Raw genomic sequence first — 111,990 nt, forward strand, 5'->3', positions numbered from 1 at the left:
GCGCACGCCCAAGCCTCGACATTGTCGACCACAAGGAGGCCCGCCATCGAATAGTCAGAACGAGTGAGCACCTGGATTTCAGCACAGGCCACAGGCCTCGATCCACGCGCACGTCGAGGCCTGTGGCCGTCCATGTACAACGAGGAGAAACGATGCGGATTCTCGACTTTCACAACGGGGCCGGAATAGGAATCGGGGTCCGGCCGGTGTATACCGCCGGGCGAGGCGGTGCCGGTACCGGACCCACCTCCGGGCACGGAAAGAGCGGGGGCACCACGGGGCCAACCACCGACAACCCGCACCCGCCGAGCCTGCCGCCGAACCCGGACTTCCCGCCGGACGAGACGTGAGCCAGAGCATGCACTCTCCTCGCCGTCACCACCGCCCGTGCGTTGTCCGCGGCGTCACCGGCGACCAGGCGATGAGCTACCCGCCTTTTCAACCCAGCGGCCCTAAGCGGCCTGGCGCTCCATACTGGTCCAACCTCTTCCGATGGCCCCCAGACACGCCAGGAGCCGTTTCGGAATAGCGTGGGCCGCCGCTACTGACCGCCTTCGCGGGCACGGAGAAGCGTCAAGATCTCCTTGACGTCTTTTTTCAACTCGGCGACATCGCTGGCGAGCTGGTCGAGCTTCTCGTCTCGCTCGCCAGCCAGCTCGGACAAGCGAGTCTGAAGGCCACGAACGCGAGTTTCTAGGTTCGACATAGGCCGGATTCTACTCACGCGCACACGCCGACGCCCCGCGTCAAAACAGGAAGAACAACGAGGCCCCCTTCTCTCCAGGAGGGGGCCTCTCGGCGTCCATGCGCGCACCCGAAACAACATGCCACCGAAAGCCTTCGGTGGTGTGACCGAGCCCACACGTTTACACCCTTCCAGTCACCGAAAGCTTTCGTTAACTTCTTCCTTGTCCGGCCCACCGGGGGCCGGGAACACCGAGGAGGCCCCGATGTCCGCTCCCACCATCACCCGCGAAGCCTGGCTCCACGCCGCCATCGAGGCCTTCCGTCCCCGCTTCGAAGAGGTCGGCCTCCCGCTGCCCGAGAAGATCCACGTCTCGGTCGGCTTCGGTGGCTCGGCCCGCGCCGAGAACAAGAACATCCTCGGCGTCTGCTGGTCGCGAGCCGCCTCCGCCGACGAGGTCAACCACATCTTCATCTCCCCGGTCCTCGACGACACCGCCCGCGTCCTCGACGTCCTGATCCACGAGCTGATCCACGCCGCCGACGACTGCCAGAGCGGCCACAAGGGCCGCTTCGCCGAGACGGCCACCCGGCTCCGCCTGGAAGGCCCGATGACCGCCACCACGGCCTCGGTCGAGCTGGCCGCCGAGATGATCACCCTCGCCGCAACGCTGGGCGAGTACCCGCACGGCAAGTTCATCGCCTTCGACCGGGTCAAGGTTCGCCCGGAGGTCCCCGGCGACGAGACGGTCCCGACCTCCCCCTCCTCCTCCGGCCCGAAGGCCCAGGGGACTCGGATGCTCAAGGTCATCTGCCCGGAGGACGGCTACACGGTCCGCACGACGGCCAAGTGGCTCGCCAAGGGCTACCCCTCCTGCCCCTGCGGCTCCGAGATGGTCGACGGCTGACCTGAGCCAACGAAAGCGTACGGTGGCCCTGCCTCTCCGGCGGGGCCACCTTCCCCCCTCGACCGGAGGCCCCGATGGACAAGCAGACCAACGCCCTCGTCCGCGAGCTGGACAACCAGGGCTTCGCCGTGACCCGCAAGAAGAACAACCACTACGAGGTCAGAACGGCCACGGGCGAGTTCGTGACGGTCCTCCCCTCGACGCCCTCCGAGGCCCGTGGCCGACTCAACGCCCTTGCCTGCCTCCGCCGCCACGGCTACGACGACCCCAAGCGCCCCCAGCGCCCAAAGCGCAAGGCCGCCTGACCGCCCCGGCCCCGTCCTCTACCAGGAGGGCGGGGCCTTTTCGTGTGAGCAGCCCCACCGAAACTCGCAGACGTCCCCCGCATGGATCAGGACTTCTACGACGCCGTCGACCTCTTCGCCGGTCCGGGAGGCTGGGACGTGGCGGCACGCTCCCTCGGCCTCCGTACGCGCGGCATCGAGAAGGACCACGCCGCGTGCCAGACCCGCCGAGCCGCCGGGCTCCCCACCTACGAGGGCGACGTCCGCGACTTCGACCCCATCGAGTTCCTCGGCGTGCCGGGCTTCATCGCCTCCCCGCCGTGCCAGACCTTCTCCGTCGCCGGGAAGGGTGCCGGGCGGAAGGCCCTCGACCTCGTCCTCATCGGCATCAAGAGCCTCGAAGCCCGCCAGGCCGTCGACACCTCGGCCTTCATCGACGAGCGGACGGCCCTGATCCTGGAGCCGCTCCGGTGGATGCTCGCCGTCCTCGACGTCGGCCAGCCCTTCGAGTGGGCCGCCTTCGAGCAGGTCCCCACCGCGCTCCCGGTCTGGGAGGCCGTGGCCGGCGTACTGCGCCGCGAGGGCTACTCCGTCGTCACCGGCAACCTCGACGCCGTCGAGTTCGGCGCCCCCCAGACCCGCTCGCGCGCCATCCTCATCGCCCGCCGAAGCGGAGTCGCCGCGCTCCCCGAGCCGACCCACCGGCCGTTCCGCAAGGGCGGAGCCCAGCACGCCGGAGAGCCGGAGCTCCTTCCCTGGGTCTCGATGGCCGAGGCCCTCGGGTGGCCGCCCGGCCTCGTCGGCTTCCCGCGGCTCGCTGACCCCGGCGCTCAGGTCATCACCATCGGCGGCACGGACTACCGCGCTCGCGACCTCCGGCACGCCGACCAGCCTTCGTTCACCGTGACCGAGAAGGCCCGGAGCTGGCAGCGCTGGCCCAGCACCGACGGCGACGCCGAGCCGGTCCGCGTGACGGTCGAGGAGGCCGCCGCGCTCCAGTCCTTCCCCGCCGGGCACCCCTGGACCGGCTCCCGCTCGAAGGTGTTTCAACAGGTCGGCAACGCGATTCCTCCCGTACTCGCCCGCGCCATCCTCACCGCGGCTACGAGTTCGTGAGCACGGCGGGCACTTCTCGCAGACGTCCCGAGAATGCCCTCCACTTTCGCCGAACCGGCGTATGACGCCGTCGACCTCTTCGCCGGTCCCGGCGGATGGGACGTCGCTGCCCGACAGCTCGGGATCACCGCATACGGAATCGAGAAGGACCACGCCGCGTGCGAAACGCGACGCGCGGCGGGCCTTCTCACCGTCGAAGCCGACGTCCGCGACTTCGACCCGGTCGCCTTCCGGACCGTCCCCGGCTTCATCGCCTCCCCGCCGTGCCAGACCTTCTCGGCGGCGGGACGAGGCGAAGGCCGCAAGGCGTTGGACGACGTGTACCGCCTCGCGAAGACCCTGGAGGCCCGCCAGACCGTCGACTACTCGATCTTCACCGACGAGCGGACCGGCCTCGTCCTGGAACCGCTTCGCTGGGTCCTCGCCGCGACCGACGCCGGAACCCCCTACGAGTGGCTCGCCTTCGAGCAGGTTCCCGCCGTGCTGCCCGTCTGGGAGTACATGGCCGAGACGTTCCGGCGTGAGGGCTACACCGTCGCAACCGGCAAGCTCTCCTCCGAGGAGTACGGCGTTCCCCAGGTCCGCAAGCGCGCCTTCCTCGTAGCCCGTTTACACGGAGGCGTGGCGCTCCCGGCCCCGACTCACCGGCCCTACAAGAAGAACGTCGCCCAGGCCGACGGCGACCCCGCCCTCCTCCCATGGCGGAGCATGGCCGACGCGCTCGGCTGGGGACTGACCCACCGGCCCTACCCGACGATCGCCTCCGGCATCACGGGCGGCCCCGACCGCGAGAAGGTCGGCGGCTCCGGCGCACGCAAGCAGATCTACGCCGAAAAGGACGCGGGCCGCTGGGTCGACAACGGGACTGGAATCGCCCGGATCTCGATGGACGAGGCCGCCGTCCTCCAGTCGTTCCCGCCGGGCCACCCGTGGCAGGGCAACCAGACGAAGATCTTCCAGCAGATCGGCAACGCCGTCCCTCCGGCACTCGCTCGCGCCGTGCTGGCCGCCGCCTCGGGAATCGCCTGAACCACCGGCCCCGCCCTCGTCGAAGGGCGGGGCCAACTCGCGTGAGCAGACTTTGCCGATCTCGCAGACGTCCCGTGCATGACCGAAGCGACCAAGCCGACTCCCCGCCGGAACGGCACCGGCCTCGAATGGACGGCTCCAGCCCAGGAGGCCCAGCGCATCCTCGGCGACCGCGTCGAGGCTGGCGTGAACACGTGGGCTGACCACGTCCTCGCCGCGCTCTTCCAGACCCTCGCCGCACCGGAGCCCGCCACGCTCCTCGCCGCGCTCGACGACCTCCACGCGGTCACCTCGGCGTGGTCGGCGGACGTGAAGGACCACGTCGCCACCGCCGACGGCCACGCCGCCACGTTCTCGCCCTGGGAGGGGTCGAAGAACACCACCACCGGACTCCCGCTCGTCGACTGGGAGTGCACCTGCGGCATGTCCGACCACGGCTTCCTCGACGAGGCCGAGGCACGCGCGGACTGGGAGGCCCACACCAGTGGATGACCAGCCCCCGCGCCTCGGCCGCGCTCGCCTCGCGTTGATCTGGCCCCGCCGCTTCGGCCGCACGGTCATCTACGAGGCCCTCGAAGCCGCCTACGAAGCGGGCCGCCAGGACTTCGCCCAGGAGGCCCTCGACGACCTCGCCGCACGCGGCTTCTCCATCGCCCTCTGGCAGAGCCACACCCGCCGCGACATCCGCCGCTGGATCGAGGGCCTCCGCGCGCGAACGAAGTGGAGCGACACGTGACCCGCTACCCCTACCGCCAGTTCCCGCACCGCTTCGCGGGGAGCTGCTCCGAGCGCCAGTCCGTCGGCGACCCCGGCCACTGCGAGGCGTGCTGCTCGGTCGGCCACGTCCAGGCCCACCCCGACCTCGGGTGCGCAGACGTCGGATGCGACCTCGCGCACCCCGAGCCCGCTGTCACCGTGTCCGCCGTCCAGGACTGGTTGGCGGCCCACCCGCCCTCGGCGGGCTTCCAGCTCCAGCCCTGGCAGGCCGCCTACCTGCTGTTCCTCTACCAGCGAAACGGGTTGATCCGATGAGCGTCCGTATCTGGAAGGACCCCGACTCCGACGCCCTCCGCATCCAGTACGACGGCGAGGACGGCCCGCTCTACGAGGTCGCCGACGGTGACGCTCCCGGCGACGAGGTCGACTCCGTCCCCGGCAACTGGGTCGACATGGAGGAAGTCCGCGAAGAGCGGACCATTCCCGTCTCCAGGCTCCGCGCACTGGCCGACTTCCTGGAGGACCAGGCCAAGCGCGGAGCGTTCTTCACGCCTCGCGGCCTCGACGGCGAGCGGCTCGCCGGAGCCCAGGCTCTCGCCGACACCGCCGGACGTATCCACAGCCTTATCCACACTGGGGACTTCACGTGACCGCCCTGGACCAGCTCATGCCGATCGAGAGGGCCGCCGTCGTCGCCACGGCGGTCCTCTTCGACGTCGAGGCCGAGGACCTGGCCGCCGACGTGCGGCCCTCCTGGCCCACCGAGGAACCGACCTACACCCCCGGCGGAGTCGTTTACATGCCCGCTTCCCTGCCTGGGCCCCACTCTCGAGGATGGTTCCAGTGATCCAGCTCCAGACGCTCGACCCCGACGAGGCCCGCAAGGCCGCCGCGTTCGTCAAGGCCATCGCCGAGGTAGAGCAGCGCTTCGGCCTCATCCTCGACGCCGTCCCCAGCGGAATCCGCATCGGCCCGCTCACGTCGCCCTACGCCCTCGTCCGCGAGTCCAACGACCAGCCCTTGAGGCTCGCCCTGGAGGTGACCGTGTGAGCCGCTTCCACGAGGAACTCGTAGCCTCCCGCCGTCGAGGCACCGCACCGGGGCAGACGGCCGAGGCCTCGCCGGCCGCACCGGTCGCCGTGACGTTCCTGCCGATCCCCGACGGCGTCCCGCTCCTCGTCTGCTCCAGGTGCGGCTCACCGGTCACCGCGGACCGGACCGACTACCACGCGGAGTGGCATCTCCAGATGGGTTACTGACCGCAAGGCCCCCGTTCTCCACTGTGAGAACGGGGGCCTTTTTTGCGTTCGCGGCCCTGACCGAACCCCACTGGGAGTGGGCTTCCAGGGCTCTTGCTCTATTACTACCTATGTGTAAACGCTCTTCATAGGAGTTATTGGCACAGAGGCATCAGATCCCCACTCCTGGTGGGGTTACGACCTTCCGCCGCGCCCGGACAAACACTTCGAGCCACCGAGAGTTTTCGGTAGCATCTCGCCTGGAAGTCCCGCCAGGAGGAGAGGCACGTGCCCACCGAGATTGATCCCGAGTTCGCCGAGGCCGTCGACAAGGCCACGCCCGCCCAGCTCCGCGCGGCCCTTCGGGCCGTCGCCCGCATCGAGTTCCCCGAGACCCGCCAGACCGGCGACGCGCTCGCGCTGCTCAACGACGGCTGGACGACCGCGTACCACCGCGCGTGCAACGTCGCCTTCGACGAGCTGGACAGGACGCCGGACGAGGCCAGTTCCACGACGACGCACACGCTCACCAGTGCCACTTCCGAGCTGTACGGCTACGGAGCCGAGCTGGACACGATCGTCGCGGATCTCCTCGCCGATGATGCCACCGCCGAAGCGCGCTATGAGCGCTACGACCGGCTCTCCGCCACGATGCGCGGACTCCTCCCGCTGAACGAGAAGCTCATCCCGGTCCTCGCAGCCTTCGCCGAGACCCTCCCGCGCGAAGAGCGTCCCGACCATGACCGGGCCAACGTCTAGCCCCCTCAAGCACAAGGCCCCGTTTCTGCCAAGGAGAAACGGGGCCTTCCGTCTGTCCAAAGTGGCGCTCAGGCTGTCACTGGCTCATACGGGGTTGGAGGGAATTCCGCGTTCTCCGCCTTCTGCCCGAACGACGTCCACACCAGCGCGAAGTACGTGAAGAGGAATCCCAGCAAGCTTCCGGCCATGAGTTCGAGATTCCGCGAGCCGCTCCATGGGAACGTCCACACCATGTCATGGTTCCGCTACAGAACGGGCGACCCCGCCGTCTCCTGCCGATAATGGATCTCGTGGCGATGGTCTTGCTGGTGGAGGACGACCCCTCGGTGCGTGAAGGACTCGGACTGGCGTTGCGCCGGCAGGGACACGAGGTCCGCGCGGCGCCGACAGGTGAGGAAGGCGTCGAGCAACTGCGCGAGTCCCGCCCCGACATTGTGGTCCTCGACATCATGCTGCCGGGGATCGACGGCTTCGAGACGTGCCGCCGGATGCGGTCGCACGCCGAGGTGCCGATCATCATGCTGACCGCCCGCGGCGACGACTTCGACGTGGTGGCGGGCCTGGAGGCGGGCGCGGACGACTACGTGGTCAAGCCCGTCGAACCCCGCGTGCTGGAGGCCCGCATCCGGGCGGTGCTGCGGCGGACGATCTCGGAGCCGTCGTCGGTCGAACGGCACGGGTCGCTGCTGATCGATCGGGCAGGACTTCAGGTGCTCAAGAACGACGTGAAGGTCGCGCTGACCCCGACCGAGCTCAAGCTGCTGCTCGAACTGTCCCGCACGCCCGGCCGCGTGCTGACCCGCCAGCAGATCCTCGAAGCGGTGTGGGAGCACGACTACCTCGGCGACTCGCGGCTGGTCGACGCGTGCGTGCAGCGGTTGCGCGCGAAGATCGAGGACGTGCCCGCCGAACCGGGCTACGTGCACACCGTGCGCGGCTTCGGTTACCGCTTCGGCCCGCGATGAGGTCGTTGCTGCGCGGCCTGCGCCCGCGGCTGATGGCGGCGTTCCTGCTGCTGACGGTCCTGGGCGCGGTCGGCGCGGCGGGTGCCTCCTACGCGACGGCCCGCACGTTGCTGCTGGAGGACGCGCAGGACGGCTTCATGAACCCGCTGGTGGCGAACGTCCGCGAGTACGCGCATCAGCTGAGCGTGCCGCCGACGCAGCGCGACCTCGACGCGTTCGCCGGCTATCTGCGCGGCTCGTCGGTCGTCCTGTACGGGGACCTGCGCTCGGGCACCGGGCCCACGCCGTCGTTCATCCCCGCCGAGATGCGCGAGATGCTCAAGACCAGCAACAAGATCCTGTGGCAGCGGCGCACCGACATGATCACCCCGTACGTCGTGGTCGGCATCCCGATGCTGCGCGCCGACGGCACCCCCACCGGCGTCGAGGTGTGGGCGGTCACCGAGCTGACCGGCACGCAGACCGCCATCGACAGCTTCTCCACCGCCGCGTGGGTGGGCGTGAGCCTCGTCGTGCCGTTGGCGCTGGGTCTGGCGTTGTTCACCGCACGAGGCGTGCTGCGGCCCGTCCGCCGGCTGGGCGCCGCCGCCCGTGCGCTGGGATCGGGCCGTCTGGACACCAGGGTGGACGAACGGGGCTCCGACGAGCTCGCGGACCTAGCCCGCACGTTCAACCGCGCGGCCGAGCAACTGGAGGCCTCGCAGGCCGCCTCCCGCCGGTTCGTCGCGGACGTGTCGCACGAACTTCGCACGCCGCTGACGGCCATGAACGCCGTGACCGGGGTGCTGGACGAGGACGCCGGCACGCTGCCGCCCGACACCGCCGTGGCGGCCCGCCTGGTCTCCGCCGAGACCCGCAAGCTCACCCGCCTGGTCAACGACCTGATGGAGATCTCCCGCTTCGACGAGGGCCGCAACCTCCTCGAACTGGACGACTGGGACCTCGGCACCGCAGTCCGCGACACCCTGGCCGCCCGCGGCTGGACCGACTCGGTCGAGGCGTCGCTGCCCGAGGGCGTGGCGGTGCGGGTGGACCGCCGCCGCCTCGACGTCATCGTGGCGAACCTCGTCGGCAACGCTTTGAAACACGGCGGCGTGCCGGTGCGGGTGACCGTGCGGCCCGGTGTCGTCGAGGTCGCCGACAACGGCCCCGGCGTCCCCGCCGACGCCCTCCCCCACATCTTCGACCGCTTCTACAAGGCAGACACGGCCCGCTCCCGTTCCGAGGGCAGCGGGCTGGGATTGGCGATCGCATGGGAGAACGCACGCCTGCACGGCGGCTCCATCGAGGCGGCCAACGCCCCCGGTGGCGGAGCGGTCTTCACGTTGCGCTTGCCCTCGTGACGCTCACGTCGTGCGGCATCCGCCCGACCCCCGTGCTGACCGGCGGCGAGGGGCCGACCGTCTCGTCGCACTCGCTGACCATCTACCTCGTCAACGCCGAGGGCGACGGCCTGGCACGCCGCAGCCGCGACTACACCGGCCTCGTCGACGGCACGACCGCGCTGAACCTGCTGCTGGCCGGGCCGACCGAGGACGAGAAGAAGCAGGGGCTGCGGACCGAGGTGCCGCAGACGACGGCGAAGGCGCTGCCGGTGCTGAACCTCGTGCTGATGCCGGACGAGGTGTACCAGCAGGCGAGCAAGTGGACGCTGTTCCAGGTCTACTGCACGGCCCAGGCGAACAAGGTGGAGCTCTCCCCCACGCTGGCCCTGCCGTCCGACTTCTGTCCTTAGGCCCTGTCCTGCAAGTCCGTCCGGTGACAGGCGCGGCCGACGGACTTGCAGGACAGGGTCTAAAACCGTTCGTACAGCACGTCTTCGTCGTTCGTGAGGTGCCCGTCGTACGGGCCGACCTTGGTGATGCGCGCGCCTTCGCGGAACACGACCTGCAGGCCGTGCTCGACCTCCCACTCGCACTCAGCCTCGACGGACACGAACACCGGGTCGCCGTCCGCGGCGCCGCGGCTGACGGTCACCTCGTGGCCGGTCAACGTGACGTGGTCCCAGACCTGGTCCGGTCCGGCGATGCGCGGGAAGTCGTCCAGCTCGTCGCCGAAGATCTCGCCCATGTGCCGGTAGTAGTCGAAGACCGCCGTTGAGGCCGCTTCCAGGGCCTTGTGGTCGAGGGCCAGGAACACCTTGACGGCGGCGTGGAACTCGTGCGGCGCCGGGTCGTCCTGGTAGCCGTCGACGTGGAAGCGCAGCGTGCCGCTCAGCACGGGGACGTGGACGGGTGCGCTGACCAGGCCGTCGCAGTCGTCTTCGGTCAGGGTGCCGAGACCGGGGAACTCCATGCGGGCAATCGTAGGAAGTGGAGGGGCGCACCGGCGGCCGTGGTGCCGAAGCCGGTAGGCCCACGCGCCCAAGCGGAGCCCTCGGCAGGCACACCCGTGCGCCCCACCTGCCGGTTCTCCCGCAGAACACCGGCATGCGTTGACCGCGGGCGAGTGGCACATCGTCCGCAGTCAAACGAGTCACGCGCAGACAATCACATCGTCGGCGCGTGCCGGTATCGAACAGCGCGGGATCAGGCCGAAAGTTACGCGCGGGCGGCCAGGGCGGCGTCCAGCGCACGGCGCATGACGTCCTGCGGCGCGGGCTTGCCGGTGAACTGCTCCACCTGCCCGAAAGCCTGGTGCAGCAACATGTCCAGGCCCGTCGCGAGCCTCGCGCCGGACTCCTGGACGGCCGCGGCGACCGGGGTCGGCCACGGGTGGTAGATCACGTCCAGCACGTACGGTGCGCGGGCCAGCGCGGCGGCCAGAGGGACGGTGGCCTCGGCGGGCACGGTGGAGACCACGACGTCCGACGCGCCGCACAGCAGCGGAAGGTCCACTGAGGACAGTTCGAGGACCTCGACCTCGACGCCGACCCGAGCGGCGGTCTCCAACGCCTCGCCCGCGCGCGCGGGATCGCGCACCACCAACGAAACCGTCTTCACGCCCAGGTCCGCGAGGCCCGCCAACGCGGCGGTGGCGGTGCCGCCCGCGCCGAGCACCACGCCGTTCGCGCCTTCGGAGAAACCCTTCTCCCGCAAGGCGCCCACGACGCCGTCGACGTCGGTGCAGTCGGCGTGCCAGTCGGAACCGTTGCGTACCAGGGTGTTCGCCGCGCCCACGGCCGAGGCGCGCGGGGTCACGACGGACGCGAACGCCAGCGCGGCTCGTTTCGTGGGCATCGTGCAGGACAGGCCCACCCACTCCGGGCCGAGGCCGGACACCAGGGCCGGCACGTCCGCCTCGGAACACTCCAGGCGGGTGTAGTCCCAGTCGAGGCCCAGTGCGGCGTACGCGGCGTTGTGCAGGACGGGTGAGAGCGAGTGCTCGATCGGCGAGCCGATCACCGCCGCCTTCCGCAGCACCACTAGTAGACGCCCTCCTGCTGTGCCTTCTGGTCCTTCGCCTGGTGCTCCGGGTAGGTGTTCGAGAAGCACGAAGTGCCGTCCTTCTGGCACTTCACGAAGTACATGATCTTGTTGCCGGCCTCGCCGCCGTCGGGCTTGATGGCGGCGGCCACGGCCTGCTGCGAGGGCGAGCCGATGGGGGTCGGCGTCAGGCCCTTGCGGTTGTAGGTGTTGTACGGCTGGTCCGCGTTGCGGTCCGCGTCGGACGTGCGGATGTGCGGCTGGTTGTTGCGGTAGTTGATGGTCGAGTCGAACTGCAGGTCCATGGGCTCGGCCATCCGGTTGTAGATGACCTGCGAGACCTTGCCGAAGTCCTTCTCGATCGCTTCCTTCTCGATCAGCGAGGCGATGACGAGCACCTCGTACGGCCGGAAGCCGGTGTTCAGGGTGCCGCCGGGGATGCCCGCGCCCTGGAGCTTCTGCGCGGAGGCCACGATGACGCTGCGCAGCAGTTCGACCGCGGTCACGCCCGGCTTGACCTGGTACACGCCGCGCATGATCAGGCCTTCGAGGCGGAACTGCGGTTCGGCGGCCTTCACGTCGGCGAGCGCCCAGTCCGGCACGCCCAGGGCGACCGGGTCGGTCTGCTCGGCTGCGGCCTTGATCTCGTCGCCGGTCAGGCAGACCTTCTGGCCGTCCTTCTCCGTGCAGCTCGCGGCGGCGAGCTGGGAGTAGATGCCCGGGACGGTCTTGCCGTTGGCCTGGATGTCGGTGAGCTTGATGCCACCGACGAACTGCACGGCCGGGACGCGCGTCTTCGGGTCGATCATCTTGGCCACGGCGCTCTGGCCGGACATCTTCGTCTTCATCAGGTAGAAGCCGGGCTGGATCGACGTCACGCGGGCGTCGGTCTTGCTGGCCTCGATGAACGCGCGCGCGGAGGCGGTGACGCCGTTCTCGTACAGCGTCGACGCGATCTTGCTGACCACGTCGCCGTCACCGACCTCGACGATCGTGTCGGCCTCGCCGGTGCCCGCGAAGTCATCGAACGACCCGATGCCGCGCAGTTCCCGGTAGCCGTAGTACGCGCCGCCCATGCCGACGGCGAGGACCAGCGCGACGACCAGCCACAGGACCGTCTTCTTGCGCTTCTTGGCCTTGGCGCGCGCGTTGTCCCGCTCGCGGTCGCGCTTCCTGACCGGCCTTCGCTCGTCCACGTCGGGGTCGGTGAACAACCCGAGATCGTCGCCGCTCACGCCTCGTCCTTTCGGGCGGACACCGAACGTGCCCGTGCGTCCAGCCAAGATTGCAGGATCTCGACAGCAGCGGCCTGGTCGACCACGGCACGCTGTTTCTTGCCCTTCACACCGCGCTGTGCCAGTACCCGGCTCACCACGACCGTCGTCAGACGTTCGTCGGAGAGCCGCACCGGCACCGGGGCGATGCGCCCGGCCAAGGCGGCAGCGTACGCCGTCGCCGCCTCGGCTGCGGGGCCGTGCCTTCCTGCCAGTGTCTTCGGCAGACCGACCACGACCTCGACCACGTCATGTTCGGCGATGAGACGTACGAGTTCCGTGAGGTCCGAGCCGCTCTTCTCGTCGCGTTTCAGGGTGACGAGCGGGGTCGCCAGGAACGGGCTCGGATCACTTAAGGACACCCCCACGCGAACCGATCCGACGTCGACGCCGAGCCTCCTACCGAGGCCCGGATCGTCGACACCAGGAACATCAGCGCTGCTCAAGCACCTTGTCCAGTTCGTTGGTCAGGGCCGTGATGGCCTCGGTGACACCGGACGGGTTGGTGCCGCCACCCTGGGCCAGGTCCGGCTTGCCGCCGCCCTTGGCGGAGATGGCCGGACCGAACATCGGGACGAGCTTGCCGGCGGCGAGCCCCAGGTCGCGGGCGGCGGCCGTGGTGGCCACCACGAAGCTGACCTTGTCGCCGTCGACCGAGAACAGGGCCACCACACCAGGCTTGGTGCCCAGGCGGTTGCGGACCTCGCCACCGAGGGTGCGCAGGTCGTTGCCCGACACGCCCTCGAGGCCCAGGGCCACGAGCGACAGGCCGCGGATGTCCAGGGCCTTGTCGGCGAGGGCACCGGCGTTGCCGAGCAGCTCGGCGGCGCGGACCTTCTCCAGCTCCTTCTCGGCGACCTTCAGGCGCTCGACCAGCGACTCGATCCGCTCGGGCAGGCCCTCGGAACCGACCTTGAGCATGTCGGAGAGGTTCTGCACGATGGCGCGTTCCTTGGCCAGGAACCGCATGGCCTCGATGCCGACGTAGGCCTCCAGGCGGCGCACGCCGGAACCCACCGAAGACTCGCCGAGCAGCGTGATGGCGCCGATCTGCGACGAGTGCTCGACGTGCGTGCCACCGCAGAGCTCACGAGACCACTCGCCACCGATCTCGATGACGCGGACGGTCTCGTCGTAGGTCTCGCCGAACAGGGCGACGGCACCCAGCTCCTGGGCACCGGCCATGTCCGTGTAGACGATGCTGACCGGCAGGTCGCGGCGCACGGCGAGGTTCGAGACCTCCTCGATCTCGCTCTTGGCCTCGGCGGACAGGCCACCGGTCCAGGCGAAGTCGAGCCGCAGGTAGCCGGGCTTGTTGTACGAACCGCTCTGCAGGGCAGACGGGCCGAGCACATGGCGCAGGGCGGCGTGCACGACGTGCGTGCCCGAGTGGCCCTGGCGGGCGCCGGTGCGCCACTCCTGGTCGACGCGGGCCTCGACGTGCTCGCCCTCGCTGATCTCGCCGGAGGTGACGCGGACCTGGTGCACCCACAGCTTGCGGGCGACCTTCTGCACGTCGAGCACTTCGAGCTCGGCGTTGGCCGTGACGATGGTGCCGGCGTCGGACTCCTGGCCACCGGACTCGGCGTAGAGCGGCGTGCGGTCGAGGACGACCTCGACGATGTCGCCTTCCTTGGCGCTCTTGACCCGCTGGCCGTTGAGCACGATGCCGCGCAGGGTGGCCTCGGAGCTCAGCTCGGTGTAGCCGGTGAACTCGGTCGGGCCCTGCTCCAGCAGCTCGCGGTACACGCTCTGGTCGCCGTGGCCGGTCTTCTTGCCGGCGGCGTCGGCCTTGGCGCGGGCGCGCTGCTCGGCCATCAGCTTGCGGAACCCGTCCTCGTCCACGGACAGGCCGGCCTCGGAGGCCATCTCCAGCGTCAGGTCGATCGGGAAGCCGTACGTGTCGTGCAGCTGGAAGGCCTTGTCACCGGGCAGCGTGGCGCGGCCGTCGGACTTCACCTCGGCGGCGGCACCCTCGAAGATCCGCGACCCGGCGTCGAGCGTGCGCAGGAACGTGTCCTCCTCGGCCTTGAGCACCTGCTGGATGCGGGCGAACCCGGTGACCAGCTCGGGGTAGGCCTCGCCCATCGAGTCGCGGACGACCTCGGCGAACGTCTGGAGCACCGGCTCGGTGACGCCGAGCAGGCGGCTGCTGCGGATGATGCGGCGCAGCAGGCGGCGCAGCACATAGCCGCGGGCCTCGTTGCCGGGCGTGACGCCGTCGCCGACCAGGAGCACACCGCTGCGGGCGTGGTCGGCGATGACGCGGAAGCGGACGTCATCGGTCTCGTTGGCGCCGTACTTGCGGCCGGAGAGCTCCTCGGCCTTGTTGATGACGGCGCGGACCAGGTCGGTCTCGTAGACGTTGTCGACGCCCTGCAGCAGGTAGGCGACGCGCTCGACGCCCATGCCGGTGTCGATGTTCTTCGACGGCAGCTCACCGATGACCGGGTAGTCCTTCTTGGCACCACCCTCGCCGCGGATGTTCTGCATGAAGACGAGGTTCCAGATCTCGAGGTACCTGTCCTCGTCGACGATCGGCCCGCCCTCCTTGCCGAACTCGGGACCGCGGTCGTAGTAGATCTCCGAGCACGGGCCGCACGGGCCGGGGACGCCCATCGACCAGAAGTTGTCCTCGACGCCGCGGCGCTGGATGCGCTCCAGCGGCATGCCGGCGACCTTCTGCCAGAGCTCGATGGCCTCGTCGTCGGTCTCGTAGACGGTGACCCAGATGCGCTCGGGGTCGAAGCCGTAGCCACCGTCGTCCTGGGACTTGGTGATCAGCTCCCAGGCGAGCCGGATGGCGTCTTCCTTGAAGTAGTCGCCGAGCGAGAAGTTGCCGGCCATCTGGAAGAACGTCAGGTGGCGCGTGGTCTTGCCGACCTCGTCGATGTCGGGGGTGCGCACGCACTTCTGGATGCTCGTCATCCGCGGGGCGGGCGGCGGGGCCTCGCCGAGGAAGTACGGCTTGAACGGCACCATGCCGGCGTTGACGAACAGCAGGTTGGGGTCGTCGAGCAGGAGCGAGGCGCTGGGAATGTACTTGTGGCCGGCGTTCTCGAAGTGCTCGCGGAAGCGCTTGATGATCTCGTGGGTCTGCACGGGAGTTCCTACGTTTCTAACGGGAAGTTGTCAGGGCACGCGTGTGGGGCGAACGGTGGATTAGTGCTTTCCGTTCGCCCTGGGCGCTCGACGCCCTGGCGTGAATCCCGTCTGACGTTCCACGGTGTCTTGCAACTCCTGTTCCCGTTCGGCCATTCCCGCGCGCACCTCGGCCCCGAAGGACCCGAGTGCGCCGGCGAGTTCGCGCAGGCCTTCGCCCACGTTAGCGCCGATGCCGGCAGGGGTCGCCTGCTTTGTCACCTCGGCGGCCTTCTTCGCGACGAAGAGGCCTGCCGCGGCACCCAGTCCGAACCAGAAGAGGCGGCTCACTTCGCACCTCGCCTGGGACGGCGCTTGGCGTGCTTGTTGGGCTGCTCGACGGCCTTGCGGCGGGCCTTGACGGCCTTGCTCACGCCGTAGGACAGCGCGGCGGCCTTGACCAGCGGACCGCCGAGAGTGGCGGTGAACAGGCTGGTGAGCGCGGAGACGTTGCCCGTCACGGCGCGCGCGTTGGCGGTGATGCCGTCGACGCGTTCGAGCTGCGTGTTGACGTGCGTCAGCGTCGTGTTGGCCTCGGTGAACAGCGGGTCCGCGTTCTCCTGCGCCTTCTGCATCGCTTTGGTCGCTTCTTCGAAGAACCGCGCCGCCTTGATCCCCACGAACAGCACCACGAGCGCGAGCAAAACGGCTGCACCGGCGGCGAGCCACCCTGGCGACACAGATCCTCCTGGTGAACAGGCGTGCGGGCTTGGTTGCGGGTGAGATTACCGGGTGGGTCCGACACCCACTTGGGGGGCATCATTTGTTGATCTTCAACGACCTGTGGCGCCGTCGATCTGCTCGCGGATGACGTCGGCGTGGCCGGCGTGCCGGGCGGTCTCGGCGGTCATGTGCGCGAGCACCCACCGCAGCGTCTTCGGGTGGCCGTCGATCGGGACGACCGTGAGCGCCTCGGCGTTCCCGCCGCGCTCGATCACCTCGTCGCTGACGGCGATCGCGGCGCGGTAGTCGTCGATCACCTCGGCCGCGGCCAGGCCGGGCGGCACGGTCATGCTCAGGACGTCGTCCGCGGGCTCGGCGCCGCCGTCGACGGTGTGCGCGAACCAGAAGCGCTCCGCTCCGGCCAGGTGCTGAACCAGCCCGAGGATCGAGGTGCCGCTCGCGACGGGCGAGTGGCGCAGTTGCTCTTCGCTGAGCCCGTCCGCCTTCTTGAGCACGCAGTGGCGCTGGAAGTCCAGGAACGCTCGCGCGGTGTCGAGTTCGCCGGTGTCGGTCCTGGGAACGGGTTCGCGCTGGGTTTCCTGCATTTACCAGAACGTACGGGACAGCTCATTGACGCGTGGTCGTCACGGCCTGTGAAATACCCGTCACACAGGGCTTGACACCCGGCCCTGCACCGCGTGGAGTTAGGCAACCCTAAGTTCGACCGTGCAGGAGGCCTCGTGAACCCGGTGACGCACCTGGACTCCTACCGGCCACAGGTCACCGCCGGGCCGCCCCCGGTGCCCGTGCTGCCGATGCCCTGGAGCGCGCGCCCGGCCCGTCCGGACGGCTACGACCTGCACCTGGTCCACCGCTGGAACTCGGCTCCGCACGTGGCGGCGTTCCGGCGGCAGGCGTGGACGCTGGCGCAGTGGGAGCAGACGTTGCGCGCGCAGCTGGCGGGCGACGACGTGCGGCCGTTGCTGATCAGCTGGCACGGCCGCCCGGTCATCTTCGCCGAGGTCTACCGCGCGGCCCGGCACGCCGTCGCTTCCGGGTACTCCGCACGTCCGCACGACATCGGCCTCAGCGTCGCGGTCGGCGATCTCGCGATGACCGACCGCGGCCTCGTGCGCGCCCTGCTCCCCCGGCTCACCGACGCCCTGTTCGAGGCCGATCCGCACTGCACGCGCGTGGTGCTGGAACCGGACGTGACCAACACGCGCGCCATCAGGTCGTTCGAAGCGGGCGGCTTCCGGGCGCTGGACGAGGTCGTGCTGCCAGGCAAGGTCGCACTGCTGATGGTGCGCCGTCGTTAGTGGTGTGGCTCGGAACGTTGCCGGGGGAATTCGCGGTCAGACAGCCGCGAGGCGCCCTGCTGAGCGTGGATTACCTCGCCGACGTTCCGAGACGCGCCACTAGAACGCGGTGATGTCCCGCGGTGCGCGTTCCTTGCGGCTGAGCGCGCGCACCACGTCGATCGCCTGGTGCTTGTTGAGCGCCATGCGGGTCAGCAGGTCGATGACGGTCTCGTTGACTTGCTTGGGAAACTCCGGCGTGTCGACGCCGACGCTCACCGCGAGGTCGTCGCTGTGCACGACGAACTCCATCAGGCGGCTGACCAGGTACTCGTCCAGCGGCACCGCCCACGGCCCCCAGTGCGGCATCCGCACGCCGCGGTTCTCGCTGGCGGGCAACAGTTCTTCGAGGGTGTCGAGCGTTTCCTCGGACCTCTTGCACAGATCGGCCTGGCCTTCGGCCGCGAGCTTCTCGCCGCCCGCGCGGATCCGCGTGTGGAACTCGGAGTCGACGTCCAGGTCGGTCCACTTGGCACGCTCGTAGTGCTCCATCAGCGACACGACCGGCTCGTCGCCCTGCGGTGCCTCGATCATGCCCGGCAGCGGCAACGCCTGGTACGCAAGGTGTCCGGCAAGGCCGCTGACCCCGAACTCCGGCAGCGCGCTCGGCTCGTCCCAGTGCTTGGCGACCTGGTCGTGGCGCAGCAGGTCGAGTGCGATGCGGGCGCTGGTCAGGAAGTCGTCTCTGATCGTCACCTCACCGAACCTAGTCGCGGCCGATGTCGTCCCGCTGACGCATGTGCTTGAGGTGTCTTTGTTCGACACCAGGTTCCGGCCGTTGTGCGTGGTGCCGACCGGGACCGGCTTGCCGATGTGCTCCGGGGTGAGGAACCCGCGGGACTCCATGGTGCGCGGGGGTCCGCCGTTCGCGCTCACGTCGACCTGGCAGACGTACCAGGCCTTGAAGCCACCGGTCAGCGTGACCGGGTACTGCCGCTCGCACGACCTCGCCACCCCGACGAGGGTGCTGCTGACTCGGCCGGGATCGATCTGATCGCCCAGGTGGGTCCACACCGTGGCCACCGTCAGAAAGCCGAGCGGTGGCATCACGAAGAAGACGAACAGAAATCCGAGAAACCTCATCCACCCTGCTTCTTCGAGATCACCCGGCGCGTCCGCACACTACTCCGAACGGACCAGCGCTACCCGGCCGCGATCACCTCGATCTCCACGAGCCAGTCGCTGACCAGCGTCGTCGCCACGATCGCCGTCGTCGGCACCGCGCGACCCCCGAGAGCCGCCACCCGCGCCGCAGCGTTCGCCTCGGCATAAGACGCGTCACGCAGGTAGCTGGTGAGCCGGACGATGTTGTCGACGGTCATGTCCGCCGAGGCGAGGACGCGCCGGAGGTTGGCCCAGATCAGGTCGAGTTGCTCGGCGAGGCCGGCGCCGGGGTCGCCCGCGGCGTCGAGGCCCATGGTGCCGGAGACGAACAGGAAGCGGGACGGGCCGCGGACTTCCATCGCGTGCACCCAGTCGCCACCGGTCGCGTAGATGCCGTCGGCCGGGTTGTGCGGCACGAGTTCCATGGCTCGATCATGCGCGGGCCGCCAACCGGTTTTACTCGCCGCGGATGACCCGGCGCAGCTTCGGCAGGCGTTCGGCCACGGCGCGTTCGGCACCACGAGACGTCGGCTCGTAGTAGTCGCGGCCCACCAGGTCGTCGGGGGCGTACTGCTGCGTGAGCACGCCCTCGGGCACGTCGTGCGGGTAGCGGTAGCCCTGGGCGTTGCCGAGTTTCGCGGCTCCCGCGTAGTGGCCGTCGCGCAGATGTGCCGGCACGGAACCGATTGCGCCCTTGCGGACGTCCTCGATGGCGCCGTAGATGGCGGTGGTGACGGCGTTCGACTTCGGGGCCGTGGCCAGGTGGATGGTGGCCTGGGCCAGGTTCAGCGCGCACTCGGGCAGGCCGATCAGTTGCACGGCCTGGGCGGCGGCGACGCACGTCTGCAGGGCGGTGGGGTCGGCCATGCCCACGTCCTCGCTGGCGTGGATCACCAGGCGCCGGGCGATGAAGCGCGGGTCCTCGCCCGCCTCGATCATGCGCGCCAGGTAGTGCAGGGCCGCGTCGACGTCGGAGCCGCGGATGGACTTGATGAACGCCGACGTCACGTCGTAGTGCTGGTCGCCGTCGCGGTCGTAGCGCACGGCCGCCTTGTCCACTGTGGACTCCAGCAGGGGCAGCGTGATCACGCCCTCGTTCGACGCGAGCGCGGAGTCGGCGGCGGCCTCCAGGGCGGTCAGGGAACGCCGGGCGTCGCCACCGGCCAGGCGGATCAGGTGGTCCTCGGCGTCGGGTTCCAGCACGACGGAGCCACCGAGGCCGCGTTCGTCGGACACCGCCCGCTGGATCACGGCACGCACGCCGTCGTCGGTCAACGACTTGAGCTGCAACACGAGAGAGCGCGAGAGCAACGGAGAGACGACCGAGAAGAACGGGTTCTCCGTGGTGGCCGCGACGAGCAGCACGATCCGGTCCTCGACCGCCCCCAGCAACGCGTCCTGCTGGGTCTTGGAGAAGCGGTGCACCTCGTCGATGAACAGCACGGTCGACTCACCGGAGCGGACCAGGCGGCGCCGGGCCTCGTCGATGACGGCCCGCACCTCCTTCACGCCCGCGGACAACGCCGACAGCGCCACGAAACGACGGCCGGTGGCGCGCGAGACCAACGTCGCGAGGGTCGTCTTGCCGGTGCCGGGAGGACCGTAGAGCATCACCGACGCCGGGGTGGCGCCCTCGACCAGGCGGCGCAGCGGCGCGCCCGGCCCGAGCAGGTGGTCCTGACCGACGACCTCGTCCAGCGTGGCCGGACGCATCCGCACGGCCAGCGGGGCGTTGGCCGCGATGCGCTCGGCCTTCTCCTCGTCGGTCGCGCCGAAGAGGCCCTCGTCGAACAGACCTTCGCTCATGCGTTCGAGCCTAACGCCTGTCCTGCGCGCCTCGTCGGGCGACAGCGGCACGCGGGCAGGGACTAGGTCATGTGCGAGGATCGCGTTCCGTGCCCATCCCTCGTGCCGTGCTGCTTGCCGGACCCTCCGGCTCAGGCAAGTCGACACTCGCCGCCCACCTCGGCTGGCCGGTGCTGCGCCTCGACGACTTCTACCGCGACGGCGACGACCCGCTGATCCCCCGCGACGAGCACGGCAGGGCCGACTGGGACGACATCAGGTCGTGGAACTCGGACAAGGCACTCGAGGCCGTGATCGAACTCTCGAACACCGGACGGGTCGAGGCTCCCGTCTACTCGATCAGCGAGGACCGCGCGGTCGGCACGCAGACGATCGAGCTCGGGGACGCGCCCGCGTTCATCGCGGAGGGCCTGTTCGCGGACCTGCTGGTCCAGGGCGCGAAGGAAGCGGGCGTGCTGAAGGACGCCATCGTGCTCGCGCCGAGTCCGCCCGTCACGTTCGTGCGGCGCTTCGCCCGGGACGTGGCCGAGGCGCGCAAGCCGGTGCCGACGCTGGTCAGACGCGGGTTGCGGCTGATGCGCGAGCAGCCCCAGGTCGTCAGGAGGTGCGTCAGCGCGGGCATGCGACGCACGACACCGTCCAGGGCGAGGACCGAGCTCGTTTCGTGATCAGGTTGACCAGTGCCGGTGGGGCTGATCTGGCAGGATGCCGCTCACACTAGATCCGGGGGTAGCCGAGAATGTCCGAAACGCCCGGCTGGTCCTCACCCGACCAGCCCCAGAACCAGCCGCCGCAGAACCAGCCGCCCCAGTACGGGCAGCAGCCGCCGTACGGCTACAACCAGCCGCCGACCGGGCCGACGATCAAGCCCGGCGTGATCCCGCTGCGCCCGCTGGCCGTCGGCGAGATCATCGACGGCGCCATCAAGACCATGCGCGCCTACCCGAAGCTGATCATCGGTGCCGCCGCGGTGGTCGCCGCGGTCACCCAGATCCTCGGTCTGCTGGTGAGCCTGCCGTTCCTCGACGACATCACCTCGATGGCGGCGCTCGACCCGAACTCGACGTCGCTCACGCAGGAGCAGCTCGAGAACCAGCTCACCGGCGCGATCACCGGGTTCCTGTCCGGCACGCTGCTCACCGTTCTGCTGTCGCTGTTCGGCACGGTCTTCCTGTCCGGCTTCATCACCGTGGTCGTGGGCCACGCGGTGCTCGGCAAGCCGGTGACGTTCGCGCAGGCGTGGGAGGAGTTCAAGCCCCGGCTGCTGCCGCTGCTCGGCGCGACGCTGCTGTCCGGTCTGATCATCACCGTCGGCCTGCTGCTGTGCATCGTCCCCGGTGTCTTCCTCTGGGTGATGCTCGCGCTGGTCACGCCCGCGCTGGTGCTGGAGCGCTGCGGTGTGATCGACGCGTTCGGCCGCTCGCGCAAGCTCACGAACGACGCCTGGTGGCGCACGTTCGGCATCCTGCTGCTGACGGTCGTCGTCAGCTGGGTGATCAGCTGGATCGTCAGCCTGCCGTTCGAGGGCATCGGTCTCGCGGTCTCCGGCGGCTTCGGCGACGACCCGACGGCCGTGCTGAACGCGGGCTACCTGATCCTCGCGACCATCGGCGCCATCATCGCCTCGACGATCACGCTGCCGTTCACCTCCGCGGTGACCGTGCTGCTCTACGTCGACCGCCGGATGCGCTCCGAGGGCATGGACATCGAACTCCAGCGGGCCGCGGGGCATGGCGGTCTCTGACGTACCGGTAGATCTCGGCCGCGACGAGGCGAGGGAAGCGGCGCTTCGGGAGCTCAGCGATCCGGCGTACGTCTCCGGTGACCCGAACCCGTTGCAACGGGCCCTCGACTGGATCCTCGAACGCCTCGGCGCGCTGTTCGCCGGGGCGGGCGGCATGAGCGGCATCACCGCGATCACGATCATCGTGGCCGTGGTGGTGCTGATCGTCATCATCATCAGGCTCCGCACCGGACGCACGGGCCGTGCGTTGCGCAAGAACGGTGAGGTGTTCGGCACCGCCGTCCTCTCAGCGGCAGAACACCGCGCCGCCGCCGAGAAAGCAGCGGCGTCCGGTGACTTCGCCGAGGCCGTGCGCGAACGTTTCCGCGCCGTGGTGCGCGAATTGGAGCAACGCGGCGTGCTCGACGCACGGGCCGGACGCACGGTGGACGAGGTGGCGCACGAGGCGGGCCGGGCGTTGCCGGCGCTCGCCGGTGACCTGCGCGGCGCCGCCGTCCAGTTCGACGACGTCTGGTACGGCGGCAGGCCCGCGACGGCGGAGGGGTACCACCAGCTCGTGACCGTGGACGGCAAGGTGCGCGGATGACGACGTCGGTGTCCCCCGGCGCCGGGCGGATCTGGACGGCCGCGCGCGGCCCGTTGCTGATCGGCGTGATCATCCTGTTCGCCGCCGTCGTGATCACGTTGCTGCGCGGCAGCGGTCCCGGCGGCGCGCTCGATCCCCGTTCCTACCAGCCCGACGGCAGCCGCGCGCTCGCCCAGCTGCTGGAGCAGAACGGGGTGCGGGTCGAGCTGACCGGCGACGTGTCCTCCGTGAACGGTGCGACGTTGTTCGTGCCGCAGCCGAACCTGATCGACCCGGCCCGGCTCGACCGGCTGAGCCGCGAGGCGTCGGCCACCGTGCTGCTCGCTCCTCCCGGCGCGACGGAGCGGATCGAGGTCGAGACGCGCCAGCCCGGCTGCCCGTTCGCGGCGAAGGCCGGGGCGGCGACCATGGGCGGGCTCGTCTACAAGGGCGAGCAGAGCTGCTACGACTCGACGCTGGCGCGCGTCGGCACGGTGACGATGCTCGGCCACGGCGGGATCTTCACGAACCGCAACCTCGACGAGGAGGGCAACGCGGCGCTCGCGTTGTCGTTGCTGGGCCAGCACGAACGGCTGGTCTGGTACCAGCCGGCCGAGGCCGACGTCACGCAGCAGAAGTCGTTCTCCGAGCTGATCCCGGACGGCTGGAAGTTCGCCGCCCTGCAGCTCGGGATCGCGGCGGTGGTGCTCGCGCTGTGGCGGGCCCGCAGGCTCGGTCGCGTTGTGCCGGAACGACTTCCGGTCGTGGTGCGCGCCGCCGAGACCGTGGAGGGCAGGGCCAGGCTCTACCGCCGGGCGCACGCCGCGGGGCACGCGGCGACGGTGCTGCGGCAGGCGGCGCGTGACCGGCTGGCACCGCTGCTGGGGGTGCCGGTGGGCGACGATCCGTCCGAGGAGATCGCCCGCAGGACCTCGCGTCCCGTCACCTCGGTGCGGGCGCTGCTGTACGACGACGGGCCGGTGGACGACCGGGGGTTGGTCGCGCTGGCCGCTGATCTGGACGCTTTGGAGAACGAGGTGCGCAAGGGATGACGGTCACCACCGAGGAGGCGCGCACGGCGCTCGTGGCGCTGCGCGCGGAGATCGGCAAGGCCGTGGTGGGCAACGACGCCGCTGTGACGTCGTTGATCCTCGCTTTGCTGTGCAAGGGACACGTGCTGTTGGAGGGCGTTCCGGGCGTCGCGAAGACGCTGCTCGTGCGTGCTCTCGCGCGCGCGTTGGACCTCTCTACGACGCGTGTGCAGTTCACGCCGGACTTGATGCCCGGCGACCTGACGGGGTCGTTGGTCTACGACTCGCACAACGCCGCGTTCTCGTTCCGCCAGGGCCCGGTCTTCACGAACCTGCTGCTGGCGGACGAGATCAACCGGACGCCGCCGAAGACGCAGTCGGCGTTGCTGGAGGCCATGGAGGAACGGCAGGTGTCCGCCGACGGCACGACGCGGCCGCTGCCGTCGCCGTTCATCGTGGTGGCGACGCAGAACCCCGTCGAGTACGAGGGCACCTACCCGTTGCCGGAGGCGCAGCTCGACCGGTTCCTGCTCAAGGTCACCATGCCGGTGCCCGCGCGGGAGCACGAGATCGACGTGCTGACGCGGCACGTGTCCGGGTTCGACCCGCGCGACCTGTCGGCGTTGAACCCGGTCGCGAGCGCGGCGCACCTGGAGGCGGGGTCGGCGGCGGTGCGCGCGCTGACCGTGGCTCCCGAGGTGATCGCGTACGTCGTCGATGTGTGCCGTGCGACCCGTCAGCACCCGGCCGTGCGTCTGGGCGTGTCTCCTCGTGGCGCGACGGCTCTGCTGGCGGCCGCACGGGCGTGGGCGTGGCTATCGGGCCGTGACTACGTGACGCCGGACGACGTGAAGTCGTTGGCGCGCCCGGCGTTGCGGCACCGGCTGGAGTTGCGCCCGGAGGTCGAACTGGAGGGCGTGACGGCGGACGGCGTGCTGGACGGCGTGCTCGGCGCTGTTCAGGTGCCGCGCTGACGTGGCGCTCACGGGTCGCGCGGGGCTGCTCGCGCTCGTAGGCGTACTCGTCGTCGGACTGCTCTTGCCGTCGTGGCAAGGGATTCTCGTCGTGCTCGCGGTGTTGCTCGTGTGTGTGGCCGTCGACTTGGTGTTGGCGGCGAGCGTCAAGGCGTTGACGTTCTCGCGCGCGGGCTCGACCTCGGTGCGCACGGGTGAGCTGTGCACGGTGCAGTTGACCGTGCACAACCCCGGCCGTCGGGTGCGGGGCGTCCTGCGGGACGCGTGGGCGCCGTCCGCCGGTGTGGTTCAGGACCGCATCGACATCGACGTGCCCGCTCGTGGTGCGCGCACGGCGTCGTTCGAGCTACGGCCCGTGCGTCGCGGCGATCGCAAGGCCGACCGTGTGAGCGTGCGTTCCGTGGGGCCGTTGGGCATCGCGGCACGGCAGGGTTCGCACGAGGTGCCGTGGACGGTGCGCGCGCTGCCGCCGTTCCACAGCCGACGGCACTTGCCGCCGTTGCTGGAACGCCTGCGGGAGCTCGACGGCCGTCGGGCGTCATTGATCCGTGGCGCGGGCACGGAGTTCGACTCGTTGCGCGCGTATGTGATCGGTGACGACGTGCGGTCGATCGACTGGCGTGCGTCAGCCCGGTCGTCGGACGTCGTCGTGCGCACGTGGCGTCCCGAACGCGACCGTCAGGTGACGATCGTGCTCGACACGGCCCGCACGTCGGCCGGTCGCGTGGACGGCGCACTCGGTGGCCTGCCGCGGCTGGACACGTCGATGGACGCCGCGTTGTTGTTGTCCGCCTTGGCCGCGCAGGCCCGGGACCAGGTCGACTTCGTGGCGTTCAGCCAGAAGGTGCGGGCCTCGGTGCCGCGCGCGACGGTGCCAACCTTGGTGCAGGCCATGGCACCGCTGGAAGCCGAACTGGTCGAGTTCGACGCCCGCGCGGCCGTCGCCGAGGTGCTCCGCCGGGCGGGACGCCGGTCGCTCGTCGTGCTGCTGACGACGCTCGACCCGTCCATCGAGCACGGCCTGCTGCCGTTGCTGCCCGTCCTGGCGTCCCGGCACCACCTGCTGATCGCGTCGGTGGCCGACCCGGCCGTGCACGCGATGGCCTCGGGTCGTGGCGACCTGGAGGCCGTGTACTCGGCTGCTGCTGCGGAACGCACGTTGGCCGAACGCCGTCGTCTCACCGCGTTGCTCGCACGGCACGGTGTCGACGTAGTGGACGCACTGCCGGACGACCTGCCGCGCGCGCTGGCGGACCGCTACCTGTCGTTGAAGGCAGCGGGCAAGCTCTAGTTGTGATGTCCGGGGAGGTTGGTCAGCCTGGTGATGGGCGGCTGGCCTGCGAGGGCGGAGTGAGCTCGGTGGTGATTGTAGAAGTGGATCCAGTCGGGCAGGGCGGCTCGTCGTTCGGTTTCTGACTGGTAGTGGCGGGCGTAGGCCCAGCCGTCGGCCAGGGTGCGGTGGAAGCGTTCGACTTTGCCGTTGGTCTGTGGCCGATAGGGACGTGTGCGTTTCGGGGTGATGCCGAGCTCGGTGCAGGCGTCGCGCCAGGCAAAGGAGCGGTAGGCGGAGCCGTTGTCGGACAGGACTCGTTCGACGACGACTCCGTGTTCGCGGAACCAGGCCACGGCTCGGCGCAGGACGGCGGTCGCGGTGTCGCCGCGTTCGTCGGCGTGGATCTCGGCGTAGGCGACGCGGGAGTGGTCGTCGACGACGGTGTGCAGGAAGGCTTTGCCGGTCAAGGGTTTGTAGTCCTTGCCTTTGGGCAGTCCGGGCGTGGCTCGTTTGTTGCGGTCGCCTTGTTGCCTGCCGACGAAGCGGTGGCCGCCGCCGTCGGGGATGTTGCCGAACTTGGTGACGTCGACGTGGATCAGCGAGCCTGGATGCGGGTGTTCGTAGCGGCGCAGGGGTTCGCCGGTGACGCGGTCGATGCGGGATAGGCGGTTGATCCGGCAGCGGGTCAGCACGGCGTGCACGGTCGAGGCGGCCAGTCCCAGCCGGCCGGCGATCTGGACCGGCCCAAGCCGGTGCCGCCAGCGCAGGACCACGATCTGCCGCACGACCGGCTCGGATGTCCGGTTCGGGCTGTGATGTGGTCGTGAGCTGCGGTCGAGCATCCCTGCCTGGCCCTCGTCGCGGTAACGGGCGGCCCACTTGCGGGCGGTGCGCTCCGCGACCATGAACATCTTCGCCGCGGCGGCCGCGGGCCAGTTCTGTTCCACGATCAGACGCGCGAGCCGCAGCCGTGTCCGCGGAGTCAGCGTGGCGTTAGGGTGGGACACGAAGGCCTCCGGTGTGTGAAGCGGTTCCTAGACAGCTCCACTTCACCTCCAGAGGCCTTCACCTGTCTTCACGACAGGCCATCACGTCCAGAACAACGTCCCCGGACATCACATCTAGTGCTGCGTCAGTCAGCCTTTGCCCCGTGTTCAGCGTTCAGACGGTCGCATCGTGGTGCCGGCCCCGCGTCCCTGTACTGGTTGTACCGGGGCGCGGGGCCGGTGCCGCGAGGTGACCTGCTGAGCGCCGAACACGCGGCGAAGGCTGGCTGACGCAGCACTAGACGGAGACGGGAACGACGTCCTCGCGTTCGCTCGCGTCGACGTCGCCGGTCTCGCCCTCCTGCGCGGCCCGCCGCCCGATCACGAACACGTACAGCAGGAACAGCACCTCGGCCACCACGCCGATGCCCACCCGCGCCCACGTCGGCAGCCCGGACGGCGTCACGAACCCTTCCAGCACACCGGCCACGAGCAGCACCACGACGAGCCCGAGCGCGACGGCCACGACGGACCGACCCTCTGCGGCGAGTGCCTGGGCACGGGTGCGCTTGCCGGGGTCGATCACCTGCCAGCCCAGTCGCATGCCGATTCCCGCGGCGACGAACACGGCCGTGAGCTCCAACAGGCCGTGCGGTGCCAACAGGCCGAGGAACAGCTCACCGCGGCCCGCGCCGAACATCAGCCCGACGCCGACGGCGACGTTCAGGGCGTTGGTGAAGAGCAGGTAGATCGGCGGAATCGCGAACAGCACGCCGAGCAGCAGGCACGCGGCCGCGACCCACGCGTTGTTGGTCCACACCTTCGCCGCGAACGACCCGGCCGGATCGCTCGAGTAGTACGACTCGTAGCCGCCGCCGACCCTGGTCATCTCGCGCAGGTCCTCGGGCGCGGCGATGGAGGCCTGCACGTCCGGGTTGGACGCGATCCACGCCGCGATGATGCCGGTGACCAGGTAGAACGCGAGTCCGGCCGGTACCCACCAGCGCCAGCCGAGGTAGATCGCGGCAGGCAGCCGGTGTGTGAAGAAGCGGGTGAACACCTTCCACGCCGGCGTGTGCGTGCCGGTGAGCGCCGAGCGGGCGAGCGCGACCAGCGAGGACAGCCGTTCGACGGTGACCGGGTCGGGGGTCTGGCTGCGCACCAGCGACAGGTGCGTCGTGACGCGTTGGTACAGCTCGATCAGCTCGTCGGCCTCGGCGCCGCTCAGCCTGCCCGGCCTCTTCGCGAGCTTTTCGAGCCGCTGCCACGACGCGCTGTGGCGTTCGATGAACACGTCCAGATCCACGATGAGTCACACTATCCGCGTGGGGGACCTAGTCACCGGTGAAGCCGTAGTTCTTGACCTTCGCGTAGCCCAGCTCGCGAGCAGGGCGATCGCGTACGCGTTCGACCTCGTCCTGCAGTTCGGCCTGCTCGTGCTCGTATCGCTGATCTCGCCGATCGGGTTCGACGACGCGCTGCAGACCGCGCTGTCGCTGACGCTCGCGGTGCTCGTGCTGATCGGCTATCCGACGCTGGTGGAGTCGCTGTCGCGCGGGCGGTCCCTGGGCAAGCTCGTCATGGGTCTGCGCGTGGTGCGCGACGACGGCGGCGCGATCCGCTTCCGGCACGCCCTGGTACGCGCGCTCGGCGGGTTCTTCGTGGACTTCTGGGCGCTCGGCTTCGGTGGCGCGACGGCGTTGTTCGTGTCGCTGTTCTCGCCGCAGGGCAAGCGGGTCGGCGACTACCTGGCGGGCACCATCGTGATCCACACCCGCGTGCCGCGCCAGGAGGTGAAGCTCGCCGTCATGCCGCCGCAGCTCGCCGCGTGGGCGTCGGGCCTCGACCTGTCGCAGCTGCCGGACGAGCTGGTGCTCGCGACGCGGCAGTACCTGAGCCGCTACGGCGACCTGACCGAGCAGGCCCGCTGGGACCTGGGCTCGCGGCTGGCGAACGACGTGGGCACGGCGATCCACTCGCCCCGCGTCGAACACACGCACCCGCACCCGTACCTGTCGGCGGTGCTGGCGGAACGGCGCCGCCGCGCCACGGTCAGCCCGGTGGACAGGCTCTGACTTCGACCACGTCGGCGCCGACGCTGTTCTGCTAGGCGTTCGCGAGCCGCAGCCGTTCGGCGCCTTGCTCACGCAGAGCGTCACCTGACGGGGTCGGATCGCCGTGCAGCACTTCCCACCGTGCGTTGTGCACGGCGGTCCACATGCTCGCCGCCCACGCGATCTCCATCTCCTCAACGGAGAACGCGCGCCCACGCACCCGTTGGTACGTCTCGAGGAACGCCGCCGAACTCTCGACCGGCACCAACGACGGCGGCGACACGTTGGCGAACGCTCCGGAGGCCGCGCCTGCCAGGGCGGCCTCCGGTTGCCAGGCCAGGCTGTCCCAGTCGTGCACGGCCAGCACCTCGCCGTCGTGCCAGCGGAGGTTCTGCGCCTCGAAGTCGGCGTGTCCCAGCACGCACGGCAGATCGGTGGCCAGCAACCGCTTGCGCACCCGCGTGGCGGCCTCCACGACGAACGGCGGCACGACGCTCTGGTCGCGGGCGTCGAGGAAGTCGATGGCGGGCCACACCCCGGGTTCGTCGTGATCCCACCGGGCCCAGCGGGGCGCGGGCACCGGCGGCGGCACGACGACGTCCGCCAGCAGTTCCATCGACCGGGCGAAGACGGAGGCGTACTGCTGGGCGACCTCGGGGGTGTCGCCCAGGAGTACCTCTCCACCCGGCAACGGTTCCTCGGCGTGCACCGCCAAAGCACCGGTCCGCACCACCGAGGTCAGCGGGCGAGGGCACGGAAACCCCCGCTCCGCCAACGACTTCTGCGCGGCGAGGCACGAGGCCGCCCGCCCGTCGTCCGCGCGGGCCTTCACGTAGGCCGAACGCCCGTCCGCCAGGCGCACCCCGAAGACCGACGAGATCGAGACGCGCTCGTAGAACACCTCGACCGGCCCGCTCCCCAGCTCGGTGGTGCACCAGGCGGACAGGTCGAACGTCATGCGCCGAGCAGCTCGGTCAGCAGCAACGGGTTCATGTAGTCGTCGTACCGGGCGATCTCGCCGTCGCGCAAGTGGATGATCGCGATGGCGGTGAACGAGTAGTAGTCCTGCTTCACCTTCGACCAGCCGCGATGCGTGATCTCGGCGACGACGACGTCCGGGTCGTCGGTGAGCCTGGTGATCGCCTCGACGTCCTGGATCTCGATCTTCTCCCGGACCCGCGCGCCGCGCATCCGGTCGAAGTAGGCGCGGATCGCCTCCCTGCCCTTGACCTCCGGTTCCTGGAACGGCGCCGGGAAGCGGTAGGCCATCACGCCGTCCTCGGTGAAGAGGTCGGCGAACGAGCCGTGCGTCTGCTCCCCCGCGACCTGGCGCCGGACGTGGTCCACGATCTCTGCCGGTGTGCGTGTCATGATCGACCCCTCGTAGAATCGGAACGGTGACCCCGCTTAAGACGATACGGAACGCACGCCCCGGTTGGCAACGATGAGGGCCGACGCCGCGCGCAACCGCGAGAAGGTGCTGACCGCCGCCCGCGAGTTGTTCGCGGAGCAGGGCTTCGACGTGCCGCTGGACGAGATCGCCGGACGGGCGGGCGTCGGGCCCGGCACCGTCTACCGGCACTTCCCGACGAAGCAGGCGCTGTTCCAGGCCGTCACGGAGTCACGCGTGCAGGCGATGATCTCCTCGGCCTCACCCTCGGGCGACCCCGGCGCGGACCTGACGGCGTTCCTCACGAAGATGGCCGCCGAAGCCGCGGCCAAGCGCGACATGTCCGACGCGATCGCGGTGCCGTCCGAACTGCGCGACTCCCTGCACGCGACGCTCGGCGGTCTGCTGGAACGCGCCCAGGCGGCCGGGGCCGTGCGCGCGGACATCACGACGCAGGACCTGGTCGCGCTCATGAAGGGGATGCTCCAGAGCATGCACGAGGGTGCGAACCCCGCCGTGCTGCTGGAGATCGTGCTGACCGGGCTTCAGTCGAGCCGGAAGCCGTAGGGCAGTTCGAGCCGGTGCCGCGCGAGGAGTTCGGCGTCGGCGAGAATCTCGCGCGTCGGGCCGTCCGCGACGACCACGCCGTCGTCGACCAGCACGCTGCGCGGGCAGATCTGCAGGGCGAACGGCAGGTCGTGCGTGACCATGAGCATGGTGGGCGCCAACGAGAGCAGCAGTTCGGCGAGTTCGCGGCGGGCCACCGGTTCGAGGTTCGCGGACGGTTCGTCCAGCACCAGGATCTCCGGCGAGCAGGCCAGCACGGACGCCAGCGCCACGCGGCGTCGTTGGCCACCGGACAGGTGCAGCGGCGAGCGGTCCGCGACCGACTCCATGCCGACCGACCGCAACGCCTCCGCCACCCGTGCGTCCACATCGGACAGACCGAAGTTGCGCGGCCCGAACGCCACGTCCTCGGCGACCGTCGGGCAGAACAGCTGGTCGTCGGGGTCCTGGAAGACCAGGCCCACCCGGCGGCGGATCTCGCGCAGGTTCTTGCGGTCGACCTCCAGCCCGGCGACCGAGATCGAGCCGGAGCCACCGGAGAGCACTCCGTTGAGGTGCAACGCGAACGTGGTCTTGCCGGCGCCGTTCGGGCCGAGCACCGCGACCCGTTCGCCGCGCTCGACCCGCAGGTCCACGCCGAACAGCGCCTGGTGGCCGTCCGGGTAGGCGAAGGCCAGCTTCGAGACCTCCAGCGCCGCCGCGGCCGGGGTCTCCGGCACGATCGTCGCCGATCCCGAGGGCCTGCCCGTCCAGCCGCGCGACACCATGGCGAGATGCACCCTCTCTCCGCGTTCGTAGGACCGGATGAACAACGTGCCGACCGACCGGGCGAGCGCGCCCGCCTGCCACAGGAACCGCGGGTCGTCACCGCGGGAGATGCGGGCGACGCGCATGCGTTTCGCCTCGCCCACAACGACTTCGCCGTAACGCAGCATCAGCGTGGCGATCATGATCAGCGGCGCGGGCACCCGCAACGTCTGCAACCCGCGCAGCAGGTCGCCGGGTGCCGTGGTGGCCGCCAGAGTGAGACTGATCAACACGCCGAGCGTGCCCTTGACCAGGATGTTCCAGCCCGCCAGCGAGCCCTCGATCGACACCGAGAAGCCCAGGAAGTCGGTGCGCGGGTCCGTGCCGAAGATCGGCAGCAGGAACGCGAGCACCACGAACGGCGCCTCGATGACCGCGCGTTTCACGAACCACAGCACGGGAACCCGCGCGACCGCCCACACCGCGACGATCAGCAGCAGGTAGATCCCGAACAACGGGAACCACGTGCGCGGCGTGGCCACGACGCCCAGCACCGCCGCGAACGCCACGAGGATCTTCACGTGGGGTGCGAGGCGGTGCACCGGCGAGTCGCCGGCGTGGTGCAGGACGTCGTGACTGCCGCTCACCTACGCGTCGGACTTCTTGCGCAGGAACCAGAAGAGGCCGAACGACAGCGCGAGGACGACCACGACCCCGAGCACGCCCGCGAGTCCGGTGAACCTGTCGTCGCCGCCGAACGCGTAGTCGGCGAAGGTGCTGCCCGCGAACGGGTGCTCCTGCGCGTGCTCGGCGATGCCGGTGTCCTCGACGGTCTTGTCCAGACCGTCCGGGTCGCCGGACGCGAAGTACGACAGCACCCCGGCGATCAGCAGCGACACGAACGCGAACCCGATGAAGAACTTCTTCACGACCGCACCTCCAGCGGCTTGGCGTTGCCCTTCAGCAGGTAGACGAGGTCGGGGCGGATCGACGCGACCGACGTGACGGTGGCCGCCGTGATCACGCCCTCACCGATGCCGATCAACGCGTGCAGCCCCCACATCAGCAGCGCGACCTTGCCGATCTCCACGCCGCCCGCGCCGCCGATCGCGTACTCGACGACGAAGCCCGTCGCGGCGACCACCGTGTTCACGAACGCCGAGATGAACGCGACCGCGGCCAGCCCGCCCTTGCCCTTGAGGGCGAACTTCCGGAGCGCGACGGCGACCAGGAATCCGGTCGCCGTGCCGATCAACGCCATGTTCGTGACGTTCGCGCCCAGGGCCGTGAGGCCGCCGTCCGCGAACAGCAGCGCCTGCACGACGAGCACGATCGTCACGCACAGCGCGCCGACGTACGGGCCGACCAGGATGGCCGCGAGCGCACCGCCCAGCAGGTGCCCGGAGGCGCCCGGCAGGATCGGGAAGTTGATCATCTGGACGGCGAAGATGAACGTGGCCACCAGGCCCGCCATCGGCGCGGTGCGGTCGTCGAGATCCGCACGGGCCTTGATCAGGGCGAACCCGACGCCCACCGCCGCGATGACGAGGAAGACGACGGACACCGGGGCGTTCAGCAGACCGTCGCTCATGTGCATGGCAACAGGTGACATGGGCCGAGACGCTAATTGCCCGGTGTCGGCTATGGCTAGGACTGTGCAACAACGATTTGCAGGCAAGAAGGCGTCGATCGTCACAGCGTGCGCTAGTCATCGGATGACTCTTGCGGTTAGATCCGTTCCGCCGCCGCCACGGCACGGAGGGACGAACAGTGACAGAGCTGTCGCGCAGAACGTTTTTGTACGGGACCGGCGCCGCCGTGGGGGCTTCCGCACTCGGGGTGGGCACCGCCTCCGCAAGCCCCGAAACATCGGGTCACAACGTGCACCGGGACGTGGTCCGGGACGCTCGCATGGAATGGAAGCGGCTGCCGGCGAATTGGGGCGATAGTCCTTTTCTCGCCAACGGTTTCCTCGGCGTCCAGGTGTACGCGGGCCGCACGCCCGACGAGCTGAAGCTGATGCTCAGCTATTCGGAGGTCCAGGACCAGCGCGAGCACTGGGAGGCCGCCGTCGGTCTCTCCCGGTTGCCGATCGGGTACCTGACCGTGCGGTTCGCCGGCGCGATCACCGCCGTCGACTGGACCCTCGACCTGTGGAACGCCGAACTCACCGGCTCGGTCACCACGACCCAGGGCTCCGCCACGTTCACGATGCTGGTGCACAACGACCGCAGCACGTTCCTCGCGTCCGTCCGCGGCGAGGCGACCTGGGACTTCCAGCCGCTGGAGTCCTCGACGACCCGGCAGATCCGCAGGCCGGCGGACTACACCGCCAACCCGGCGCCCACCCTGGGCACCGCGAACGGCGTCTCGTACGCCGCCCAGCCGTTGCACGCGGGCGGTGGCTACACAACGGCCTGGCAGACGCGCAACGGCCGTTTCGCCGCGCACGTCGCGTACACACACCCCGCGAACACACACACGTCCGACGCGATCCGCGAGGTCAGGCAGGCGCTCGCGCTCCCGTTCGAACTGCTGGTCCTGCAACACCGCCGCTGGTGGAACGCCTACTTCGCGAAGTCGCTGGTGTCCGTGCCGGACAAGCTCGTGCAGCGGTTCTACTGGCTCCAGCTCTACAAGATGGCCGCCGCCACCCGCGCCGACGCCCCGGTGATCTCCGAGTGGGGACCGTGGTTCCCCGAGCAGGGCAACAGCTGGACGGCCGTCTGGTGGAACCTCAACGTCCAGATCTCCTACCCGCTGGTCAACGGCTCGAACCACCACGAACTCGACGCCGTCACGACGACGTTGAAGCGCTACGAGCACAACCTCGAGCTCAACGTGAACCCGTCCTACCGCGACGGGAACTCGTACGCGATCTGCCACCCCGGCGACCGCACGTTGCGCTCGGGCCCGCGCTACTGCGGCGTCCCCGGCGTGTCCCCCAACGACCACACCGGCAACCTGCTGTGGGCGTGCCACAACGTCTGGCTCGGCTACCGCCACACGATGGACCGCAAGATCCTCTCGGACGTCCTGTTCCCGATCCTCACCAAGGCCGTCAACTACTACGCGCGCTTCCTGGTCGAGGGCACCGACGGCAAGCTGCACCTGCCGGAGACCCGGTCGCCCGAGTACGCCAACGCCACCGACACGACGTACGACCTGTCGTTGATCCGCTGGGGCGTCCGCACGTTGCTCTCGATCGAGGACAACCCGCGCTGGCGCGACATCGCGACCCGCCTGGTCCCCTACGCCGAGGGCCCGAACGGCACGTTGATCGGCAAGGACGTGGCGTTGAACGACTCGCACCGCCACTTCTCGCACATGCTCTGGTTCTACCCGTTGCGCGAACTCACCTACGACATGCCCGAACACCGCTCTTTGATCGACAAGACCTTCGACCACTGGGTCTCGCGCAGGGAGGCCTGGGCGGGCTACAGCTACGGCGCCGCGTCCGCGATGGCGTCGGCCATGAACCGCCCCGAGGAAGCCCTCTCGTTCCTCCGCTACTTCCTGGACCGCAAGCAGGTGGGCTCGAACGCCGTCCTGACCGAGAACACCTTCTACCGCGAGGGCGGCAACCTCGCCATCGAGTCGCCGTTGATGTCCGCCCAGGCCGTGCTGGAGATGATGGTCCAGTCGCACAACAACACGGTCCGCGTCTTCCCGTCCGTGTCGTCCACTTGGGCCGATGCCTCGATCTCGTCGCTCCGCACCCAGGGCGCGTTCCTGGTCGACGCGTCCCGTTCGTCCGGCCGGACAGACTGGGTCAAGGTCCATTCGGAAGCGGGCGCGCCCCTGCTCCTGGACCACGGCATCAAGGGCGAGATCGACGTCCGCGACGCCTGGGGCCGCCGTCTGGAGTACAAGCCAGTCGGTTCCGCTGTCGCGATTCCGCTCCGCCGGGGCCAGACTGCCGTCGTCAGCCGCCGCGGCGTGCGCCCCGACGTCTCAGCCCGTGATGTGAAAGCGAACGGCTCGTCTTCCCGCTGGGGTCTGCCGTAACGTACAAATTCGAACATTTCGTGGACCGAGTGGGGTGTGCGGTGGATCTTCAACACTGGCTGAACGAGGCCCTGGCCAACCACGACAAGTGGACGGCCGACTACGGCACCTTCACACCCCACTCGTCGCTGCAGGTGGACCCGACGGTCTTCGGCTCGGCCCTCGCCGAACTCCAGGACCGCCTGCGCGACAACTACCCGTTCTTCCACCCGCGCTACGCGGGCCAGATGCTCAAGCCCCCGCACCCCGCGGCCGTCGTCGGCTACCTCAGCGCCATGCTGATCAACCCGAACAACCACGCCCTGGACGGCGGCCCGGCCACCGCCACCATGGAACGCGAGGTCGTCTCCGACCTGGCGCGCATGTTCGGCTACACCGACCAGCACCTCGGCCACCTGACCTCCAGCGGCACCATCGCCAACCTGGAAGCCCTCTTCGTGGCCCGCTCCCTGCACCCTGGGCGCGGCATCGCCTACTCGGCAGAGGCCCACTACACCCACTCCAGGATGTGCGGCGTCCTGGGGATGGAGGGCCACTCGGTCCCCGCGGACGCTCGGGGCCGCATGGACCTCGACGCCCTCGAAGCCCTCCTCAAAACGGGCAAGGTCGGCACCGTCGTGGTCACCCCGGGCACCACCGCTCTCGGCGCCATCGAACCGGTCCACGAGGTCCGCGCCCTGACCCGCCGCTACGACGCCCGAGTCCACGTGGACGGCGCCTACGGAGGCTTCTTCACCCTCCTGGCCGGCACCGACCTCGCCCCGGAGCCGTGGGCCGCGATCGCCGACTGCGACTCGGTGGTCGTAGACCCCCACAAACACGGCCTCCAGCCCTACGGCTGCGGTGCGGTCCTCTTCAAGGACCCCGAGGTGGGCCGCTTCTACCTGCACGACTCCCCGTACACCTACTTCACCTCGGACGAACTGCATCTGGGCGAGATCAGCCTGGAATGCTCCCGAGCGGGCGCAGCGGCAGCGGGCCTCTGGCTAACCCTTCGTCTACTTCCGTTGACACGTGACGGCCTGGGCGAGGTGCTGGCGGCGGGCCGGCGCGCAGCCGTCCGGTGGGCGTCGATGATCCGCGAGTCCGAAGCCCTGGAGCTCTACCAGGAGCCCGAGCTGGACATCGTCACGTACTTCCCGCGCACCGACCCGCTCAGCCTCTCGGCCATCGACGCCGCGTCGCACCGGGTCATGGACACCGGCATGAACGCGCCGGAGGACCCGATCTTCCTGAGCGTGGCGAGGGCGTCGAAGGAGGCGTTCGCGGTCAGGCACCCCGGGATCACGGCGGATGCGGACGGCGCACGGGTCCTGCGCAGCGTTCTGATGAAGCCGGAGTCCGAGGACTACCTGGACACGCTCCACGCACGGGTGCTCAGCCTGCTCTGAACGCTGAACGCCAGGTCGCCGAGCGCTGGGATGTGGCGCGCAGGGGTGCGGAGCGCCAGCTCGCCGAGCGCTGGGTCACCTAGCGCTCGGCAGCCAAGAGCTAAGTGACCAATGGCTTGAGGAGAACGAAGCCGAAGACGAGGCCGACAGAGCGCAAGCATCGCGATGGCGCAGCCGAGCCCACCCAAGCCCCAGTCGCAAGGCCGAAGGCGAGGCGTCCTTAGCTCTTGGCTCAAGACAACGCCCGCCCCTCGCAATGCCGAAGGCGAGCCGACACTCTTGGCTGCACCGATCAGCCGTGTGAGGTGACGTACCAGCACAAACCCAGCCACCTACGCGTGGGATTGGGGCTTGACTTTGGGTGCGAGGTGCTACTACTCGCGGATCGGCCGGGCGCTTTTCAGCCCGGCCTTTTCCGGTCGACCAGCGCCTCGCAAGGGCCCCGAAGTCAAGCCCCAATCCCTATCGACGCGCCAGCGGCGATGAAACGACCCGGCTCGTCGAAATTCTTTGCACCCAACGCAACCACCACCCAAGGGGACGGACCCCCACCAACGCCGAACAGGGCGACTCACCCCCGGTGAGTCGCCCTCATCAGCCGCACCAGCCTCAGCCGTGCTTGGCCCGCCGACCGGACCGACGCGGCGGCAACGGCGTGTCCCCGCGCAGATCCAACCGCCGCTGCTCCCCGTTGGCCTCGAGGTGCGTGACCATCCGCCGCAGCATCTCCGCCAGCGACTGAGCCTCGGAGGACTCCAGCGGGTCAGACACGAACACTTCTTCCTCGTTGAACTTGGGGAAGAGGTCGGCCATCAGTTCTTCACCCTCAGGGGTGAGCCGCAGAACGGCCAGCCGCCCGTCGGTGGGGTGCCCGAGACGTTCCAGCAGCCCCCGCGACTGCAGCGTCTTGGCGACGCCGGTCAGGGTGCCCTTGGAGATCCCCGCCTCCTCGGCGACGTACCGCGTCTCCATCTCGCCCCAGATCCACACGACCCAGAGCACGACGAAGCCGGTCCAGGTCAGATCGCTGGTGCGCAGCACCGAGTTCTCAAGGTGCTGGCGGATCGCGGTGGCGGCGCGGTGGATGTTCGACACCGCCGCCATCTGCTCGCGATGCAGCGGCACCGCACCGAGCTTCGCCTGGACGGCTTTCTCGGTCTCGGCAATCGTGTGGTGACCAGACAACTCAAAGTCTCCCGTGCTCGGACCTCAGGTGTTCCCGGCACAATACTTGCGGTTCCGAACTATGTCTGTGATGTGGTGCGAGTCGATCCGCAACCTCTTTGATCACGATCCCACATCGTGCATGATCTCGTGACGGTCGTCACCCGTCCAGTTACGGACTGTTGCCCGGTGGTGGACGATGAGTGCGGAGCACCGACTGGTCTTTGCTCCACGGAGCGGTCGATAGCGTTTGCCCCTCAACGTTATCCCCTCCGCGTCAGCGACACACTGTGCCGGAAAGGTAGTTCGACGTGGTCGGTGAACAGGTGACACGGGAACTCGCGGCAAGACTTGGCGAGGACGGGATCGACGTGGTGCGCGTCGTGTTCCCCGACCTGCTCGGCACCGATCGGGGCCGTGACGTCCTCGTAGAGCATCTACCTGCGGTTATCCAGCGCGGGCTGAGTTTCTGCCGGGCCGTGTACAGCACGACGCCCGGCGGTCAGACCACGGAGAACGGGGGTGTGCTCGACGCCGGGCTGCCCGACGTGATCGTGGTCCCGGACCTCGACACGCTCCTCCCGATTCCGTGGGAGCCGGGCGTGGCGTGGTGCATCGGCGACGCCGTGAGCCCCGCGGACGAAAGGCCCGTGGACGAATCGCCGCGGCAGGTGCTGCGCAGGGCCCTGGAAATATTCGAGACCACTGGGCTGAGCCCGGTGGTCGGTCCCGAGCTGGAATATTTTCTGTGCGAACCGGACGAAGATCGCCCGAACGGGTGGCGTCCCTACTGCGATGAGCCGGGCAACGTCTACGCGACCGGCCGCCGCGGCGATTCGGACGGTCATCTGTTGAGAACTCTTCGCACGCTCTCCAGCGCGGGGTTGCAGACGACCGGCGGCAACCACGAGTACGCCGGTGGGCAGTTCGAAATCAACCTCGTCCATTCGCCCGCCATGGACGCGGCCGATCGCGCGTTCCGGTTCAAAACGAGTGTCAAGGAACTCGCGCGCCGCGAAGGCAGGCTCGCCACGTTCATGGCGAAGCCGTTCAACGACGGCGGCGGCAGCGGGTTCCACCTGCACCTCTCGTGCCACCAGAAGGACGGCCGCAACGCGTTCCAGGCGCCCGGCACCAGCAGCGGTCTGTCGGACGAGGCGCGCTGGGCCATCGGCGGCATCCTCAAGCACGCCCCTGCCCTGGCCGCGCTGCTCAACCCCACGGTCAACTCCTACAAGCGGTTCGGGCCGGACTCGCTCGCGCCGTGGCTGATCGACTGGGGGCTCGACAACCGCAGCGCGATGCTCCGGGTGCCGGCCGAACGCGGCGAGACCACCCGTCTCGAACTGCGGCTCGGCGACGCGAGCGCGAACCCCTACCTCGGCATCGCCGGTCTGATCGCCGCCACCTACCTGGGCATCCGCGACCAGATCGAGCCGCCGCGGCCGTCGGCGGGCTACGGCTACGACCCGTCGAAGGCGCCCACGCTGCCCGCGACGCTGCCGGACGCCCTCGCCTACCTGGAGGAGGACACGGCGATGGTCGACGTGCTGGGCAAGGACTTCGTGCGGTCCTATGTGGACTTCAAGTGGGAGGAGGTGGCCCGGTTCCAGCGGTTCGTGACCGACTGGGAGTTCACCGAATACGCGTACCACCTATAGTTCACCTGCGATGACTGCACTCACGGACCGGCTCACCTCGATCGCCGACGAAGACGAACTGTTCGACGCTTTCTCCACCTGGGCGACCGAGCGCGGCCTGGCGCTGTACCCGGCGCAGGAGGAGGCGGTCATCGAGCTCGTCTCGGGCGCGAACGTCATCCTCAGCACCCCCACGGGGTCCGGCAAGAGCCTGGTGGCCATCGGCGCCCACCTGGTGGCGATGGCGGGCAACCAGCGCAGCTTCTACACCGCGCCCATCAAGGCGCTGGTCTCGGAGAAGTTCTTCGCGCTCTGCGAGGTGTTCGGGCCGGAGAACGTCGGCATGATGACCGGCGACGCCAGCGTCAACGACCAGGCGCCCATCATCTGCTGCACCGCCGAGATCCTCGCGAACATCGCGCTGCGCGACGGCACCGACGCCGACGTCGGCCAGGTCGTGATGGACGAGTTCCACTTCTACAGCGAGCCCGACCGCGGCTGGGCCTGGCAGGTCCCGATCATCGAACTGCCGCAGGCGCAGTTCCTGCTGATGTCGGCGACGCTGGGCGACGTCTCGTTCTTCGAGAAGGACCTGACCCGCCGCACCGGCCGTCCGACGGCGGTGGTCCGTTCGGCGCAACGCCCGGTGCCGTTGAACTTCCAGTACGTCACCACGCCGTTGCACGAGACGATCGAAGACCTGCTGCACGGCCGTGAGGCACCGATCTACGTCGTGCACTTCACCCAGGCCGCCGCGCTGGAACGCGCGCAGTCGCTGATGAGCGTCAACGTCGCGACCAAGGCCGAGAAGGAAGACATCGCCTCGACGATCGGCAACTTCCGGTTCTCGTCGGGGTTCGGCAAAACGCTCTCGCGACTCGTGCGGCACGGCATCGGCGTGCACCACGCCGGCATGCTGCCCAAGTACCGCCGCCTGGTCGAGCAGCTCGCGCAGGCCGGTCTGCTGAAGGTCATCTGCGGCACGGACACCCTCGGCGTCGGCATCAACGTGCCGATCCGCACGGTCGTGTTCACCGCTCTCTCGAAGTACGACGGCACGCGCACTCGTATTTTGAAAGCCCGTGAGTTCCACCAGATCGCCGGACGGGCGGGCCGCGCGGGCTACGACACCGTCGGCACCGTCGTCGTGCAGGCGCCGGAGCACGAGGTCGAGAACATCAAGGCGCTGGCCAAGGCCGGCGACGACCCGAAGAAGCGCCGCAAGGTCGTGCGCAAGAAGGCCCCGGACGGCTTCGTGTCGTGGAGCGAGTCGACGTTCGAACGGCTCGTGGGCGCCGAACCGGAGCCGCTGACGTCGTCGTTCCAGGTCTCGCACGCGATGCTGCTGAACGTGATCGGCCGTCCCGCCGGTGGCGCGTTCCAGGCGATGCGGCACCTCCTGGAGGACAACCACGAGGACCGCCCGAAGCAGCTCAGGCACATCAAGCGCGCGCTGGCGATGTACAAGGCGCTGGTCGCGGCCGGTGTCGTGGAACGCGACGGCGACGACTTCCGCCTCACGATGGACCTGCAGTTCAACTTCGCGCTGAACCAGCCGCTGTCGCCGTTCGCGCTGGCCGCCGTCGAACTGCTCGACCGCGAGGCGCCGGGCTACGAACTCGACGTCCTGTCCGTGATCGAGTCGATCCTGGACGACCCGCGCCAGATCCTGGGCGCCCAGGAGCACAAGGCACGCGGCGAGGCGATCGGCGCGATGAAGGCCGACGGCATCGAGTACGACCAGCGGATGGAACTGCTGGAGGAGGTCACGTACCCGAAGCCGCTCAACGACCTGCTGGAAGCGGCGTTCTTCACCTACCGCCGCGGCCACCCGTGGGTCGGCGACTACCACCTCTCCCCCAAGGCCGTCGTGCGCGACATGTACGAGCGCGCGATGACGTTCACGGAGTACGTGGCGTTCTACGGCCTGGCCCGCTCCGAGGGCCTCGTGCTGCGCTACCTCGCCGACGCCTACAAGGCGTTGTCGCAGACCGTCCCGGACGAGGCGAAGACCGAGGAACTGCAGGACCTGATCTCGTGGCTGGGCGAACTCGTCCGCCAGGTCGACTCCTCCCTGATCGACGAGTGGGAGAAGCTCACCAACCCCGACGGCGAGGCCGCCCCGGAGGTCCGCGTCGACCTCCCGCCGGCCGTCACCCGCAACGTCCGCGCGTTCCGCGTCCTGGTCCGCAACGCCCTGTTCCGCCGCGTGGAGCTGGCCGCCAAGCGCGACTGGTACTCGCTCGGCGAACTCGACCACGAGTCGGGCTGGACGGCCAAGGAGTGGATGGACGCCCTCGAGCCGTACTTCGAGGAGCACGCGGACCTCGGCGCGGGCCCGAACGCGCGCGGCCCGGCGTTCCTGATCATCAACGTCGAGCGCGAGCGCTGGGTGTGCCGGCAGATCTTCGAGGACCCGGCCGGGGACAAGGACTGGGGCTTCAACGCGGAGGTCGACCTGGCGGCGTCGGACGAGCTGGGCGAGGCCGTCGTGACGATCACCGACGTGGGTCGTCTCTGAGCCGTTGTTCGTCGAGGTGCGCCATCAACCGGCGCGCCTCGTCGGGGCTGATCGGCAGGTGCTCGTAGGCGCTGCCGCCGGTGCTGATGCTCCTCAGCCACTCGATCGGCCGCCACTCGTCCCCGCCGTAGTACTCGTACTCCTTCCAAGTGTCCCGCTTGACGAGTCTGACCACGTTCGCGAGGTCCAGCGCCTGCCCCGTGTCGTGGAAGATCGCGTGGTACAGGATCCCCTTCCACACGTGCTCCTGGAGGTGCTCCCGGTACCTGAGGGCGAGGAGGTACGCCTCCGTGTTCGACGAAGTCGGGAGCTGCTCCTGGACCTGCAGTTCGCTCCGGCCGGCGACGCCCGCGAGCAGGTCCGACGGCCCCCACGCCAGTTCGCGCGTGTACGCCTCCTCGCGCTCGCCGTCCAGCCTGACCACCGCGAACGGCACGTGCGACGGCTCTGCCGACCACACGAGGAAGCACCGGCGCGCTGGCCGTGCGGCGATCACCGCCTCGGCTTCCTCCTCGGTCACCTGCCGCGCCCACCCGGGCGTCCGCGTGAGCTCCAGGTACCGGAGCATGACCGACCTCACCCAGCCCGCGGGCCCGACGTGGATCTGCTCGCCCCCGATCCCGGTGCGGACCACGGCCCGCACATCCGAGTCGAAGTCCCGGACTACGAAGTACTTCATGCGATCCCCCCAGATCAGCGCGGTCTTCAGTCATATCAGCCCGAGAACCGCCACAAACGGCGCAGCCACTACGACAAATGAGTTCATTCGCACACTGGGCAGCAGTAACGCGACACAACTCCAACGCCGCCCGTGCGCACCCGCGAACCCTACGTGACGTCGGAAAACTCCCCGACTAGTTGAACAAACACACATTTCCCAGTTGAGACAAGCACCAATTGAGACGAATGCGCAATCGATTGACCGCACGACACCTTTGGGGGCAACATCATTGTGCTGCACCACTGAGGGCGGGATATGGTGATGCCCAAGTGGGAGTAATTCCTGGCGCAGCCCGGCTGGAGGAGTGAAGTGGACCCGGCACTGGACGCCTTGCGCGACCGGCTGGCGGAGATCGTCGCGTCACCGCCGGACAACACCGAGCAACTCGTGGACACGCTGAGCGGTCTCGCCAAGCTCTCGAACCAGTGGTCCGAGGCCATCCAGGCGTTGCGCGCCCCCACCCGCAGACTGATCGGCCCGGCCGCCGCCGCGTCCGTGAGCGTGGCCGCCCGGCGCGCCGAGGAGTCGTTCATCGAGCTGGAGATCACGCTCGGTGACGCCCTCGCGGCGCAGCCTCGCGCGCTCCGGCAGCCGTAGCGACCGCCCACTTTCCGCGCCGATCGCCCGCTTTTTGACTGACAAAAGCAGGCGACGTGCCTGACCAGGCAACTGCACGCTGCGTGATAGCGGCATCGGTCTCCTATCCGAGACACACCCGATCGGAGGGTTTCCGCACGTCCTCCCTCTGGCGGATGATGCGGCCGATCGGGGTTGCGCGGGCTTAAGGGGGTTGACGCGGTGCACACGCAGTGCAACCGGACCCCCGCGGCGGGTCACCCTCCGTGAGGGGGCATGATCGCGTATCCGACGCCCTCGGCTCACCAGGCGCGCGATGACCGAGCGTGGTCCAATCGCAGCCACGTGAGGATCGGCCGTACACAGTTTGGACTCGATCTCGAATGACCTCAGGTCTGCCCTGCCCCATCTGCGAGGGGCCGGATCGACGTGGCAGCCTCGAGCGCTCGCTGCGGGTGCTCGCCGTCGACGACGAGGCGCCCGCGCTGGAAGACCTCACGTACCTGTTGCGTTCCGACCCGCGCATCGCCCACGTGGAGGCGGTCACCGACGCCACCAAGGCGTTGCGGGTGCTGCACCGCGCCATGGACGCCGGGCAGCCGTTGGACGCCGTGTTCCTCGACATCCGCATGCCCGGGCTCGACGGTCTCGACCTCGCCCGCGTGCTCTCGCGGTTCGCGCAGCCGCCGCCCGTCGTGTTCGTGACGGCGCACCAGCAGCCCGCCGTGGAGGCGTTCGAGCTCAAGGCGCTCGACTACCTGCTCAAGCCCGTGCGACCGGAGCGGCTCGCCGAGTCCGTGCACCGCATCGTGCACGAGGTCTGGGACACGAAGAACGCCGCCGAGGCCGCCACGCCCGCGCCGGTGCAGCAGCAGACCAGCGCCACGCCGCCGGAGATGGGCGACGAGGTCATCCCCGTCGAACTCGGCGGCGTCACCCGGTTCATCCGCCTCGCCGACATCCGGTACGTGGAGGCGCACGGCGACTACGCCCGCCTGCACACCGCGACCGGCAGCGGCCTGGTCCGCGCGGCGCTCAACGGCCTCGAGGAACGGTGGCGCAGCGCGGGTTTCGTGCGCATCCACCGCAGCCACCTGGTCTCGCTCGGCCACATCGACGAACTGCGCCTGGAAGACGGGCACCTGAGCGTCACGATCGGCGGCGCGGTGCTGCCGGTCAGCCGCCGGCACGCCCGGCACCTGCGCCAGCTGCTCGTCCGCCGCGCCCGGCCCACGCCCGTCGCGGGTCAGGCCGCTTCCGCCGGTGTCCTGCAACCGAGGAACGGGCTCGGGTCGTGACGACGCCACCACCTCCGCGGCCGGACCCGAGACCGTCCCAGCGCGTGGTGGTGACGAGCCCGCGCACGCGGGCACCCCGTGCGCGGCGCCCGTACTCGGGCACGCGCGAGATCAACGAGCAGAGCGAGCTCGGCGCCGTCTACATGCGCACGCTGATCCGCGCGCAACGACGGCTCGGCCTGTCCGTGTGCCTGGTGGCGTGCGGGGCGTTGGGGCTGCTGCCGTTGCTGTTCGCGATCGAGCCGGAGTTCGGCAAGTTCCGGATCCTCGGGCTCGGGCTGCCGTGGTTCCTGCTGTGCGTGGCGACGTGCCCGATGCTGTTGCTGGCCGGCTGGTTCTACGTGCGGCAGGCCGAACGCAGTGAGCGCGAGTTCGCGGAGCTGGTCGAACGTCCATGACGAGTGGTTACGCCATCGTGGCGGTGGTGGTCGTCGCTCTCGGCACGATCCTGGTCGGTGCCTACGGGCTGCGGGTCTCGCGCACCACGTCCGACTTCTACGTCGCCTCGCGCACCGTCTCGCCGTGGTGGAACGCCTCCGCGATCGGCGGCGAGTACCTGTCGGCGGCGTCGTTCGTCGGCATCGCCGGGCTGATCTTCGCCTACGGGCCGGACATGCTGTGGTTCCCGGTCGGCTACACCGCCGGGTACCTGGTGCTGCTGACGATGGTCGCGGCGCCGCTCCGCCGCTCCGGCGCGTACACGCTGCCCGACTTCGCCGAGGCCCGGTTCCGTTCGCGTGGCGTGCGGGCGGTCGCGTCGATCCTGGCGTTGGCGATCGGCTGGCTGTACCTGTTGCCACAGCTGGAAGGCGCGGGCCTGACGCTGAACACGGTGACGGGCGCGCCGGACTGGGTGGGCGCGCTGATCGTCACCGCGGTCGTGACGGCGAACGTGATGTCCGGCGGGATGCGCTCGATCACGTTCGTGCAGGCGTTCCAGTACTGGCTCAAGCTCACCGCGATCACCGTGCCGATCGCGTTCCTGATCGTCGCGTGGCAGGTGCACGGCGCCGAATCGCTGACCAAGCCCGAGTACCCGGTGTTCCGCCAGGACACCGAGGTCTCGTTCCAGCGCCCGACGATGATCCACGCCGACGCGTTCATCTCGATCAAGGGCACCGGCGAGATCGACGGCGCGCGCGTCACCGACACCGTCGTCGTGCTGCCCGAGGGCTACCACCGCATCGGGGCGGGCTCGGAGTTCACGTTCCCGAAGGACGCACCGGTCCCCCATCTGTCCACGATGGAGCACAACACCAACGAGATGTGGTCGCTGCCGATGTCGAGCGGCCAGGAATTCCCGTTGTACGGCGCGTATTCGCTCATCATCGCGACATTCCTGGGCACGATGGGTCTGCCGCACGTGATCGTGCGCTTCTACACCAACCCGAACGGCACGGCCGCGCGCCGCACGACGTTGATCGTGCTGGGCCTGCTCTCCGTCTTCTACCTGATGCCCCCGATGTACGGCGCGCTCGGCCGTCTCTACACGCCCGAACTGCTGATGACGGGCCAGACCGACGCCGTGGTGCTCGTCCTGCCGACCCGGATGATCGAGGGCATCGGCGGCCAGTTGCTCGGCGCGCTGGTGGCGGGCGGCGCGTTCGCGGCGTTCCTCTCCACGTCCTCGGGCCTGGTGGTGTCGCTCGCGGGCGTGCTGTCCCAGGACGTGCTGCGCCTGGGCGGCGTGCGCGGCTTCCGCATCTCGACGGTCCTCGCGGGCCTGGTGCCGCTGGCGATGACGTTCGTGGCGACCGGCATGCCCGTGGCGGACATGGTGGGCCTGGCGTTCGCCGTGGCCGCGTCCTCGTTGTGCCCGTTGCTGATGCTGGGAATCTGGTCGACCAGAACCACCACCGTGGGCGCCATCGCCGGCATGCTCGCGGGCGGCGTCCCGGCCCTGACCGCGGGCCTCGTCACGATGTTCACCGACACCGGCGACGCCTGGTACGAGATCCTGCTCTCCCGCCCCGCGGCCTGGACGGTCCCACTCGGCTTCACCGTGATGTACGTGGTCTCGCTGCTCACCCAACGCCACACCCCACCGGGCGTGCAACGGACGATGGTCAAGCTCCACGCGCCCGAGAACCTCGGGCTGGACGGCTCCGGCAACTCCCAGGCCGACGAGCGAAGCTAGAAGGTGACGCACCGATGCAAGACTTCCTGACCGCGGCCGCGATCCTGATCGTGGGCGGCGCCGCAGTCCTGGTCCTCTGGCGAGGCACGCGCAACAAGCAACAGCTCTCCACCGAGGCCCAGCGCGTCACCTACGAAACCCTCCACACAGCCTGGTCGGCCGCACCCCCGCTGCGAGCGGGCCTGGTCCCCGACGCGGCCAAGAAGTCAGCCAGACACCTCCGCACCCTGCTGGACACCCCAGCCCTGGCCCTCACCGACGAAACCGAGGTGGTCGCCTGGGAGGGCGTCTCCGACCACCACGCGGCGGAAGCGATGGCCCAGGCAGAGGACGTCTTCAACACCGGCCGCACCCAGGCGTTCGACATAGGCTGCGCGGAACCGAACTGCCCCATCAACTGCGCGGTGGTAGCGCCCTTGACCGTCGAGGGCCGAGTGGTCGGCACCCTCGCCGCCTACTCGCGTGAGGCCTCAGCGGGCCTCGTCCGAGCCACCAACCAGGTCGCCCGCTGGGCAGCGGGCCAACTGGAACTGGCCGAACTCGACCGCTCCCGAACCCGCCTGGTGGAAGCCGAAGTGCGCGCCCTGAGGGCCCAGATCTCCCCGCACTTCATCTACAACTCGCTCTCCGCCATCGCCTCCTACGTCCGCACCAACCCGGAACGGGCCCGCACCCTCCTCCTGGACTTCGCCGACTTCACCCGCTACTCGTTCCGCCGCCACGGCGACTTCACCACCCTCGCCGAGGAACTCCGCTCCATCGACCAGTACCTGGCCCTGGAACGAGCCCGCTTCGGCGAACGCCTCAAGGTCACCCTCCAGGTGGCGCCCGAAGTGCTCCCGGTGACGGTCCCGTTCCTCTGCCTCCAGCCCCTGGTCGAGAACGCGGTGCGGCACGGCATGGAGGGCAAGGTCGAGCCGGGCCACATCCAGATCTACGCCAACGACGGCGGCGCCGAAGCCCACATCACCATCGAGGACGACGGCATAGGCATGGACCCGGAGAAACTCCGCCGCACCCTCGCGGGCCAGGTGGACGAGTCGGCGGGCATCGGACTCGGCAACATCGACGAACGGCTGCGCCGCGTGTACGGCGACGAGTACGGCCTGGTGGTCGAGACGGCGTGCGGGCTGGGCACGAAGATCACGGTCCGCGTGCCGAAGTACCACGCGGGCATCAACGGCATGTGAGGCCTGGCCGACGGGCGAGGCGGTGGAGCGAGAGGCGCCAGAGCACAGGGTCGTGGAGCGCCGAAGCGTGGAGCGCAGGGCGGTGGAACGCGGGGTCGCCGAGCGCTCGGCGGCCAAGAGCCAAGCAACCAATGGCCCGAGGAGAACGACGCCGAAGGCGAGCCGACAGTCTTGGCTGAACCGATCAGCCGGTATCGGTGACGTACCAGCACAAACCCAGCCACGCACTCGAAGGGATTGGGGCTTGACTTTGGGTGCGAGGTGCTATCACTCGTGGCTCGGCCGGGCGCTTTTCAGCCCGGCCTTTCCGGTCCGTGAAGCGCCTCGCAAGGGCCCCGAAGTCAAGCCCCAATCCCTATCGACGCGCCAGCGGCGATGCATGGACCACTCTCGTCATAGGCCCTGCACGACCACCGCCCAAAGGTGACTGGACCGCTCCTCCCGCGACAAGCGGTCCACCGGCACGATGAGCGGTCATTACTTAGCCAAGGCAACAAGAAGCCGGAGCCACCCCCAAGGTGACTCCGGCGAGTCTTGAAGAACGCTCAGCCGCCAGTCTCAGCTGGCGGCCTTGGCCGCACGCCGATCGGCAGCGTCCAGCACGGCCCGAACCCAGTCGACCTCGTCGGCCCCGCAGGCCCCCTCGGCCACGGCCCGCCGCAGCCGGACCCACAGCCCCAGGTCGGTCCACTCCTGGAACCGCCGGTGCACGGTCGGCACGGTCACGCCGAACGAAGCCGGCAGGTGCCGCCAGGCGCAGCCGGACGACAGCACGAACACGATCGCGGTGAACACCGAGCGGTTGCAGACCCGGCCGCGGCCGCCGCCCTGGCGGCGGATCTTGGCCGGTGGGATCAGCGGTTCTACCAGCGACCACAGGTTCGCCGAGACCAGGCGGGACGAGAGCTGCTCGATGACGTCGCCGCGGCCTGCTTCCACGCCGTGTTCGGTGGAGGACGGCCAGGTGGTGGAGCGCATCCAGGAGTCGGTGCGCGGGGCCAGGTCGGTGGGCCGCTGGTCCTGGCGGGCGGACTCGGCGCGCTGGCGGGAGCGCAGCAGGGTGGCCAGGGCGGTGTCCTCGGCCGTGGTGCGGCGCTGGGGGACGGCGTAGGCCTGGTGCTGCTGGGCGTGGCGCGCGATTTCTGCGCCTACCGTGCGGCGGAAGGACGGGTTGTTCTGCAGGCGCGGGTCCACCGGCTGGCCGTAGCGGGTGGGGACCTGGCCCACCTGCTGGCGCGCGGTGACCGGCATCTGGCCCGGCGCCGGCTGACGCGGGGGCACGGGGCGCCCTGGCACCTGACGGGGCGGGACCTGGCGCGCGAGTCGCGGGTCCGGGGTGCGAGCGAACTGTGAGTCGGTCATGGTGTGGTCCTCCGCCAGGACTTTTCCGTCAGGTGACAGCGCTCACAGTAAGAAGGAGGCTCGAAAACAGGTAAGTAGGTAGGCCAAACGGGGCGACGAACGGGCGTGCGCTGGCGATGCGCGGCCTGTCCTGTTGAGACGAGTGGCGCACGGTCTGCGACGAACGGATAACCGGTCGTGTGCCTGGTGACACGACCGGGTGGTGGTTCTCTATCCCCATCGGGCGGTAATGATCCAGTCGTTGACGGCCCGGTTACCTTCGACATGTGAAGCTCTTGGCCACCAGCGACCTGCACGTCTCCTACCAGGACAACCGCGACGTCGTGGACGCGATCTCATCGCCGGACGAGGCGGACTGGCTGATCATCGCCGGGGACATCGGTGAGAAGTTCGCCGACATCGAGTGGACGCTGCGGAAACTCCGCCCGAAGTTCGCGAGGTTGATCTGGTCGCCGGGCAACCACGAGCTCTGGACCACCAAGGACGACCCCAACCAGGCCCGCGGCGAGATGCGCTACAAGCAGCTCGTGGAGCTGTGCCGCAGCCTGGACGTGATCACGCCCGAGGACCCGTACGTGACGTTCGACGGTCCTCAAGGGCCGGTCACTGTCTGTCCACTGTTTCTCGGGTACGACTACTCCTTTCGGCCACAGGGCGCCACGGACGTGAAGTCGGCGCTCGCCCTCGCGCACGAGGCGGGAGTGGTCTGCACGGACGAGTACTTCCTGCACCCCGACCCGTACCCGTCGCGGGAGGCCTGGTGCCAGGCGCGCGTGGCGGAGACCGAGGAGCGGCTCGCCGCGATCAACGGTCCGACCGTGCTGATCAACCACTACCCGCTCGTGCGCGACCCCACGTTCGTGCTGCGCTACCCGGAGTTCGCGCTCTGGTGCGGGACCGCTCTCACGGCCGACTGGCACCGCAGGTTCAACTGCGTCGAGATGGTCTACGGGCACCTGCACATCCCTCGCACGACGCGCTACGACGGCGTGCGCTTCGACGAGGTCTCGCTCGGCTACCCGCGCGAGTGGAAACCACGCGGCGTCACCAGGGTGAAGCTGCACGACGTGCTGCGGGAGTCGTAGAGGTGCTGGAACAACTTCTTCCCCCGCCCATCGCGGCGGTGGAGCGGTACAACGACGACATCCCCGTCGAGCTCTTCCCCGCCGAGGAGGAGCTCCTCGGCAACTCCGTGCCCAAGCGGCGGTTCGAGTTCAGCACGGCGCGCGCGTGCGCCCGCGAGGCGATGACGAGCCTCGGCGTGGAGCCCGCCGCGATCCTGCCGGGCCCGAAGCGCGAACCGCTGTGGCCCGACGGCGTCGTCGGCAGCCTCACGCACTGCACCGGCTACCGGGCCGCGGCGCTCGCGAGGGTCGGCGACTTCGCGACGATCGGCATCGACGCCGAGCCGCACAAGCCCGCGCCGCACGGCGTGCTGGGCGCGATCGCGATCCCCGCCGAGCTGCGCCGGATGCCCGGTCTGAAGGCCGACGACCCGAAGATCTGCTGGGACCGCCTGCTGTTCAGCGCCAAGGAGTCCACCTACAAGGCGTGGTTCCCGGTCACGAACCGCTGGCTCGGCTTCGAGGACGCCGACATCACGCTCAACGCCGACGGCACGTTCCACTCGCGCATCCTGCTGCCCGACACACCGATCGCCGGGTTCGACGGCCGGTGGCTCGTGCAGGGCGAACTCCTCGTCACCACGATCGCCGTGCCCGCGTGATTTCTCAGGTTTCGATCTGTCCTGTTCGGGGGAACAAGACACACGGGTGTCGGATTGATCAACCATGGTGCACAGTGGTGTTGTGAACCCTCGACCGCCGGGAGGCCACCATGGGCGAGGACGTCGCGAAGCACGAGTTCACGCGCGAGGACCGCACGCGGTACCGCACCAAGGTGCGCCGGTGCCTCGACGTGTTCGCGCGGATGCTGCGTGAGGCGCGCTTCGACTTCGAACGGCCGATGACCGGCCTCGAGATCGAGATCAACCTCATCGACGAGAACTGCGATCCGGCGATGAAGAACCACGAGGCCCTGGACGTCATCGACGACCCGGACTTCGTGACCGAGCTCGGCCAGTGGAACATCGAGATCAACGTGGCCCCGCGCCGCCTGGCGGGCGGTGGCATCACCTCCTTCGAGGAAACGGTGCGGCGCAGCCTGAACTCCGCCGAGGAGAAGGCACGCGCGGTCGGCGCGCACATGGTGATCAACGGCATCCTGCCGACCCTGCGCTCCCGGCACATCGCCCCGGACCTGCTCTCCAGCAACCCGCGCTACGCGTTGCTGAACGAACAGGTCCTGGCCGCCCGCGGCGAGGACCTCCAGATCTCGATCGACGGCGTCGAACGCCTCCACCTCACGGCGAGCTCGATCGTCCCCGAGGCGGCGTGCACCAGCACGCAGCTGCACCTCCAGGTCTCACCCGAGCAGTTCCCCGCCTACTGGAACGCCGCGCAGGCCATCGCCGGCGTGCAGGTGGCCGTCGGCGCCAACTCGCCGTTCTTCCTCGGCAAGGAACTCTGGCGCGAGACCCGCATCGCCCTGTTCCAGCAGGCGACCGACACCCGAGGCGACGAGCTCAAGGCCCAGGGCGTGCGACCGCGCGTGTGGTTCGGCGAGCGGTGGATCAACTCGATCTTCGACCTGTTCGAGGAGAACGTCCGCTACTTCCCCGCACTGCTGCCGATCACCGACGACGAGGACCCGTTGGCCGTCCTCGACAAGGGCGACACCCCGGCGTTGAACGAGCTGAAGCTCCACAACGGCACCATCTACCGCTGGAACCGCCCGGTCTACGACGTGGTCCGCGACCGCCCGCACCTGCGCGTGGAGAACCGCGTCCTCCCGGCAGGACCGACCATCGTGGACACCCTGGCAAACGCCGCCCTGTACTTCGGCCTGGTGCGAGCCCTGGCCGAGGACGAACGTCCACTGTGGTCGCAGATGAGCTTCCAGGCCGCCGAGGAGAACTTCAACGCGGCCTCCCGCAACGGCATGGACGCGCAGATGTACTGGCCCGGCGTCGGTACCGTCCCGGTGGTGGAGTTGGTGTTGAGGCGGCTCCTTCCTCTCGCGCACGAGGGATTGATCAGGTGGGGCGTCGATTCGGCCGAGCGTGATCGGCTGCTCGGGGTGATCGAGCAGCGGTGCCTGTCCGGTATGAACGGCGCGACCTGGCAGGCGCGGGAGTTCCACCGGCACTACGACCACACGCACATGGACCGCGCGGATGCGTTGCGGACCATGCTGCGGACCTATGTGGACCTGATGCACGCCAACGAACCCGTGCACTCCTGGCCGCTCACCTGAGGGTGAGTCGGTTGGCGGGTAGGGGTAAGTGGGCAGAGCTGTCGGGCAGCAGGTAGAGCGTGAGTCGGCGGGCGCACGGCTGGGCCGCTGCGCACGCCGGGAATCAAGGGCGGCGGGGCGCTCCCAGCGTGGGCGCCTCGACCACCGACAAGACGAAGCTACCACCCCGCACCGACAGAAAATGACGGCTGTCCACAGCCCACCGGCAGAGGCACAACGGCGAAGGTGCGTGGCCACGAACGACAGAAGCGGTGCGGCGAGAACCTCCGCCGCACCGCTCTGCCTGCGCCCGCTGAAGCCGTCACTCCCCTGGAAGGGCGAAAGCGTCAGCTGGGATGTGCCCAGCCGGAGCCAGGCACCGAACTAGCCGAGAGAACCTCAGGACGTCGGGAAGTTGTCCGGCGTCCGCATGCGCTCGCGCACCCACACACCGGCCGGCTTCAGGACTCCGGTACCGGCGAACGTGGTACCCGAGCAGGTGCCGGTCTTGAACACCGCGCCCGTGAGGCCGTCGTCGGAGAAGTTCCAGTTGGCCCACGAGATCTTCTTGCGTTCCATCAGGTCGATGTACTTCTGCGACATGGTGAAGTCGTTGGAACCGCCACCGGAGGCCGCCTGGGTGCCGAACTCGGTCACGAAGACCGGCACCTGCGACGACACCTGGTCGAGCACCTGGAGGTACGCGTCCCGGTGCGCCTGGGCGTAGAAGTGGAACGAGTACATGAAGTTGGTGGCGTTGACCCGGTTGTTGAGCACCTCGGACGGGCTGTCGCCGTCGGAGTGGCCGAAGGTGGACCAGCCGTTGGTGCCCGAGACGATGAGGCTGTCGGGGTCGATGTTGCGGATGACCGGGATCATCTGCTCGGCGTAGGACTTCACGCGAGCCCACGACGTGCCGTTCGGCTCGTTGGCGATGTCGTAGATGATGTTGGTCTTGTCCTTGTGGCGCTGGGCGATCTCCGTGAAGAACGTCTTGGCGCGCGCCAGGTTGTAGTTCGGGTCTCCCGGCGAGAGCTGGTGCCAGTCGACCAGGACGTAGATGCCGCGGCGGGTGGCTTCCTCGATGTAGCCGTGCATCATGTCCGTGAACTTGCGGGGGTCGGTCTCGTAGCCGTCTTCCTGGATGTACATGGCCACGCGGATGAAGTCGGCGTTCCAGTCGGTGGTCAGCGCGTCCCACCACTGGGGCTTGGAGCACTGGTGGTACCACTGGATGCCGTGCGTGCTGGCGCCGCGGAGCTGGATCGGCTTGCCGTACTGGTTGCACAGCTGCACGCCGCAGACGCGCAGCAGGCCGTTGATGTCGTGCGGCCTGGTGCCGCCGCCGCCACCAGGCTGCGTGCGCACCGTGACGGAGTTCGAGGCGCCGGACTGGTTGCCCGCCGCGTCACGCGCCCTCACGGTGAAGGTGTAGTCGGTGTTCGCCGTCAGGCCGGTGACGGTGTGCGTGGTGCCCGAGGCCGTCTGGCCGTTGGACAGCACGTAGCCCGTCACGCCCACGTTGTCCGTGGAAGCGTTCCACGCCAACGAGATCGACGACGAGGTCAAACCGGTCGAACGCAGGTTGCCGGGGGCCGAAGGGGCTTCGGTGTCGCCACCGCCACCGCCGGGCTGCGTGCGGACCGTGACCGACTCGGACGCACCGGACACGTTGCCCGCCGCGTCACGCGCCTGCACGGAGAAGGTGTACTCCGTGTCGGGCGAGAGGCCGGAGACGGTGTGCGAGGTGCCCGAAGCCGTCTGGCCGTTGGACAACACGTACCCCGTCACGCCCACGTTGTCCGTGGCCGCGTCCCACGCCAACGAGATGGACGACGACGTCGAACCGGTGGAACGCAGGTTGCCGGGCACCGAGGGGGCCTGGGTGTCCGGGGTACCGCCGCCCGGCGTGTCGACGTCGATGCGGTCCAGGTTCGGGCCGCCGTTGACGGTCGAGGAGACCGTCCTGATCGTGTTCGAACCCGCCTTGAGGCCCAGCGTGATCGTCTTGGTCGCCCAGGTCGTCCACGCGCCCGTGCCGTTGAACGACCAGCCGCTCTGCTTGCGGACGTCGTTCAGGTAGATGTCCATCGGGCGGTTGGTCGACGTGCCGTTGGCGTACCGGAAGGTGATCTTCGCGGCGGCCGCGGTGGGCGAGTTGATGACGAACTCGACGGAGCTGCCGACCGCGTTGTCGTAGTTGACGAAGCCAGTGCCGGTGTGGCCGGCGTGGTTCGACTCGACGACGCCGCCCGAGATCGTCGCGTTCTCCGCCTGGTACTCGACCACGGCGGCGTTCGCGACGGTCGGGACGACCACGGCCGGAACTACCGATACTGCTAGTGCTGCCGGCAGAGCCAACAACAAGGGTCTGGCCACAGGGTGCCTCCTGTGTAAGGGGAACAGCAGGGCGCGGCGGCGATTTAGTTAAGAAGGTTTCCTATCAGTGGTGGGTTGAATCACAGCACTAGACCACTGCCCCTGTCAATAAATTCGGGCGACCGGAACATGTCGGATTTGGGATCCTCAACCCCTCATGCGATCCACAGTCACCGTGACACCAGCACAGCTTCCGGAGGTGCTGCTGCACGTCGCCGTCGTCCGACCGGTCTTCCTCTGGGGAGCACCGGGTATCGGCAAGTCCTCACTCGTCCGCAAGTTCGCCGCCGAGCTCGGCCTGGAGTGCGTGACCCTGCTGGGCACCCAGCTCGCGCCCGAGGACCTCATCGGCGTTCCGGAACTCGTCGGTGGCCGAAGCCGCTTCGCCCCGCCGGAGTCCATCGCGCGGCACGACCCCTACTGCCTCTTCCTCGACGAGCTCAACGCCAGCGCCCCCGAGGTGCAGAAGGCGTTCTACTCGCTGATCCTCGACCGGCGCATCGGCTCCTACGAACTGCCGAAGGGCTCGATCGTGATCGGCGCCGGCAACCGGGCCGTCGACAACGCCCTGGCGCGTCCCATGGCGTCCGCGCTCGTGAACCGCATGATCCACGTGCACCTCACGGCGTCGTCGCGCGAATGGCTGTCGTGGGCGCGCGAGAACAACATCCACCCGTGGGTGCTGGAGTACCTGACCCAGCGCCCGGACCACCTGTGGAGCGCCGCGCCGAAGGTCGAGGAGACGTTCTCCACGCCCCGCGGCTGGCACATGCTCTCCGACGCGCTGCACTCGTTCGGCGAGGACATCTCCGACGACCTGCTGGGCGTGCTCGCGTTCGGCACGGTCACGGCGAACCACGCGTCGATGTTCAAGGCGTACGTCAAGACCGTGCGCAACGCCTACGGGCTGGAGGCCGTGCTGCGCGGCGACACCCGCTGGCCGTCGGCTCCGCAGGATCGCGACCTGTTGTACTTCCTGGGCGAGGCGTTCCGGGCCCGGCTGGTCAAGGAACTGCCGCACGACAAGGCGCACGCGTCGGCGGCGGGCAAGCAGCTGGCACACCGGGGCAAGGCGTTGCTGCTCGAACTGGCCGAGCTGTCGCTGGAGGTCGCGCAGATGGTGATCGCGGCCGACGACGACGGCAACCCGGTGCTGCCCGCGTGGTTCCTCGTCGAGGTCACCCGGGACCTGCCGCGACTGGTCGCCGCACGCGGATGAGCAAGCGCGGCAAGGCACCCGTGGACCTGGCGGCGCTGGCGTTCCAGGCGGCGGACAGGCGGATCGACGCGCATCCGCTGTTCGCCGCCCTCAGCACGTTCCTGCGCCGCGACTCCGAACACCCGTGGGCGGACATCTCTCTCGACGGCCTGCTCTTCGCACACCCGACGCGCAAGGCGACCGAGGACGAGTGGGTGTGGGTGTTCGCGCATTGCCTGCTGCACCTGGGTTTCCAGACGCACGACTGCAAGCCGGTGCTGGAGTTCCAGCCCGCGCTGAAGTTCGGCCGGATGCCGGAGGGCTGGGACCCGGACCGCTGCGTGCGCGGGGAGGAGTCGAAGGAACCGGAGAAGTGGAGCAACAGGTTCGCCGCCGGTCTCTCGAACGCCGCCGCGGCCGCGATCGACGTGGCGGGCGGCGCGCGGTCGTCGCTGACGGACTCGCGCCCGATCAAGACCCAGTGGGAACTCGCGCTCGGCTGGTTCGTGTCGAACTATCCTCTGCTGGGCGCGCTCGCGACGACGATGAAGATCGTCGCGGACGCGGAACTGGCGCGGGGCTGGGACATCTCGATCGCGGCGGTGTCGACGGCGTCGGCCGAGATCTACGTGAACCCGTTGGCGGGCTTGACGAGGCTCGAATGGCGGTTCGTGCTGGCGCACGAGATGTTGCACGCCGCGCTGCGCCACTGCAACCGGGTCGGCGGCCGCGACGCCTACCTGTGGAACATCGCCGCCGACTACGTCGTGAACGGCTGGCTGGTCGAGATGGGCGTCGGCGTCGCGCCGTCCGGGGCGCTGCACGATCCCGAACTGCGCGGCCTGTCGGTGGAGTCCGTCTACGACCGCATCACGACCGACCTGCGCCGGTACCGAAAGCTGCTCACGTTGCGCGGCAACCACCAGGGCGACCTGCTCGGCGAACCGCTCAGAGGCCCGTCCGACTTCGCCGACCTCGACGACTTCTACCGGCGCGCGTTGCTGACGGGCCTGAGCTACCACACGTCCGCCCGCGGTCTGCTGCCCGCCGGACTCGTCGAGGAGATCCGCGCGCTGGAGCACCCGCCGCTGTCGTGGGACGCCCAGCTGGCGCTGTGGTTCGAGGAGTTCGTTCCGGTGCAGGAGAAACGGCGTTCCTACGCACGGTCGTCGCGGCGTCAAGCGTCCACTCCGGACATTCCACGGCCGGGCTGGGTGCGCCCGGAGACGCGGGATCAGCGGCCGACGTTCGGGGTCGTGCTGGACACGTCCGGTTCGATGGACCCCAAGCTGCTGGGCAAGGCTCTCGGCGCCATCGCCTCCTACGCCGCGGCACGTGACGTACCCGCCGCGCGCGTGGTTTTCTGTGACGCGATGCCATATGACGCCGGATATGTGCCCGTCGAGGACATCGCGGGCAGGGTGACGGTGCGCGGGCGCGGCGGCACGGTGCTGCAGCCCGGGATCGACGTGCTCGAACGCGCCGACGACTTCCCCGCCGCCGGAGCGATCCTCGTCATCACCGACGGCTACTGCGACGTGCTGCGGATTCGGCGCGACCACGCGTTCCTGATCCCGGCGGGCGCGCACCTGCCGTTCCGCGCGCGCGGCCCCGTGTTCCGGATGTCCTGATGGAGATCGCCTGTGACGAGTCCGGCTCCGAGGGCGAGAAGCTCGTCGGCGGCGTCACGGCGGTCTTCGCGCACGCGGGTGTCGCGCTGTCCCAGGCCGACGCGGACCGGTGCGTGGACGCACTGCGCGAGATGATCAAGTCACCGGCGCTGGAGTACAAGGCGAACCACCTGCTGCGCGCCAAGAACCGCTGGGTGCTGCTGTGGTTCCTGGGCGCGGACGGCCCGCTCGCCGGACGGGCTCGCGTGCAACTGCTGGACAAGCGGCGGTTCCTGGCCTCGCGGGTGCGGGCGGAGTTCGGTGCGGTGACCGGGCCTTTGGAGCTGTACAACGACCTCCTGCGCGCCCGAGGCCCGCGCGGCACGCTCGATCCGTTGTTCCCGGCCATCCTGCGGGCCGTCGCGCAGTGGGGCGGACCGGTGTCGATCGTGCACGACCAGCAGCTGTCGCTGACCAACGGCCGGATCCGGCAACTGCAGCAGCTCGCGCCACGGCTGAAGAGCCTGACGCTGGTGGACTCGCAGTACGACGCACGGGTGCAGGTCGCCGACTTCCTCGCGGGGATCGCGCGGCGGGTCGCCGAGGAGGAACTGAACGGAAGGCCGGACCGAGAGGTGATCGAGTTGCTGATGCCGTTCGTCGTGGGACCGAGGATGTGGCATGCCTGACGCGATCTTCGCCGACCCGAGACTGGCCGCGCTGTACGACCTCTTCGACGGCGAACGCGCCGATCTCGTCCCCTACCTGGAGATCGCCGCCGAACTGGAGGCGCGCACGGTGCTCGACGTCGGCTGCGGCACGGGCTGCTTCGGCACGCTGCTGGCCGACGCGGGACTGACCGTCGTGGGCGTCGACCCGGCGCTCGCGTCGCTGGAACTGGCGCGTGCCAAGGACTCCCGCGTCACGTGGCTGCACGGGGACGCCACGACGCTGCCACCGCTCCAGGTCGACCTCGCCACGATGACGGCGAACGTCGCGCAGGTGTTCCTCGGCGACGACTGGGATTCCACCCTGCGCGGCATCCACGCCGCCCTGAAACCCGGCGCGCACCTGGTGTTCGAGTCACGACGACCGGAGGCCAGGGTGTGGGAGGGCTGGCGCGTCCCCGTCCAGCGCGAGAAGAACGGCGTGCGCCATCGACGTGACCTGCTGAGCGTCGATCTGCCGTTCGTGTCCTTCCGGCACACCTACCGCTTCCCGGACGGCCAGGAGATCGCCTCGGACTCGACGCTGCGGTTCCGCAGCCGCGAGGAGATCGAGGAAAGCCTGACCGCGGCGGGGTTCGAGACCACAGACGTGCGGGACGCGCCGGACCGTCCCGGCCTCGAGCACGTGTTCGTCGCGCGCAGGCTCAGCTGACGAACGCGGGCTGCTTCCACGCCTGCACCAGCCACGGCAGGATCTGCGGCAACCGGTCGGCCACGACGTCGTGCAGCACCAGCACGATCCGGCCGCTGCGGACAGGCCCCGCGTCGAGCCACACGACGTGCATCAGCACGCCGGTCTCCGGGTCGAGCCCCGCCTCCGCCTCCGCGAGGGCCGCGGGGGTGGCGGCGGCGGGGTCCTCGACCACGTGGTGCGCGAAGCCGCTGCGACGCAGTTCCGGATGCAGTGCCACCAGGGAATCCATGGCGGCGGCGAGGCGTCCGACGCCCAGCCCTGCCCGAACCTGCACCGCCATCGCCCTCACATTAGGAGACCCTAACCCAGGCTCCAGGCGGGATCGCGCCCACTGAGTCCCAGGACACGGTCCAGCAAGGGCGCGTTCGGGTCGACCTCGACTGCCGTTCCGAAGAGCGAGCCGTCGCGGTCGTCCGGGCCGATCGACGACACGAAGCCGTGGACGACCTGGAGGAGTCCCGGATCGACGGTGAACGGCTGGCCGGTCGCGCGGGCCAGGTCCCAGGCGTGCAGCACGATCTCGTCCAGCGCGACGGCTCCCGCCACCTCGCCGGGCAGGTCGACGCCGCCGGCGCGGGTCATCCCCTCCCAGGCGGACGGAGAACGCCAGGCCGCGGCGAGTTCGTCGAGGCGCGCGGGCATCGACTCGCGGAAGTCCAGCGGCAGCCGGGCCGAGTCGCCCGACGCCGTGCCCTCCAGCGGGGTCTTCGTCGCGGCCATCGTGAACGCGACCGACAGGCCGTTCACGTGGTCCAGCAGGTCACCGACCGTGTAGTCGGGACAGGGGGTCGGCGCCTTGAGATCGCCGTCCGTCACCCCTCGCACCAGGCCCGCCAGCTGGTCGGCCGCGGGCGTCAAGTCGAACATCAGTAGCCGTCTCCTCCCCAGAACTGCTCTTCCAACGTGTCGGCGGTACCGGCGAGCAGCTGGAGCGGGTCGGTGAACTCGTGGATGTCGAGATCGGACAACGGCAGCGAGTGCCGCACCACCACGTGCTCCCCCATGATCGCGAGACCGCACGCGACGGTGGAGTTGCCGACCTCCACGAGGACGTCGTGCAGGTTCACCTGGGACGCCAGCCCGCACGGGGAGGCGATCTGGACCCACTCGTGCATCTTGTCGAGGACTTCGCGAACGATGATCACGACCTGCGTGCGCTCGTCGTCGCCCTCGTCCTCGTCCCCGAAGGTGAAGAGGATCCTCAGTTCCTCGTCCTCGTCGTGGATGACGTCGTACTCGGCGCGGACGTAAGCCGCGAGGTCTCCCCAACTCGCCATGGCGCAACCCTACTGGCCGCGACGGCCCACAGCCCGACGACGAGCACGGCGAGCACCTCGGCCGCGAGCAAGATCCTCTCGATGTACCCCAACGGGAACACGCGCCACCACCGAACGTCGGAGACCACGCCCAGCACAACGGCGTAGAGCAGCGGCATGAATGCGACAACACTCAACAAACCGGACGCGAGAACCCACCTGGCGTGTCGCGACCAGACTTCGTGCCTCAACCACGGCAGGGCGAGCGCGATGATGGCGACCGGCAGGCTGACGAACGCGACCATGCTGCCGAACCGGTGGATGCTGCCGCTCAACTCGTTGGTGCCCATCGCCCAGTTGGTCTTGGGGAAGAGCACCACGAGGAACAGTCCGAACGACCAGAGCGTCAGCGCGATCGAGCCGACCGAACGCCAGCGCGTCAGCCCCTTGTGGACCAGCACGTACAGGATCGCCATCGAGCCCGCCGCCAGCAGCAGCACCGCGACGTCGAAGACGGGGCGGTAGTCGCCCAGCGCGTACTCGCTGATCGTGCGGCGCAACGGGCCGACGGTCAGGTCGAGCATCCCGACCATGGCGATCGTCGCCACGACGGCGAGTGAACCGCCGGTGGCGGCTAGACGAGGTATCAGCACATAACGGACAACGCCCGGGCGAACGCGCGGGGTTCCTGGGTTCAGGAACCCGACAGCATCCACCCAGCGTTCCGACAGCTTCAGCTCAGAATCGCCCCGCACGTGACGTTGACCTGCGCTCCCGTGATCGTGCGGCCCCAGTCCGAGGCCGCGAACACCGCCGCCCTGCCGACGTCCCGCAGCGTCGCGGCCATGCCCAGCGCGGTCTGGCCGACGATGTCGGGTTCGACCTGGTCGCGGAACTCCGCCGGGATCGACTCGGGGATGCCGCCGGTCTGCAACGTCACCGCGCGCACGCCGTGCGGCCCGAGCTCGGCGGCGAGCTGGCGGCGCATCGCCTCGACCGCGTCGAACGCCGTGACCAGGCCGCCGAGCTGCCACCGCCGGTGCACCTGGCCGTCGCTGGTGCCGCCGAAGAACAGGATGACGCCACCGCCCTGCCTGATCATGTGCCGGGCGGCGGCGCGGGCGGTGAGGAACTTCGAGCGGACGTTCGTGACGACCGGGGCCAGGTAGTCGTCGACGCTCATCTCGTGCAGCGGCGTGCCCTGGACGTCGTTGTCGGAGATGACGTTGACCGAGATGTCGATGCGGCCGAACGTGGCGGCGTGCTCGTCCACCGCGCGTTCGTCCAGCGCGTCGACCACCGCGTAACGAGCGCCGATCGCAGAAGCCTTGGCTTTCAACGACGCCTCGGTGCGCGCGGCCAGGTGCACGTCCGCGCCCGCGGCTACGAACGCCTCGGCGATCGCGCCGCCGATCGTGCCCGCGCCGTAGATGACTGCGGTCTTCCCGTTGAGGTTCATCGGTTCGCTGGTCATGGCGACGAGGCTAGGTCGTGTCCGGCAAGTTCGTCAGGTGACAGGCGCGGGCGAGAGACCCGGAGACAGCGCCGCCGCCATGCCCTCATACCGGGCGTATTCGGGCGTGGTGGCGGTGCTGTCTCCGGGGCCCTCGGCCGCTACTGTCGCCCGACGAACTTGCCGGACACGGCCTCGCTCCTAACGCAACGCCTCGCGCGCTTCGTCCATGACGGCCTCGGCCACGGCGGTGAGCGCCGGCGAGTCCAGTTTCCACTGCTGCCAGTACAGCGGAACGGAGATGGTGCGGCCCGGCACGAGATCGACGAGTCCGCCCTGGAGCTGTTGCGGCGGCACCATTCCCCAGCCCAGACCCGCCACGATCGCCCGCACGTACACCTCAGACGACGGTACGTAGTGGCGGTGTTCGGACGCGCCACGGCCACGCGTCAGCGTGCGCACGAACCTGTCCTGCAGATCGTCGTTGCGGTCGAACACGACGACCGGCGCGTCCGGCAGCCACGACTTCGGCGGACCGTCCGCGAACGACTCCACGTAGGACTCGGAAGCCATTGCCGCGTACCGGATCTCGCCCAGCTTGGTCACCGAGCAACCCGCCACCGGTTCACGCGACGACGTCACAGCGGCCATCACCAACCCCTGACGCAGCAACGCCGTCGTGTGGTCCTGGTCCTCGCGGTGCAGGTCGAACGAGATGCGCAACGAGCGCGGAACCCGTTGCAGCGCGGGCAGGAACCAGGTGGCGAGCGAGTCGGCGTTGACCGCGATCGGCACCCGCACGACGGCGGAGGTCCCCAGCGCCGCGTCCAGGTCCTGGTCCAGCGCCATCAGTTGCCGACCGTACCGGACCAGCACCTCACCGGACGGGGTGAGCCGCACCGGCCGTGCCCGCACCAGCAGCACCCGGCCGGTCCGCTGCTCCAGCGCCTTGATGCGTTGCGACACAGCGGAAGGCGTGACGTGCAGAGAAGTCGCGGCCGCGTCGAACGTGCCCGCGTCGACGACCGCGAGCAGCGTCCGCACCAGGTCGAGATCCATCACGAGCGCTAATGGTACGTAAGAATCTGTAGCTGGTCTCATCAAGAAGGCGTCAATACCGTGGACCGCGTGACAGACCTGTTCCTCGGCTTCGGCACCATGATGACCCTGATCGTCGCGATCGGCGCGCAGAACGCTTTCGTTCTGCGCCAAGGACTTCGACGGCACGCGGTCGCCAAGGTCGTCGCCGTGTGCGCCATCTCGGACGCGATCCTGGTCGCCGTGGGCGTGGCCGGGTTCGGCGCGCTCGTCGACGCCTTCCCGCAGGCCGTCACGGTCGCGGCCGTCGTGGGCGGTGTCTTCCTGCTGGGCTACGGCTTCCTGGCCGCGCGCCGGGCGTTCGCGCCGTCCGCGATGAACGTCGACACCGAGACCACCGGACGGCCGGTGCTGACGGCCCTCGCGCTGACGTGGCTGAACCCGCACGTCTACCTCGACACCGTGCTGCTGCTCGGCTCGATCGCCGCCGGGCGCTGGTTGTTCGGCGTCGGCGCGGTGACCGCGAGCATCACGTGGTTCGTGGCGCTCGGGTTCGGCGCGCGGCTGCTCAGCCCGTTGTTCGCGAAGCCGCGCTCGTGGCGGGTGCTGGACGGCCTGATCGCGGCCGTGATGATCGCGCTGGGCGTGACCCTGATCGCCGGCTGGTGATCAGTTCAGCACGACGGCGGCCGGCAGCCCCTCGGGCCCGGCCACCGGCCACGCCAGCGGGTCGGGGCCGAGCTTGACCAGTTCGGCGACCTGCAACCGGGACCACGGCGACACGGCCCGCGTGCCGTCCAGGACGCTCGACGCGTACTCGCTCCACGCCACCCGTTCGGTCGAGTCGACCTCGTCGGGGTTCGGCACCGGTTCGGCGTCGGACAGCACCCGGAACACCGGGCACATCTCGTTCTCCACCACGCCGTCCATCACCGCGCGGTAGCGGAACGCGGGCAGCAGCAGCTCCGGCGCGGGCGTCGTCATGCCCAGTTCGTCGCGCAACCGCCGCAGCACCGACTGCGCCATGTCCTCCTCCGGCAACGGGTGGCCGCAGCAGGTGTTGGTCCACACGCCTGGGAACGTCTTCTTGTGCAACGCCCGGCGCGTCAGGATCGTGTTGCCGGAGGAATCGAAGACGTAGCTGGAGAACGCCAGGTGCAGCGGTGTGTCCGCGTGATGCACCACGGCCTTGTCCTCGACGCCGACGGCCGTTCCGTCCTCAGCCAGCAGGACCACCTGTTCCACAGTCACGGGCACCACGTAATCACATGCGGACCAAGATCGGGAACCACGTGTTCACGTGAACTTGAGCGCGGAGATAGCGCCACCATAGGTGTTCCCCGTCACTCTGATGGCATGACTTCCCCGTTCGCTCAGGCTCACACCATGTTCCTGGTGCTGGTCAGCCCAACGGGCCAGTACTCGATCTGGCCCGCGGTGCTGCAGGTGCCCGCAGGCTGGCAGGTCGTCCACGGCGTCGCCTGCCGCCAGTCGTGCGAAGCGCGCATCGAGGCGCTCCGCACCGATCTCCCCCTCGCCGCCTAACAACTCAGTCGCGCGTCACCCCACACGGCGTGGTCGAGGCTCGTCCCGTCCCCGCCGTCGGTCACCCGCAACGTCAGCAGCCGCACGCCGCTGACGTCGACGTTCAGCGGTAGCGCCGGGTCTGTGGACCGGCGCAACGGACTCGTGTGCAGCACACGGCCGTCGCCGAGCACCTCGAACACCACGGTCCCACCTGCGGCCGCACGGTCCACGCGGCCGTCCACCTCGTCGTCCACGCCCACGACCGCGTCGAACCGGCTGCAGGTGCCGAGCTCGACGGTCCGGTCGGCGGGCGTCGTGCCGATGCCCTTGCCGAACCGCACGCCGCCGGTCGTCAGCGTCCTGCCCTCGACGGACAGGTCGGTGCCGGCGACGTAGACCTGTCCGTCCGGCAACGGTTTCCACACGTGCGCACGGGTCGCCTTCTCGGCTTCGACGCCGGCGAACCGCGCCACCGCGGGCACGTCCGTCAGTCCCACGACAGGATTCGCGCCGACCCGGATCGTCCAGCGGCCGGTCAGCGACTCCCCTGGCGCGACCCGTGCGGCACGCACGGCCGAAGACGCGCTCCACCCCGACGGCACGCGCGGCGCGAACGTCACGCCGTGGAGCGCACGGTCCGAGGTGTTGGTGAAGGTGCCGCTCATCTCGAACGCCTGCCCCGGCACCAAATCCACACGATCAGGTGACACGACCACGGACGTCGACGGGACGCCACCGGTCGGCCGGGCACAGGTCGAACGCTCCGGGCGGCAGACCAGCGCGACGAACCCGCCGTCCGCGGCGACTGGCACGGTCAGCTTCCCGGACGTCACGTGGGTGTCGCGGACCAGCCCGGCCGCACCGTCCCGCACCACCTCGACCAGCCACGTCCCGCCGCCCAACGCCGGCAGGTCGAGCGTTCGCGCGGCCCCGGCCACCGCCCCGCCGACGAACCACCGGTCGCCGGAACGCCGTGCCATCACCACGTCCGAGCCGGGCGCCCCGGACAGCAGCCGCGTCTCGTCCCAGGCGGCCGGTGCCTGCTCCAGGAACCAGCGGGCCCACGGCCGCGCGTCGTAGGAGTCGGGCCGTCCGGCCAGGTTCTGCACGCCGGACTCGTACAACACCGTCAGCGCCAGCTCACCGCCGTCGGTGTTGGACCGCACGCGGTGGAAGCCACCCGGCGTGTAGTCCATGCCTCCCACCACGTTCCGGGTGAACGGCAGCGCGGTCAGGTGCGAGGTCGTGAGGCCGCCGGCCTTCTCGGCCCCGTGCACGGCCTCGGTCGTCATGACGTGCGGCCACGTGCGGTGGATGCCGTGCGGCAGCGTCGCGCCGTGGAAGTTGATCAGGAAGTGCAGCCGCGCGGTCTCCGGCAGGATCTCGTCGTACCAGCGGTAGCGCTCCTGCCCGTCGGAGTCCATGAAGTCGATCTTCAGACCGCGCACGCCCCACCTGTGCAGCCACGGCAGGTAGTCCGCGCGCTTCTCGGCCGTGTCGACGCTGCTGAACCGCACCCACGTGTGGATGCCGACGCCGCGCGCCGACGCGTACCGGACCAACTCGGGGATGAAACTGGTCCGACGCCAGTTCGGATCGTCGTACCACCCGGCGTCGACCACGACGTACGGCCAGCCGCGCGCCGCCGCGTAGTCCACGAACTCCTTCTGCCGCACCAGGTCCTGCTGCACCGGACGGCCACCGGCGAGCCACGTCCACACCGCCGGGCCGGGCTCGATCCACGACGTGTCGCGCACCCGCGAAGGCGGTGCCAGGTCGTCCACCAGCGTCGACTCGACCACGGTGGCCAGCGATCCGACGATCATCGTGCGCCACGGCGTCTTCAACGCGCCGGAGACCGCGACCTTCTCGTCCCACAACCGGACCTGGTAGCGCCCACCGCCGGCGTGCGCGAGGTGCGCGCCGGAGTACCGTCCGTCCACATCGGACTCGGTGATCAGCGCGTACGTCCCGCCGACCTGGAACAACGCCGGGTGCATGTACTCGGCCTGCTCGGCGCCACCTGCCGTCGTCCGCAGAAAGGGGTTCTCGTAGTCACGGCGGAACTTGGCCAGCCACGCTACGGAATCGGCAGGCAGCACGAACGCGGAGGCTTCCTCCACAACAGCACCGGTGTTCTGCGGCAACACGTACCGATACGCAACGCCGTCGGACGACTCGCGCACGACGAGGTCGAGCCGTCCACCGGCGGCAGCGAACCGGTAGGTCGTCTCGGCAGCCCGCACGACCCGGTCCCGCCTCTTGCCGGACGTGGTGCGGTAGCGCTCGAAGATCGCCCGGCGTGACTGGCCGGTCAACGTCAGCCCGGTCGTGAAGTCGGCGCGCTCGGTCGTGATCCCGACCGGCGAAGGTTCGACGACGGTCTTCCCCCGATGCGTCACCGCAAGCGATACGGCGCCGCCCTCAACGCGGACCACAGCCCGCGGACCGGCGGAAGAAGCCTGTGCGGGTGTCACCAACCCCAGTACCAGCGCCAACACCGCAAGCACTCTCACCGCCACGGACACTCCCCTCGTGAACCGGGGCGGCGGTCACCGGAGGTACATCCCTCGACCCGGACGCTATGACGCGCGTTTCGCCCGAGTCAAGGGGTGTAACAACCATGACAGGAGATGACTAGAGCAGGCGGATGTACCCGTGCGAAGAGGAACCGCCGTGCTCGTTGTTGCCCGCGTACGACACCGTGAAGCCCTGCAGCAGCGTGGCCAGGCCGACCAGCAACGGCACGTTGGCGTCGCACCCGGCCTTGCCGGAGGCGTTGGTCGTCGCGGTGCAGAGCGGGTTGCCCTTCACCGTGCGGAAGACGACCTGCTGACCGGCGATCGGCGCTCCGGTGTGCTTGTCGGTCAGCGTGGCGTTGAGCCCGCGGACCGTGAACCCGAGCAGCCGCAGCTGGAGCTGGGCCGTGCCGGACACGAGCTTCGACGCGGCGGGCGGCACGAAGTTGATCGCGACGCCCACCGGGCGCTCACCGACGGCGATCGTGCCGGTGACCGTGTTGGACGCCGTGTCGATGACCGACACCGTGTTGCTGTTGTAGTTCGTCACGTACGCGGACGCGCCGTCCGGCGTGAGGGCCACGCTGATCGGGCGGTCGCCGACGAGGATCTTCTGCGTTTCCGTCATCGTCGTGAGGTCGACGACGGACACACGGTCGAACTCGCTGTTCGTCACGTACGCGCGCGCTCCGTTCGGCATCACCGCGATGCCGTGCGGCGTGAAGCCGACCGCCGCGGTGCCGACGACGGTGCGCGTGGCGACGTCGATGGCGGAGACGCTGTCGGAACCCTTGTTGACGACGTACATCCGCGTGCCGTCCGGCGAGGCGGCGATGGCCGTCGCCGCGTTGCCCACCGCGATCGTGGCGACCACGGTGTTGGACGTCGTGTCGATGACCGAGACCTTGCCCGGGCCGGGCAGGTCGTGCGTCACGTAGACGGCCGAACCGTCCTTGGTGACGACGACGCCGTCGGCGTTGGAGCCGACCGGGACGGTGGCGGTGACCGTGAGCGTGGCCGTGTCGACCACGGAGACCGTGCCGTCGGTGTAGTTGGTGACGTAGGCGAAGCCGCCACCGGGAGCCACCGCCACACCGGCCGGGTGCGAGCCGACCGGGATGGACTTGTCGACCGTGTTGGTCGGCGTGTCGATGACCGTGAGCGTGTTCTGCAGCGTGTTGGTGACGTAGCCGCGGGTGCCGTCGAACGCGACCGCCGCCATGTACGGGGAGTTGCCCCCGCCGTCGGCGATCGTCGTGGACACCGCGTTCGTGGCCGTGTCGATGACCGACACCCCGCCGCCGTTGTTGGCGACGTAACCCAGGACCCGGCCGGCGGGTGCCGCGTGGGCCGGGGTCACCACCAGTGCCGCGGTGACGGCCGCAGCCATCACCAGTGGACGTAACCGCATGTTCAAGTGCCTCCTGGCGCGATTCATCCCGACCTTTTCAGGACATCGCGGCAGGATGAGAGGACGTTAGCCTCTTCTCGAACCAGTGGTCGGAGTACTCGGCCCGGTTGTAGTCGTCGATCTCCACGAACCCGTGCTTCGCGTACAGACTTCGGGCCTCCACAAGGTCTTTCCGCGTGTCGAGCCGGAGCGCGGAGAGTCCGAGCCGCAGCGCCTCGGCCTCCATCGCGACGAGCAACGCCGACGCCGCGCCCTGTCCGCGGAACGGCGTGCGCACGAACATCCGGGTCAGCTCGCCGACACCGTTGTCCAGGAAGCGCATGCCCAGACAGCCGACATCGTTGCCATCGCGGGAAACCACGAGGAACACCGGCACGTCGTGATCTTGCTCGTCCCGTTCGTACGCATCGATCTCGGCGTCGTTCGTCGGCCTTCCCCAGTAGCGGCTGATCATCTCCGCGTTGTACTCGCGGTTGAGCGGGGAGAGCGCGGCGTCGGCGGCGGTCACGATCCAGGTCATGCGACCATCATCGAAGGCGCGTCCACTGTGATTCAGGTCACTGCAACACGGAGCCGTGGGGAGCCAAGTGGGGACGTGATGTTCGCGGAGCTGTTCGACGAGCACGCCCACCCGCTGCACCGGTACCTGGCGCGGCGGGTGGGCGTCGACGTGGCCGACGACCTGGTGAGCGAGACGTTCCTCGCGGCCATGCGCGGTGAGGAGAACTTCGATCCGGACAAGGGCAGCGCCGTCGGCTGGCTCTACGGCATCGCCACGAACCTGTTGCGCGGCCACGCCAAGCGCGAGGTCCGGCTGCTGCGCACCGCCGAACGCTACGGCGTCGACCTGGGGGTCGCCGAGTCGTTGGAACACACCGTCGTGACCCGCATCGACGCCCGCTCGCACCTGCGCCGGATCGCCCGCGAACTGGCCAGGATGCCGCAGGCCGACCGCGACCTGCTGCTGCTCACCTCGCTCGCCGGGCTGAGCGTGCAGGAGGCGGCGGAAGCCCTCGACCTCAACCCCGGCACCGCCCGGTCGAAGCTGCACCGCCTGCGCGCGAAGCTGAAGGAAGTGGAACATGCGTGACGTGCTGGACGACGACATCGCCGAGCTGTACCCGGCACGCGGCACTGACGACGTGCGCCTCGCCCGGTTGCGCGAGCAGCTGTTCAAGGAGCCTCCGCCCCGGAAGTCGCGGCGCTGGGTGGGCGTGGCGGCGGCGGCCGCGGCGGTGGTGCTGATCGCCGGCCTCGTCGTGACGCTGCGGCCTGCCTGGCGGGACGCGCCCGCGACGTTGCCGACGAGGCCCGCGACCTCGTTGCCGGAGGCCGCCGTACTGCTGGAGACCGAGCCGAAGCCGACCGCGAAGTACCAGCACATCACCTACCGGCTGGCGCAGGCGCTCAGCGGCCCGCAGATCGGCGAGTCCGAGTACGGCTCGATGATGGCCGACTTCGAGATCGACGTGTGGCTGCCCACCTCTCCCGGCGAGTCCGTGTTCATCTTCCGCAGGGACACCGGCGGGCGCCGCGCGCTCGAAGGTCGGCCGTGGCCGGAGAACAAGGTGATCGAGCGGGGCTTGATCCCCCGGCTGTGGGAGTCGTTGTGCATGGCCAGCCCGTGCGCGGAGGACACCGTCCCGCTGCCGCTGCCCGCAGACGCGCTCGGGAAGCTGACGGCGGCGCAGACACCGATGGTGTCCCCGTTCACGACGAACGAGCAGAAGGCCGCGCTGTACCGCAAGCTCGCCGAGTCCCCGGAGATCACCTGGAACAACGGCGTGGTGACGGCCGAGGGCGGCAGCGTCCGGTACACCGTCGACCCCGCCACGGGCCGGCTCGCGGGCATGGTGGTGCTCGAGCCGAGGCACGTGAAGATGCCGGCGGACCTGGCGCCGCGGACGGTCACCATCACCTACGAGTGGACCGATCAGCGCCCGTCGTAGGAGCGGGGCAGGTACCAGGCCAGGGCGGCGCGCAGCTCGGCGACATCGCGTTCGCGCCGCCTCCTGGTGCGTTCGTGCGCGATCGGGAACACCCGCACACCGCCGTGGTGCGCGCCGAAGAAGCGACGCGGCGCCGGGTCCTTCAGCCAGACGACGACCCACGGCCGTTTCTTGTGCGGCACCACACGCACCCGTGCGAGCTCGTACCACCAGTACTGGTGGAACTTGCCGTTGCGAGTCGTGGCGATGCCCTCGCGGCTGATCTCGATGACGACGCGACGGCGTGCGGCGGCGGAGAAGTAGCGCACCGCGCGTACGACGAGCACGCAGAACGCGGCCAGCGCCAGCAGCTGCGTCGCGCCGTTCGCGCGGGCGGCCGGGTCGGCGATCGCGGCGGCCAGCAGCGCCGCGGCGAGGTTCAGGCCGCCCCACGCCATCGGCACGAACCGCGACGTCGAGAACGTCGCGGCGGCGGGCGTCATCGGCGCGGGCATCTTGGTCGTCGGCGGCTTCGGCGTCACGACCTGAGCGAGCAGGCGCGTCACCTCGGCCGGTTCCGGACGCTTGGCCGGGTCGCGGTGCATGCACTTCTGCACCAGCGGCCGCAGCCCCTTGGGCACGCCTTCGATGTCCGGCTCGCCGTGCGCGGCCTTGTAGAGCAACGTCGCCGTGGGGCCCTCGCCGAACGGGCCCTTGCCCGTCGCCGCGTAGACCAGCACGGCGCCCAGGGCGAACACGTCCGACGGGGACGCGACCTCCTGGCCGGTGATCTGCTCGGGCGACAGGAACCCCGGCGTGCCGAAGACCATGCCGGTCTCCGTCAGCGCCGTGTGCTCCATCGCGCGCGAGATGCCGAAGTCGATGACGCGCGGGCCGTCCGCGCCCAGCAGGACGTTCGACGGCTTGAGGTCGCGGTGCACGAGACCGGCGCGGTGGATCGCGGTGAGCGCCTCGGCCAGACCTTCGGCGAGTCGTCTCAAATGGTGCTCCGGCAACGGCCCGTGGCGTTCGATCGCCTCCTGCAGCGTCGGGCCGGGCACGTACTCGGTGGCCATCCACGGCCGGGCGGCGCGCGTGTCGGCGTCCACGACGGCCGCCGTGCCGGCGCTGCCGACCGCGCGGGCCATCTGCACCTCGCGGCGGAACCGCTCCCGGAAGCGCGGGTCGTCGGCCAGTTCGGCACGGGCGACCTTGACCGCGACCTGCCGTCCGTCGCTGCCTTGTCCCAGGTAGACCGTTCCCATGGCACCACGACCGAGCCTGCCGAGAAGCAGGTAGTCGCCTATGCGTTGTGGTTGGTCCACCTTCACCGGATCGAGGGTAGCGGGAACTCGGGCTCAAACCTCACATCTGAGTAGATCTACGTATCGTTGTCACCCATGGGTCGGACCCGCTTGTACCGCAACGGCGAACTCGTGGACAGGGACTTCCCGGTCAGCGAGATCGCCGGGCATCTCCAAGATCACTCCGCCGTGGTGTGGTTCGACCTGTGCGCGCCGTCCGAAGACGAGATAGGTCTGCTCCGCGACGAACTGGGGTTGCACGAGCTCGCGATCGAGGACGCCTTCACCGAACGGCAGCGCCCGAAGGTCGACCGCTACCCCACCCACCTGTTCCTGAGCGTCTACGCCGTCCGGTACGAGCAGCACGAGATCAGGACGTGCGAGGTCGACGTCTTCGTCGCCAAGAACGCCCTCGTGACGGTGCGCGAGAGCGAGGACTACCAACTCGACGGCGTGCTGCGGCAGTGGGACAGCGCGCCGCAGCTCGCGTCGTCCGGGGTCGGGTTCCTGCTGCACGGGGTGCTCGACGACGTCGTGGACGGCCAGTACGCCGCCGCGCAGAAGCTCGACGACGACATCGAGTCGCTCGAGGACCGCATCTACGAGGAGAAGCCGCACGTCGGGCGCAAGGCGTTGCAACTGCGGCGTGCCCTGGTGCAACTGCGGCGGGTCGCGCTGCCGATGCGCGAGGTGCTCGGGTCGTTGCTGCACCGCGAGCACGACCTCGTGGACGACGCGATGATGCCGTACTACCTGGACGTGAAGGACCACACGCTGTTCACCGCCGAGCTGACCGAGTCGATGCGGGAGCTCGTGACGAACCTGCGCGAGGCCGAGGTGGCCGTGCAGGGCAACCGGCTGAACTCGATCATGAAGAAGGTCACCAGCTGGGCCGCGATCATCGCGGTGCCGACGGCGATCTCCGGGTACTACGGCATGAACGTCCCTTACCCCGGCTTTGAGCAGAAATGGGGCTTTTGGGTGTCCACGCTGGGTATCTTCGCTCTCTCGTACGTCCTGTACCTGATGTTCAAGCGCCGCGATTGGTTGTGACTTTGAAGATCCACCTGACCCGCCGGGACGAGCTCGCGATCATCACGATCGACGCGCCGCCGCTCAACCTGTACTCCCTCGACCTCGACGCGGAGTTCCACGAGGCCCTGGACGAGCTCGGGGACGCGCGGGCGTTGCTGGTCAACGCCACCGGCAAGGTCGTGTCGGGCGGTGTCGACGTGTCGTTGTTCGCGCAGCAGGAGTACCGCGCCGAGGCCCAGCAGCTGTTCGACCGGATGCTGGTGCTGCCGCAACGGCTCGCCGCGCTGCCGGTCCCGACCGTGTTCGCCGCCCACGCCCTGTGCCTGACCTGGGCTTTCGAGCTGGCGGTGGCGTGCGACCTGATCGTGGCGTCGTCGTCGGCGCGGTTCGGGCTCGTGGAGAAGGTCGTGGGGCTGACGCCGACGATGGGCGGCACGCAGCGGTTGGCGGCCCGGGCAGGGGTGGGTCGCGCGAAGGAGTTCGTGATGACCGGCGACCTTTACGACGCGGCGACCCTCGAACGTTGGAATGTCGTTAACCGAGTGTTCCCCGACGAGGGCTTCGCGTTGGCTGCGGAGCAGTTCGCTTTGTCTCTGGCGACGGGCCCGACGCAGGCACACTTTGCGACCAAACAGGTGCTCGCGCATTTCGAGAACGGCGGCGTCCCGGAGGCCGACGCTCACGTCACGACGATCGCGGCGGCGTTGTACGAGACAGAGGACCTGCCACGCGCTGTGCACAGCTTCCTCACGGAGGGTCCCGGGCGAGCGACATTCACGGGTCGCTGATCTCACACATCAAAGAATCATATGGCTCGGTGATAAAACCGTGATCTACCTGCTCACACGGATGGAGCATTCCCCGCCGGACGGAAGATGATGTTGGGGCGCAACGAGATCCGCTTGACTCCTCCGTTCGTCCCGTGCATCGTGCTGGTCGTTCAAAGGCCCCGTACGAACTCCGTCGCACGAGTTTTGTACACATTCCGCAGCGGCCGACGACACAATTAGCGAGTTCACGGTCCCCCGTCGTGAGCGCGCGTGGAGGTAGAACCAGCCGTGAGACTGAGATTGGCCGTACTGCTGACCGGTGGTGTCATCGCGTTGGCCGCCTGTACCCCGACCAAGGCGGCCCAGCAGACACCAGTGCCGGAGAGCACCAGCGCCACCTCGACCAGCACCGAAACCAGCAGTTCCTCCGCCGCCCCGAGCAGCTCGGCGGCACCCAGCAGCTCCGCCACCCAGACCGCCACGAACGGCCCCGTGAAGCCCCCGGCCAACACCCCCGCCCCCGCGGGTTCCCCCGGCTGGAAGCTCACCCAGGCCAACACGGGTCTCGCCGCCCAAGGCCTCAACTGCGACTCCCTGCCGGTCTACACCGGCTCCGGCTCCCCCGCGGCCGGCACCGTGATCTCCGGCAAGCGCATCGAGCAGCCCCTCACGCTCTTCGCCGGCAACATCACCATCGAGAAGTCCTGCGTCCGCCCGACCCGTGCGGGCGAGACCCAGCCGCTGATCACCACGAACGGCCCGTGCGGCAGCAATTCCTGCCAGGTCACCGGCGCCCCCGTGACGATCCGCGACTCGAACATCGACGGCTCGAAGCTCTCCGCCAAGACGATCGCGGGCTCCTGCGCGTTCCTCGGCGTCGGCACCCTGCAGCGCAACTACATCAGCGGCATGGGCTCCGGCATCTGCTTCTACAACACCGGCAGCTCGCTGAGCGGCCTCGCCGAGGGCAACTACGTCCGGGGCCTGCGCTCCGAGGGCGAGAGCCACAACGACGGCGCCACTGTCCGCGACTTCCCGCTGGACAAGAACGCGGGCCGCACCCTGACGTTCCGCAACAACCGCATCGACTGCTCCACCGGCAACGACACCGGCGCCCTGTTCATCCAGACCTACGGCGGCGACATCGACAACGTCACCGTCGAGGGCAACCTCCTCGAGGGCGGCGGCTACCAGCTGGGCCTCGAATCGGGCTTCGGCAACACCTACGGCCGCAACATGAAGTCCATCAACAACCGCTTCACCGGCACCGGCTGGGGCGCGGCCTACGTGAGCCAGAAGGGCGCGACCGGCAAGTGGGCTGTCTGGCAGGACAACTTCCTGCACGACCCGAACGCGGCCGACGGCAAGGGCAAGCCGGCCGGCACCCCGTAAGCCTCCCCTCGCAACACCCTGGAGCCTCTCACTGCGACCCGGTTGCCCTCAGCCGCGCAGCGAGAGGCTCCAGCGCTGTCACCAACTCGTCCAGCTCGCCGTCTGTGAGCACCTCATAAGGCTCCTCGGCCAGCTGATCAGTCAGCTCCTCGATCCGCTCCTGAAGCGCACGCCCGGTCTCGGTGAACCGGCCTTCCGCGTCGAGCACCCCGCGCTCCCGCAGCCCGTCCATCACCGCGGCCAACCGCTTCTTCGGGAGGTGGTGGATCCGCCCGAACGACTCGGCCGGGTACACCCCCATCGCCAACGCCGACAACACGTGCGCCTCGGTCCCACCGACCCGCGCACCCACGAGCGCAGCGATGTGCCCGTCCCCGCGATGCTCACGCAACATCGTGGCCGAGTGCCACAACCGGTTGAGCGGCTCCACCGGCATGGGCACCGTCCGCAGCCCCGCGTACATCACCCGCCCCACCGTGGACGCGCTCAACGCGGCATTGGTGGTCAGCTCAGCGGCGACCGCCACGTCCGGCGACTCCGCGAGATCCCCGAGGATGCGCCGCAACGAGGCCACACTCCCCCGCTCCCGCGCGGCGAACGACTCCTCGGGCGGGATCTTCTCCCAGGCCTTGGGGATGTGACGGGCGGCCTCGCCCGGCGCGAAGTTGTAGAACGCCGCGTGCACGACCTCGGCCGGAACCCGCCCCAGCGGCGCGGCTCGGCTGGCGAAGTAGCCGTCCCAGTAGTTCGGATGACCGAGGGCGGCCAGCTCCTCGCCGCACTCGTCGGCCATGAACGTGACCAGGCAAATGGGTTCCAACAGCTCGAACATGCGGCGAGCGACGCGGGTCATGCGCCCATCCTGCCCGGAAGTCGACGCAGCGGAGCGCCAGACAGCCAACGCGCGGTTGTGGAGCACCAGGTCGCCGAGCGCTGGGCAGCCAAGAGCGAGGTAGCCGAGAGCTAAGTGACCAATGGCTTGAAGAGAACGACGCCGCAGGCGAGGCCGAACGAGCGCAAGCATCGCGATGGCGCAGCCGAGCCCACCCAAGACCCAACGGCAATGGCGAAGCCGAGGCGTCCTCAGCTCTTGGCTCTCAACACTCCCGCCCAACGCAATGGCGAAGCCGAGCCGACACTCTTGGCTAGCCGATCAGCCGTGTGAGGTGACGTGCAGACCCAACGCCACCACCTACGCGTGGGATTGGGGCTTGACTTTGGGTGCGAGGTGCTACCACTAGTGGCTCGGCCGGGCGCTTTTCAGCCCGGCCTTTCCGGTCCGTGAAGCGCCTCGCAAGGGCCCCGAAGTCAAGCCCCAATCCCTATCGACGCGAAGCGGCGATGACGCAACCAAAGCCCGTCATGGTCTGCCCAACCACCGCACTGGCGACGTGACAAGCCCCAGGGAGCCTCACGCGTTGTCGCGGAACTTCAGCCACCGCCCGCTCAACGAGTCCCAGATCTCCTGGTACTGCTCGAACATCTCCCCTACCTTGACCGCATCGATCTGATCAGCCGGAGTGGACGCGACGTAGTAGGCGAGATCGTCCTCCAGCCGGTGGAACTTGTAACTCGCCTCCTCCATCAACACCCACAACGACCGCCAGGCGAAGAACGGCTCCAAAGCGGACACCACGGTCACCACGGCCACCAGCGAGAACGCCGTCCCCGTCCAGGGATCGAGGTTCTGGAGCCCCAAGATGATCGTGGACACCGCCGAAAGCACCAAAGTGGTCAGTCGGACAGTTACGGACTTCCACCTGAACCGCTGCTTGCGCGAACGGGCATACGCGTGCCCACTCGAGATCTGCGACTGCAGGTGCTGGGCGAGTTCCAGCGGCTTCAGGCCGGACGGCAAGTCGGTCACCGGCAAGACAATAGTTTCGAGGTACCTTCCCCCGCGTGCAGTTCGATGGACCGAGAACCTTGCTGGCCGTCCACGCTCACCCCGACGACGAGTCGCGGTCGACCGGAGGAATCCTGGCCCACTACGCCCGCCAAGGCGTCCGGATCGTGCTCGTCACGTGCACGAGCGGCGAGTTGGGTGACATGCCGGACGGGTCGAAGCCCGGCGACCTCAACCACCACCCGCAGGCCGTCGCCGCACGCAGAAGGGCGCAGCTGAACGCGGCGTGCGACGTACTGGGCATCACGGACCTGGAACTGTTGGGGTACCACGACTCCGGCGAGACCGGCCAACTCCCGCAGGGCGCGTTCTGCTCCATCCCCGTGGAGACCGCGGCCGGCAGGGTCGCGGCGTTGATCGAGCACTACCGGCCCCAGGTCGTCGTCACGCACGACCACCACAACCCGCACCAGCACCGTGACCACGTGCACGCGGCACGGGTGGCGCACCTCGCGGTCAAGGAGACCGGGATTCCGGCGAAGCTGTACCTGGAGGCGCACGACAGCCTCGCCACGACCACCGTGGACACGTCCAGCGTGGCCGACGTGAAGCGCAAGGCGTTGCACTGCTACGAGAGCCAGTCGCTCATCGGGAAGCTGACGGCGCAGCAGCGGTTCGCGGCCGAGTCGTACATCCGCGCGATCGACACCACCGGTGCGAGTGTGCCGGAAACCGATCTCTTCGCGGGCATCACGCATCACGGGCCGGATCTACCGCGATGGTGAGAACGTTGTTGGTCGTGCTCGCCGACGACCTGTCGACCACCGCCGCGACGCTCGCGCGCTACACGGCCGAGGGCGTCAGGACCGTGGTGTACAGCCAGAACGAAGACGTCCGACGCCAAGCGAAAGAACTCGGCGTCACGCACGTGGAGACCAAGGACCCATACGACCTAATAGAACAGTACGAACCCCAGGTCGTCGTCTGCGACCACAAGGGACCGCTGAGAGAAACCAAAGTGGCGGTCTACCGCACCGGCATCCCCGCCAAGCTCTACCTCACCGCCACCGAGGGAGCAACCAGCGTGGGGGCGTCCGCCGACCAGAAGCAGCACGACCACTACTTCCGAGACCTGGACCGGACGAACGCCCCGTTGCCGGAGACAGACCTGTTCGCGGGTCTTTAGAGCGGCAGCGCGGACATCAGGCTGGAGGCGAGATCGGACGCCTGATCCAGCAGACCGGAAGCCTGGTGCACAAGACCTTGAACCATGTCCATGAGTCCAGCCACGGGAACCTCCCCGACAAGACCCGGTGGGCCAGTCCCACCGGGTGATGCCGGGAATCAAAGCGGCAGCACGGCACCAGCGCGCGCCCAGTCACCCCATTGAGCTAAATGGACAGTCTCAAAAGGACTCAGCGGCGCCCGAGCGACGTGCACGTGAGACCCGCGCGACGCAGCACGTCCGGGTCCAAAAGGTTGCGCGTGTCAACGACAACGGGCTGCCGCACGGTCTCCGCGAGACGTGCCCAGTCCAACGAGCGGAACTCGGGCCACTCGGTCAAGACGACCAGTGCGTCGACGTCCTTCGCCGCCACGTACGGATCGTCCACAACGGACACAGCACCCAGATCCGAGCCGCCCGCCAACGCCGGGTCGTAGCCGACCAGCTCGGCACCGGCCTGCTTCAGCAACGCCGCCACCGCGAGGGCCGGCGAGTCGCGCAGGTCGTCCGTGCCCGCCTTGAACGTCAGGCCCAGAAGACCCAGGCGCACGTGGGAAAGAGAGCCGCCGCGCTTGCCGGTGACGGCCAGGCGGACCTTCTCGACCATGCGCTGGCGCTGGCGCTCGTTGGTGTCGATCGTGGCGCGCAGCAGACGGAACTCGAAGTCGGCGGCGTCCGCGACCTGGAGCATCGCGTGCGTGTCCTTGGGCAGGCACGAGCCACCCCAGCCGGGGCCGGGGTTGAGGAACGCCTGGCCGATGCGCTTGTCGTAGCCCATGCCCTCGGTGACGTCGGTGATGTTCGCACCGAGGCGCTCGCACAGTTCGGCGACCGCGTTGACGTACGAGAGCTTCATCGCGAGGAAGCAGTTCGCCGCGTACTTGACCATCTCGGCCGAGGCCGCGTCGGTCAGCACCGTCGGCGCGCCCAGGCGGGCGTACAGAGCGGCCACGCGCTCGGCCGCGTCCTGCTGGTCGCAACCGACGACGATGCGGTCGGGGTTCAGGAAGTCGTGCACGGCCGAGCCCTCGCGCAGGAACTCGGGGTTCGACACGACGGCGACGTCGTCGCGGCGCAGCAGCTCGGCGGTGCGGATCGAGGTACCGACCGGCACGGTCGACTTGTTGACGATCACGGTGCCCGACGGCAGCAGGTCGCGCGTTTCGTCCACAACGGACTCGACGGCCTGCAGGTCCGCGATGCCACCGACACCCATCGGGGTCGGCACGCACAGGAACACGACCTCGGCGTCGGCCACCGCGGCGGAAGCGCCCAGCACGAACGAAAGGCGACCGGAGGCCAAACCCTCGGCGACGAGTTCGGCAAGACGCGGTTCGAGGATGTCGACCTCACCGCGCGAGAGCCGCTCGACCTTCGACTCGTCGACGTCCGCGCACACCACGCGGTGGCCCAGCGAGGCGAGGCAGGCACCGGTGGTCAGACCGACGTAGCCGGTGCCGACGACAGCGATCCTTCTGACGAACATCATTCTCCCGTTCGGTTCACGGCGAACGCGCGGAGCACGGCGTCGTCGCTCACGTCGATCATCTTGTTGCCCCACTGGTCGACGCCGGCCCCGAGTTCGGGACGGCCGTCGGGGAACGGGCCGCGCGAGACGAAGCCGGTGAGCCCGTCGAACACGCCCACGTAGTTCTCGGCCTGCGGGCGCCAGTCGAGCACCGACTCGCAGCGGCGGCGGCCCTCGAAGCCCAGGCGCGCACGGCGTTCCGCGTCGTCGAGCAGGTCGAGCAACGCCGTCGTGAAGCCCTCGACGTCACCCGGTTCGACCAGCACGGCGCACTCGCCCGCGGACACCACGGTCTCCTGCAACCGGTACGTGACGACCGGCAGCGCGTAGGCCATGTACTCCATGGTCTTGTTCATAGTGGACACGTCGTTCAAAGGCGACAACGGATCCGGGCCCAGTCCGACCGACGACGTCGACAGGTAGCGCGTGATCTGTTCGGGCCCAACCCGTCCGGTGAACTCGACGTAAGGATCAAGCCCCCAGGCCGTGGCCTGCTTCTTCAGGTCTTCCAGGCAGTCGCCGAAGCCCAGCAGCGCGAACCGGACGTCGGTGCGCCCGCGGTCGAAAACAACTCTCCGTGCGACTTCCAGGACTCCGTCGACGCCGTCCTGCGGTCCCATGATTCCGAGATAGGCCACCAAGTGTTTGCCGCCGCGTCGGAGTTCGTCCACGCCCTCGACAGGCCGCATCACGGTCGTGTCCGGGCCGGAGCGCACGACGGTGGTGTGCTCGGGCGGCACGGAACCCCGCGTCCACGCGATCTTCTGGTACGAGGTGTTGGTCGACGTCACCCGGTTGGCCGTGCGGAACGTCCGGCGCTCCAGCCACTTCAAGATCCGGTACTGCGTCTTGCCCGCGAACCCGGTGGGCTCGCCGAAGCGCGACAGGAACACCTCGGGGTTGAGGTCGTGGTGGTCGAAGACGAACTTGACGCCACCCAAACGCCACAGCAGAGCCAACGCCCAGTAGGTGTCCGGCGGGTTGCACGCCTGCATGACGTCGAACCGCCTGCGGCCGCGCACCTTCACGCTCAGCAACGCCGTGCGCACCCAGCAGTAGAGGAACTCCCAGGCGTAGCCCAGCGCGCCCTCGGCCTGGGGCGGCGGAGCGTACTTGTAGATGTGCACTCCGTCGAGGAGTTGGTAGGCGGGATCACCCGGACCCTTGGGGCAGATCACCGAAACCTCGTACCCGGCGTTGGTCAGGGCGCGGCATTCCAGCCACACCCGGCGGTCCAACGGCACGGGGAGGTTCTGCACGATGATCAACACGTGAGGCGATGACGTCACGCTCTGGTTCTCGTTCTGGAAGGCCAAACGGTTACATGCAACCTCAATCTCGTAACGGAGGTTGCAAAACACTCGATGTAGGCGCAGAGGCCCCAAAGCGAGGAGCGGTTGTGGAGCGGTCACCTGTCGCGGTGGTCATCGTCACTTACCAGAGCGAACAGGTCATCGGCGGATGTCTTGACTCGCTGCCGGATGACGTGAAAGTGATCGTCGTAGACAACGCTTCCACCGACGGAACTGTGGCGGCCGCCACTCGCCCCGGCGTGGAAATCGTGCGCAGTCCGGTCAACGGTGGATACGCCGCCGGTGTGAATTTGGGCATCAAAGCGGCAGAAGGACATGACGTCCTCATCCTGAACGCCGACATCCGGTTGCACCCAGGAGCCGTGGAATCACTGCGCGCTGCGGACAAACCGATCGTCGCGCCCAAACTCGTGGACGAATCCGGCGCGCTCTCGCTCTCGCTGCGCCGCAAGCCGACCGCGCCGGGCGCCCTCGCCGAGGCTCTCATCGGTGGCGGCCGGGCAGGCGGCATCGGCCTCGGCGAGACCGTCACGGACGCCAAGGCCTACCAGGGCGCCCACCACGCCGACTGGGCGACGGGCTGCGCGTGGCTGGTCAAGCGCGAGGTCGTCGAGCAGCACGGCCTTTTGGACGAACGCTACTTCCTCTATTCGGAGGAAACCGAGTACATGATGCGGGCCGGCGGTGTCTGGTTCGAGCCGCGCGCCGTCGTCACGCACATCGGCGGCGAGGTCTCCACGAACGCCCGGCTGTGGTCGATGCTCACCTCGAACAAGGTCCGCCTGCACCGCGAGCTGCACGGCAGGTTCGCCGCCGCCTTCATGTGGCTCGCCATGGTCGTGAACGAAGGGCTTCGCGCGCGGTCGCCGAAGCACCGCACCGCGTTGAAAGGGCTGTTCAGCATGCGTCGCTGGCCGGAGGAAGTCGCCTCCGAGGGACCGAGCTACCTGTGCTTCTCCGCGCAGGACTGGTGGTACCACAACCGTGCCCACTCCGACTTCCAGCTGCTGCGCCGGGTCGCCAAGCACCGCAAGGTGTTGCTGGTCAACAGCATCGGCCTGCGGATGCCGTCGCCGGGCAAGAGCACGCAGTTCCTGCGCCGCATCCTCCGCAAGGCGGCCAGCGTCGCGAAGCTCGTGCGCCGTCCGATCGAGGACACGCCGAACTTCTACGTGATGACGCCCGCTCCCCTGCCGTTCTACGGCAAGCCGTGGCTGCGCAAGCTGAACTCCGTGCTGGTCCGCACCCAGGTCAAGGCCGTGTGCTTCTTCCTGCGCATGGGCACGCCGGTCGTCGTCGCCACGATCCCCACCGCCTGGGACGTCGTGGAACCGATGAAGACCAAGGGCCTGATCTTCAACCGCTCCGACCGGCACTCGGCGTTCCCCGAGGCCGACCAGGGCACGATCGCCGCCCTGGAGAACCAGCTGCTGTCCAATTCGGACACCGTGCTGTACGTGAGCCGCGCTCTCCAGGAAGAGGAGTCGAAGCTCACCGGCAACCGGGCGCACTTCCTCGACCACGGCGTGGACGTCGACCACTTCACCCGCCGCACCGACCTGCCCGCGGACATCGCGAGCATCCCCGGTCCGCGGATCGGCTTCTTCGGCAGCCTCGACGACTACCTCGTCGACTTCGACCTGATCGAGAAGGTCGCGCAGGAGTTCCCCGAAGCGTCCGTGGTGCTGATCGGCGACGCCACGTGCTCGATGGAGCGCTACGACAAGTACCCCAACGTGCACTGGCTCGACTTCCGCACCTACGACACGATCCCCGGCTACGGCAGCGGGTTCGACGTGGCGCTGATGCCGTGGCTCGACAACGACTGGATCAAGCACGCCAACCCGATCAAGATGAAGGAGTACCTGGCCCTGGGCCTGGCCGTCGTGTCGACGGACTTCCCCGAGGTCGAGCGGTACGGCGACGTCATCCGGATCGCCCAGGGCGAGGCCGACTTCATCGACCAGATCCGCCTCACGCTCAAGGACGGCGGCCTGAAGACCCCGGCCGAACGCCGCGCGGCCGTGCTCACCTCGTCGTGGGACTCCCGGGCGCGTGAGCTCATGCAGATCGCTGAAAAATCCTCTTCTGGGGAGCGCTAGACATGTGCGGCATCGCAGGCATCAGACGGTTCGACGGCGCTCCCGTCTCGCGCGAGGTGCTCGCCGAGATGGCGAAGCGGCTGCACCACCGCGGCCCGGACGACAGCGGGTTCTGGTCCGACGGCTCGATCGGCTTCGCGCACACCCGGCTGTCGATCATCGACCTGGCCGGGTCGCCGCAGCCGATGGCGGGCGCGTCAGGCACCACGCAGATCGCGTTCAACGGCGAGATCCTGAACTACCGGCAGTTGCGCGAGGAGCTCAGCTACCCGTTCCGCACGAACGGCGACACCGAGGTCCTGCTGGCGCTCTACGAACAGCACGGCCCCAAGGCCGTCGAGAAGCTGCGCGGCCAGTTCGCGTACGCGATCCACGACGAGCACACGAACGAAACGCACCTGTTCCGCGACCGGCTCGGCATCCTGCCGCTGTACTACTACGTCGACGGCAACCAGTTCGCGTTCGCGTCCGAGATCAAGGCGCTGCTGCCCGCGATCGGCGCGGCCGAGGTCGACCACGAGTCGTTGCACGACTACCTGGCGCACCGCTCGGTGCCCGCCCCGTACACGCTGGTCAGAGGCGTGCGGAAGGTGCCGCAGGGCCACCACCTGGTCGTCACGGCCAAGGGTCAGGTCCGCACCGAGGCGTACTGGGAACTGCCGCGCGAGTCGGAGATCCGGTCCGTCACGCCCGAGGAGGCCGTGCGGCTCGTGGACGAGGCCCTCACGGCCTCTGTGCGCGACGCTCTGGTCGCGGACGTGCCGGTCGGCGCCTACCTGTCCGGCGGGGTCGACTCGTCGCTCATCACGGCTCTGGTGGCCCGGGAACGCGGTGACGCGGAGCTGCACACGTTCTCCGCCGGCTTCGGCGACCCGCGCGTGGACGAGATCCACCACGCCGAGAAGGTCGCGAAGCTCGTCGGCAGCAACCACCACAACGTGATCGTCACGGCCGACGACTTCCGCGACAGCTGGGCCAAACTCTCCTGGCACCGCGACGCGCCGCTGTCCGAACCGGCCGACGTGGCCGTGTTCCGGCTCGCCGAACTCGCGCGCAAGGACGTCAAGGTCGTGCTGTCCGGCGAGGGCAGCGACGAGCTGTTCGGCGGCTACCCCAAGTACCGCTTCGCCCAGGCCACCCGCCTCGCCGGGTTCGCGCCGTCGGCGGCGTTGAAGCGCATCGAGAAGGCGCTGCCGGCGTCGAAGGCACGGCTGGGCATCGCGCTGCGGGCCATCGCCGAGCCGTCCTACGCCGAACGCATGCGCGGCTGGTTCGCCCCGTTCACGGTGTCCGAACGGGCGGCGCTGCTCGGCGGCCCGGCGACCCGCTCGGTGCTCGCGCCGTACGAGAACGGCCGCGGCGACGCGTTGAGCCGCATGCTCTACGCCGACTCGCACACCTGGCTCGCCGACAACCTGCTGGAACGCGGCGACCGCATGTCGATGGCCGCGTCCCTGGAACTGCGCCCGCCGTTCCTCGACCACCGGGTCGCCGAGCTCGCGTTCTCGCTGCCCAGCAACGTGAAGGTGCGCGGCGGCACGACCAAGTGGGTCGTCAAGGAGGTCGCGCGCCAGCACCTGCCGGCCGACATCGTCGACCGGCCGAAGTCCGGCTTCAAGGTGCCGCTCGACGCCTGGTTCCGCGACGGCCTGCGGGACATGGCCTACGACCTGCTCACCGGCCCCACGTCGTTCGTGGGCAAGACCTTCGACCGGGCAGCGGTGCGATCGCTGCTCGACGACCACGACTCGGGTGACCGCAACGAGCAGCCGCGCATCTGGACGCTGCTGTCTCTTGAGGTGTGGCACCAAACGCTCAGCTGGTAGGTGCCCATGTACGTCGCGTCCTCCCGACCGTCCAAGACGGACTTCCGCAAGCGGTTGCCCGGCACGGTGTTCGCGCTCGGCACGGTCAGCCTGCTGACCGACGTCTCCGCCGAGATGATCACCGCGTTCATGCCGGTGTACCTGCTGTTCACGCTGAACCTCGGCTACGCGCAGTTCGGCCTGCTGGACGGCATCTACACCGGCGCCACGGCGGTGCTGCGGCTGGTCGGCGGCGGTCTTTCGGACAAGTTCCGCAAGCCCAAGGCCGTCGCGGCCGCGGGCTACGGGCTGTCGGCCGTGACGAAGGTGTTCTTCCCGCTGGTCGGCGCGTCCCCGCTGGGCATCGGCGCACTGATGGCCGCAGACCGGGCAGGTAAAGGCATCCGGACGGCGCCGCGCGACGCGATGATCTCCCTCGCGACGCCGGAGGACCGGCTCGGGGCGGCGTTCGGCGTGCACCGCACCATGGACACGTTCGGCGCGCTGATCGGGCCGCTCATCACGTTCGTGCTGCTCTTCCAGATCGGCACCGTGCCGGGGCCGATCTTCGCGGTGTCGGCGGCGTTCGCGATCATCGGGTTGATCGTGCTGATCGCGTTCGTGCGGGACACGCCGACCGACAAGAAGCCGAAGGGGCCGCGGCCGTCGTTCCGCGCGGGCCTCAACCTGCTGACCGACCGGCAGTTCCGGCGGACCACGATCTCCGCGGGCATGCTCGGCCTCGCCACGGTGTCGGACGCGTTCGTCTACGTGCTGGTGCAGAAGGCCACGAACATCTCGCTCAGCTACCTGCCCCTGCTCCCGCTCGGCACGGCGATCGTCTTCCTCGCGGCCGCCACGCCGCTCGGGAAGCTCTCGGACCGGGTGGGGCGCTGGCGGATGTTCCTGGCCGGGCACGCGTTGTTGCTGGGCGTGTACGCGCTGCTGTTCATCCCCGAGGGCGGCATGGGTGTGGCGATCGTCGCACTGCTGCTGCACGGGTTGTTCTACGCGGCGACGGACGGCGTGCTGTCGGCCAAGGTGAGCGAGACGGCACCGGAGTCGTTGCGCGCGTCCGGGCTTTCCGTGGTGCAGACGGGCCAGGCGCTGGGGCGTCTCGTTTCGTCCGTCGCTTTCGGACTGCTCCTGCAGTACTCGAACTTCTCGCTGAGCGTCACGGTGGCGCTGTGCGCACTCACCGTGACCCTCATCGTGGCTGCGTTGATTCAAGAACAAAAGTAAGTCCGCTCCCGCTCACGAGAAAAGCGCTCGTGAGCGGGAGCGGAGGACTCAACCGCGAGACGCCAGCTTCTGCTTGATCTTCTCGAAGCCGCCCTTGCCGAGGACCTTCATGGCGGCGTTCTTGGCGGCGACGCGGCCGGAGTCGCGGACGAACCGGATCGGCTGGTCCACCAGCCGGTCCTGGGCGACCGCCAGCGTGTTGGGCTCCGACACGTCGTCGAGCGAGTCACCGAACGAGGCCTTGTAGGGCTCGGGCGAGACGAGCCGGCCACGCGTGCGGTTCGACACGTTGCCGCCGTGCACGACCTGCAACCAGCCGGGCGCGCCCTCGAGCTCGACCACCGGGAAGTGCAGGTGCATGTGGTTGTGCCAGTGCGCCCAGCACGTGACGGGCTCGTCCCAGGACTCGCGGACGCTGACGAACGCGTTGTGCCTGTCGACCTGGCGGTAGAGGCCGCCCGGCGACTTGATCAGGCCGTTGACCAGGTAGTACGCCGCGGTCGTGGTCGGGCGCGGGGCGGCGCAGAGGCGTTCCACGAAGTCGACCGCGAGGCCGTCGTCGTTGTCCAGGTTGGTGGTGATGAGTTCTTCGCCGACCTGCCCGAAAAGCGACCGGATGTCCGATCTGAGCTCTTCCCGCGACACTTCCGGACGGTAAACGGGCGTGTACGCGTCGCCGTGTTGCGCGATTTTGTCCTTGAGCCATTGCGGTGATTCGGGGTCGAAATAGATGAGCCAACGCGTCCGTTTGTCCGTCTGCGCGAGCACCGATGGCAGGCAGTAGCGCTCGAACAGCGCAACGCGTTCGGTCAGCCATCCTTCCTTTGCCCGGACGTAACTTTCGGCGCCCTTCGAAGGCAGGTTGAAGCGCGTCAGGATGACGTGGTCGGCCATGACTCCCCTTACTCCGGTCACCCCTACATCGTGACTCGGACCCAAAACGTTGCGGCGCTAACGAATGCGCGGGGATACCGATAGGTAGGTTGTGCCAACGCTTCCCACAGTGGACGTCGTGATCCCCTGTTACAACTACGCCCACTTCCTGCCGACCTGCGTCCGCAGCGTCCTCGACCAGCCGGGCGTGGACGTGCGCGTGCTCGTGATCGACGACACGTCCTCGGACAACACCCCTGAGGTGATGGCCGAGCTGATGGCCGCCGACAAGCGCGTCGAGGGCTACCGGCACGAGGTGAACAAGGGCCACATCGCCACCTACAACGAGGGCCTGCTGGACTGGGCGACCGCCGACTACACGGTCCTGCTGTCCGCGGACGACCTGCTGGCGCCGGGAGCGTTGCAGCGCGCCGCCGCGGTGTTCGAGCAGAACCCCGAGGTGGGCATGGTCTACGGCCGGGTCGTCTACTACAGCGACCACGACGCGCTGCCGAAGATCACCCAGCTGCCGGCCACGTCGAAGGTGTGGCGCGGCGAGGAGTGGATCGAGAACCGCTTCCGCAGCAGCCGCAACGTGATCTCCTCGCCCGAGGTCGTGGTGCGCACGAAGGTGCAGCAGAAGGTGGGCGGCTACCGCGCCGACCTCCCCCACGCGGGTGACCTCGAGATGTGGCTGCGGATCGCGGCCGTGTCCGACATCGGCTACGTCAGCGGCAAGCCCGGCGCGTACTACCGGGTGCACGACAACTCGATGATGCGCACGACGTTCAAGTCGGTGTTCGCCGACCTGGAGCAGCGGCGCGACGTGTTCGACCTGGTGCTGGCCGAGAACCCCGGACTGCCGGGACGGCTGCGGTCGATGGCGCGCAAGGCGATCGCCGCGGACGCGTTGTGGCGCGCGGTGCGGCTGCACGACCGCAACCAGCTCGACGGCACCGAGCAGGAACTCCTCGACTTCGCCCGCGAGACCTACCCGGAGCTGGAGACGCTGCCGGAGTACAGGGCGCTGCAGCGGCGCAAGAAGTTCAGCCCGGAATTCCTGAGCAGGACTCAACTCTTCCTCGCCCCGCACGCGGTGAAGAGAGCGAAGTTGTGGGTGGGCACGCAAAAGTGGAAGTGGCGGGGCGAGCGGTGAGCAAGGTCGAGCAGGAAGAGCCCGGCCGGGTCGCCACCGACGACTCCCCCGCGGCCCCTCCCCCCGGCCTCGAAGGCCGCGTCTCCTCGGCGATCCGCTGGAGCGCCGTCAACTCCCTGCTGCAACGCCTCGCCGCCGTCGGCATCAGCATCCTGCTGGCCCGGCTGATCGCGCCCGAGCAGTTCGGTGTCTTCGCGGTCGCCCTGGTCGTCCTCAACATCGTCCTCAGCGTCTCCGAACTCGGCGTCAGCGCGGCCCTGGTCCGCCACAACGGCCCCGTCGAGGAGATGGCCCCGACCGTCACGACGCTCTCGCTGGCGTCGGGCGGTCTGCTGGCGTTGATCTGCGTCGTCGGCGCGCCCTGGTTCTCCAACGCCATGGACGCCCCCGAGGCGACCGGCGTCATCCAACTCATGTCGATCGCGCTCGTGATCGCCGGCGCCACCGCCGTGCCCGGCGCGATGATGCAGCGCAACTTCCGGCAGGACCACAAGTTCTACGCCGACACGGCCGCGTTCGTCTGCGGCACGGCGGTGGCCGTGGTGCTGGCGATCATGGGCTTCGGCGCGTGGAGCCTCGCGTGGCAGCGGATCGCGCAGAACCTCAGCGCGGCCGTCATCATGTTCTGGCTCACCAAGGAGCGGTTCCGGCCCGGCTGGAATCCGGTGCAGGCGAAGGAACTCCTCGCGTTCGGCTTACCGCTGGCGGGGTCGAGCCTGCTCATCTTCGGCGTGATGAACGTCGACTACATCGTCGTCGGCGCCGTCCTCGGGACGGTGCCGCTCGGTTTCTACCTGCTGGCGTTCAACCTCGCGAGCTGGCCGGTGGCGGCGTTCAGCGCCCCGGTCCGGAGCGTGTCGCTGGCGGCGTTCTCCAAGGTGCGCGAAGACCCCGAGTTGTTCCAGAAGGCGTTCGGGCGCGCGCTCGGGTTGTTGGCCCTCGTGACGGTGCCGGCGTGCGTGCTGCTCGCGGCGTTGGCCGAACCGCTGATCCGGGTCGTGTACGGCGAACGGTGGGCACCCGCGGCGGCCGCGTTGGCACTCCTGGTGCTCCTCGGCGCGGTGCGAGTCGCGCTCGAACTCGGCTACGACTTCCTCGCGTCGGCCGGGCGGTCCAAGGCGATCCTCGTGATCCACCTCGTGTGGCTCGGCGCGCTCGTGCCGTTGCTGGCGGTCGGCGCGCACCTCGACGGCATCCGCGGGGTGGCGGCGGCGCACGTCGTCGTGGCGGTGCTGATCATCACGCCCGCGTACCTGATCACGTTCAAGCCGTACGGGATCAGGGCCGGGGCGCTCGGCGTCCGGCTGCTGCGGCCGTTCCTCGGTGGCGTGGTGATGGTCGCGGTGGTGCTGGCGATCCGGAACGTGATCGACAGCCAACTCCTCCAGATCCTCGTCGGCGGCGCGGCGGCGTGTCTCGCGTACGCGGTCGTGGTGTTCCCGATGCGGCACGAAATCATTGCGGTGCTGAAGAAGAGAGCAGGCGCGTGAGACGGCTCAGGCAGGTCACGAAGATCGTCCGCGAGCAGGGCGCGAAGCAACTCGGCGCGCGGCTGCTCACGGCCGCGACGCGACGGCTCGGGGTCGAGGGCGAGGAGTTGCCCGTCCGGCTGGAGGACGTGCGCAGGGCCGACGTCGAGCAACGCAAACCCGTTGTCGTACCGCCGATCCCGCACGACGGCAGGCTCACGATCAACTGGGTCACCACGCCCCCGTCCCAGGGGTCCGGCGGCCACACCACCATGTTCCGGCTCATCCGGCACCTGGAGTCGATCGGCCACGACTGCAAGCTCTACCTGTACGACACGTTCGGCAACACCGTCGCCGACCTCGAGCCCGGCATCAGAGCGGCGTTCCCGTTCTTCAAGGGCGAGATCCACGACGTCACGGACGGCATGGCGGACGCGCACGCGGTGTTCAGCACGGCGTGGATCACCGCGTACCCGGCGTTCAACGACCCGTGCGCCGGCAAGAGGTTCTACCTCGTGCAGGACTACGAACCGTGGTTCTACCCGCAGGGCGGCCTGTACGCGCTGGCGGAGAACACCTACCGGATGGGCATGCACGGCTTCACGGCCGGGCGGTTCCTCGCCGACAAGGTCCGCGACGAGCACGGCATGCCGGCCGACCACTTCGACTTCGGCTGCGACGCCGACCGGTACAAGCTCGGCGACGACCAGCGTGACGGCATCGTCTTCTACGCCCGCAGGAAGGCTCCGCGCCGGGCGTTCGAACTCGGCCTGCTCGCGCTCGAGGTGTTCGCCCAGCGGCACCCGGACCTCAAGATCCACGTGTACGGCGAGAAGATCGGCCAAATAGGACCGCAGTTCGTCGACCACGGCCTCGTCACACCGGACGAGCTGAACGCCATCTACAACCGTTGCTTCGCCGGGTTGTCGCTGTCGATGACCAACGTGTCCCTGGTGCCGCACGAGATGCTCGCGGCCGGATGCATCCCCGTGGTGAACGACGCGCACTTCAACCGCGTAGTCCTGGACAACGACCACGTCCGGTACGCGACGCCCACCCCGCACTCACTGGCGCGTGCGTTGTCCGAAGTGGTCACCACGCCCGACTTCGACGCGACCGCCCGCGCGGCCGCGTCCAGTGTGGAGGGACGGTCCTGGGATGCGGCAGGCCATGAACTCGAGAAGGTGCTCCGCCGCGAACTCGCCACGTGACCTACATGACCGGCGAGGGCGACGTGGCCTCGGGAATCAGCACGCGCGCGGGCTGCGACCCGTCGACGGGAGCGACGTGAACCGCGGGCAGCTTGGCGTCCTTCGGCACGGCGGCGAACGCGAGTTCCGAGGCGTTCAGCCACGTCGCCTGGTCGTCGATGCCCGCGGTGCCCGGCAGGCGCTTCTCCTCGTTGGTGGCGAGGTCGAGCACCGCGAGGTCCCACGGTCCGAGACGGCCGATGCGCTTCTTGTAGGCGACCTTCGTGCCGTCCGGCGACAGCGACGGACATTCCGCGTCACGGCGCAACGACGTCACGGCCTTGGTCGTCAGATCTCCCTTGACCAGCCAGGTGAAGCCACCGCTGGCGAGCGTCGCGTAGAACGTCTTGTCGTCCGAACCGACGGTCAGGCCCCAGTAGTTGGCGTCACTGGCCGTGAGCGGAGCACCCTCCACAGTGGCGGCGAAGTGTTCGAGCGACTCGGCGGTCTCCCCCGTGCGCAGGTCGTAGAAACCCGTTCGGGTGGAAAAGCCTCCGGGGACCGAGTACGAGTCACCTGTGACGAAACTGGTCCAGGACACCACGTTCCCGGACTGCGAGACCTTCGCGCGGCTCGGGATGCCCGGCAGTCCGATGGACTTCACGACCTTGCCGTCGCGGCTCACCTCGGCGGCGTAGGTCGGCCCGGGCCCGGAGAGCTTGAGGCACACGCTGGTGCCACCGGCGGCGTAATACCGCTGGCAGGCCAGCTCGGTCGGGGTGCGGGCGCCGCCGTCGGCGAGCTTCTCGACCCGGTTCTGGCCACCCGCGAGATCGACGAAGAGAAGATCGCCGGTCTTGGCCTGCGACACCTGTTCGGTGCCCGCGGGCTGCTTCGCGTCGGTGGCCGCTGTCACGACGTAAGCCGTTGTGCCACCGATGACCACGAGAATGGCCGCGATGGTCACGGTCAGACGTCCTGCACGCATGCTGCCTCCTGGATTCCCTTCCTTCATCGCTCGTCAGCTACGGCCTGTAACAGTTGGCAGCTCACCCCGATTTTCCTAGCAGGCGATACCCTACGAACAGTGCGTTCGCAAGACCGAGCCGCGGATCGGGGATTTTGATGGACTTCTGGGGAACCGTACGAGTGCTGCGGCGGCGGTGGTACATCGCCGTGCCCGCAGTGCTGCTCACGGGGATCCTCGCGCTGTACGTCTACGTCACCGTGCCCACGCGGTACGAGTCGACCGGCGTGCTGGTCCTCACCTCCCCCGCGGCCGGTGGCCGGGTCACCCCGAACACCAAGCCGGAGGACGTGGTCAGGGGCAATCCCCTGTTGCAGTTCGACGGCAGCCTCACGACGACCGCGCAGATCCTCACCCAGATCCTCGGCGACCCGAAGACCGCGGAAGAGCTGGCGGGCAAGGGATCCACGTCCGTCTACACCGCCAACACCGGCCCGGTGGGCGGCCCGCTGCTGTTCGTCACGACCGAGTCGGACTCGGCCGAGTCCGCCGAGGCGCTCGTCGGCAAGGTGCTCGACAAGACCGTCGCGGAGCTCGCGGCGCAGCAGAAGGCGCTCAACGCTCCCGAATCGACGTTCATCTCCGCGCAGGTCCTGGTGAAGCCGACGACGGCGTCGGCCAAGATCGGCGGCAAGGTGCGGTACGTCGGCGCTGCCACGGTCGTGCTGCTGCTGTTGACACTCGCGTCGACGTTCGCCGCCGACTCGATCATGGTCAGGGCGAAGCGCCGCAAGGACGGCAAGGACGCGAAGGGCAAAGAGGACAAGGACGACAAGGACCCGGCACCGTCCGAGAAGGACACCACGCCGGCCCCGCTTCCCCCGGTCCGGCCCCAGTCGCAACCTCAGCCGAACGGCAACGGCAACGGCGGCCCGCCGCAGAACCAGCCCCAGCGCCCGGTGCCCCAGGGCATGCCGAACGCGCACCAGAAGACCGTCATCATCGCCGCTCCCAAACCTGACCCGGCATGGCCGACGAAAGACGACTGACCGCCCAGCGAGCCGACGGCGCCACTCTCCTCATCTTCTACATGGTGGCGCTGCTCGTCGTCCCCGCCCGGTTCACGATCGCGTTCGTCCCGATCACGCTGCCCCCGGCGTTGTTCGTGGCGATGTGCCTCATGGTGGTGTGGTTCGCCGCCCACCTGGTCGACCACCTCGGCATGGCCAAGGGCCGCAACGCCGTCCGCACGATCCTCGCGATCTACGTGATGCTGCACCTGGCCACCTACGCTTTGGCGACACGGCGGTACCTGCCGATCGACGAGCTGTCGGTGTCGGACTCGGCGTTGATCAGGATCGTGTCGATGTCGGCGCTCGCGGTGTTCATCTGCGACGGCGTCCGCACCGGTGACCGGCTGAGCCGCGCGCTGCGGGTGATGGTGGCGTGCCTGACGGTCAGCGCGTTCGTCGGCCTGTTCCAGTTCGGCCTGGGCCTCGACCTGGCCTCGTACATCACGCTGCCGGGCCTGCGCGTGCAGGACAACGGCTACTCGGCGCTGGAGTCGCGGTCGATCTTCTTCAGACCGGCCGGCACGGTGAACCACCCGATCGAGTTCGGTCTGGTGTGCGTGCTCGGCGTGCCGTTCGCCGCGCACATGGTGTTCCGCGCCAAGGACAAGGGCGAACCCGTCGGCCGCTGGTGGCTCGCGTTGTCGTTGCTGGCGCTGATGTCGATCCTGTCGCTCTCGCGCACCGCGATCCTCGGACTCGTGATCACCGGCATCGTGATGGCGATCCTGCTGCCCCGCGAACGCGGTCTGCCGCTGCTCGGCGTCGGCGGGGTGTTCCTCGGCGGCGCCTCGGTCGTCGTGCCGGGCCTGTTCGGCACGGTCACGTCGATGTTCTCCAACATCGAGGACGACCCGTCGTTCCAGGGCCGCACCAAGGACTACGACGGCGCGTGGCTGGAGATCGCCAAGCACCCGTGGCTAGGCCGGGGCTTCGGCACGTTCCTGCCGTCGAAGTACACGATCCTCGACAACCAGTACCTGCTCACGATGATCGAGAACGGCTACCTCGGCCTGATCGCGTTCGTGCTGCTGTTCCTGGGCGGCATCTTCGCTGCTTTGAGGGCGCGCGCGCTGTCCCGCGACGAGGACATCCGCGGCATCGCGATGTGCCTGGTGGCGGCTTTGCTCACGTCCGCGCTGGGGGCGGCGACGTTCGACGAGCTCGCGTTCAGCGTCGCTACCGGGATGACGTTCATGCTGATCGGCGTGTCGGGCGCGCTGCTGCGAATAGCCAAACGCGAGGCCGACGAACGCAAGGCGGCGGAGGTCAGCTCAGCCAGCTGACCATGGTCAGCTGCAGGCTCCGTTCAGAAGACGTCCGACTCCTGCCACTCCACACACGTGGGACGCTGGCCTGTTTCGGCCAGCTCCTTCAGCGCCTCGCACAGCTTCTCCCATGAGATGGCAGCATCGGCTGGGAACCGCGTACGGGTGTCGAAGTCCACGAACAGCTCGGCCTCGTGATCGTCTGGACGACCAACAGCCGTGCCTGATGCGCACGAGCCCTTCGTGACCCAGGCCCGCATTACACCCTCGGCCTCTTCCCCCTCGACATGCGTGTCGACCCGATCGTCGGCCGGTAGGAAGCCGGGAAGCCCCATGACGTGGATCGCCGCAACGTGGCGATCCACGTCGAGGTCGAACTTGAGCTGATGATCTGGCAGGTTCAGGGGGCCATCGCAAGTGGGACGGTCCTTCACACAGACAACCGTCGGGTGGAACTGCTTGTGCGCGAACACCTCGCCGAGGACGCGATCGAGATCGGCGCTCGACTCCACGGTGACGGGATCGTCCGCATCGCTCGTTTCCGTGAAGTACCAGAAGTCGAGAGCGTGCTTCAACTTGTGCTCCTGCCGTGGAAACTACGAGTCTTACTCGGATCATGCACCGTCATGGACTGCCCCGGTTTCAGGATGAAGGGTACGAGGTTCTTGCAGGAGTAAGGACCAGCGCACATCGGAAAGTTGATGACCAGGTCGACGTGCGTGTCACCACTGTTGCGGAGTCGCCACGCCACCTTGCCCTTCACGTGCTCACCGGTGGTGACCCTGCCTGGCCCGGTTCGCGGGAAGCCCTCGGTCCGCAGGTGTTCAGCGATCGCCTGATACTCACCCTGTGCGTCCTGACCGCTTTGCACCACATCGGAGTTGCCGTCCCGATCCCGGTAGAACCCGCTGGTGACGTAAGTCGGAAGCTGCTCTCGCTGCCGATCGATCCAGGTCGGTTCAGGGGGCATGGGTGGCGGCACGCTCGGCGCCGTCTGGCCGGAAACCATCGGTGGCAGCGCGGGGCCGGCACCACTGAGGGTCGCGCGGTACGACTCAACCCGTTGACACCCGACAGCGATGATCTCAGACAGTCGCGCAACCCCGTCGGCTACCTCAGACCACGCCTGAACCGCCGCGGTGAACTCGTACTCGGTGTGACCGGATCCCCGCATGACCTCGGTCAGCAGTCTCGCTGCTTCGTCGGCGAGACGCCCCGCTTCCGCCAGGGCGGCGTTCAACTCGTCGGCCTTGCTCACGACGCGATCCAGGCCATCGGCGATCTCTTCGAACGTCGCCACGGACACCCCCGTCCCCGGTCCAAGGAGCTGGCGCGACATGTCGGCGGAAAGGCTGGCGCTCAGCGTCGCCGCACGCAAGCGCCGAGTTCAGCTCAACCAGCTGACCAGACTCCGCCAGGCAGAGACCGAGAACGCGAGGACGTCCCCACTCGCGTTCTTCGAGTCCCGCACCAACGCGTCCTGAGCGAGCGACACCTCGACGCAGTCGCTGTCACCAGTACCGCCGCTGTGGGAGCTCTTACGCCAGGTCCGTTCGCAGGCCATGAGGGTCCTCTCGAAGTCCGCCGGCGTACGCCGCCAGCATGTTCCGAGATTGTTCCTCATCCAAAGCGACCGCATCCAACCGCTCGAAGAGCTTCCTGGCCGTCGCCACGGCGGCGGCCTCCTGCGCGAAGACCTTGGCCACGTCCGTCTCCCCGTAGATCACGGGTGCAGCCTTGCCGAACTCGAACAGCGTGCGCTTCGACTGCATCGCGAGGCCCACCGCGTTCGCCGGCACGATCCGCACGACGTGAGCGTTGAACAGAAGGCGGAGATACTGGTCCTCCATGACCTTCGGGTCGCCGATCCGCAAGCGAAGCGCCAGCTCGTGGATGAAGAAGACGCTCGCGGGACGATAGGGCCGCTGCCAGATCGACTGCCTCTCCATCCTCAACGCCACGAAGCGCTCCACCTCGTCGAGAGCTTCCAGGGCGGTTTCCAGGAACATCGCGCGGGCGTAGGCCTCGGTCTGCAGGAGGCCGGGGACAGCCACAACCTCGTAGGCGAAGATCTTCGTGGCCATCGCCTCGACCATGGCGAGCGTGCGCAGGTTGTCCGGCACCTGCACGAAGTACAGGTCGAAGGCGTGGCGGTAGCGGTTGGCGAAGTCGTTGAGGTAGTCGAGGCCTTTGCCGCAGACCGCCAGGTACTGGGCGAGGTCGATCTCGGTCGGCCGGACCTTGCCGTTCTCGATGGTCGAGACCTTGCTCGGGTCCCACCCCAGCTTGGCCGCCATCGCGCGCCCACCGAACCCGGTGCAGGATTCCCTCAAGCTGCGCAGTTCGTCGCCCAGATCGCGGCTGTACGCGGTGGAAATGATCGCAGTCATCTCCCGGACGCTAACTGTTGAAGCAGCTCCAACAAACGGCTCATTCGGGTGAAAACGGACGCTAAAACCGCTGGCAGACCGGTAAACGTCGGTGATAGACAGCAAACGTGCACACCCCTCTGGCGTTCCCCGAACTGCTCCGCCTGATCGAGGAACGGACCACCGCGTTCTGCTCCACCATCGCCGCCGCCCCCGACCTCGGCGCGCCCGTCCCCACCTGCCCCGGCTGGACGTTGTTCGACCTCGTCCAACACCTGGGCGACGGCCGCCGCAAGTGGGCGGGCCTCGTCACCGACGGCCTCACCGAGCGGACGCCGGTGCAGGCGCCGCGCGAAGGCCTGGTGGAGTGGATGGCGGAGTCGACCCGGCTGCTCCTCGACGCGCTGGAGGCGGCCGGACCGGAGCAGGAGTGCTGGGGCTGGTGGGGCGAGTCGCAGTCGCCGCTGATCGTCGCCACCGCGGCCCGCCGCCAGCTGCACGAGGTCGCCGCCCACACCTACGACGCCCAGCTCGCGGTGGGCGCCCCGCAGCCGATCCCGGCGGAGATCGCGGTGGACGGCGTCGACGAGTTCCTGATGACGTGCTTCTCGACGTCGAGCCCGTGGCCGCACGCCCCGGCCCTCGTCGACTATCACCTGACCGAGGGCGGTCAGTGGCGGATCAGGTTGTCCGCGGAGGGCGCGCGGGTCGTCGAGCCGGACGGCACCGCGCCGGACGCGACGGCCGAGGGTGCCGCGCACGACTTCCTGATGGTGTTCTACGGGCGGGGCGGGCTGGAGCCGTTGAAGGTGGACGGCGACGTGCGCGTGCTCGAGCAGCTCGGCGAGTGGGTACCGGAGTGATCGACGACCCCGTGGCCGATGGCCACCGCCAGGCCAACCTGCGTCATCTGCTCAACCAGTGGGACCCGGTCGGGGTCGCCGATGTCGTCGACGACGAGTACGACTGCCTGCTCGCCCCGCTCTGGGACAAGCTCACTCACGGCGCCACCCGCGCGTCGCTGTCGGAGTTCCTCTGGTACGAGATCCAGGATCATTTCGGCCTCGATCCCGAGCTGTGCGGCACCGACGCGTTCGCCGAACGGTTGCTCGCGCTGGCGGCCACCTGGACGGACTAGGAGCTACCCGGCACAACGACCGAGGCCCCCGGATTCCGGGGGCCTCGGTGTGTGCTCAGACGGCTTTCAGGCCGTCGGGGGTCTCCTCGTGCCGGGTTCCGCACTCGGGGCAGGAGAGATCACCTGAGAGCCTCACGCCGCACGCGCAGACCCAGCCCTTGACGACGGCCGGGTTGCCCGCCACGAAGGCGTGCGCGGGCACCGACTTCGTGACAACCGAACCGGCCGCGGCGAACGCGTGCTCGCCGATCTCCGTGCCGCACACCACGACCGTGCCCGCGCCCAAAGTGGCTCCACGACGCACCAGCGTGGTCTCCAGCGCGTCCCCGGTCTTCTTGACGTGGGCGCGCGGGCGCAGGTCGTTGGTGAACAGGACGTTCGGGCCGAGGAACACGTCGTCCTCGCACGTCACGCCGTCGAAGACCAGCGTGCCGTTCTTGACCGTCACGTTGTTGCCCAGCACGGCCCGCGACTCGACGAACGCGCCGTCGCAGATGTTGCAGTCACGGCCGATGCGCGCGCCCGGCAGCACGTGCGCGAACGCCCACACGCGCGTGCCGTCGCCGACGTCGTCCGATTCGCAGAGGCCGTGGGGGTGCACGCGGACACCGGTCATCAGAGCGCCTCCTTCAGTGCCGCGACCACGCGGGCCTGCTGCGCCTCGGTGATCTCCGGGAACAGCGGCAGCGACAGGATCTCCGCGGCCGACTCCTCGGCCACCGGGAACGACCCGGACAGGTGAGCGAACGCGCCGGTCTTGTGCAGCGGCGTCGGGTAGTGGATGCCCGCGCCGATCCCGGACTCGTGCAACGCCTTCAGCACCCGGTCGCGCTCGGCGACGCGGACGACGTAGAGGTGCCAGACGGGCAGGTTGCCGTCGAGGACCACCGGCGTCCGCACGCCCTCCACGTCGGCGAGCATCTCGGTGTAGCGGGACGCGGCCGCGCGCCGGGCCTGGTTCCAGGCCTCCAGGCGACGCAGCTTCGCCGACAGGACAACGGCCTGCAGCGTGTCGAGGCGGCTGTTGAAGCCGAGCACCGGGTGCTCGTACTTGCGCGGCGAACCGTGCTCGCGCAGCAACCGCACGGACTCGTTCACAGCGTCCGAAGTGGTCAGCACGGCACCGCCGTCGCCGTACGCGCCGAGGTTCTTGCCGGGGTAGAACGAGGTCGCGGCCGCGACGCCGAGACCACCGATCGCCACGCCGTTGCGGCGGGCGCCCTGGGCCTGGGCGGCGTCCTCGACGACCGGCACCCCGGCGGGCAGCAGCTCGACGGGAGCGGCCTGGCCGTAGAGGTGCACGGGCACAACGGCTTTGGTGCGCGAAGTGACCACAGAGGACACCTGCGTGGTGTCGATCAGCAGCGTGTCGTCCACGCAGTCCACGAGCACGGGCGTCGCGCCGCAGCGGGCGACGGCCTCGGCCGTGGCGATGAAGGTGTTGGCGGGCAGCACGACCTCGTCGCCGTGGCCGACGCCCAGCGCGCGCAGCGCCAGTTCGATCGCGTCGGTGCCGTTGCCGACACCGATGACGTGCGGAACCTCCTGGTAGGCACCGAATTCCGACTCGAACCGGGCGACCTGGGGGCCGCCGATGAAGGCCGTCGTCTTGAGCACCTCTGCCCAGCCGTCGGCCACCTCGTCGGCCACCTGCTCGTGCTGCGCACGCAGGTCCACCAGCGGAATCTCGATCACGCGCTCTCCCCACGCAACGGGCGGGCCGGCACACCGGCCCACGTCTCTCCTGCCGGAACGTCCTGCAGGACAACGGCTCCCATGCCGATCACGGCACCGGCGCCGATCTTCACCCCCTCGCGCACCAGGGCTCCCTGCCCCAGGTACGCGGCCTCACCCACGTGCACGGACCCGGCGAGCGAGGCGCGGCCGGCGAACGTGACGCCGTCCGACACCTCGTCGTCGTGGGTGATCAGCACGTGGGGCATGGCCACCACGTGCTTGCCGATCGAAAGCGGGGTCGTGATGACGACTCCCGCCAGCAGAACGGATCCGGCGCCGATGGAGGCACCGGACGTGACGGCTGCCGGGTGCACGATGGTCGCCCACCGCTCGTCCGGCAGATCGAGCTTCCTGGCCACGTTCAGCCGGACGAGCGACCGTCGCGCATTCGCGATGCACAGCACGACGGCCGCTTCCGGATGATCAGCCAGGGTGTCTATCCCGCCCAGCACGGGCACCCCGTCGACCAGGGTGCCGTGCAGGGCGGTGGAGTCGTCGAGGGCCCCGATCGGGTTCCACGTCTCCGGGAGGAGGCGGACCGCCGCGAGGGTCTCGCGGGTGAGTCCGCCTGCTCCGACGAACAGCAGTGGCCTTGCGGTCACTTCTGCATCACTGGAAAACCACATCCACCCAGTAGTTGCCACCGTTGTAGGTCGAGGTCGGGAACCCGGACCCGGCGGTGAACACACCGGCCGACGGCGAGGCGGTCAGCGGCGGTGAGGTCACCGTGCCGAAGTAGCCCGCGTTGACCGCGTAGTGCCCCGTGGTGGTCGTGTACGAGGCCGTGTACTCGGTGTTCGCCGTGATCGACACCGGCGAGCTGAAGGTCAGCGTCTGCCAGCCGGACTCGGTCTCGTTCGAGAACGTGCCGGTGGCGAGGCGTTGGCCGTCCGCGGACCAGAGCGAACCGGTGTGCGTACCGGTGTTGCCCGCTCCCTTGTAGAACTTCACGCCGGTGATCTGCCCGTTGGTGGCGGACGTGAACTTGACGCCCAGCTCGTACGCGCCGTTGTCATCAGCCGAAGTTACCGTCGGGACGGTAGCGGCGCTGAACAGCGAGCACGGGCAGGTCTGCGTCGTCGCCGTGGTGAACGACCACGTGACCGGGTTGGCCATCATGTTGCCGAAGTTGTCCGCGGCCTTGACGCTCACCGAGTACGCGGTGGACGCCGCGAACCTCGCCGCCGGGGTGAAGGTGATCATCCGGCTGTCCGGCGACAACGCCCTCGTGCCGGCGATCTTCGCGCCACCGGGGTCGGTGACGTCGAACTGCGCCGAGTTGAGGTCCACCGGCTCGTCGAACGACACGGTGACCGTGGAGTTGAGCGCCACGCCCGTCGCACCCGTCAGCGGCGTGTGCGACTGCGCCACCGGGGCCGTGTTGTCGGCGTTGGGCTGGTAGACCACGTCGACCCAGTAGTTGCCGGAGCCGTAGGTCATGGTCGGGAACCCGCTGCCGGGCACGAACACGCCGTTGGTCTCCTGCGGGGCCGACAGCGGACCGGCGTTGACCGGACCCGTGCCGAAGTACCCGGCGTTCACCGCGTAGTGCCCGGTGGTCGTCGTGTACGAGGCGGTGTAGGTCTGGCCGGCGCTGACGATCACCGGCTGCGAGAACGTCAGGGTCTGCCAGCCGGTCGCGGTCTCACCCGTGAAGGTGCCCGTGGCGAGGCGCGTGCCGTTGGCGTTCCACAGCGAGCCCGTGTGCGTGCCGGTGTTGCCGGTGCCCTTGTAGAAGCGGACGCCGGTGATCTGGCCCGACTGGGTCGGGGTGATCCGCACGCCGAGTTCGTAGGCACCCGAGTCGTCCGCGGACGTCTCGTCCGGCACCGTCGCCGTGCTGAACAGCGAGCACGGGCAGGTCGGTGTCGTCGTGGTCGTGAAGTTCCACTCCGCGGCCGCCGGCATCGCGATGCCGTTGACGTCCGCGATGCCCACGTGCGCCTGGTACTGCGTGCCGGGGACGAGCTTTCCGGTCGGCGTCCAGGTGACCGTCTTCTGGTCACCCGAGAGCGAGATCGTGCCGGAGAGCTTGGCTCCCTTGGGGTCCTTCAGCCAGATCTGCGCCGACGCGGGGTCGACCGGCTCGCTGAACGTCGCCGTGAGGGCGCTCTGGAGACCCACGTTCGTCGCGTTCACGGCCGGCGTGCGGCTCGTGATCGTCGGCGGCGTGGTGTCGCCGTTGAGGCCGTTGCGGTAGATGACGTCGACCCAGTAGTTCGTGGCGTTGTACGAGTTGTTCGGGAAACCGTTGCCGTACTTGTAGACGCCGTTGCCGCCGTCCACGCCGTTCTGCAGCGCGTGCAGGGACTGGTAGCTCGCCTCCTGGCCGTTGAAGTAGCCGGAGGAGACCGAGTACCGGCCGCCGGGTGCGTTGTAGGACACCACGTACGTCGTGTTGGCCTGGACCTGGACCGGCGAGCTGAACATCAGCTTCTGCCAGCCGGACGTGGTCTCGGCCGTGAACGTGCCGGTCGCGAGCAGCAGACCCGTGGAGGTCCAGAGGCTGCCGGTGTGCGTGCCGGTGTTGCCGCTGCCCTTGTAGAAGCGGACGCCGAGGACCTCGCCCTTGCCGTCGAACCGGACCTTGGTGCCGAGTTCGACCGCGCTGGTGTCACCGGAGTCGATCACGGCCGGTGCGGCGAAGTCGTCCCAGACGGTGCACGGGCAGGTCGCCGGGCGCGGCGAGCCTGTCGTGAACGTCCAGTTCGACTGCGTGGACAGGTTTCCGGCCGCGTCCGCCGCCCTCATCGTGACGGTGTAGGACGTGGCCGCCGCCAGGGGTGCCGACGGGGTGAACGTGATCGTGCGGGCGTCGTTGGAGATCGCCTTGGTGCCGGTGACCGCACCGCTCGGGCCCGTCACCGTGACCTGGGCCGAGGCGAGGGTCACGTTCTCGTCGAACGTGCCGGACACCGTGGTGTTCAGCGCGACGGAACCGGCGTTGGTCACCGGGGACATCGCGCTCTGGATCGGCGCGCGGGTGTCAGGACCGGGGTCCGTCGCCCACACCACGTCGACCCAGTAGTTGGTGTGGTCGAACGTCTGGTTCGGGAAGCCGGCGCCGAAGCGGAAGACGCCGTTCGGTCCGTCCACACCGGACTGCAGGCCGGTGATCGGCTGCATGTACGCCTGCTGCTGGTAGAAACCGCCGGTGTCGTACGCGAAGTGCCCGGTCGGCGTGTAGTAGCTGACGATGTAGGTGGTGTTGGCGTTCACCGCGACCGGCTGCGGGAAGAGCAGCGTCTGCCATCCCGTCGGGCTCTCGTTGGTGAACGTGCCGGTGGCCAGCAGGTCACCGTTCGAGTTCCACAGGCTGCCGGTGTGCGTGCCGGTGTTGCCGGTGCCCTTGTAGAACTTGACGCCGCGGACGTAGCCGTTGCTCGCGGCACGCCACTTCACGCCGAGCTCGAGCTGCGAGCTGTCGTCGGCGGAGGTGACCTTCGGGACCTCGTTGCCCGCGAACATGCCGCACGGGCAGGTCTTCGCGGTGACGTTCGGGGTCGCGCTGACCGGCGTCGACAGGTTCAGCGAGTCGTCGACCGCGCGGACCCTGAGCTGTGCCGTGCCGGACTGGTTCGGCGTGTACGTGTAGCTCCACGACGTTTGTCCGGCCTGCCAGGTGGCGTAGTGCCAGCGGGTGCCGCCGTCGGTGGAGACCTCGACGCCCGCGACCTTGCCGGCGGCGTCGATCACCGTGCCGCCGAAGGTGTAGGGCTGGCCGACCGTCGACTGCGCCGGGAGCGTCGTGATCTGCACGCCCGGTGCCGCGTTGTCGTTGATGGCGCCGGAGATCGTCAGCTGGTCGGCGGCCCACAGCTGGTAGGGCTGCACGCCCATGTCCGCGAGGAAGTTGACCGTGGCCTGCTTGATCCGCTTGTCCGACGTCGGGGTGTTGGTGAGGAACGCGTGCTCGTCGTCCACGCCCCACGCCCACTGCACCGTGCCCGCTCCGAACACCAGCGACCCGGACGGTGCCCGGTAGTAGGTGATGGCGTGCGTTTCAGTGCTGGAGCCGTACTCGTCGCCGTAGTTCTTCAGCGCGTAGTAGCCGTCGAGGTTCACCGTGGTGCGCGACATCTGCGCGACACCGGCGGGCTGGAAGCCGTTGTCGTAGACGGTGTTCCACTCGTAGCCCAGCGTGCCGGGCTGGAACGTGTACGTGGTGCCGGCGGCGAGGTTCACCAGGTCGGTGTTGCGCCAGAGCCGCATCTTGCCGTACGCGGCCGGGACCTGGAGCGAGTCGTCCCGCCGGCCGTTGACGGTGAACATGTTGCCGAGCAGGGCGTTCTCGGGTCTGCCGCCGTCTTGCGGTGGGCTGTACCTCGGGTCTCGCCAGGTGCCGGTCCAGGTGTTCGTGCCGTCGTTCTGGGCGCCCTTGGTCTCCTTGTAGCAGACGATGGTCCGCCAGTCCGTCTGGGACGAGTCCATGCTCTTGTCCCACTTGGTCTTCCAGAAGATCTCGTTGCCGGTCAGGAACGCCATGTGCACGCCCGCGTCACGGGCGGCCATCACGTTGTTCCACTGCTCGTTCGACCAGTACTCGTCGTGGCCGACCGCCATGAACACCTTGTGGTTCTTGATGAGGTGCCCGCGGCGTGCGGAGTCGACGTCGGTCGTGTAGCTCATGTCGTACCCGTTGCGCTCCAGGAACCGGAGCATCGGGTACTCGGCGTTGAAGATGAAGTTCTCGTCGCCGTCGCCGCCGGTGTACGGGCGGTTGTAGCTGACCTTGTACGAGGAACCGCCCTGGCCGGGGCCGTCACCGAAGTAGAGGCTGTTGCCGCCGTAGCGGTTGTAGGCGACCCAGGTGGCGTCGGAGGTCTGGAAGAAGATCTTCGACTGCGAGCTGTCGTCGCGGACGACGAACGCCATCTCGTTCTCGGCGCCGGTGTCGTTGCGCGTCATGCGCACGTAGTAGATGCCGGACACCGCGGTGGACGGGATGTTCCAGGTGAGGGAGACGGCCCAGTTGCCGCAGTCGATCAGCGCGCTCGCTTCTTCCCGCAGACATGGTGGCTGGTTCTGCGGGGTGTTGCGCTGGACCGTGCCCATGTAGCGGGCGCCCTTGCCGTTGTACCAACCCATCCGGTAGATGTCGAGCTTGTAGGACGAGGCCGACGTCAGCATCTTGAAGCTGACGGTCTGGCCCACGTTGTAGCTGATGTCCGTCGTGTACCCGAGGATCGTGTCGTCCCGGTACTGGGCCTGCCAGTCGTCCGCGCCGGTCTGCGTGTTCTCACAGGCGACCTTGTTGGTGACGGGGATGTCACACGGAGCGGCGTTGGCCTTGCCGGGGTTGAAGACCCCGAGCACGAACATCGTGGATGCGATTAATGCCGTGATCACAAGCACCCGCACGAGACGCGACTGCTGAGCCACCATTGGGTTTCACCTCTCGGACGGAGTTACCGTGTGTGATCCACGCGCTACGCTGGACAGCACAGGGCTGCTACTCCGAACGTCGGCGATCTGACTAAAACTGTTACGTGTCAACACAAAAATGTTCCAGTGAAGGTTGAATCTTTATCTTTCAACCACGCACGGTCAGTTGGGATGTGTGGAGAGTTTCCGACAACGCTGACACGACGGTGTCCTGTTCGGACTCGGTCATGTCGTGGAACAGCGGCAGGATCAGCGTCCGGCTGGTGAACGCCTCCGTCACCGGGAGGTTCGTGGCGGGATGTCCCTCGTAGGCGGGTTCGAGGTGTGACGCCATGATTCCGCGCCGTGCGCTCACGCCGCGTTCCGCAAGGCCCGCAAGCACTTCCTGGCGGTCCGCGCCTTCCGGCAGCCAGACCCAGAACGACTGGTAGTTGGTCGTTCCGTACTCAGGGTCACGAACGGTCTCGATGCCCGTTTCGGCGAGCAGCTCGTGGTAACGGGCCGCCAACTCACGGCGACGGGCGATGATCGCGTCCAGTTTGGACAGCTGCACCAGTCCGACCGCGGCCTGGATGTCCGTCATGCGGTAGTTGAACGCCGTCTCCAGGTACTGCTCGATGACGGCGCTGCCACCGTGGTGGCGGTCGGCCGCAGACACGCTCATGCCGTGTTCCCGCAGGCGCTTGAGCCGCGTGGCCCACTCGGCGTCGTCGACGGTGACCATGCCGCCCTCACCGGTGGTGAGGAGCTTGCGGGGGTGGAACGACCAGGCGGCGACCGTGGCGTTCGTGCCGACCGGCTTGCCCTTGTACGTCGAGCCCGCGGCACACGCCGCGTCCTCGATCACCGCGATGCCGCGCGGTTCGCACAACGCCTTGATGGCGTCGACGTCGGCGGGCACCCCGGCCTGGTGCACGACCATGACCGCGCGGGTCCGGTCGGTCAGCACGGACTCCACAGTGGACGCGCTGAGGTTGCCGGTCTCGACCTCGACGTCGGCGAAGACGGGGGTCGCGCCGGTGTAGCGCACGGAGTTGGCCGTGGCGATGAAACTCAGCGACGGCACGACGACCTCGTCGCCGGCGCCGATGCCGAGCAGGTGCACGGCGAGGTGCAGACCCGTGGTGCACGACGACACCGCGACGCCGTGCTGCGCGCCGACGGACGCGGCGAAGGCTTCTTCGAACTCGCGGACTCGGGGACCCTGCGCCACCCAGCCGGACCGGACGGCCTCGGCGGCGGCGAGCGCCTCTTCTTCGCCGAGCAACGGCCGCATCACCGGGATCAAAGCTCTACCTCTTCGTTGGCGGAGTAGGTGTCCGCGGCCGCCGCTCTGCTCGACGGCGGGTGGAGCAGAGCGGCGACCGCGGAGGTGGGTGCGGACGCGGCGGACCTGGGGGTGTCGGCCGCGCCCGCGGTCTTGGGGCGCACGAACGAACGTGCGGCTTCTTGGTGCACGCGAACGAGCGTGCGGGTCCTGCGGTGCGATCGCGGCGGCCTCCGAAAGGCCACCGCGACCACGGTCCTGCGTGTTGTTGTTGCTGGTTCAGGCGTTCTCGGCGGCCTTGTCGGCGGCGGCCTTCTCGGCCCGCCACCACGCGACGAGGTCGCGCAGTCCGCCGTCCATCTCGATCTCGGGCTTCCACCCGAGTTCGGTGGCCGCGAGGCTGATGTCGGCGAGCCGGCGCGTCACGCCGTTCACCTTCCGCTCGGGGCCGTGCTCCAGGGGCAGGTCGGAGTCCATCGCCGCGAGCAACGCGAGGGCGAGTTCCTTGAGCGAGGTCTCCTGGGAGGACGCGATGTTGTACACCGTGTCCGTGACCGGCGCCTTGGCCGCGAGGATGTTGGCGCGGGCGATGTCGTGCACGTGCACGAAGTCCATCGTCTGGGCGCCGTCGCCGAAGATGAGCGGCGACTTGCCGTCGACGATGCGCTCCATCCAGCGGATGAGCACCTCGGTGTACAGACCGTGGACGTCCATCCGCGGGCCGTACACGTTGAAGTAGCGCAGCGCCACGTAGTCGAGGTCGTACATGGCCTTGAAGCTGCGCAACATGCCTTCGTTGAACGCCTTCGCGGCGCCGTAGAAGGTGTCGTTGTTGTACGGGTGGTGCCGTTCGTTCGTGGGGAACGACTCCGCGAGGCCGTAGATCGACGCCGACGACGACGCGATGACCTTCTTCACGCCGGCGGCCGCGGCGGCCTCCAGGATCGTGAACGTGCCGTCGACGAGGCACTCCAGCGCCAGGCGCGGTTCCTCGGCGCACTGGGTGATGCGGATGGCGGCGAGGTGGAAGACGAGGTCCATGCCCTCGGTCAGCTCGCGCACCAGCGCCTTGTCGTTGATGTCGCCCTCGACGATGCGGACGACACCGGACTCCAGCGCGGAGGCCAGGTTCTCCCGGCGGCCGCGCACGAAGTTGTCCAGCACGACGACCTCGGCCGCGCCGGCCTCGACGAGCTGGTCCACGACCGAGGAGCCGATCGTGCCGGCGCCGCCCGTGACGAGCGCGCGCTGACCGGTGATCGGTTGTGCCGACATCAGGAAACCCTGCCTTCAACTTGTTGAACGGGAACGAAAACCCCACCGGAGCGCAGTGACTCCGACGCGGCCTCCAGGACGGCGAGCACGCGCAGACCCGCGCGGCCGTCGGTCAGCGGGGCGCGCTTCTCGGTGATGGACGCGGCGAACTCCGCCATCATCGTGCGCAGCGCCTCGCGCTCCAGCAACGCCGGCGCGACCATGTCGCCCGTGCGGTAGGAGATCGTCTGCTGTTCCTTCGAGTGCTCGACGCCGCGGTCGTAAATGGACAGTCGCTGCGCCGGGTTGTTGTCGTCCCACACGACCGTGCGCTGCGAACCGCCGATGACCATCGTGCGGATCTTGGTGGGCGACAGCCAGTTCACGTGCACGTGCGTGATCGCCCCGTTGGACAGCCGCACGGTCAGGTGGCCGACGCACGCGACGCCCGCGCCGATCGGGTCGGAGCCGTGAGCCGCGACCTCCACCGGGACGACGTCGTCCGGCAGGATCGCCTCGAAGATCGACAGGTCGTGCGGGGCGAGGTCCCACAGCACGTCGACGTCGGGCTGCACCAGACCGAGGTTGATGCGCACCGAGTCGATGTACTGGATGTCACCGATCTCGCCACCGCGGATGATCTTGCGCAGGTGCTGCACCGACGACGTGTACGCGAAGGTGTGGTCCAGCATCAGCGTGAGGCCGCGCTGTTCGGCGGTCTCGACGAGCTTCAGGCCGTCCTCGAAGTTGGCCGCGAGCGGCTTCTCCACGAGCACGTGCTTGCCGGCCTCGAGAGCCGCGAGGGCGACCGGCAGGTGCGTCGCCGCGGGCGTGGCGATCGCGACGGCGTGCACCTCGGGGTCGGCGAGCACCTCGTCGAGCGAGGCGGTCGCGCGGACAGTCGAGTACTCCCCCAGCACCCGCTGAGCCTTCTCGACGTCGAGGTCGCACAGGTAACGCAGGCGCAGCGCCGGGGTGGCCTGGGCGTTGCGAACGAGGTTCGGCCCCCAGTACCCGGCTCCGATGACAGCAAGGCCAATCACGTCTTGATTCCCCATCAGTAAGCCCCCTGGCCGCCGAAGACGGCGCGGAAGGTCTTCCACATGATCACGAGGTCGAGGGCGAGCGACCAGTCCTCGACGTAGCGCAGGTCGAGGCGCACCGACTCCTCCCACGAGAGATCGCTGCGTCCGCTCACCTGCCACAGACCCGTCAGTCCTGGCTTCACCAGCAGTCGGCGCCGCACGTCCGAGGAGTACTTCGCGGTCTCCTCCGGCAGCGGCGGGCGCGGCCCGACGAGCGACATGCTGCCCGCGAGGACGTTGAACAGCTGCGGCAGCTCGTCGATCGAGTAGCGGCGCAGGAACGTGCCGACCTTGGTGATGCGCGGGTCCTTCTTCATCTTGAACAGCACGCCGTTGCCTTCGTCGACAGCGGCGAGCTTGGCGCGCAACGCGTCGGCGTTGGTCACCATCGTGCGGAACTTGATGATCGTGAACGGCACACCGGTCTTGCCGACCCGCTTCTGGCGGTAGAACACGGGTCCCCGGCTGTCGATCATCACGAACGCGGCGACGGCGAACATCAGCGGTGCCAACAGGACGAGGAGGAGGAACGCTCCCACACGGTCCACGACTTCCTTGACCAGTCGGCGGAATCCGCTCAGTGCCGGTTCGCTCACGCGGAGCAGTGGCATGCCGAGCACGGCGCTCATGTGCAGTCGCGGGCCGGCGACCTCCATGAGTCCGGGCGAAACGACCATTTCGGCACCGGAACCTTCGAGTGCCCACGCGAGCTGCTGGAGACGGCGAGGTGTCCAGTAGGCGTCGGGCGTGACGGCGACGATGCGGTACCCACCGCGGCGGACGTGCTCGGCGAGCTCGCGCAGCTGGCCGACGACGGGCACGCCGTCGACGTCGGTGCCGGAGCGGCCGCGGCCGTCGATCGTGCAGATCGCGTCCACGCGCCAGCCGAGGTGGGCGACGCGCTTGGTGCGGTGGATGAGGTCCTCGACGGTGTCCAGGTTTCCCGCGGCGAGGACCGAGAGCAGGAAACGTCCTTCACTGCGGCCGCGGTGCAGCGGGCGGCGCAGGAGGTAGCGCATGGGGAACGCGACCAGGGCGATCGCGGGGACTACTACGAAGATCCACAGGCGGGCGCCGGGGATGTCGACGGCGAGCGCTCCGAGGCCGAGCGCCACGACGGCGCCGAACAAACCCCGGCCGAGTCTTCGGAACTCCTCGGCTCCCTGGCCGAGCACCGCCGGCTGCCACACGCGGTTGATCGCGAGCGAGCCGACGACAAGAACTACTGTGAGTATGTCTAGCAATGCGAGGGAAAGCGGACCGAAAGCGGTGTGCCGCATGCTCATGACGGCACCGACGGCGATGACGACCAGGGCAACGGTCAGCACATCGGCGGTGATCACGGCATAGCGGTAACGACTTTCCCAACGCGCTACGGGTGGGTGGGTCTGTCTGCGTTCCGACAGCGTGTTGAGCGTGGAGCGCAACCCGTCGACGTCACGGGTGGCGCGGACCTGCTCACTCATCGTTCTGATCTCCCCGGCTCAGCGGCGATTCCGGACGTGCACGTGCACAGGTCACCCCGAGGACCTTGATTCTTCGGACTCCGCGATCTTCGTCGACGCCGCCGAAGTAGATCGGCAGCCGAAGCTCGCAACCGGTGATTCGCGCGTACCGGGATCGGCGTTACAGACCCTGGAAAAAAGTTTCCCCGAAGTCCGAATACCGGACGTGACGCGCGTCTCACCACCTGGAAACCAAAGCGACGTAACGCGTTTTCAGATGTCCACAAGGGACATAAAGGTTACGTATGTCGCGAGGTGTTCGTTCAGAACAGGCCTTCAGGCCCTAGTCTGATCGACTGTGATTGTGCATGCACTTACCGCTGAACGGAGTAATGCGCTACGGCCGAACGGAAATGCGCACTTCGTCACCGTTGACGACCACAACGTCACCGTGCCTCAACTGTGCCCCGCGACGCACCTCCACAGAGCCGTTGACGTGGACTTCCCCGTCCTCCACGAGCTCTTTGGCGTGCCCGCCGTCCTCGGCCAGCTGCGCCAGCTTGAGGAACTGTCCTAGCCTGATCGGCTCTTCGGAGATCTCGACCGTCCGCATGAGTCACATCATCCCAGTAGGGCGCACCCCACCGCTTGCTCGGGGGCCGACCCCAGCGCGTTCGAGTGAAACCGTTGACAGCCTTACGAGTATGAAAACTTCGTGGGGGTACACCGCCTGGTTGGCGGTGTCAGGATTCGCCTGCGTGGCGATAACGATCTTCGCGGCGAGCGCGTACGTCACGCTGGACATGGAACAGGCGCGGCCGCCGCTGCACGGCGCGGTCCACTACGGCCTTCTAGTCGCGCACATCTTCACCGGAACGGTCGCCGTCCTGGCGGGTGTATCGCAGTTCTGGCCGCGGCTGCGGGCCCGTCACCCGAAGGTGCACCGGCTCATGGGGCGCGTCTACTTCGGGGCCGTGCTGCCGTCGTCGGTTCTCGGCGTGGTGTGCGCGCAGCTGTCACTGGCCGGCCTGGCTTCTTCGGCACCACTGACGGTGTTGTCGGTGCTGTGGTTCGCGACGGCCGTGTACGGCCTGAAAACGGCACGGCGGCGCCAGTTCGGCGAACACCGCATCTGGATGATCCGCGGTTTCGCACTCACCGGCGCCGCCGTGACGGGTCGCCTATGGGGTCTTGCTCTCGGCGCTCTGCTTCCCGACGGGGACGGGCTGCTGATCTTCGCCACCGCGAACTGGCTGTCGTTCGTGGTGAATCTGCTGGTAGCCGAGTGGTGGATCCAGCACCGGGGTTACACCCGGACCTTGCCCTCCGTGGCGCTGAGGCCGAGCATCTCCAGCAGGTCGGCGCAGTCGAGCGCGTCCGTGGCGTGACAGGCCACGGTGCGGGCCGCCTTGCTGTTCTGAATCGTGCTGTGCTCCTTCTCCAGAGCCTTGGCCTCGGCAAACGTGCCGGTTTCGGGCTCGGCGATCGCGGGACGCGCCCAAGTCATGTCGTGCCTGCTTCCGCATCGGGGGATGTGGCCATCATGACAACTGGGTGACCAAAACACCAGAACCCGTGCTTACCGTAATCGGTCACCCACGCAGCGTACAAATCGTGGAAGCGTTTTCCTGGAACGGACTTCGTGCGTTTGTTGCCAGATTTTCGCGCTACCGGCCGTACCTCAGCACCGACTCCACTTCGGTCACGAATGCGACCAGCCGTTCGTCGTCCACGTCGTCCGGCGTGGGACCGTCCACCGCAAGCCGTTGCAGCGCAACGGAAGTGGTGGCGCTCTCCCGCGCCAGGCGACGGAAGCCGAAGGTGGCCTCGTAGAGCGACACGGCGGTGGCCGCGGCGGCCAGAACCGTTGCCACGAAACCCCACATGGCCCGGCGTGGCCCGTCCGCCATCCCCACGGCGGCGGCCGCGGCAGCGGCGATGAAGAGCGCGGCGGCGATCGCGACCGTCCA

Annotated in this window: 114 protein-coding genes and 2 pseudogenes (1 of these 116 cut by a window edge); 60 read left to right on the top strand and 56 right to left on the bottom strand. The window is 68.8% G+C overall.

All coding sequences use genetic code 11. The features are described from left to right. Window positions 1-541: 541 nt before the first annotated feature. Window positions 542-706, bottom strand: a complete 165-nt coding sequence (locus JNUCC0626_RS18445) for a hypothetical protein (protein WP_394620998.1) — start codon at window positions 704-706, stop codon at window positions 542-544. Between the two features lie 244 nt (window positions 707-950). Between JNUCC0626_RS18445 and JNUCC0626_RS18450 the strand changes: the two genes are divergently transcribed. The 15 genes from JNUCC0626_RS18450 to JNUCC0626_RS18520 all read left to right on the top strand — a co-directional run bounded on the left by JNUCC0626_RS18450 (window position 951) and on the right by JNUCC0626_RS18520 (window position 9,435). Next, window positions 951-1,592 (top strand): hypothetical protein, encoded by a 642-nt coding sequence (locus tag JNUCC0626_RS18450; protein ID WP_394620999.1) that lies wholly within the window; start codon window positions 951-953, stop codon window positions 1,590-1,592. Window positions 1,593-1,666: 74 nt separating this feature from the next. After that, window positions 1,667-1,897 (top strand): hypothetical protein, encoded by a 231-nt coding sequence (locus tag JNUCC0626_RS18455; RefSeq protein ID WP_394621000.1) that lies wholly within the window; start codon window positions 1,667-1,669, stop codon window positions 1,895-1,897. An 81-nt stretch (window positions 1,898-1,978) separates the two neighbouring features. Beyond that, window positions 1,979-2,992, top strand: coding sequence for a DNA cytosine methyltransferase (locus tag JNUCC0626_RS18460; RefSeq protein WP_394621001.1), 1,014 nt, complete (start codon window positions 1,979-1,981; stop codon window positions 2,990-2,992). A gap of 33 nt (window positions 2,993-3,025) precedes the next feature. After that, window positions 3,026-4,021 carry a DNA cytosine methyltransferase gene (locus tag JNUCC0626_RS18465; protein ID WP_394621002.1) on the top strand — a complete coding sequence of 332 codons (996 nt, stop codon included), beginning with the start codon at window positions 3,026-3,028 and terminating at the stop codon, window positions 4,019-4,021. 78 nt (window positions 4,022-4,099) lie between these two features. Further along, window positions 4,100-4,513, top strand: a complete 414-nt coding sequence (locus tag JNUCC0626_RS18470) for a hypothetical protein (protein ID WP_394621003.1) — start codon at window positions 4,100-4,102, stop codon at window positions 4,511-4,513. Continuing rightward, on the top strand, window positions 4,506-4,757 hold the full coding sequence (locus JNUCC0626_RS18475) for a hypothetical protein (RefSeq protein ID WP_394621004.1): 252 nt from the start codon (window positions 4,506-4,508) through the stop codon (window positions 4,755-4,757). Before JNUCC0626_RS18470 ends, JNUCC0626_RS18475 begins: the two co-directional genes overlap by 8 nt. Beyond that, window positions 4,754-5,053 (top strand): hypothetical protein, encoded by a 300-nt coding sequence (locus JNUCC0626_RS18480; protein WP_394621005.1) that lies wholly within the window; start codon window positions 4,754-4,756, stop codon window positions 5,051-5,053. Before JNUCC0626_RS18475 ends, JNUCC0626_RS18480 begins: the two co-directional genes overlap by 4 nt. After that, window positions 5,050-5,388: a hypothetical protein gene (locus JNUCC0626_RS18485; protein ID WP_394621006.1), complete on the top strand. Its 339-nt coding sequence runs from the start codon at window positions 5,050-5,052 to the stop codon at window positions 5,386-5,388. Before JNUCC0626_RS18480 ends, JNUCC0626_RS18485 begins: the two co-directional genes overlap by 4 nt. After that, on the top strand, window positions 5,385-5,585 hold the full coding sequence (locus JNUCC0626_RS18490) for a hypothetical protein (RefSeq protein ID WP_394621007.1): 201 nt from the start codon (window positions 5,385-5,387) through the stop codon (window positions 5,583-5,585). The genes JNUCC0626_RS18485 and JNUCC0626_RS18490 overlap by 4 nt, the downstream gene beginning before the upstream one ends. Then, a complete protein-coding gene (locus JNUCC0626_RS18495; RefSeq protein WP_394621008.1) occupies window positions 5,582-5,788 on the top strand; it encodes a hypothetical protein in 207 nt (68 codons plus the stop codon). The genes JNUCC0626_RS18490 and JNUCC0626_RS18495 overlap by 4 nt, the downstream gene beginning before the upstream one ends. Then, window positions 5,785-5,997, top strand: coding sequence for a hypothetical protein (locus JNUCC0626_RS18500; protein ID WP_394621009.1), 213 nt, complete (start codon window positions 5,785-5,787; stop codon window positions 5,995-5,997). The genes JNUCC0626_RS18495 and JNUCC0626_RS18500 overlap by 4 nt, the downstream gene beginning before the upstream one ends. 267 nt (window positions 5,998-6,264) lie before the next feature. After that, the gene (locus JNUCC0626_RS18505; RefSeq protein ID WP_394621010.1) at window positions 6,265-6,735 is read left to right on the top strand and encodes a hypothetical protein; all 471 of its coding nucleotides are present in this window, start codon (window positions 6,265-6,267) and stop codon (window positions 6,733-6,735) included. Between the two features lie 290 nt (window positions 6,736-7,025). After that, window positions 7,026-7,700, top strand: coding sequence for a response regulator (locus JNUCC0626_RS18510; RefSeq protein ID WP_394621011.1), 675 nt, complete (start codon window positions 7,026-7,028; stop codon window positions 7,698-7,700). Next, on the top strand, window positions 7,697-9,043 hold the full coding sequence (locus tag JNUCC0626_RS18515; RefSeq protein WP_394621012.1) for a sensor histidine kinase: 1,347 nt from the start codon (window positions 7,697-7,699) through the stop codon (window positions 9,041-9,043). The genes JNUCC0626_RS18510 and JNUCC0626_RS18515 overlap by 4 nt, the downstream gene beginning before the upstream one ends. Continuing rightward, a complete protein-coding gene (locus JNUCC0626_RS18520; protein WP_394621013.1) occupies window positions 9,040-9,435 on the top strand; it encodes a hypothetical protein in 396 nt (131 codons plus the stop codon). Before JNUCC0626_RS18515 ends, JNUCC0626_RS18520 begins: the two co-directional genes overlap by 4 nt. Window positions 9,436-9,494: 59 nt before the next feature. On the opposite strand, the gene JNUCC0626_RS18525 is transcribed toward JNUCC0626_RS18520, so the two are convergent. The 8 genes from JNUCC0626_RS18525 to JNUCC0626_RS18560 form a co-directional block, all read right to left on the bottom strand. After that, the gene (locus tag JNUCC0626_RS18525; protein WP_394621014.1) at window positions 9,495-9,995 is read right to left on the bottom strand and encodes a DUF6985 domain-containing protein; all 501 of its coding nucleotides are present in this window, start codon (window positions 9,993-9,995) and stop codon (window positions 9,495-9,497) included. Between the two features lie 245 nt (window positions 9,996-10,240). Further along, window positions 10,241-11,065, bottom strand: a complete 825-nt coding sequence (locus JNUCC0626_RS18530) for a shikimate dehydrogenase (RefSeq protein ID WP_394621015.1) — start codon at window positions 11,063-11,065, stop codon at window positions 10,241-10,243. Beyond that, window positions 11,065-12,300 (bottom strand): endolytic transglycosylase MltG, encoded by a 1,236-nt coding sequence (mltG, locus tag JNUCC0626_RS18535; RefSeq protein WP_394621016.1) that lies wholly within the window; start codon window positions 12,298-12,300, stop codon window positions 11,065-11,067. The genes JNUCC0626_RS18530 and mltG overlap by 1 nt, the downstream gene beginning before the upstream one ends. Continuing rightward, complete coding sequence (gene ruvX, locus JNUCC0626_RS18540; RefSeq protein WP_394621017.1) at window positions 12,297-12,785, bottom strand: Holliday junction resolvase RuvX; 489 nt, start codon at window positions 12,783-12,785, stop codon at window positions 12,297-12,299. The genes mltG and ruvX overlap by 4 nt, the downstream gene beginning before the upstream one ends. Next, entirely contained in the window at window positions 12,772-15,441 is a 2,670-nt protein-coding gene (gene alaS, locus JNUCC0626_RS18545) for an alanine--tRNA ligase (RefSeq protein ID WP_394621018.1), read from the bottom strand. The genes ruvX and alaS overlap by 14 nt, the downstream gene beginning before the upstream one ends. A 60-nt stretch (window positions 15,442-15,501) precedes the next feature. After that, complete coding sequence (locus JNUCC0626_RS18550; protein WP_285642355.1) at window positions 15,502-15,771, bottom strand: hypothetical protein; 270 nt, start codon at window positions 15,769-15,771, stop codon at window positions 15,502-15,504. Then, complete coding sequence (locus JNUCC0626_RS18555) at window positions 15,768-16,160, bottom strand: DUF948 domain-containing protein (RefSeq protein ID WP_394621019.1); 393 nt, start codon at window positions 16,158-16,160, stop codon at window positions 15,768-15,770. The genes JNUCC0626_RS18550 and JNUCC0626_RS18555 overlap by 4 nt, the downstream gene beginning before the upstream one ends. Window positions 16,161-16,253: 93 nt before the next feature. Next, complete coding sequence (locus tag JNUCC0626_RS18560) at window positions 16,254-16,748, bottom strand: DinB family protein (protein ID WP_394621020.1); 495 nt, start codon at window positions 16,746-16,748, stop codon at window positions 16,254-16,256. A 135-nt stretch (window positions 16,749-16,883) separates the two neighbouring features. Here JNUCC0626_RS18560 and JNUCC0626_RS18565 point away from each other — a divergent pair, with 135 nt between their 5' ends. Then, window positions 16,884-17,462, top strand: a complete 579-nt coding sequence (locus JNUCC0626_RS18565; protein WP_394621021.1) for a GNAT family N-acetyltransferase — start codon at window positions 16,884-16,886, stop codon at window positions 17,460-17,462. 99 nt (window positions 17,463-17,561) lie between these two features. Here JNUCC0626_RS18565 and JNUCC0626_RS18570 read toward each other — a convergent pair whose 3' ends face one another. Genes JNUCC0626_RS18570 through JNUCC0626_RS18580 form a run of 3 tightly spaced genes read right to left on the bottom strand, consistent with a single transcriptional unit; the run spans window position 17,562 to window position 20,411 of the window. Beyond that, window positions 17,562-18,584, bottom strand: a complete 1,023-nt coding sequence (locus JNUCC0626_RS18570) for a DUF6346 domain-containing protein (protein WP_394621022.1) — start codon at window positions 18,582-18,584, stop codon at window positions 17,562-17,564. A gap of 59 nt (window positions 18,585-18,643) precedes the next feature. Beyond that, window positions 18,644-19,030, bottom strand: a complete 387-nt coding sequence (locus JNUCC0626_RS18575; protein WP_394621023.1) for a RidA family protein — start codon at window positions 19,028-19,030, stop codon at window positions 18,644-18,646. A gap of 31 nt (window positions 19,031-19,061) precedes the next feature. Beyond that, a complete protein-coding gene (locus JNUCC0626_RS18580; protein WP_394621024.1) occupies window positions 19,062-20,411 on the bottom strand; it encodes a replication-associated recombination protein A in 1,350 nt (449 codons plus the stop codon). A gap of 89 nt (window positions 20,412-20,500) precedes the next feature. On the opposite strand from JNUCC0626_RS18580, the gene JNUCC0626_RS18585 reads away from it, so the two are divergent. The 6 genes from JNUCC0626_RS18585 (at window position 20,501) to JNUCC0626_RS18610 (ending at window position 26,016) form a co-directional block, all read left to right on the top strand. Then, window positions 20,501-21,079, top strand: a complete 579-nt coding sequence (locus tag JNUCC0626_RS18585) for a uridine kinase family protein (RefSeq protein ID WP_394621025.1) — start codon at window positions 20,501-20,503, stop codon at window positions 21,077-21,079. A gap of 71 nt (window positions 21,080-21,150) precedes the next feature. Next, the gene (locus tag JNUCC0626_RS18590; RefSeq protein WP_394621026.1) at window positions 21,151-22,155 is read left to right on the top strand and encodes a YciC family protein; all 1,005 of its coding nucleotides are present in this window, start codon (window positions 21,151-21,153) and stop codon (window positions 22,153-22,155) included. Continuing rightward, window positions 22,142-22,741, top strand: a complete 600-nt coding sequence (locus JNUCC0626_RS18595) for a DUF4129 domain-containing protein (RefSeq protein WP_394621027.1) — start codon at window positions 22,142-22,144, stop codon at window positions 22,739-22,741. Before JNUCC0626_RS18590 ends, JNUCC0626_RS18595 begins: the two co-directional genes overlap by 14 nt. Beyond that, window positions 22,738-23,772: a DUF4350 domain-containing protein gene (locus JNUCC0626_RS18600; RefSeq protein WP_394621028.1), complete on the top strand. Its 1,035-nt coding sequence runs from the start codon at window positions 22,738-22,740 to the stop codon at window positions 23,770-23,772. The genes JNUCC0626_RS18595 and JNUCC0626_RS18600 overlap by 4 nt, the downstream gene beginning before the upstream one ends. Beyond that, window positions 23,769-24,725 (top strand): AAA family ATPase, encoded by a 957-nt coding sequence (locus tag JNUCC0626_RS18605; RefSeq protein WP_394621029.1) that lies wholly within the window; start codon window positions 23,769-23,771, stop codon window positions 24,723-24,725. Before JNUCC0626_RS18600 ends, JNUCC0626_RS18605 begins: the two co-directional genes overlap by 4 nt. Window position 24,726: 1 nt before the next feature. Further along, complete coding sequence (locus JNUCC0626_RS18610) at window positions 24,727-26,016, top strand: DUF58 domain-containing protein (protein WP_394621030.1); 1,290 nt, start codon at window positions 24,727-24,729, stop codon at window positions 26,014-26,016. On the opposite strand, the gene JNUCC0626_RS18615 is transcribed toward JNUCC0626_RS18610, so the two are convergent. Then, window positions 26,013-27,005 (bottom strand): IS481 family transposase, encoded by a 993-nt coding sequence (locus JNUCC0626_RS18615; RefSeq protein ID WP_394621031.1) that lies wholly within the window; start codon window positions 27,003-27,005, stop codon window positions 26,013-26,015. The genes JNUCC0626_RS18610 and JNUCC0626_RS18615 overlap by 4 nt on opposite strands. A gap of 277 nt (window positions 27,006-27,282) precedes the next feature. Next, on the bottom strand, window positions 27,283-28,290 hold the full coding sequence (locus JNUCC0626_RS18620) for a stage II sporulation protein M (RefSeq protein WP_394621032.1): 1,008 nt from the start codon (window positions 28,288-28,290) through the stop codon (window positions 27,283-27,285). A 19-nt stretch (window positions 28,291-28,309) separates the two neighbouring features. Between JNUCC0626_RS18620 and JNUCC0626_RS18625 the strand changes: the two genes are divergently transcribed. Further along, the gene (locus JNUCC0626_RS18625) at window positions 28,310-29,059 is read left to right on the top strand and encodes an RDD family protein (protein ID WP_394621033.1); all 750 of its coding nucleotides are present in this window, start codon (window positions 28,310-28,312) and stop codon (window positions 29,057-29,059) included. A gap of 31 nt (window positions 29,060-29,090) precedes the next feature. Here the strand turns inward: JNUCC0626_RS18625 and JNUCC0626_RS18630 are convergent, their stop codons facing one another. Beyond that, entirely contained in the window at window positions 29,091-29,996 is a 906-nt protein-coding gene (locus tag JNUCC0626_RS18630; RefSeq protein WP_394621034.1) for a phosphotransferase, read from the bottom strand. Further along, window positions 29,993-30,409 (bottom strand): nuclear transport factor 2 family protein, encoded by a 417-nt coding sequence (locus tag JNUCC0626_RS18635; RefSeq protein WP_394621035.1) that lies wholly within the window; start codon window positions 30,407-30,409, stop codon window positions 29,993-29,995. The genes JNUCC0626_RS18630 and JNUCC0626_RS18635 overlap by 4 nt, the downstream gene beginning before the upstream one ends. Before the next feature lie 73 nt (window positions 30,410-30,482). Between JNUCC0626_RS18635 and JNUCC0626_RS18640 the strand changes: the two genes are divergently transcribed. Then, window positions 30,483-30,995: a TetR/AcrR family transcriptional regulator gene (locus JNUCC0626_RS18640; RefSeq protein WP_394621036.1), complete on the top strand. Its 513-nt coding sequence runs from the start codon at window positions 30,483-30,485 to the stop codon at window positions 30,993-30,995. Here JNUCC0626_RS18640 and JNUCC0626_RS18645 read toward each other — a convergent pair. The 4 genes and pseudogenes from JNUCC0626_RS18645 to JNUCC0626_RS18660 all read right to left on the bottom strand — a co-directional run bounded on the left by JNUCC0626_RS18645 (window position 30,974) and on the right by JNUCC0626_RS18660 (window position 33,354). Then, entirely contained in the window at window positions 30,974-31,762 is a 789-nt protein-coding gene (locus JNUCC0626_RS18645; protein ID WP_394622056.1) for an energy-coupling factor ABC transporter ATP-binding protein, read from the bottom strand. The genes JNUCC0626_RS18640 and JNUCC0626_RS18645 overlap by 22 nt on opposite strands. Further along, window positions 31,748-32,389, bottom strand: a pseudogene (gene cbiQ / locus JNUCC0626_RS18650) (cobalt ECF transporter T component CbiQ); the annotation flags it as partial. The gene JNUCC0626_RS18645 and the pseudogene cbiQ, both read right to left, overlap by 15 nt. Continuing rightward, window positions 32,390-32,671, bottom strand: coding sequence for a PDGLE domain-containing protein (locus JNUCC0626_RS18655; RefSeq protein WP_394621037.1), 282 nt, complete (start codon window positions 32,669-32,671; stop codon window positions 32,390-32,392). Then, window positions 32,668-33,354 (bottom strand): energy-coupling factor ABC transporter permease, encoded by a 687-nt coding sequence (locus JNUCC0626_RS18660; protein ID WP_394621038.1) that lies wholly within the window; start codon window positions 33,352-33,354, stop codon window positions 32,668-32,670. The genes JNUCC0626_RS18655 and JNUCC0626_RS18660 overlap by 4 nt, the downstream gene beginning before the upstream one ends. A gap of 299 nt (window positions 33,355-33,653) precedes the next feature. Between JNUCC0626_RS18660 and JNUCC0626_RS18665 the strand changes: the two genes are divergently transcribed. After that, window positions 33,654-35,750, top strand: a complete 2,097-nt coding sequence (locus JNUCC0626_RS18665) for a glycosyl hydrolase family 95 catalytic domain-containing protein (protein WP_394621039.1) — start codon at window positions 33,654-33,656, stop codon at window positions 35,748-35,750. A 41-nt stretch (window positions 35,751-35,791) separates the two neighbouring features. Beyond that, window positions 35,792-37,141 (top strand): pyridoxal phosphate-dependent decarboxylase family protein, encoded by a 1,350-nt coding sequence (locus tag JNUCC0626_RS18670; protein WP_394621040.1) that lies wholly within the window; start codon window positions 35,792-35,794, stop codon window positions 37,139-37,141. A 609-nt stretch (window positions 37,142-37,750) separates the two neighbouring features. On the opposite strand, the gene JNUCC0626_RS18675 is transcribed toward JNUCC0626_RS18670, so the two are convergent. Continuing rightward, window positions 37,751-38,326 (bottom strand): MarR family winged helix-turn-helix transcriptional regulator, encoded by a 576-nt coding sequence (locus JNUCC0626_RS18675; protein WP_030474059.1) that lies wholly within the window; start codon window positions 38,324-38,326, stop codon window positions 37,751-37,753. Between the two features lie 290 nt (window positions 38,327-38,616). Here JNUCC0626_RS18675 and JNUCC0626_RS18680 point away from each other — a divergent pair, with 290 nt between their 5' ends. Both JNUCC0626_RS18680 and JNUCC0626_RS18685 read left to right on the top strand, forming a co-directional pair. Continuing rightward, window positions 38,617-39,966: a glutamine synthetase family protein gene (locus JNUCC0626_RS18680; RefSeq protein ID WP_394621041.1), complete on the top strand. Its 1,350-nt coding sequence runs from the start codon at window positions 38,617-38,619 to the stop codon at window positions 39,964-39,966. Window positions 39,967-39,976: 10 nt separating this feature from the next. Next, window positions 39,977-42,466 carry a DEAD/DEAH box helicase gene (locus JNUCC0626_RS18685; protein WP_394621042.1) on the top strand — a complete coding sequence of 830 codons (2,490 nt, stop codon included), beginning with the start codon at window positions 39,977-39,979 and terminating at the stop codon, window positions 42,464-42,466. Here the strand turns inward: JNUCC0626_RS18685 and JNUCC0626_RS18690 are convergent. Then, the gene (locus tag JNUCC0626_RS18690; protein WP_394621043.1) at window positions 42,444-43,145 is read right to left on the bottom strand and encodes a hypothetical protein; all 702 of its coding nucleotides are present in this window, start codon (window positions 43,143-43,145) and stop codon (window positions 42,444-42,446) included. The genes JNUCC0626_RS18685 and JNUCC0626_RS18690 overlap by 23 nt on opposite strands. Window positions 43,146-43,496: 351 nt before the next feature. Between JNUCC0626_RS18690 and JNUCC0626_RS18695 the strand changes: the two genes are divergently transcribed. From JNUCC0626_RS18695 to JNUCC0626_RS18715, 5 genes are all read left to right on the top strand, one after another. Beyond that, complete coding sequence (locus tag JNUCC0626_RS18695) at window positions 43,497-43,784, top strand: hypothetical protein (RefSeq protein ID WP_394621044.1); 288 nt, start codon at window positions 43,497-43,499, stop codon at window positions 43,782-43,784. 362 nt (window positions 43,785-44,146) lie between these two features. After that, the gene (locus JNUCC0626_RS18700) at window positions 44,147-45,061 is read left to right on the top strand and encodes a LytR/AlgR family response regulator transcription factor (protein ID WP_394621045.1); all 915 of its coding nucleotides are present in this window, start codon (window positions 44,147-44,149) and stop codon (window positions 45,059-45,061) included. 44 nt (window positions 45,062-45,105) lie between these two features. Next, complete coding sequence (locus JNUCC0626_RS18705) at window positions 45,106-45,459, top strand: hypothetical protein (RefSeq protein WP_394621046.1); 354 nt, start codon at window positions 45,106-45,108, stop codon at window positions 45,457-45,459. After that, the gene (locus JNUCC0626_RS18710) at window positions 45,456-47,198 is read left to right on the top strand and encodes a cation acetate symporter (protein WP_394621047.1); all 1,743 of its coding nucleotides are present in this window, start codon (window positions 45,456-45,458) and stop codon (window positions 47,196-47,198) included. The genes JNUCC0626_RS18705 and JNUCC0626_RS18710 overlap by 4 nt, the downstream gene beginning before the upstream one ends. Window positions 47,199-47,212: 14 nt before the next feature. Further along, window positions 47,213-48,388, top strand: coding sequence for a histidine kinase (locus JNUCC0626_RS18715; protein WP_394621048.1), 1,176 nt, complete (start codon window positions 47,213-47,215; stop codon window positions 48,386-48,388). A gap of 561 nt (window positions 48,389-48,949) precedes the next feature. Here the strand turns inward: JNUCC0626_RS18715 and JNUCC0626_RS18720 are convergent. Continuing rightward, window positions 48,950-49,366: pseudogene (locus tag JNUCC0626_RS18720) on the bottom strand (transposase); the annotation flags it as partial. Window positions 49,367-50,016: 650 nt separating this feature from the next. Between JNUCC0626_RS18720 and JNUCC0626_RS18725 the strand changes: the two are divergent. The 3 genes from JNUCC0626_RS18725 (at window position 50,017) to JNUCC0626_RS18735 (ending at window position 53,065) form a co-directional block, all read left to right on the top strand. Continuing rightward, window positions 50,017-50,835 carry a metallophosphoesterase family protein gene (locus tag JNUCC0626_RS18725; protein ID WP_394621049.1) on the top strand — a complete coding sequence of 273 codons (819 nt, stop codon included), beginning with the start codon at window positions 50,017-50,019 and terminating at the stop codon, window positions 50,833-50,835. A 2-nt stretch (window positions 50,836-50,837) separates the two neighbouring features. Next, the gene (locus tag JNUCC0626_RS18730) at window positions 50,838-51,476 is read left to right on the top strand and encodes a 4'-phosphopantetheinyl transferase family protein (protein WP_394621050.1); all 639 of its coding nucleotides are present in this window, start codon (window positions 50,838-50,840) and stop codon (window positions 51,474-51,476) included. A 110-nt stretch (window positions 51,477-51,586) separates the two neighbouring features. Continuing rightward, on the top strand, window positions 51,587-53,065 hold the full coding sequence (locus tag JNUCC0626_RS18735; RefSeq protein ID WP_394621051.1) for a glutamate--cysteine ligase: 1,479 nt from the start codon (window positions 51,587-51,589) through the stop codon (window positions 53,063-53,065). A 378-nt stretch (window positions 53,066-53,443) separates the two neighbouring features. Here JNUCC0626_RS18735 and JNUCC0626_RS18740 read toward each other — a convergent pair whose 3' ends face one another. Then, window positions 53,444-55,363 carry a cellulase family glycosylhydrolase gene (locus tag JNUCC0626_RS18740; protein ID WP_394621052.1) on the bottom strand — a complete coding sequence of 640 codons (1,920 nt, stop codon included), beginning with the start codon at window positions 55,361-55,363 and terminating at the stop codon, window positions 53,444-53,446. Window positions 55,364-55,580: 217 nt separating this feature from the next. Here JNUCC0626_RS18740 and JNUCC0626_RS18745 point away from each other — a divergent pair, with 217 nt between their 5' ends. Genes JNUCC0626_RS18745 through JNUCC0626_RS18760 form a run of 4 tightly spaced genes read left to right on the top strand, consistent with a single transcriptional unit; the run spans window position 55,581 to window position 59,611 of the window. Beyond that, window positions 55,581-56,642, top strand: coding sequence for an AAA family ATPase (locus tag JNUCC0626_RS18745; RefSeq protein WP_394621053.1), 1,062 nt, complete (start codon window positions 55,581-55,583; stop codon window positions 56,640-56,642). Next, window positions 56,639-58,252 carry a vWA domain-containing protein gene (locus JNUCC0626_RS18750; protein WP_394621054.1) on the top strand — a complete coding sequence of 538 codons (1,614 nt, stop codon included), beginning with the start codon at window positions 56,639-56,641 and terminating at the stop codon, window positions 58,250-58,252. The genes JNUCC0626_RS18745 and JNUCC0626_RS18750 overlap by 4 nt, the downstream gene beginning before the upstream one ends. Further along, window positions 58,252-58,920 (top strand): NAD-dependent protein deacetylase of SIR2 family, encoded by a 669-nt coding sequence (locus JNUCC0626_RS18755; RefSeq protein WP_394621055.1) that lies wholly within the window; start codon window positions 58,252-58,254, stop codon window positions 58,918-58,920. Before JNUCC0626_RS18750 ends, JNUCC0626_RS18755 begins: the two co-directional genes overlap by 1 nt. After that, window positions 58,913-59,611, top strand: a complete 699-nt coding sequence (locus tag JNUCC0626_RS18760) for a class I SAM-dependent DNA methyltransferase (protein ID WP_394621056.1) — start codon at window positions 58,913-58,915, stop codon at window positions 59,609-59,611. The genes JNUCC0626_RS18755 and JNUCC0626_RS18760 overlap by 8 nt, the downstream gene beginning before the upstream one ends. On the opposite strand, the gene JNUCC0626_RS18765 is transcribed toward JNUCC0626_RS18760, so the two are convergent. The 6 genes from JNUCC0626_RS18765 to JNUCC0626_RS18790 all read right to left on the bottom strand — a co-directional run bounded on the left by JNUCC0626_RS18765 (window position 59,604) and on the right by JNUCC0626_RS18790 (window position 63,421). After that, complete coding sequence (locus JNUCC0626_RS18765) at window positions 59,604-59,933, bottom strand: hypothetical protein (RefSeq protein ID WP_394621057.1); 330 nt, start codon at window positions 59,931-59,933, stop codon at window positions 59,604-59,606. The two genes, JNUCC0626_RS18760 and JNUCC0626_RS18765, sit on opposite strands and share 8 nt — an antisense overlap. A gap of 20 nt (window positions 59,934-59,953) precedes the next feature. Continuing rightward, window positions 59,954-60,520, bottom strand: coding sequence for a TIGR03086 family metal-binding protein (locus JNUCC0626_RS18770; protein ID WP_394621058.1), 567 nt, complete (start codon window positions 60,518-60,520; stop codon window positions 59,954-59,956). Continuing rightward, window positions 60,520-60,930 (bottom strand): hypothetical protein, encoded by a 411-nt coding sequence (locus JNUCC0626_RS18775; protein WP_394621059.1) that lies wholly within the window; start codon window positions 60,928-60,930, stop codon window positions 60,520-60,522. The genes JNUCC0626_RS18770 and JNUCC0626_RS18775 overlap by 1 nt, the downstream gene beginning before the upstream one ends. After that, a complete protein-coding gene (locus tag JNUCC0626_RS18780; protein ID WP_394621060.1) occupies window positions 60,855-61,517 on the bottom strand; it encodes a DUF998 domain-containing protein in 663 nt (220 codons plus the stop codon). Before JNUCC0626_RS18780 ends, JNUCC0626_RS18775 begins: the two co-directional genes overlap by 76 nt. A 125-nt stretch (window positions 61,518-61,642) precedes the next feature. Next, window positions 61,643-62,383 (bottom strand): SDR family NAD(P)-dependent oxidoreductase, encoded by a 741-nt coding sequence (locus JNUCC0626_RS18785; protein ID WP_430623499.1) that lies wholly within the window; start codon window positions 62,381-62,383, stop codon window positions 61,643-61,645. 180 nt (window positions 62,384-62,563) lie between these two features. Continuing rightward, window positions 62,564-63,421 (bottom strand): LysR family transcriptional regulator ArgP, encoded by an 858-nt coding sequence (locus tag JNUCC0626_RS18790; protein WP_394622058.1) that lies wholly within the window; start codon window positions 63,419-63,421, stop codon window positions 62,564-62,566. A gap of 99 nt (window positions 63,422-63,520) precedes the next feature. Between JNUCC0626_RS18790 and JNUCC0626_RS18795 the strand changes: the two genes are divergently transcribed. Further along, a complete protein-coding gene (locus JNUCC0626_RS18795; RefSeq protein WP_394622059.1) occupies window positions 63,521-64,069 on the top strand; it encodes a LysE/ArgO family amino acid transporter in 549 nt (182 codons plus the stop codon). Here the strand turns inward: JNUCC0626_RS18795 and idi are convergent, their stop codons facing one another. Next, the gene (gene idi, locus JNUCC0626_RS18800; RefSeq protein ID WP_394622060.1) at window positions 64,070-64,645 is read right to left on the bottom strand and encodes an isopentenyl-diphosphate Delta-isomerase; all 576 of its coding nucleotides are present in this window, start codon (window positions 64,643-64,645) and stop codon (window positions 64,070-64,072) included. It lies immediately after the preceding gene. A 111-nt stretch (window positions 64,646-64,756) separates the two neighbouring features. On the opposite strand from idi, the gene JNUCC0626_RS18805 reads away from it, so the two are divergent. Next, entirely contained in the window at window positions 64,757-64,945 is a 189-nt protein-coding gene (locus JNUCC0626_RS18805) for an MbtH family NRPS accessory protein (protein ID WP_394621061.1), read from the top strand. On the opposite strand, the gene JNUCC0626_RS18810 is transcribed toward JNUCC0626_RS18805, so the two are convergent. The 3 genes from JNUCC0626_RS18810 to JNUCC0626_RS18820 form a co-directional block, all read right to left on the bottom strand. Continuing rightward, window positions 64,942-67,449, bottom strand: coding sequence for a glycoside hydrolase family 97 catalytic domain-containing protein (locus JNUCC0626_RS18810; protein WP_394621062.1), 2,508 nt, complete (start codon window positions 67,447-67,449; stop codon window positions 64,942-64,944). The genes JNUCC0626_RS18805 and JNUCC0626_RS18810 overlap by 4 nt on opposite strands. 115 nt (window positions 67,450-67,564) lie before the next feature. Further along, on the bottom strand, window positions 67,565-68,857 hold the full coding sequence (locus tag JNUCC0626_RS18815) for a YncE family protein (protein ID WP_394621063.1): 1,293 nt from the start codon (window positions 68,855-68,857) through the stop codon (window positions 67,565-67,567). A gap of 37 nt (window positions 68,858-68,894) precedes the next feature. Then, window positions 68,895-69,377, bottom strand: a complete 483-nt coding sequence (locus JNUCC0626_RS18820) for a GNAT family N-acetyltransferase (protein ID WP_394621064.1) — start codon at window positions 69,375-69,377, stop codon at window positions 68,895-68,897. A gap of 78 nt (window positions 69,378-69,455) precedes the next feature. Between JNUCC0626_RS18820 and JNUCC0626_RS18825 the strand changes: the two genes are divergently transcribed. Together JNUCC0626_RS18825 and JNUCC0626_RS18830 are read left to right on the top strand one after the other, a co-directional pair. Continuing rightward, complete coding sequence (locus JNUCC0626_RS18825; RefSeq protein ID WP_394621065.1) at window positions 69,456-69,947, top strand: RNA polymerase sigma factor; 492 nt, start codon at window positions 69,456-69,458, stop codon at window positions 69,945-69,947. Beyond that, window positions 69,940-70,806: a hypothetical protein gene (locus JNUCC0626_RS18830; protein WP_394621066.1), complete on the top strand. Its 867-nt coding sequence runs from the start codon at window positions 69,940-69,942 to the stop codon at window positions 70,804-70,806. The genes JNUCC0626_RS18825 and JNUCC0626_RS18830 overlap by 8 nt, the downstream gene beginning before the upstream one ends. Here JNUCC0626_RS18830 and JNUCC0626_RS18835 read toward each other — a convergent pair. Beyond that, complete coding sequence (locus tag JNUCC0626_RS18835; protein WP_394621067.1) at window positions 70,791-72,116, bottom strand: serine/threonine-protein kinase; 1,326 nt, start codon at window positions 72,114-72,116, stop codon at window positions 70,791-70,793. The two genes, JNUCC0626_RS18830 and JNUCC0626_RS18835, sit on opposite strands and share 16 nt — an antisense overlap. A 69-nt stretch (window positions 72,117-72,185) precedes the next feature. Here JNUCC0626_RS18835 and JNUCC0626_RS18840 point away from each other — a divergent pair, with 69 nt between their 5' ends. From JNUCC0626_RS18840 to JNUCC0626_RS18850, 3 genes are all read left to right on the top strand, one after another. Continuing rightward, a complete protein-coding gene (locus JNUCC0626_RS18840) occupies window positions 72,186-73,142 on the top strand; it encodes a magnesium transporter CorA family protein (RefSeq protein WP_394621068.1) in 957 nt (318 codons plus the stop codon). Continuing rightward, window positions 73,133-73,912 carry an enoyl-CoA hydratase/isomerase family protein gene (locus tag JNUCC0626_RS18845; RefSeq protein ID WP_394621069.1) on the top strand — a complete coding sequence of 260 codons (780 nt, stop codon included), beginning with the start codon at window positions 73,133-73,135 and terminating at the stop codon, window positions 73,910-73,912. Before JNUCC0626_RS18840 ends, JNUCC0626_RS18845 begins: the two co-directional genes overlap by 10 nt. Window positions 73,913-74,182: 270 nt before the next feature. Further along, entirely contained in the window at window positions 74,183-75,286 is a 1,104-nt protein-coding gene (locus JNUCC0626_RS18850) for a hypothetical protein (RefSeq protein ID WP_394621070.1), read from the top strand. A 28-nt stretch (window positions 75,287-75,314) separates the two neighbouring features. Here JNUCC0626_RS18850 and JNUCC0626_RS18855 read toward each other — a convergent pair whose 3' ends face one another. Both JNUCC0626_RS18855 and JNUCC0626_RS18860 read right to left on the bottom strand, forming a co-directional pair. Then, complete coding sequence (locus tag JNUCC0626_RS18855) at window positions 75,315-76,139, bottom strand: SCO6745 family protein (protein WP_394621071.1); 825 nt, start codon at window positions 76,137-76,139, stop codon at window positions 75,315-75,317. A gap of 558 nt (window positions 76,140-76,697) precedes the next feature. Continuing rightward, window positions 76,698-77,153 (bottom strand): SLATT domain-containing protein, encoded by a 456-nt coding sequence (locus JNUCC0626_RS18860; RefSeq protein ID WP_394621072.1) that lies wholly within the window; start codon window positions 77,151-77,153, stop codon window positions 76,698-76,700. 35 nt (window positions 77,154-77,188) lie between these two features. Between JNUCC0626_RS18860 and JNUCC0626_RS18865 the strand changes: the two genes are divergently transcribed. Together JNUCC0626_RS18865 and JNUCC0626_RS18870 are read left to right on the top strand one after the other, a co-directional pair. Then, entirely contained in the window at window positions 77,189-77,917 is a 729-nt protein-coding gene (locus tag JNUCC0626_RS18865) for a PIG-L deacetylase family protein (protein ID WP_394621073.1), read from the top strand. A gap of 14 nt (window positions 77,918-77,931) precedes the next feature. After that, the gene (locus JNUCC0626_RS18870; RefSeq protein WP_394621074.1) at window positions 77,932-78,318 is read left to right on the top strand and encodes a hypothetical protein; all 387 of its coding nucleotides are present in this window, start codon (window positions 77,932-77,934) and stop codon (window positions 78,316-78,318) included. A 229-nt stretch (window positions 78,319-78,547) separates the two neighbouring features. Here the strand turns inward: JNUCC0626_RS18870 and JNUCC0626_RS18875 are convergent, their stop codons facing one another. Both JNUCC0626_RS18875 and JNUCC0626_RS18880 read right to left on the bottom strand, forming a co-directional pair. Beyond that, a complete protein-coding gene (locus JNUCC0626_RS18875; RefSeq protein WP_394621075.1) occupies window positions 78,548-79,843 on the bottom strand; it encodes a UDP-glucose dehydrogenase family protein in 1,296 nt (431 codons plus the stop codon). Beyond that, window positions 79,843-81,174: a glycosyltransferase family 4 protein gene (locus tag JNUCC0626_RS18880; RefSeq protein WP_394621076.1), complete on the bottom strand. Its 1,332-nt coding sequence runs from the start codon at window positions 81,172-81,174 to the stop codon at window positions 79,843-79,845. Before JNUCC0626_RS18880 ends, JNUCC0626_RS18875 begins: the two co-directional genes overlap by 1 nt. A gap of 110 nt (window positions 81,175-81,284) precedes the next feature. On the opposite strand from JNUCC0626_RS18880, the gene JNUCC0626_RS18885 reads away from it, so the two are divergent. From JNUCC0626_RS18885 to JNUCC0626_RS18895, 3 genes are read left to right on the top strand one after another with little or no spacing between them, the layout of a single operon-like run. Beyond that, window positions 81,285-83,300, top strand: a complete 2,016-nt coding sequence (locus JNUCC0626_RS18885) for a glycosyltransferase (RefSeq protein WP_394621077.1) — start codon at window positions 81,285-81,287, stop codon at window positions 83,298-83,300. A gap of 2 nt (window positions 83,301-83,302) precedes the next feature. Continuing rightward, the gene (gene asnB / locus JNUCC0626_RS18890) at window positions 83,303-85,126 is read left to right on the top strand and encodes an asparagine synthase (glutamine-hydrolyzing) (RefSeq protein WP_394621078.1); all 1,824 of its coding nucleotides are present in this window, start codon (window positions 83,303-83,305) and stop codon (window positions 85,124-85,126) included. Window positions 85,127-85,132: 6 nt separating this feature from the next. After that, window positions 85,133-86,347, top strand: coding sequence for an MFS transporter (locus tag JNUCC0626_RS18895; protein ID WP_394621079.1), 1,215 nt, complete (start codon window positions 85,133-85,135; stop codon window positions 86,345-86,347). Between the two features lie 48 nt (window positions 86,348-86,395). Here the strand turns inward: JNUCC0626_RS18895 and JNUCC0626_RS18900 are convergent, their stop codons facing one another. Next, window positions 86,396-87,241 carry a glycosyltransferase gene (locus JNUCC0626_RS18900; protein ID WP_394621080.1) on the bottom strand — a complete coding sequence of 282 codons (846 nt, stop codon included), beginning with the start codon at window positions 87,239-87,241 and terminating at the stop codon, window positions 86,396-86,398. 109 nt (window positions 87,242-87,350) lie between these two features. Here JNUCC0626_RS18900 and JNUCC0626_RS18905 point away from each other — a divergent pair, with 109 nt between their 5' ends. Genes JNUCC0626_RS18905 through JNUCC0626_RS18915 form a run of 3 tightly spaced genes read left to right on the top strand, consistent with a single transcriptional unit; the run spans window position 87,351 to window position 91,056 of the window. Further along, window positions 87,351-88,376 (top strand): glycosyltransferase, encoded by a 1,026-nt coding sequence (locus tag JNUCC0626_RS18905; RefSeq protein ID WP_394621081.1) that lies wholly within the window; start codon window positions 87,351-87,353, stop codon window positions 88,374-88,376. Beyond that, window positions 88,373-89,866, top strand: coding sequence for a lipopolysaccharide biosynthesis protein (locus tag JNUCC0626_RS18910; RefSeq protein ID WP_394621082.1), 1,494 nt, complete (start codon window positions 88,373-88,375; stop codon window positions 89,864-89,866). Before JNUCC0626_RS18905 ends, JNUCC0626_RS18910 begins: the two co-directional genes overlap by 4 nt. Further along, window positions 89,863-91,056, top strand: coding sequence for a glycosyltransferase family 1 protein (locus JNUCC0626_RS18915; RefSeq protein WP_394621083.1), 1,194 nt, complete (start codon window positions 89,863-89,865; stop codon window positions 91,054-91,056). Before JNUCC0626_RS18910 ends, JNUCC0626_RS18915 begins: the two co-directional genes overlap by 4 nt. A 1-nt stretch (window position 91,057) precedes the next feature. Here JNUCC0626_RS18915 and JNUCC0626_RS18920 read toward each other — a convergent pair whose 3' ends face one another. Further along, on the bottom strand, window positions 91,058-92,023 hold the full coding sequence (locus JNUCC0626_RS18920; RefSeq protein WP_394621084.1) for a TolB family protein: 966 nt from the start codon (window positions 92,021-92,023) through the stop codon (window positions 91,058-91,060). A 137-nt stretch (window positions 92,024-92,160) separates the two neighbouring features. Between JNUCC0626_RS18920 and JNUCC0626_RS18925 the strand changes: the two genes are divergently transcribed. Together JNUCC0626_RS18925 and JNUCC0626_RS18930 are read left to right on the top strand one after the other, a co-directional pair. Further along, entirely contained in the window at window positions 92,161-93,051 is an 891-nt protein-coding gene (locus JNUCC0626_RS18925) for a hypothetical protein (RefSeq protein WP_394621085.1), read from the top strand. After that, window positions 93,030-94,358, top strand: a complete 1,329-nt coding sequence (locus JNUCC0626_RS18930; RefSeq protein ID WP_394621086.1) for an O-antigen ligase family protein — start codon at window positions 93,030-93,032, stop codon at window positions 94,356-94,358. The genes JNUCC0626_RS18925 and JNUCC0626_RS18930 overlap by 22 nt, the downstream gene beginning before the upstream one ends. A 23-nt stretch (window positions 94,359-94,381) precedes the next feature. Here JNUCC0626_RS18930 and JNUCC0626_RS18935 read toward each other — a convergent pair whose 3' ends face one another. The 4 genes from JNUCC0626_RS18935 to JNUCC0626_RS18950 all read right to left on the bottom strand — a co-directional run bounded on the left by JNUCC0626_RS18935 (window position 94,382) and on the right by JNUCC0626_RS18950 (window position 96,730). Beyond that, window positions 94,382-94,915, bottom strand: a complete 534-nt coding sequence (locus tag JNUCC0626_RS18935; protein ID WP_394621087.1) for an Imm1 family immunity protein — start codon at window positions 94,913-94,915, stop codon at window positions 94,382-94,384. Then, a complete protein-coding gene (locus JNUCC0626_RS18940; protein ID WP_394621088.1) occupies window positions 94,912-95,640 on the bottom strand; it encodes a DddA-like double-stranded DNA deaminase toxin in 729 nt (242 codons plus the stop codon). The genes JNUCC0626_RS18935 and JNUCC0626_RS18940 overlap by 4 nt, the downstream gene beginning before the upstream one ends. Window positions 95,641-95,727: 87 nt before the next feature. Beyond that, window positions 95,728-95,979 carry a DUF397 domain-containing protein gene (locus JNUCC0626_RS18945; protein ID WP_394621089.1) on the bottom strand — a complete coding sequence of 84 codons (252 nt, stop codon included), beginning with the start codon at window positions 95,977-95,979 and terminating at the stop codon, window positions 95,728-95,730. After that, a complete protein-coding gene (locus JNUCC0626_RS18950; protein ID WP_394621090.1) occupies window positions 95,879-96,730 on the bottom strand; it encodes a helix-turn-helix domain-containing protein in 852 nt (283 codons plus the stop codon). The genes JNUCC0626_RS18945 and JNUCC0626_RS18950 overlap by 101 nt, the downstream gene beginning before the upstream one ends. A 107-nt stretch (window positions 96,731-96,837) precedes the next feature. Here JNUCC0626_RS18950 and JNUCC0626_RS18955 point away from each other — a divergent pair, with 107 nt between their 5' ends. Together JNUCC0626_RS18955 and JNUCC0626_RS18960 are read left to right on the top strand one after the other, a co-directional pair. Then, window positions 96,838-97,572 (top strand): maleylpyruvate isomerase family mycothiol-dependent enzyme, encoded by a 735-nt coding sequence (locus JNUCC0626_RS18955; RefSeq protein WP_394621091.1) that lies wholly within the window; start codon window positions 96,838-96,840, stop codon window positions 97,570-97,572. Continuing rightward, window positions 97,557-97,847, top strand: coding sequence for a hypothetical protein (locus JNUCC0626_RS18960; protein WP_394621092.1), 291 nt, complete (start codon window positions 97,557-97,559; stop codon window positions 97,845-97,847). Before JNUCC0626_RS18955 ends, JNUCC0626_RS18960 begins: the two co-directional genes overlap by 16 nt. Before the next feature lie 55 nt (window positions 97,848-97,902). Here JNUCC0626_RS18960 and JNUCC0626_RS18965 read toward each other — a convergent pair whose 3' ends face one another. From JNUCC0626_RS18965 to JNUCC0626_RS19010, 10 genes are all read right to left on the bottom strand, one after another. Continuing rightward, entirely contained in the window at window positions 97,903-98,463 is a 561-nt protein-coding gene (locus JNUCC0626_RS18965) for an acyltransferase (protein ID WP_394621093.1), read from the bottom strand. Further along, the gene (locus tag JNUCC0626_RS18970; protein ID WP_394621094.1) at window positions 98,463-99,542 is read right to left on the bottom strand and encodes a DegT/DnrJ/EryC1/StrS family aminotransferase; all 1,080 of its coding nucleotides are present in this window, start codon (window positions 99,540-99,542) and stop codon (window positions 98,463-98,465) included. Before JNUCC0626_RS18970 ends, JNUCC0626_RS18965 begins: the two co-directional genes overlap by 1 nt. Next, entirely contained in the window at window positions 99,539-100,186 is a 648-nt protein-coding gene (locus JNUCC0626_RS18975; RefSeq protein ID WP_394621095.1) for an acetyltransferase, read from the bottom strand. The genes JNUCC0626_RS18970 and JNUCC0626_RS18975 overlap by 4 nt, the downstream gene beginning before the upstream one ends. A 7-nt stretch (window positions 100,187-100,193) precedes the next feature. Then, on the bottom strand, window positions 100,194-104,969 hold the full coding sequence (locus tag JNUCC0626_RS18980; RefSeq protein ID WP_394621096.1) for a DUF4082 domain-containing protein: 4,776 nt from the start codon (window positions 104,967-104,969) through the stop codon (window positions 100,194-100,196). A 148-nt stretch (window positions 104,970-105,117) separates the two neighbouring features. Continuing rightward, on the bottom strand, window positions 105,118-106,248 hold the full coding sequence (locus JNUCC0626_RS18985; RefSeq protein ID WP_394622061.1) for a DegT/DnrJ/EryC1/StrS family aminotransferase: 1,131 nt from the start codon (window positions 106,246-106,248) through the stop codon (window positions 105,118-105,120). A gap of 5 nt (window positions 106,249-106,253) precedes the next feature. Further along, window positions 106,254-106,427: a hypothetical protein gene (locus JNUCC0626_RS18990; RefSeq protein WP_394621097.1), complete on the bottom strand. Its 174-nt coding sequence runs from the start codon at window positions 106,425-106,427 to the stop codon at window positions 106,254-106,256. An 88-nt stretch (window positions 106,428-106,515) separates the two neighbouring features. After that, window positions 106,516-107,511, bottom strand: a complete 996-nt coding sequence (locus JNUCC0626_RS18995; RefSeq protein WP_394621098.1) for an NAD-dependent epimerase/dehydratase family protein — start codon at window positions 107,509-107,511, stop codon at window positions 106,516-106,518. Further along, window positions 107,511-108,533, bottom strand: a complete 1,023-nt coding sequence (locus JNUCC0626_RS19000) for a Gfo/Idh/MocA family protein (protein ID WP_394621099.1) — start codon at window positions 108,531-108,533, stop codon at window positions 107,511-107,513. The genes JNUCC0626_RS18995 and JNUCC0626_RS19000 overlap by 1 nt, the downstream gene beginning before the upstream one ends. 14 nt (window positions 108,534-108,547) lie before the next feature. Next, window positions 108,548-110,041 carry a sugar transferase gene (locus JNUCC0626_RS19005; protein ID WP_394621100.1) on the bottom strand — a complete coding sequence of 498 codons (1,494 nt, stop codon included), beginning with the start codon at window positions 110,039-110,041 and terminating at the stop codon, window positions 108,548-108,550. 376 nt (window positions 110,042-110,417) lie between these two features. Then, window positions 110,418-110,633, bottom strand: coding sequence for an RNA-binding S4 domain-containing protein (locus JNUCC0626_RS19010; protein ID WP_394621101.1), 216 nt, complete (start codon window positions 110,631-110,633; stop codon window positions 110,418-110,420). Window positions 110,634-110,778: 145 nt separating this feature from the next. On the opposite strand from JNUCC0626_RS19010, the gene JNUCC0626_RS19015 reads away from it, so the two are divergent. After that, window positions 110,779-111,408, top strand: a complete 630-nt coding sequence (locus JNUCC0626_RS19015) for a DUF2306 domain-containing protein (protein WP_394621102.1) — start codon at window positions 110,779-110,781, stop codon at window positions 111,406-111,408. Window positions 111,409-111,687: 279 nt separating this feature from the next. Here JNUCC0626_RS19015 and JNUCC0626_RS19020 read toward each other — a convergent pair whose 3' ends face one another. Further along, window positions 111,688-111,990, bottom strand: the 3' portion of a protein-coding gene (locus JNUCC0626_RS19020; protein ID WP_394621103.1) for an SLATT domain-containing protein. The gene runs 114 nt beyond the window's last position; 303 of the gene's 417 nt are visible here — the last part of the coding sequence; the start codon falls outside the window, past its right edge; it ends in the stop codon at window positions 111,688-111,690.

It is taken from the genome of Lentzea sp. JNUCC 0626 (assembly GCF_043632865.1).
Taxonomy (GTDB): Bacteria; Actinomycetota; Actinomycetes; order Mycobacteriales; family Pseudonocardiaceae; genus Lentzea.

Excerpts from the sequence above, each read along its gene's own strand:
- JNUCC0626_RS18445 (WP_394620998.1), bottom strand. The coding sequence starts at position 706 with ATGTCGAACCTAGAAACTCGCGTTCGTGGCCTTCAGACTCGCTTGTCC.
- JNUCC0626_RS18450 (WP_394620999.1), top strand. The coding sequence starts at position 951 with ATGTCCGCTCCCACCATCACCCGCGAAGCCTGGCTCCACGCCGCCATC.
- JNUCC0626_RS18455 (WP_394621000.1), top strand. The coding sequence starts at position 1,667 with ATGGACAAGCAGACCAACGCCCTCGTCCGCGAGCTGGACAACCAGGGC.
- JNUCC0626_RS18460 (WP_394621001.1), top strand. The coding sequence starts at position 1,979 with ATGGATCAGGACTTCTACGACGCCGTCGACCTCTTCGCCGGTCCGGGA.
- JNUCC0626_RS18465 (WP_394621002.1), top strand. The coding sequence starts at position 3,026 with ATGCCCTCCACTTTCGCCGAACCGGCGTATGACGCCGTCGACCTCTTC.
- JNUCC0626_RS18470 (WP_394621003.1), top strand. The coding sequence starts at position 4,100 with ATGACCGAAGCGACCAAGCCGACTCCCCGCCGGAACGGCACCGGCCTC.
- JNUCC0626_RS18485 (WP_394621006.1), top strand. The coding sequence starts at position 5,050 with ATGAGCGTCCGTATCTGGAAGGACCCCGACTCCGACGCCCTCCGCATC.
- JNUCC0626_RS18515 (WP_394621012.1), top strand. The coding sequence starts at position 7,697 with ATGAGGTCGTTGCTGCGCGGCCTGCGCCCGCGGCTGATGGCGGCGTTC.
- JNUCC0626_RS18525 (WP_394621014.1), bottom strand. The coding sequence starts at position 9,995 with ATGGAGTTCCCCGGTCTCGGCACCCTGACCGAAGACGACTGCGACGGC.
- JNUCC0626_RS18560 (WP_394621020.1), bottom strand. The coding sequence starts at position 16,748 with ATGCAGGAAACCCAGCGCGAACCCGTTCCCAGGACCGACACCGGCGAA.
- JNUCC0626_RS18570 (WP_394621022.1), bottom strand. The coding sequence starts at position 18,584 with ATGAGGTTTCTCGGATTTCTGTTCGTCTTCTTCGTGATGCCACCGCTC.
- JNUCC0626_RS18575 (WP_394621023.1), bottom strand. The coding sequence starts at position 19,030 with ATGGAACTCGTGCCGCACAACCCGGCCGACGGCATCTACGCGACCGGT.
- JNUCC0626_RS18580 (WP_394621024.1), bottom strand. The coding sequence starts at position 20,411 with ATGAGCGAAGGTCTGTTCGACGAGGGCCTCTTCGGCGCGACCGACGAG.
- JNUCC0626_RS18590 (WP_394621026.1), top strand. The coding sequence starts at position 21,151 with ATGTCCGAAACGCCCGGCTGGTCCTCACCCGACCAGCCCCAGAACCAG.
- JNUCC0626_RS18595 (WP_394621027.1), top strand. The coding sequence starts at position 22,142 with ATGGCGGTCTCTGACGTACCGGTAGATCTCGGCCGCGACGAGGCGAGG.
- JNUCC0626_RS18600 (WP_394621028.1), top strand. The coding sequence starts at position 22,738 with ATGACGACGTCGGTGTCCCCCGGCGCCGGGCGGATCTGGACGGCCGCG.
- JNUCC0626_RS18605 (WP_394621029.1), top strand. The coding sequence starts at position 23,769 with ATGACGGTCACCACCGAGGAGGCGCGCACGGCGCTCGTGGCGCTGCGC.
- JNUCC0626_RS18630 (WP_394621034.1), bottom strand. The coding sequence starts at position 29,996 with ATGACGTTCGACCTGTCCGCCTGGTGCACCACCGAGCTGGGGAGCGGG.
- JNUCC0626_RS18635 (WP_394621035.1), bottom strand. The coding sequence starts at position 30,409 with ATGACACGCACACCGGCAGAGATCGTGGACCACGTCCGGCGCCAGGTC.
- JNUCC0626_RS18640 (WP_394621036.1), top strand. The coding sequence starts at position 30,483 with ATGAGGGCCGACGCCGCGCGCAACCGCGAGAAGGTGCTGACCGCCGCC.
- JNUCC0626_RS18645 (WP_394622056.1), bottom strand. The coding sequence starts at position 31,762 with ATGGTGTCGCGCGGCTGGACGGGCAGGCCCTCGGGATCGGCGACGATC.
- JNUCC0626_RS18660 (WP_394621038.1), bottom strand. The coding sequence starts at position 33,354 with ATGTCACCTGTTGCCATGCACATGAGCGACGGTCTGCTGAACGCCCCG.
- JNUCC0626_RS18665 (WP_394621039.1), top strand. The coding sequence starts at position 33,654 with ATGGAATGGAAGCGGCTGCCGGCGAATTGGGGCGATAGTCCTTTTCTC.
- JNUCC0626_RS18685 (WP_394621042.1), top strand. The coding sequence starts at position 39,977 with ATGACTGCACTCACGGACCGGCTCACCTCGATCGCCGACGAAGACGAA.
- JNUCC0626_RS18690 (WP_394621043.1), bottom strand. The coding sequence starts at position 43,145 with ATGAAGTACTTCGTAGTCCGGGACTTCGACTCGGATGTGCGGGCCGTG.
- JNUCC0626_RS18700 (WP_394621045.1), top strand. The coding sequence starts at position 44,147 with ATGACCTCAGGTCTGCCCTGCCCCATCTGCGAGGGGCCGGATCGACGT.
- JNUCC0626_RS18710 (WP_394621047.1), top strand. The coding sequence starts at position 45,456 with ATGACGAGTGGTTACGCCATCGTGGCGGTGGTGGTCGTCGCTCTCGGC.
- JNUCC0626_RS18715 (WP_394621048.1), top strand. The coding sequence starts at position 47,213 with ATGCAAGACTTCCTGACCGCGGCCGCGATCCTGATCGTGGGCGGCGCC.
- JNUCC0626_RS18735 (WP_394621051.1), top strand. The coding sequence starts at position 51,587 with ATGGGCGAGGACGTCGCGAAGCACGAGTTCACGCGCGAGGACCGCACG.
- JNUCC0626_RS18745 (WP_394621053.1), top strand. The coding sequence starts at position 55,581 with ATGCGATCCACAGTCACCGTGACACCAGCACAGCTTCCGGAGGTGCTG.
- JNUCC0626_RS18750 (WP_394621054.1), top strand. The coding sequence starts at position 56,639 with ATGAGCAAGCGCGGCAAGGCACCCGTGGACCTGGCGGCGCTGGCGTTC.
- JNUCC0626_RS18755 (WP_394621055.1), top strand. The coding sequence starts at position 58,252 with ATGGAGATCGCCTGTGACGAGTCCGGCTCCGAGGGCGAGAAGCTCGTC.
- JNUCC0626_RS18760 (WP_394621056.1), top strand. The coding sequence starts at position 58,913 with ATGCCTGACGCGATCTTCGCCGACCCGAGACTGGCCGCGCTGTACGAC.
- JNUCC0626_RS18765 (WP_394621057.1), bottom strand. The coding sequence starts at position 59,933 with ATGGCGGTGCAGGTTCGGGCAGGGCTGGGCGTCGGACGCCTCGCCGCC.
- JNUCC0626_RS18770 (WP_394621058.1), bottom strand. The coding sequence starts at position 60,520 with ATGTTCGACTTGACGCCCGCGGCCGACCAGCTGGCGGGCCTGGTGCGA.
- JNUCC0626_RS18775 (WP_394621059.1), bottom strand. The coding sequence starts at position 60,930 with ATGGCGAGTTGGGGAGACCTCGCGGCTTACGTCCGCGCCGAGTACGAC.
- JNUCC0626_RS18785 (WP_430623499.1), bottom strand. The coding sequence starts at position 62,383 with ATGACCAGCGAACCGATGAACCTCAACGGGAAGACCGCAGTCATCTAC.
- JNUCC0626_RS18790 (WP_394622058.1), bottom strand. The coding sequence starts at position 63,421 with ATGGATCTCGACCTGGTGCGGACGCTGCTCGCGGTCGTCGACGCGGGC.
- JNUCC0626_RS18795 (WP_394622059.1), top strand. The coding sequence starts at position 63,521 with ATGATGACCCTGATCGTCGCGATCGGCGCGCAGAACGCTTTCGTTCTG.
- JNUCC0626_RS18805 (WP_394621061.1), top strand. The coding sequence starts at position 64,757 with ATGACTTCCCCGTTCGCTCAGGCTCACACCATGTTCCTGGTGCTGGTC.
- JNUCC0626_RS18815 (WP_394621063.1), bottom strand. The coding sequence starts at position 68,857 with ATGCGGTTACGTCCACTGGTGATGGCTGCGGCCGTCACCGCGGCACTG.
- JNUCC0626_RS18820 (WP_394621064.1), bottom strand. The coding sequence starts at position 69,377 with ATGACCTGGATCGTGACCGCCGCCGACGCCGCGCTCTCCCCGCTCAAC.
- JNUCC0626_RS18825 (WP_394621065.1), top strand. The coding sequence starts at position 69,456 with ATGTTCGCGGAGCTGTTCGACGAGCACGCCCACCCGCTGCACCGGTAC.
- JNUCC0626_RS18830 (WP_394621066.1), top strand. The coding sequence starts at position 69,940 with ATGCGTGACGTGCTGGACGACGACATCGCCGAGCTGTACCCGGCACGC.
- JNUCC0626_RS18840 (WP_394621068.1), top strand. The coding sequence starts at position 72,186 with ATGGGTCGGACCCGCTTGTACCGCAACGGCGAACTCGTGGACAGGGAC.
- JNUCC0626_RS18855 (WP_394621071.1), bottom strand. The coding sequence starts at position 76,139 with ATGACCCGCGTCGCTCGCCGCATGTTCGAGCTGTTGGAACCCATTTGC.
- JNUCC0626_RS18875 (WP_394621075.1), bottom strand. The coding sequence starts at position 79,843 with ATGTTCGTCAGAAGGATCGCTGTCGTCGGCACCGGCTACGTCGGTCTG.
- asnB (WP_394621078.1), top strand. The coding sequence starts at position 83,303 with ATGTGCGGCATCGCAGGCATCAGACGGTTCGACGGCGCTCCCGTCTCG.
- JNUCC0626_RS18895 (WP_394621079.1), top strand. The coding sequence starts at position 85,133 with ATGTACGTCGCGTCCTCCCGACCGTCCAAGACGGACTTCCGCAAGCGG.
- JNUCC0626_RS18900 (WP_394621080.1), bottom strand. The coding sequence starts at position 87,241 with ATGGCCGACCACGTCATCCTGACGCGCTTCAACCTGCCTTCGAAGGGC.
- JNUCC0626_RS18920 (WP_394621084.1), bottom strand. The coding sequence starts at position 92,023 with ATGCGTGCAGGACGTCTGACCGTGACCATCGCGGCCATTCTCGTGGTC.
- JNUCC0626_RS18925 (WP_394621085.1), top strand. The coding sequence starts at position 92,161 with ATGGACTTCTGGGGAACCGTACGAGTGCTGCGGCGGCGGTGGTACATC.
- JNUCC0626_RS18930 (WP_394621086.1), top strand. The coding sequence starts at position 93,030 with ATGGCCGACGAAAGACGACTGACCGCCCAGCGAGCCGACGGCGCCACT.
- JNUCC0626_RS18945 (WP_394621089.1), bottom strand. The coding sequence starts at position 95,979 with ATGCGGTCGCTTTGGATGAGGAACAATCTCGGAACATGCTGGCGGCGT.
- JNUCC0626_RS18950 (WP_394621090.1), bottom strand. The coding sequence starts at position 96,730 with ATGACTGCGATCATTTCCACCGCGTACAGCCGCGATCTGGGCGACGAA.
- JNUCC0626_RS18965 (WP_394621093.1), bottom strand. The coding sequence starts at position 98,463 with ATGACCGGTGTCCGCGTGCACCCCCACGGCCTCTGCGAATCGGACGAC.
- JNUCC0626_RS18980 (WP_394621096.1), bottom strand. The coding sequence starts at position 104,969 with ATGGTGGCTCAGCAGTCGCGTCTCGTGCGGGTGCTTGTGATCACGGCA.
- JNUCC0626_RS18995 (WP_394621098.1), bottom strand. The coding sequence starts at position 107,511 with ATGTCGGCACAACCGATCACCGGTCAGCGCGCGCTCGTCACGGGCGGC.
- JNUCC0626_RS19005 (WP_394621100.1), bottom strand. The coding sequence starts at position 110,041 with ATGAGTGAGCAGGTCCGCGCCACCCGTGACGTCGACGGGTTGCGCTCC.
- JNUCC0626_RS19010 (WP_394621101.1), bottom strand. The coding sequence starts at position 110,633 with ATGCGGACGGTCGAGATCTCCGAAGAGCCGATCAGGCTAGGACAGTTC.